Consider the following 115,343-nt stretch of genomic DNA (forward strand, 5'->3'; position numbering starts at 1 on the left):
CCTTGGTATCATCGCCACTGAGCGCGACTGGAACGAGGGCGCGGCGCGGACGCAGTTGTTGAAATTGTTCGAGGTCGTCGGGCTCGAAGACCCGTGGGTGTCTGGACAGCGACGCCGCCTGTCTGCGATCCTGTTCGGATGACCACCGAGTCCGCGCCTCCGCGCGCTACCACGCGACTGTCGATCTTCCCGCTGCCGGGGGCGTTGCTGTTCCCCGGCATGCACTTGCCGCTGCACATGTTCGAGCCGCGCTATCGGGCGATGATCAGCGATGCGATGGCGCGCGACCGGCGGATCGGGATGATCCAGCCGCGGGGCGGACCGCATGACGACGCGGATGCGCTGTACGACATCGGCTGCGTCGGCAAGATCGCCGAGGTCGAGGCGCTCGACGACGGGCGCTACAACGTCGTGCTGGAGGGCATCGCGCTGTTCCGGATCGTCCGCGAGTTGGACGTGACGACCGCATTCCGCCAGGTCGAGGCCGAGTTGCTGCCGTTGATCGAGGACGATGCGTTGTCGCTCGGGCGGCGCTCTTCGCTGGAACTGGAATCGCGTCGGTTCGCCGACATGCAGGGCTATGCGGTCGACTGGGATGCGGTCGGACGGCTCGACGATGAGAGCCTGGTCAACGGCATCGCCCAGATCGCGCCGTTCGATGCGGCGGCGAAGCAGGCGTTGCTGGAGGCGCCGGACATCGAGCAGCGTGCCGAACTGATCATCCAGCTGATGCAGTTCTTCGGCCGCCACGACGGCGACGAATCGGTGACGTTGCAGTGAAGTCGCCCAGCAAGGGTCGCGCGCATGGCGCCGTGATGATGATCGGCATGTTCTTCGCCAACCTGTTCGATCCCAAGAAGATCACCGCGATCGAACACGTCGCGACGCAGCGGCGGATCGGCAGCGAGTCCGGTCGCATTGCCCAGGCCGCCGCGGCGCCGCCTTCCCAGGGCGAAGGATTTTGACGATGAAACCCCTGGATCCCTGGCTGCTCGAACGCCTCGTCTGCCCGATGACGCGCACGCCGCTCCGCTATGACGAGCCTGCGCAGGAACTGATTTCGGACGCGGCCGGCCTTGCTTACCCGATCCGCGATGGCGTGCCGGTGATGCTGGTCGAAGAGGCACGCCGGATCGACGAGACCGCCGGCTGATCGTCTCCCACTAGCGGCCCGTCCGCGTCGCTCCGGCCTCCCGGACGGAAGCGAGCGTCGGGTAGCCGTTCACCGCCATCAGCAGGTCGGCTTCGGCGAGGATGCATTTCAACACATGCGCCGCGCCGTTCGCGCCGTCGAGCGCCAAGCCGTACGTGTAGGGCCGACCGATCCCGACCGCGGTGGCGCCGAGTGCGAGTGCCTTGACCACGTCGCTCCCTGACCGAACGCCGGAGTCGAACAGCACCGGCACGGCCCCGCTCGCCGCGACCACCGCGGGCAGCATGTCGATCGCGGCGATCCCGCCATTCGCCTGACGACCGCCATGGTTCGAGCAGTAGATCGCGTCCGCCCCTAGATCGATCGCGCGCCGCGCGTCGTCGGGATGACAGATCCCCTTCAGGCCGATCGGCAGCGACGTCATCGACCGCAGCCACGGCATGTCGTCCCACGTCAGCACCTTGCCGAACGTCCCGGCCCACTGCCGCACCGCCGCGGGCAAATCCTCGTGCGGTGGCTTGGCGAGCATCGCCCGGAAGACGGGATCGCTGAAGTAATTCTCCAGCACATGGCCGCGCAGTTGCGGAAAGTTCGCGACGTTCAGGTCGCGCGGGCGCCAGCCGGTCACCCAGGTGTCGAGCGTGACGACGATCGCCTTGTATCCCGCCGCCTCGGCACGGTGGACGAGGCTCTCGGCCAGCGGCTTGTCCTTGGGCGTGTAGAGCTGGAAGAAGCCGGGCACGTCGCCCATCGCCGCGGCGACGTCCTCGAGCGGATCGTTCGACAGCGTCGACTGGATCAGCGGAACGCCGGTCAGCGCGGCCGCCCGCGCGGCGGCGAGATCGCCGTGGCCGTCCTGCGTGCACAGCCCGTTGATCCCGACCGGGCTCATGAAGATCGGGCTGGGCAGCGTCATCCCGAACAGGTCGATCGACAGGTCGCGGCGCGTGGCATCGACCATCATCCGGGGCGTCATGCCCCAGTGCCGGAACGCGTCGGCATTCTGTCGCTGCGTGAACTCGTCGCCGCATCCACCCTGCAGGTAGCCGAGCACCGACGGTGGCAAGGCCGCTGCCGCCCGAGCCTCAATCGATGCGAAATCTACCGGGACCTTCGGGACGACACCGGCGAGCCCGGCGAAATAGATCTCGTTCTGGTAATCGCCGTAATGCGGCATGCGTTGCCCTCCGAAGCTGGTCGCGATCAGTCCCGATAGCCCGGATTGACGCGGTCGAGCTTGCGCAGCAGCGCGGGCCAAGCGAGCCCGTCGGCGAGCATGCGCATGCCTGTCGAACCCGATTGGCCCTCGACCTTTTCGGCGACGCCCTGGTTCGGGTTGTTCAGATTCTCGCGACCCGCGCTCAGCATCAGGACCTGTGCCTCGCACGCGCGTTCGAGGAAATACATCCTGAGGAACGCCTGCGGCACCGATTCACCGACCGTCAGCGTGCCATGGTTGCGCAGGATCATCGCGTTCTTCGTGCCGAGATCCTGCACCAGCCGTTCGCGTTCCTCCAGCTCCGTCGCGATGCCCTCGAAGTCGTGATAGGCGACGTCGTGCCCGGCGATCATCGCCGTCTGCGTATGCGGCAGCAGCCCTTCGGCCATCGCCGACACCGCCTGGCCGTGCGGCGTGTGAAGATGCAGCACGGCCACCGCGTCGTGGCGCGCAGCATGGACCGCCGAGTGGATCACGAAGCCCGCGCGGTTGACCGGGGCGGGGGTGTCCATGACCTTGTTGCCGTCGACGTCGATCTTGACCAGCGACGATGCGGTGATCTCCTCGAACATGTGCGTGTACGGGTTGATCAGGAAATGATGCTCGGGGCCGGGGACGCGCGCGGACAGATGCGTGAAGATCAGATCGTCCCAGCCGTACAGCGCGACCAGCCGGTACGCGGCGGCGAGATCGACGCGCAGCGCCCATTCCTCGGCCGATACCTGATCCTTGATCGTCGTTGCCGCTGCCGTCGGTTCCATCGCCTTCAATGCCGTCGCCATCATCCGCCTCCTTATGTTTGACCCCTTGTACGACCGGCCTTCGACAAACTTTGTCTCGATGGTGACAATCTCGAAATTTCGCCTAGCCTTGCGCGATGCATGATCCGGATCACGCGATACTGGCGACCGATAGCTGGTTCGGCGCGATACCGGCGGCCCGTCGCGAGCGCCTGTTGCAGGAGGCGCGAGCCGAGGTGCTGGAAAACGGCGCGCGGATCTACGGCTCGGGCGATCCCCCGAACGGGTTGTGGGCGGTTCTGGACGGGCAGGTCCGGTTGAAGGGCTTGTCCGCCAATGGTGCCGAACTGCTCGCGCTGATCGTGCGGCCGGGGACGTGGTTCGGGGAATTGTCGACGCTGGACGGCCATCCGAGGCCGCACGACGCGACGGCGTTCGGCACGGCGCGACTGCTGCATGTGCCGGTGGCGGCGTTCGCGCGGGCGGCGGCGGCGGACCCGGAGCTTTACCGCGATCTCGGACTGCTCGTTTGCGCGCACCAGCGCACCGCCTTGCGGTTCATCGCGCAGAGCGTCGGGCAGTCGATCCGGGTGCGACTGGCGCAGGCGCTGATGCGCGCGTCGCAGGCGGGGGATGGTCGCATCACGATCCGGCAGGAGGAGCTGGCCGGTGTCGTCGGCATCGCGCGCCAGACGCTCAACCGGCATCTGAAGCGGTTCGAGCGTGATGGCCTGGTCGCGGTCGCCTATGCGCAGGTTCGCATTCTCGACCTGCCGGGGCTGCGCGGCGTCATCACCGAATAGAGCATCGCCAAGCGCTTCTCCCGCGCGCGCTACACTCGCGCCCATGACGATCAGAATCGGTATTGGCGGCTGGACCTACGAGCCGTGGCGCGGGACCTTCTATCCGGAGAAATGGGCGCAGAAGCGCGAGCTCGACTATGCCGCCGAACACGTCACCGCGATCGAGATCAACGGCACCTATTATGGCAGCCAGAAGCCGGCGACGTTCGCATCCTGGGCGAAGGCGGTGCCCGACGGGTTCGTCTTCTCGCTCAAGGCATCGCGCTACTGCACCAACCGAAAGGTGCTGGCCGAGGCGGGGGAGTCGATCGCCAAGTTCACCGGGCAGGGGATCGTCGAGCTCGGCGATCGGCTCGGGCCGATCCTGTGGCAGTTCATGGCGACCAAGAAATTCGACGCCGACGATTTCGCCGCATTCCTCAAGCTGTTGCCCGCCAAGCAGGACGGGCTCGCGCTGCGCCATGCGATACAAGTCCGCCACGAGAGTTTCGCGGTACCGGAGTTCGTCTCGATGTGCCGCGATGCGGGCGTCGCGATCGTCTTCGCCCAGTCGGACGAATATCCCGCGATCGCCGACGTGACTGGCGACTTTGTCTATGCGCGACTGGAGGATGCCGAGGAGCGCTTCGTCGCCGGCTACGCGCCGACCGCGCTGGACGACTGGGCGGACAAGTCGAAGACCTGGGCGACGGGGGGACGACCCGAGGGATTGCCCTATGTCGAGGACGCCGCACCAACGAAAACGCCGCGAGAGACGTTCGTGTTCTTCATCAACGGCGCCAAGGTTCGCGCACCTCAGGCGGCGATGGCGTTGATCGATCGGGTGCGGGGGTAAATACTGCACGGTCATTCGGACGCCGCTTCGTAGTGACCGATCAGCGTGGTTCGACTTCGCTCGCCCAATTACGGACATTCACGCATCGGCTGTATCGCCAACAAACGGACGGACCATTCGCCCCTCTTGTTGTCGGCATCCTTGTTGCCGGGCGGACGATCTTCGTTTTGTTTAGCGGATCAGCTTCGGCGGACAACAAGGGCCTGCTGCGCAAGGAGGAGCCGATGACCTACTGGCTTATCATCGCGATAGGCTTGGTCGGCTCGATCGTTCTGTTCGCGACCGCTTATCACCTGCGGAACGGCAGCTAACCTCTCCCACTCCGGCCATTCCGCTTCCGCCCACGTTCGGACGTTATGGGCCTTCACGGCGCTTGCTCAAGGGCGGACCCTCGTTCAGGTTCCCCGTATGACGGTGAAACCCAACCGGCCAACGACGTTCGGCGCTTTCGCCATCGCGATTACAATGGTCGTGAACGGCTGCACCGCTTCCCGAAGCGCATTCACCCCGTCCGTATTCGAAACGGCTAAATCGGCATGTGACGCAGCAGATGCTTACATTTCAAGATCAAACCCAAAGGCCATTGGGTTTCGAGGGCACGCAGCATACCACGCTGAACAAGCAAAATGTCTTGTAGAGCGTCTGAAAGGGACGGACGCGAGGGTAATCGGCTTTATCAGCGAACCGCCCAGCTAAATAGCCGATGTCGCCCATTGGCGGACATTAGGCTTCCTCACGCTTGGCTAAACCTACCGTTCGCTTTTTTGCTCACGATACGGAGAGTGTCCGTACGGGGCCGTCTCGCTGCCATCCTCTCGACGTTCGAACATAGCGAGTGTCGAACTCACCGCCGCAAAGTCCCGTGCAACGGTAAGCGAAGTGAACGATAGCAGATTGTCGGTCAGCGCTGATTTCCGGAATTTGGATCGTGTAGATGCTAGCCGGACGCGTGTTTGTTCCCACCAAGGGGACATGGACTGCCGCACGCTTTCGCGCATCGCTGTCTGCCAGCAGATAACCCGTAGGCAATATATCCTTTAGCTCAGGGCACATCCCCAACAGATCATGGTGGTTTGTGTCGGGCCCTTCATAGTAGGTGTCGGAACTTCCGCCCAAGTCGGCTGGGGGCAAATCGCGAAGTGCGGCACGCCCAACTTCGCAAATCTGCTGCGTCCTCGCCGCGTTTGGCACCTCCGCTACGATCATAGAAACTACCATCAAGGCCAGCATGGTCACCCTCTAGAATATAGAACCTATGCTCGTTCGGTCACGTTTCTCACGCAAGCTCAAATCGTGCGCAAACGCTATCGCCTAGCTTTCGCGCAACCCTTGACGGCTGCAAACACGCTGGGAACCACCAGTCCGCTAAACTCTCCAATCCAGCCGCTACATCACGCCGCGTTGTCGATTCCGAGTTCGCCGAGCTTGCGGTAGAGCGTCGAGCGGCCGATGCCGAGGCGGCGGGCGACTTCGGTCATGCGACCGCGGTAGTGGCCGATCGCGAGGCGGATGACGTCGGCTTCGATCTCCTCGAGCGCGCGGAGGTTGCCGTCGGGGCGGAACAGCGTGACGCCGCCGCCGCCGACCGCTGCCGGCGCGGATGGACGCTCGCGCGTGCCGAGCGCGGCGATCTCGGGGAAATCCTCTTCGGTCAGCGCGGTGTCCTCGCACAGCACGGCGGCACGGAAGAGCGCGTTCTGCAACTGGCGGACGTTGCCGGGCCAGTCGTACTGTACAAGCAGCGCGAGCGCGGAATCGGTGATGCCGAGCGGTCGCAACCCCGGCTGCTCGGCGATCCGCGCGAGCAGGTGGCGGGCGAGCGCGGGAATGTCGCCGGTGCGTTCGCGCAGCGGCGGGATCGTCACCTGGACGGCGTTGAGACGGTAGTACAGGTCTTCGCGGAAGCGCCCGGCCTCGACCTCGTCCAGCAGTTTGGTATTGGTCGCGGCGATCACGCGGACGTCGACTTCGCGCGGGTGACGGGCGCCGATCGCGAGGACTTCGCCGGTTTGCAGGACGTGCAGGAGCTTCGCCTGCGCCTCGAGCGGCATCTCGCCGACCTCGTCGAGGAACAGCGTGCCGCCGTCGGCGTCGTGGAACCGGCCGATCTTGCGCTCGAACGCGCCGGTGAACGCGCCCTTCTCGTGCCCGAACACTTCCGACTCGATGAGATTGGCGGGGATCGCGCCGCAATTGACGCTGATCATCGGCTTCTTCGCGCGCGGGGAGGCGGCATGGATCGCCTCGGCGATGACGTCCTTGCCGACGCCGATCTCACCTTCGAGCAGGATCGCGACGCGGGCGCGGGCGGCTTTCGCGGCGATCGCGAGGGCAGCGCGGAAATCGGGGGAAGAGCCGACGATCTCGTCGAACGCGAGCAGGGCGGGGATCTTCTCGGTCAGCGGGCGGAGCTCGCCCGACGATTTGCCGACCACTGCCGCGTCCAGCGCGGCGAGCAGGCGATCGGGTGCGAGCGGCTTGACCAGGAAATCGGTGGCGCCGGCGCGCATCGCGCTGACCGCGTGCGCGACCGATCCGTTCGCCGTGATGACCAGGATCGGCAGCGCCGGACGCCGCTCGCGCAGGGTCGCGATCAGGGTGGTCGCATCCTCGTCGGGCGCCCAGTGATCGATCACGATCGCATCGAGCTGCATGCCGTCCTGCGTGCCGAGCGTGGCGATCGCGGTCTCGTCGTCCGCCGCGAAGACCGCGCGCCAGCCGCCCCGCGCGGCGAGTGCAGCCACCAGCCGCCGCTGCGTGGGCTCGTCGTCGATCAGCAATAATAGGCGCTGGCCATTGCGCGTCATGGCGAATCCTGTCCCGTTCCGGCACGTGCAATAGCTAGCGCAAGTAAAGAGCGACTTAAATGTCCTGCTTGGCGATCCTGGATACGCGCGATAAGGTCTCGGCCATAGAGGATGGCACTGACAGGATTGGGGCACGAACCATGGCCGGCAACGGGGACATGAAGGCGCACGTCGCGACCTATTCGAGCGTGACGGGAATGATGAAATGGGGCGCAGTCGGATGTGCGCTGGTCGTCGCGCTCGTGATCTGGCTGATCTCGTAACGCCATGAAGATCGCCGTCCTGAAAGAGCAAGCGGACGGCGAGCGGCGGGTTTCCGCGACGCCGGAAACGGTGAAGAAGTTTGTTGCGCTGGGGGCTACGCTGGCCGTGGAAGCGGGGGCGGGTGAGACCGCCTCGATCGCCGATGCCGCATATTCGGATGCGGGCGCGTCGGTAGGCGACCGTGCGGCGACGCTGGCGGGGGGCGGATATCGTGCTCGGCGTGCAGGGGCCTGATCCTGCTTCGCTGAACGGCGTGACGCCGGGGGCGTGGATCGTCGCCAGCCTCAATCCTTTCGCAGAGCGTGCGCGAGTCGAGGCTTATGCCGCGGCGGGCTACGAAGCGCTGGCGATGGAGTTCATGCCGCGCATCACGCGGGCGCAGTCGATGGACATCCTGTCGTCGCAGTCCAACCTGTCGGGCTACAAGGCGGTGCTCGACGCGGCGGCCGAATATGGCCGCGCGTTTCCGATGATGATGACCGCTGCAGGCACGATCTCGGCGGCCAAGGCATTCGTGATGGGCGTCGGCGTGGCGGGGCTCCAGGCGATCGCGACCGCGCGGCGTCTTGGGGCTCAGGTGTCGGCGACCGACGTGCGCGCGGCGACTCGCGAGCAGATCCAGTCGCTCGGCGCGAAACCGATCTTCGTCGAGAATGTTGCGGGAATCGAAGGCGAGGGGACGGGCGGGTATGCCGGCGAGATGTCGCCCGAATATCAGGCGGCGCAGGCGGAGCTCGTGTCTGGGCATATCGCCAAGCAGGATATCGTCATCACGACGGCGCTGATTCCGGGGCGTGCTGCACCGCGGCTGATCTCGGCGGCGCAGGTTGCGAGCATGAAACCGGGATCGGTGATCGTCGATCTTGCGGTCGAGCAGGGCGGCAACGTCGAGGGCTCGGTCGCGGGCGAGGTGGTCGTGGTGAACGGCGTCAAGATCGTCGGTCACCGCAACGTGCCGTCTCGATTGGCGGCGGACGCGAGCGCGCTGTTCTCGCGCAACCTGTTCAATTTCCTCAACGCCTTCTGGGACGAGGAGGCTGGGCGACCCGTGCTCGACGCGGAGATCGGCGATGCGATCCGGCTGACGCAGGGCGGCAAGATCGTGAACCCAAGGCTGCTGACTTGATAAAGGGAGCGTGACCCGTGGCGATCGGCTTCTTGAATCGATGCGGGCCAACCCGCAGGACTGGCGAATCCAGGATGTCGTCGCCGTATGTGCGGGGGGCGGGGATCGCTTGCAGCCCGCCACGCAACGGCTCACACTTCAAGGTGAAGCATGCAAGCCAGATCGAGATCCTGACGATCCCCGCGCACCGACCGATCAAGCCGGTTTATATTCGCGATCTCGTCAGGTTCATCAATGCGGTGCGGAGAACTGAACGATGAACCCGCTAGATTATGAAGTCGTGATCCGGCCGCTGTCGCCTTCAGATGGTGGGGGATATCTTGCGGTTGTCCCGGCACTCCCTGGCTGCAAATCCGACGGCGACACGCCGCAGGACGCTCTGGCCAATGCCTATGATGCGATCGCCTGCTGGATCGAAGCCGCCGAAGACATGGGACGCGCCATCCCCGCCGCCGCGCGCGCTGCAGCCTGAAAGAAGCGGAGACCGAATAATGGACTTTATCGCGATCCTGTCGATCTTCGTGCTGGCATGTTTCGTCGGGTATTTCGTCGTCTGGGCGGTGACGCCTGCGCTGCACACGCCGTTGATGGCGGTGACCAATGCGATCTCCTCGGTCATCATCGTCGGCGCGCTGATCGCCGCCGCTGCGGCCGGCATCGGCGCCGGATCGGGCGTCGCCAAGGCGCTCGGTCTACTCGCGGTCGTGCTGGCGAGCATCAATATCTTCGGCGGTTTCGCGGTCACCGCGCGGATGCTGGCGATGTACAAGAAAAAGGAACGGCCGGTCGCGCCTGCCACGAGCAGGTGAGCGATACGGACGTGAGGGGAACGCGCGATGCATGAACTGACGGTCAGCCCCTGGGCTTCGCTCGCCTATCTGGTGGCGGGGGGTGTGCTTCATCCTCGCCCTGCGCGGGCTGTCGAGCCCGGCGTCGAGCCAGCGCGGCAATCGCTTTGGCATCATCGGCATGACGATCGCGGTCGTCACCACGCTGGTGACGCATGTTCCTTTCGTCCAGCATGCTCTGGTTGCGGACATCGGACCCACGATAGTCGTGCGCGCTATCGACTGGACCACCGTCGTCGAAATCCTCGCGGCGATCGGTGTCGGCGCCGCGATCGGCCTCGTCACCGCACGACGGATCGCGATGACCGCGATGCCGCAGCTCGTGGCCGCATTCCACTCACTGGTCGGGCTCGCCGCGGTGCTGGTCGGCGTCGCCGCGTATCTTAACCCGCAGGCGTTCGGGATTTCCGACCTCGTCATTCCGCTGATCGGCCAGCCATTCGCGGTCATCCACCCGGTCAGCCGGATCGAACTCGGGCTCGGCGTGGCGATCGGTGCGATCACCTTCTCGGGCTCGGTCATCGCGTTCCTCAAGCTCAACGGCAACATGGGCGGCAAGCCGATCATGCTGCCCGGCCGCCACGTCATCAACCTCGCGCTGCTCGCCGGCATCCTGGGGCTGATCGCGTATTTCGTCACCGACCAGGCCCCGTGGATCTTCTGGACGGTCGTGATCCTGAGCTTCGTCATCGGCTTCCTGCTGATCGTCCCAATCGGCGGCGCGGACATGCCGGTGGTGGTCAGCATGCTCAATTCCTATTCGGGTTGGGCAGCGGCAGCGATGGGCTTCACGCTGCACAACAGCGCGATGATCATCACCGGCGCGCTGGTCGGCAGCTCGGGCGCGATCCTCAGCTACATCATGTGCCGCGCGATGAACCGTAGCTTCATCAGCGTGATCGCGGGCGGCTTTGGCGCGGTCGCGGACACGAGTGGCGGCGCGGTCGCAAGCGATCGACCGTGGAAGCGCGGCTCGGCGGAGGATGCCGCGTTCCTGATGAGCCAGGCCGAACAGGTCATCATCGTCCCCGGCTACGGCATGGCGGTCGCGCAGGCGCAGCACGTGCTGCGCGAGATGGGCGACAAGCTGAAGGCCGAGGGCGTCCGCGTGAAATATGCCATCCACCCCGTCGCGGGGCGCATGCCGGGGCACATGAACGTCCTGCTGGCGGAGGCGAACGTGCCGTATGACGATGTGTTCGAGCTCGAGGACATCAACAGCGAGTTCGCACAGACCGACGTCGCGTTCGTGATCGGCGCGAACGACGTGACCAACCCCGCCGCCAAGACCGACAAGACCTCGCCGATCTATGGCATGCCGGTGCTCGACGTCGAGAAAGCGAAGACCGTGCTGTTCATAAAACGGTCGATGGGCGGCGTCGGCTATGCAGGCGTCGATAACGAACTGTTCTACCGCGACAATACGATGATGCTGCTGGCCGACGCGAAGAAGATGGTCGAGGATATCGTCAAGGCGCTCGACTGAGTTCTTTGCATAGGGTTCCCAACTGCAACGGAACTCGATCCAGTTCGGGTGTAACTGTTCGCCTGACACAGGTTAGTCTCCGTATCATAGCGGAGACCTTGATGACCCTATCTGACGGCCCGCCTGATGCGGCGAATTACGACACGGGGATCGACGCGGTCCTGATCGCCGGGCCCGGCGCACCGGACCGGCTGACCGTTGCCCTCGCCGCGCTGAACGGTCGGATCGTTGGCCAACTCGATTGGCAGGCAGGTTTTGGCGATCATGCGACGCCGCAGGTGATCGTCGTCGAGGCCGGCGGGGTCGATCCCGCGATAATAGCCGAACACCTGCCAGGTATCGTCGATCAGGCCGTCAGAATGCAGGCGGGACTGGTCGTCGCCATGGGCGTCGACGAGATCGACGTCGTCGCCGCGGCGACGCTGGGCGGCAGCACGCGGTTGCTGGTCGATCCCACCGTCGGCGATTGCGTCGCGGCGATCGTGGTCGCGGCGGAGGCGGCGCGTATCCCGGCGGGCGTGTTCGATGTTCACCGCGAGACCGACGGCACGCGGCTCGAGCGACTGAACACGGAGGTCGCGCGGATCGCCGAGGCGCTCGCCCGACTGACGCGAGCCGAGATCGAGGGCGACGCACCTGTCGCGCCGATCGTCGGCGACCGCACCAATCGCTACGGCGCACCGCCCGCCTTGATAGAGCCCAGCGCGGCGGATGTCCGTCGAGCAATCCGCGCGCGCCGATTGCGCGACCAGTTCTTCGGCGCGACATTGTTCGAGGATCCCGGCTGGGACATGCTGCTCGATCTCTATGCGGCCGAACTGGAACGGGGCCGCGTCTCGGTGTCGAGCCTGTGCATCGCCGCCGCGGTCGCGCCGACCACTGCGCTGCGCTGGATCGCGCGGATGACCGACACCGGATTGTTCGAACGCCGTCCCGATCTGCTCGACCGACGCCGCGCGTTCATGGTGCTGTCCGATCGCGCGAGCGAGGCGATGCGCGGGTACATCGTAGCCACCAAGGGCGCCGACCTGCGCATTCCGTGATTTTAGCTTGCCCCGGCCGCCCGGCTTTGGCATCGGACGTCCACCCGAGAGGGGCGATTAGCTCAGTTGGTAGAGCGTCTCGTTTACACCGAGAATGCCGGCGGTTCGAGCCCGTCATCGCCCATCATCATCTATAGCTCGCGGACTAGTCGCACCGCGACCGCAATCCAGTTGGGGTGGGCGATGGACAGCGACTGTGTGCCAGTGTCCGGCGGCAGGATAGTGACGTTGCCGTTGCCGTTGCATTCGGTGAGCCGTCCGAACGCGAGCTGTCCTGCCGGTTGCGGGACGAGGACGTCGCGGTTTAGGGCGGTAGGGAAATCTGCCGCAGTCAGGATCGTACACCAGATCACGTCGCCGGCCCGGTAATCGCCGGTGCCGTTCGCGACGGTTATTGCGATCTGGCCGGGTGCGACCTGGGGCGGTGGTACGGTCATGGTTCGGCGGGGGAGCGTGGGCTCCGCGGCTGTCGAGTATTGCAGCGACTGGCAGGTCCTTACGGTCCGGCAGTGTCACTAGATCGCTTGCCTCTACGCCCAGTGCGGTGGCGATCCGGTTGAGCCAGCCGATCGAGACGGTGCGCGTGCCGGTCTCCAACCGCCCGATCGTCTGCGCGGTGGTTGGTGGATCGCAACGCCTGGCGACGTCCTCCAGTGTCAGTCCCTTGGCACGTCGGACATCGCGAATGGCGGTTATCATCGAACGGCTCCAAACCAGATAGGTTATTCTCCTGTCCTACAACGGTGGAGCTATGGCAACCGCCAAGCGCAACGGGAGATGGCGGATGCGCGAACTGGTAGAGCGGACGATCGATTCGGAGGGTGTTCCACAACCGGCGGCCATGCGTCGTGGTCGTACGGTCACCGTGAACCTCGCCGAGTCGCCGCTCGGGTGGTTGCGGTCGCGCGCGTTGATCGACGTGAGACAGTTCGAGGCGGGGAGCGGCTGCGGGCGGATTACGAACGCGCGTCGATCGCGCCGAGCGTGACGATGCGCTGGGTCGAGCGGGTCGATGGGGGAGGTGGCGACGGGCTCGATCCGACATCGGCGCAGATCGCGGCGAAGCGTCGGTTCGACGTGGCGCTAGCGGCGGCGGGGCCCGGGCTAGCGGATATTCTGTGGCGCGTGGTCTGTGCGGGGGAGGGGGCTGCCGGTCGCGGAGAAGGCGTTGCAATGGCCGGCTCGGGCGGGGCGGGTCGTGCTGACGCTCGCGCTCGATCGGTTGGCCGCGCATTACGGGATCGGTTAGGCGCTCGCATTGGTGCGCAGGCGTGACTAAGTGGCTGGCATGCGCTTCGACCTCATCAAATGCCACGGCTCCGGTAACGACTTTCCGCTGATCGACGCGCGTGCGTCGGTGCTTGGCGATGCGGCTTGGGCGGCCGTTGCGCGGGCGCTGGCGGATCGCGTTGGGCCGGTTGGTGGCGATGGGCTCCTGCTGCTGACCGGCGGCGACGAGACCCATGCGTTCGGGATGCGGATGTTCAATTCGGATGGTAGCGAGTCGGAGACGTGCCTCAACGGCCTGCGTTGCGTCGCGCGCGCCGGGTTCGCGGCTACGGGCTCCGAGTCCGCGTCCGCGCTGCTGAAGACGAGCGACGCGGCCGTCGAGCGCGATGCGGATATTGCCGATGGTGTGTTCACCGTGCGCGAGATTGCTGGCCCCGCATCTTTAGACGTCGAGGCCTGGCCTATGCATGTCGGGACCGATCGCATCGTCGATACGCCGATCGCGCCCTTGCCGACGGACCGCGCCTTTACCGCGGTGGCGATGCCGAACCCCCATCTCGTGACGTTCGTGGATGCTATCGACGAAGCCGAACTCGTCCGCGTCGGCGAGGCTTGCGAGGCGGCACCCGACTGGCTGCCCAATCGCGCGAACGTCAGTTTCGTCGAGGTTCGCGGGCGTGACTTGTTCGTGCGGACATTCGAGCGCGGCGTCGGGCTTACCGACAGTTGCGGCAGTGCGATGGCGGCGTCGACCTATGCCGCGTGCCTGACCGGGCGGATCGCGTACGACGCGCCGACCACCGTCTTCAACAAGGGCGGGCTGGTCCGCGCGGAGGCGAGCGAGGCGGCGATGGTGACGCTGTCGGGGAATGCTACGTTCGAATGGACCGGCTCGGTCGACGTCGATCTCGACACGGCGACCGCGAGCGACCTAGTCGTCACGCGGCGGCATGACGATGAGATCGCGGCCTGGGCGGGGCTTCTCGCGACGATCTGAGCGCCGGCTGCGTCCTTATCCCGGCGCGTCCGTATCTCCCCGCAGTGGCGCCGCACACCGGCTCCGCACGCAGGAGAGAAGCCATGAACCACTTCATTCGTACCGCGATCGTCGCGGCCGCGGTTGCCGTCAGCGGCAGCGCCATCGTCGCAGCGCAGACCAACCCGATGGTTGGCGGCGCCGCTATGTATCCGACCAAGACGATCGTCGAGAACGCCGTCAATTCGAAGGATCACACCACGCTGGTCGCCGCGGTCAAGGCCGCCGGCCTGGTCGAGACGCTGTCGGGCCCGGGTCCATTCACCGTGTTCGCGCCGACCAACGCCGCGTTCAAGAAGCTGCCGGCCGGCACCGTCGACACGCTGCTCAAGCCCGAGAACAAGGCGCAGCTCGCCAGCGTCCTGACCTATCACGTCGTCCCCGGCACGATCACCGCCGCCGACATCGCCGCCAAGGCGAAGGCCAACGGCGGCACCGCAACCTACACGACCGTGCAGGGCGAGCCGCTAATGTTCAAGAAGGTCGGCACCGGCTGGGGCATCATGGACGGCAAGGGCCACAAGGGCAGGATCACGATCGCCAACGTGATGCAGTCGAATGGCGTGATCCACGTCGTCGACACGGTGATGCTGCCGTAATCGGCGGTTCCGCGAGATAGCTGCCTCGCTTTCCCCCGCGAGATAGTTTGCGTCGGGCCCGTTGCCGAAAGGTGGCGGGCCCGATTGCGTTGGCACGGTTATCCTCCCCTGTGAGCGGAGGTGGCTGGCGTAGCCAGACGGAGGGGTAATGCGCTGTCGAGAGGGTTATACCCCTCCGTCAGCCAAGCGGCTGCCACCTCCCCTTGCAGGGGAGGATACTCTGTCAGCCGATCAGCAGGCCCGCGAGCGCGGCCGACATCAGGTTCGCCAGACTCCCTGCCGCCAGCGCGCGGAGGCCGAGCTTGGCGATCATCGGGCGCTGGTTCGGCGCGAGGCTGCCGGTCACCGCCATCTGGATCGCGATCGACGAGAAGTTCGCGAAGCCGCAGAGCGAAAAGGTGATGACCGCGATCGTCCGTGCGCTCAGCCCCTGCTGCGTGCCGAGCGAGATGTAGGCGACGAATTCGTTCAGCACGATCTTCTGGCCGAACAGCCCGCCGGCGATCCCCGCCTCGCTCCACGGCACGTTCAGCAGGAACATGATCGGCGCAAAGACATAGCCGAGCAGCCCCTGGAAGCTGAGGCCGGGTAGCCCGATCATGTTGCCGAGCCCGCCGAGCAAGCCGTTCGCGAGCGCCACGAGCGCGACGAACGCCAGCACCATCGCACCGACGGCGACCGCAAGCCGCACGCCGGTCTGCGCGCCCTGGGCTGCGGCCATGATCAGGTTGGCGGGCTTTTCCTCGTCATGCGTTGCTTGCGGCATCGGTTCGCCCGCCGACGATTCACCCGGCAAATCGCCGAGCGCGAGTTCGCCCTCGAGTGGCATCACGCGGTCGGGCATGATGATCTTCGCCATCAGGATGCCGCCCGGCGCGGCCATGAAGCTTGCAGCGAGGAGGTAATCGATGCGGATGCCCATCGACGCGTATGCCGCGAGGATCGTGCCCGCGACGCCGGCCATGCCGCTGGTCATCACCGTAAACAACTGCGCCGGGGTAAGTCCCGCCAGATACGGCCGGATCACGAGTGGCGATTCGCTCTGGCCGACGAAGATGTTCGCGGCCGCGCACAGCGATTCGACCTTCGAGACGCCGATGACCTTCTCGATCCCGCCGCCGACCCAGCGCACCACGAACTGCATGATGCCGAGATAATAGAGGGATCGAGACGAGGCTCGCGAAGAAGATGATCACTGGCAGCGCGGCGATCGCGAAGCTCTGCCCGCCGATCTCGGGGGTCGCCATCTTGCCGAACAGGAATTCGGTGCCCTTCTGCGAATAGCCGAGCAAATTGGCGACCCCGCCCGACATCTCGCCGAGCACGACCTTGCCGAAACTGGAATAGAGCACGAGCACCGCGATCCCGGCCTGCAACGCGAACGCGGCGCCGACGATACGCAGGCGGATCGCGCGGCGGTCGCTCGACAACAGCACGGCAATGCCCAGGATGACGGCGATGCCCGCCAAACCGATGAAGAGTCTTTCCATGGACGCCCTGCGTTTTCTTGCGATGACACGCGCCGCCCCCCGGCTGCGCAAGCGACCGACATGACACGCGAGCGCCGCGCTCGCCAGTTATTTGAAGCGCGCTAGTCATTTGACGGCGCGCGCGATTTCGCTAGCGTCCCCGGCGATGGATAAGTCTGTTCCCGCGTTCCCGCGTTCGCTCTTCGTTTTCTCAGTCCTGTACGGCGGCATGGTGTGCATCGCCGGCGTGTTGGGGGTGAAGCAGGTCGCGCTCGGCCCGCTCGCGGTCGAGGCGGGAATCTTCGGATTCCTGCTGTTGGTGGTGTTGAGCAGTGCGATCGCCGAACTGCACGGCCAGAAGACCGCGACGTTCCTGGTGCGCCTGGGGTTCATTCCGCTGCTGGTGTCGGCGGCGCTGATCCACCTGGTGCTGGCCTTGCCGCACGACCCGGGGATGTACCCGCCCGCGGTCGACGCGTTCCCGGTCGTGGTCGGCCAGAGCTCGCGGATGATGATTGCCGGGCTGATCTCGTACGGAATCTCGCAGACACTCAACGTGCTGATCTTCTCGAAGCTGTCGGGACAGGTCGGCAGCGGTGAGGGCAAGCTGGTGTGGCTGCGCGGGATGATCGCGAGCATCATCTCGCAGATCATCGATACGATCCTGTTCATCACCATCTCGTTCCTCGGCGAACGGCCGATCGTCGCGTTGATGGAGGGCCAAATGCTCACCAAGGTCATACTGTCGATCGTGCTGGTGCCGTTCATGATCACGTTCTTCGTGAGGCTCGGGCGGCGGCTGGACCGGGCATAATGTTAGATTTTTCCGTTCGTGCCGAGTAGAGACCGAGCCTGTCGAGGGCTCGTATCGAGGTACAGGTCTCTCGATACGCCATCTCGACAAGTGCTCGATGGCTACTCGAGACGAACGGAAGTTTAGTTGACCGATCACACGCCCGATCCCGCCCTGCTCGCCAAGGCGGAAACGCTCACCGAGGCGCTGCCGTATCTTCAGCGTTACGCCGGCAAGACGTTCGTCGTGAAGTACGGCGGCCACGCGATGGGCGACCCCGAACTGCAGCGCGACTTCGCCGAGGACATGGTGCTGCTGAAAGCAGTCGGCATCAACCCGGTCGTCGTCCACGGCGGCGGCCCGCAGATCGGCGCGATGCTCAAGCGTCTCGGCGTCGAATCGCGCTTCGTCGACGGCCTGCGCGTCACCGATGCCGAGACCGCGCAGATCGCCGAAATGGTTCTCGCCGGCTCGATCAACAAGGAAATCGTCGGCTGGATCGGCCAGGCGGGCGGTCGCGCGGTCGGCATCTCGGGCAAGGACGCAGGCCTCGTCCTCGCGCAGAAAGTCGGCCATGGCCGCGAGCCGGACAAGCTGCAGGGCATTGAGCGCCACGTCGATCTCGGCTTCGTCGGCGAGCCGATCGCGGTGGACCGGACGATCCTCGACACGCTGATCGCCGCCGACATCATCCCGGTGATCGCCCCGATCGGCATCGGTGCGGACGGCCACACCTACAACATCAACGCCGATACGATGGCGGGCGCGATCGCCGCCGCGATGGGCGCCGCGCGCTTCTTCCTGCTGACCGATATCGTCGGCGTGCTCGACAAGGAGGGCGAGCTGCTCACCGACCTCGACCCTGCGCGGATCGCCGAACTGCGCGCCGATGGCACGGTGACCGGTGGCATGATCCCGAAGCTCGACACCTGCGTCGCGGCGGTCGAATCGGGCGTCGATGCCGCGGTGATCATCGACGGCCGCGTGCCCCACGCGATGCTGCTGGAGATCTTCACCAAGCAGGGCGCGGGGACGCTGGTCAGCGCCAACGGGCGGTCGCGGTAACACGCCGACCAACCCCACGATCCTCCCCGCAAGGGGGAGGTGGCACCGAAGGTGACGGAGGGGGAGGACACGTCACGATGGTTGCCCTGTCCTCCCCCTCCGTCTGGCAAGCGCCAGCCACCTCCCCCTGGCGGGGGGAGGATCGTGTCAGTGACACCACAGGGCTTCTCGTTCTCCCCCGCCACCTTATATCGGCAACACACCAGCGGAGACCTACGCCTTGATCGCCCTTCTTCAGATCGTCCAGTTGCTGCTCACCGTCATCTGGTGGATCATCGTCGTGCAGGCGATCCTGTCGTGGCTGATCGCGTTCAACGTCATCAATACGCACAGCGATTTCGTCCGCACCGTGTGGACCGCGCTGCAGCGGATGACCGAGCCGATGTATCGTCCGATCCGTCGCGTGCTGCCGGACTTCGGCGCGCTGGACCTGTCGCCGCTGGTCGTGCTGCTGATCCTCTACATTCTCAGCAACATCGTTATTCCGAACATCGCGCAGAATTATCTCGTTGCGACCTATTGAGCGAGAAGGCCGCTTGGCGAGCGCTGGCTGACGGCTTGGCGATCGCCGTTCGGGTAACGCCGCGCGGGGGTCGCGATGCGCTGACCGCCGGGACCGATCAGCATTTCGTCGCGAGGTTGGCGGCGGCGCCGGTGGACGGTGCCGCGAATGCGGGGTTGGTGGCGCTCGTCGCGAAGACCTTCGGCGTATCCAAGCGTGCCGTGACGATCGTCGCCGGCGAAATCGCCCGCTTGAAGCGCCTGCACATCGCCGGCAACGCCACTACGCTGGCGGAAATTGCCGCCGCGCTCTATGGGCCGCGGGCATGAGCGCGACCATCATCGACGGCAAGGCCTTCGCCGCCGGCCTCCGGGCCCGTATCGCAGACGGCGTCACCGCCTTCAGGGCGCAGGCAGGCCGCGCGCCCGGCCTCGCCGTCGTGCTGGTCGGCGAGGATCCCGCCTCCAACGTCTATGTCCGTTCGAAGGGCAAGGCGACGCGCGAAGCCGGGATGGAAAGCATCGAGCACCGCCTCCCCGCCGATGTCCCCGCCGAAGACCTGCTCGCGCTGGTAGCGACGCTCAACGCCGACCCGACGATCGACGGTATCCTCGTCCAGTTGCCCCTGCCGAAGCATATCGACGAGCAGGCGGTCATCTCGGCGATCGACCCGGACAAGGACGTCGATGGGTTCCATCCGATCAACGCGGGGCGGCTCGCAACCGGCCTGCCCGGCTTCGTACCCTGCACGCCGTTCGGCTGCGTCATGCTGTTGAAGAGCGTGCTGCCGACCTTGAGCGGGCTCGAGGCGGTCGTCGTCGGCCGCTCCAACATCGTCGGCAAGCCGATGGCGCAACTGCTGCTCCGCGAAAGCTGCACCGTGACCGTCGTGCATAGCCGCACGAAGGACGTCCCCGCGCACATCCGCCGCGCGGACATCGTTGTTGCTGCGGTCGGTATTCCGCAGATGATTAAGGGCGATTGGCTCAAGCCCGGCGCAACCGTCATCGACGTCGGTATCAACCGGACCGATGCCGGCCTCGTCGGCGACGTCGATTTCGCCAGCGCAGTCGAGGTCGCGGGCGCGATCACACCGGTGCCGGGCGGCGTCGGGCCGATGACCATCGCCTGCCTACTGCGCAACACCTTGGTCTCCGCTGGCCGCCGCGAAGGCGTCGCGATCGAGGAGTCGAGCCTGTGATCGAACTCTATATTTCGTCGCTAATCACGTTCTTCGTCGTCATCGATCCGCCCGGCTGCGCGCCGATCTATGCCGGGCTGTCGGCGAGCGCGTCGTCCCTGCAGAAGCGCGCGATGGCAATCCGTGCGGTCGGCGTATCCGCGCTGATCCTGTTCGTGTTCGCGCTGTTCGGCGAGGCGTTGCTCAAGGGGTTGGGGATCAGCCTCGCCAGCTTTCGCATCGCCGGCGGTATCATGCTGTTCCTGATCGCACTCGAAATGGTGTTCGAAAAGCGCACCGAGCGCCGTGAGGATCGTGCTGCCAAGGTCGCGAGCGATCCCGAGGTCGAGGACGTCTCGATCTTCCCGATGGCGATGCCGATGATCGCGGGCCCCGGCTCGATCGCGTCGGTGATGCTGTTGATGAGCCGCAACAGCGGGATCGAGCGCTCGCTGGTCGTGCTGGGTGCGATGGTGACGATCCTGCTGCTGACGCTGGTCGCGTTGCTCGCGGCGGGGCCGATTATGCGGATCCTCGGCGCGAAGATCGAGGCCGTGATCACGCGACTGCTCGGCGTGCTGCTCGCCGCGCTGGCGGTGCAGTTCGTGCTCGACGGTTTGTCGGTAGTGCTGCACTAATCCGTTCTCCTGCGTTCGCAGGAGAACCGGGGGGTGATGGTCAGTCGACCTTAAACAGCCGCAGCGGCGACTTCGCCGGCAGCGGTAGCGGGGTCAGCCACGCCGGCACCTCGTTCTTCGCCAGCTCGGAATAGAACCCCCTTCGGACTACGCGCCTTGTAGTTGGTTGATTCCGCCGCGTTCGGGCACAGCAGCAGCATCGTCGCGCCGTGCCGTTTGATGATCGCATGCGCCTCGTCCGCAGACCGGCCGAACGCGTGCTGGACGTCGAGGATCGCGTCGCCGTTGCGGTGATACGGGCCCGCGATCGCGTCATGATGCGTGATCGTGATCAGCCGCGGGCCCATGTCGACGAAGGTGAAGATCGTCTGCGCGGGGTATTTGTTCAGCGCGAGCAGCACGGTCGTGCGCAGGCAGTCGCCGGTCGCCATGTTGACGCGTTTCTCATACGGCTTCGGTCGGTCGATCGGCAGGTATTGGAGCACCATCCCGGCGAACATGCCCGAGACGATCAGGAACGCCGCGGCCGTCCCCAGCACGCGCACTGCGATCGATCGGTTGCCGAGCAATCGGGGGATGATCAGCCAGGCTAGCGCGGTCGCTCCCGGGATCGCCAGCATCTGCGCGGCGGGTCCGGCGCGGACCTGCCACAACAGCATTGCGCAGGCGAACGCGGTGAACAGCGCGACCGCCGCCCAACCGACCGCGCTCGGATCGCGACGCGCACGCCAGGCTGCGATCGCCGCCCCGATCAGGCCGATGATCGGCAGCGTCGCCAGCGCGAACCCCACACGGAAACTATGCTTGTAGATCGGCTTGGCCTCGCGGACATTGTCCAGCCAGTTGCGCTGCAGTTCGGGCGAGATCCCCTCGGGCCGCCCGAGGCACTGCGGAAACACCAGCGCGAAACCCGCGACGATCGCCGCCCCGGCCGCAACCGCCAGCGCCAACCGCATCCCGCGCGACGCCGGCCCGAACCGCGCGAGCAGGAACAGCAACATCCCCGCCGCGATCATCACGCTCAGCCACACCGGGGTCAGCGCATCGCAGCGCATAGACTGGTTGGCGTTCGACGCGAACAGCGCGAACCCGAGCGTGCTGCCGCCTCCCAACGTCAGCGCGTAGATCGACAGGCGTTCGGCTTCCGACCGGTCCCACACCCAGCGCAGCGCGATGATCGCGCCCGCCATCGCCGCGTAGGGCAACAGTTCGAGCCCGATCGACAGCGACACCGCGCTCGCGATCCCGACCATCGCGCCGCCACGCCGGCCGTTCGTATCACACAGGCCCGCGACCGTGAGGCTCAGCATGGCAAGCTGCCAGCCGTGATGATCGATCCGCTCGGGCATGAACATCAGCATCGTGGCCGTAGCGCCGACCATGAACACTACTGCCAGCGGCCACGCATAGGGGCTGATCAACCGCCGCACGGTCGCGCCGATGCCCAGCATCGCGATCGACAGCGGCAGCAGCGGCGCGATCCCGCAGGCGAGCCGCTCCGCCCAGCTGTTGCTGGTGAACAGGCGGAAGAACAGGGATCAGCCCGGCGATCGGCAGGTCGACGATGCGGCTCCAGTGGATGTCGAACCCGACCGGCGGGTTCATCCGATAGTTGCGCAGATCGTACCAGCCTTGGCCGTCGAGCAGAGCGCGGACCTGCATAAGGCGCATGTTGTCGTCGGTATCGCCGAGCGACAGCCAGCGGATCTGGCCCCAGCGATCGACCATCGACCACGCCGCCACCGCCACCCAGGCGAGCAACGTCAGCGCGATCCAATGCCGATCGAGTTCGTCCAGCAACGTCCGCCGCTGAAGTGGTGCCTGATCCAAAACGCTTTCCTCCGGCCCGCACGCGCTCTAGATGCGCGGGCTTGTCTTCGCGGCCGCTCTATCGCGGTGCGGGTAAAGAACAAGGCGGGCATGCAGGCGATTTGGCGACAGGTGGAGCAGATGCGGGCGAGCGGCGTGCTCGGCCAGCTCGTGCGCTTCGGGATCGCCGGTGGGATTTCCAGCGTGGTGTACTCGCTCGTCTACTTGCCGCTGACCGCGTATGTGTTCCCGCCCCGCCAGGCGGTAGCCGCTGTGCCGTTCGCATTTGCGGTCGCAGTGGTGGTCGGGTTCTTCCTGCACAGCCGTTGGAGCTTCAAGGGGCACGCGAAGGAACCGGGTGCGGCGCGCCATGTGAAGTTCGTGATCGTCCAGGGTTCGGGGCTCGCGCTCAATGCGGTCATCACCTGGATCGGTACGGCGCTGCTGCACCTGCATCCGTGGATCCCGCTGATTCCCGCCGTCTTTCTTGCGGCGATCGTGACGTTCGTGCTCAACCGTTTCTGGGTTTTCAACTGACATGAATTTCAACCGCAGGGCCGACACTTAATGGACCGCATCGTCTACGACCGGATGGCCGCGCATGACTCCACCCACTGGTGGTACCGCGCCCGCCGCGACATCCTGGCGGATTACCTGACACGCTACGGCGCGTTGCCGAAGGATGCAAAGATCCTCGAGATCGGCTGTGGCACCGGGCATAACCTGCCGATGCTGGCGGAGTTCGGTGAGATCGACGCGATCGAGATCGATCCGGCGGCGCGCGAGATCGCGAGCGAGCGGCTGGGGAAGCCGGTGGGGGCGGCGCCTTTGCCCGAGCTGCCGGGGGTGCCCCGCAAGCATTACGACCTGATCGCGGTCCCAGACGTGGTCGAGCACATCGAGGACGACGTCGCCGCGCTGAAGGCGATGGCCGACTGCCTCGCGCCCGGCGGCAAGATCCTGATCGCGGTGCCGGCGCATGCGTGGCTGTGGAGCGCGCACGACGTGGTGAATCATCACCACCGCCGTTATTCGAAGGCGACGTTGCAGGCGGCGATCGAAACGGCGGGATTGAAGCCGGAGAAGCTGGGGTATTTCAACTCGCTGCTGTTCCCGCTGGCGGCGGCGGCGCGGATCGCCGGTCGGATGACCGGGCGTGACGACAGCGATGATTCACCGCCGCCGAAGCTGGTGAATGCGCTGTTCGAGAAGATCTTCCGCCTGGAACGCCACATGGTCGGTCGCATGCCGATGACGCCGGGGGGTTTCGATCGTGACGCTGGCGGTACCGCGGTAACGATCGAGGAACCGGGCTGTCCCGCTTCCGTTCGTCCCGAGTAGCCGTCGAGTAGTGGCGAAGCCGCGTATCGAGACGGCGTATCGAAGGATAGGTTGGCGCGCGGTACCCATACCTCGATACGAGCCCTCGATACGCTCCTTACGGAGCTACTCGGTCTCTACTCGGCACGAACGGGGTAGGGGGGCACTCTTTGGTATTTTAGTCTCCACGGGCTCCGAACGAAACCCCAAGGTCGCCTTACCCTGGATCGGACCCGCCACGTCCGCGACGATATACAGCGGCCGCCGCTTGGACTCGACGTATAGCCGCCCGAGATACTCGCCGATCATCCCCAGCACGAACATCTGCACCGCGCCCAGGAACACGGTGACCAGCATCGTCGAGGTCCAGCCCTGCACCGCGCTGCCCGAAAGCCAGCCGATCGCGATGTAGACGAACAGGAGCAGCGATACGCCGGTCAGTGCGAGCCCCGCGTGGCTGGCGAAGCGCAACGGCGCGGTCGAGAAGCCGGTGACGGCGTCGAACGCGAGGCGAATCATCTTTGCCAGCGGGTAGTTTGTCTCGCCCGCCAGCCGCTCGGCGCGGTCGTAGGGGAAGGGGACCTGCTTGAAGCCGATCCAGGCGACCATGCCGCGGATGAATCGCGCCTGCTCGGGAAGCGAGAGGAAAGCATCCAGCGCGCGCCGACTCATCAGGCGGAAGTCGCCGGTGTCGAGCGGGATCGGGGTTTCGGTCATCCGGGTCAGCAGGCGATAGAAGGCGGCGGCGGTGGCTTTCTTGAAGACGGTTTCGCCTGCGCGCTGGCGGCGCACCGCGTAGACGACGTCGGCCTGGCTCGCCGCCATCGCCGCGCGCATGTCGGACAGGAGTTCGGGCGGATCCTGGAGATCGGCGTCGATGATCAGGATCTGCTCGCCGGCGCACAGGTCCAGGCCGGCGGTGAGTGCGAGCTGATGGCCGTGGTTGCGCGACAGGTTGATCGCGACCAGCCGCGGATCGGCGGCGGCTAGGCGCTGCATCACCGGCCAACTGTCGTCGCGCGAGCCGTCGTTGATCAGGACGATCTCGTAATCGTCGCCAACCGCGACCTTCGCCGCGCCGGAGATGCGCGCATGCAGGATGTCGAGGCACGCCGCCTCGTTATAGCAGGGGACGACGATCGATAACGCGGGACGGTTCATCCGCGCCGTTTAGCGTCAATGGGAGTTGTAGGCAGCAATAATCATCAAATGCTACACCCGCTCTACGGTGTGCACCGCATCGGCTGCGCGCAGCCCCGCCATCAGCCGCATCAACTGCTGCACGTCGTGCACCTCGACGTCGATCTCGTTGGTGTGGAAGCTCTTGTCGCGCGTATCGAGCCGCAGGTTGATGATGTTCGCCTTGTGGCCGCCGATGATCGACGAGACGATGCCTAGCGAGCCTGGCTCGTTCTTCACCATCACGGATATGCGCGCGACGGCACCCTCGGTCTCGTCCCCCCAGGCGACATCGACCCAGTCGGTCTCGTTCTCCGAGCGTTCGGCGAGTTCGCCCAGCACGCGGCAGTCGATCGCATGGACCTCGATCCCCGCATCCGGCCGGCGCAACCCGACGATCCGGTCGCCCGGCACTGGATGGCAGCATGTCGCGAGATCGTACGCCACGCCCGGGGTCAGCCCCTTGATCGAGATCGCGCTTGATTGCGGCGCCAGCGCATGCGTGACGTCGGCGCCGGCCGAGCCGGGCATCAGCGCCTCCATCACCGCAGCATCAGACAGCGTTCGCCGCGCGATCGCGACCATCAGCGACGAATCGTCGGGGAGCTTCAGCCGCTTCAGCGCGTGGCTCAATGCATCCGTCCCGATCTGTGCAGGTAGCCGGGTGACGATGTCGTCGTACAGCGTGCGGCCCAGTGCAATCTGCTCCACACGTTCCTTCTGGCGGAGGTGGCGGCGGATCGCGGCGAGCGCCTTGCCGGTGGTCGCGACGTTGAGCCATTGCGGTTGTGGGGACTGGCCCTTCGAGCGCAGGATCTGCACCTGGTCGCCATTCTCGATCACCGTCGACAGCGGCACGACGCGGCCGTTGACCTTCGCGCCGACCGCCTGGTCGCCGAGATCAGTGTGCACCGCGTACGCGAAGTCGATCGAGGTCGCGCCCTTGGGCAGCTGGATCAGCTCGCCCTTCGGCGTGAACGCGAAGATGCGATCGGTGTACATCGCCATCCGCGTGTGTTCGAGCAGCTCTTCCGGGCTCTCGGCGGTATCGAGGATCTCGACGAGGTCGCGGATCCAGCTGACTTGGCGGTCGCTGCCGTTGATCTGCTGCTTGTACGCCCAGTGCGCCGCCAGCCCGAACTCGGCCTGCGCGTGCATGTCGGCGGTGCGGATCTGGATCTCGATCCGCGCGCTGTCGGCGTGGATCACCGAGGTGTGCAGCGAGCGATAGCCGTTGCGCTTGGGTGTCGAGATGTAATCCTTGAACCGGCCCGGCACCATCGGCCAGCGCTGGTGGATGATCCCGAGAACCCGGTAGCAATCCTCTTCGGTCGGCACGATCGCGCGGAACGCCATCACGTCGGAAAGCTGCTCGAAGCTGATGTGCCGCTCCGACATTTTCCGGAAGATCGAATAGGGGTGCTTCTCGCGCCCCGATATCTCCGCCTCGACCCCGGCGCGCGACAACACCAGCTTGAGCCCGGACGCGATCTTGGCGATGCGATCGCCATCGCCTTTCTTCAGCTGTTCGAGGCGGCGGTTGATCGATTCGGAGGCTTCGGGCTCGAGCTGTTCGAATGCGAGCGACTGCATCTCGCGCATGAACTCGTACATGCCGATCCGCTCGGCGAGCGGCGCATAGATGTCCATCGTCTCCTTGGCGATGCGACGGCGCTTCTCGGGCTTGGCGATGTGATGCAGCGTGCGCATGTTGTGCAGACGGTCGGCGAGCTTGACCAGCAACACGCGGATGTCGTCGGACATTGCGAGGAGGAATTTGCGCAGGTTCTCCGCGGCGCGTTCGTTCTCGGTCTGCGCTTCGATCTTGCTGAGCTTCGTCACGCCGTCGACCAGACGCGCGACGGAGGCGCCGAACAGCCGCTCGATCTCCTCGGGGGGTGGCGACGGTATCCTCGATCGTGTCGTGGAGAATCGCGGTGGCGATCGTCTCCGCATCGAGGTGGAGGTCGGTGAGAATACCCGCCACCTCGATCGGGTGACTGAAATACGGATCGCCGCTCGCGCGCTTCTGCGACCCGTGCGCCTGCATCGAGAAGACATAGGCGCGGTTCAGCAGCGCCTCGTCGGCGTCGGGATCGTAGTCGAGGACGCGATCGACCAGTTCATATTGGCGCAACACGGCTTATAGATGGGGCCGGGTTGCGATGCATTGCAACAATTTCCTCGTTATTTCGCGTGGTTGTTGCACGCGGCGAGCGCGTCGGCGTCATAGGCCTTGCCCGCGACCGTGAAACTGGCGAGCGGCCCGACGCGCTTGGCGACCGCGGCGCAGAGGATCACGTCGCGCTGCGGTGCCTTGCTGGAGACGAATGCCGCATTCTCCCAGCGCCACGGCGTGCCGTTGGTGATCAGCCGGGTGGAAGTGGGCGCGGCGGTAGGGACGGCTACATAATAATTGATGGGGGTCTGGGCCGATGCCGGTGTCGCGACCAGTGCGGCGAACCCCGTCGTCAGGGCGGGAATGGCGGTCAGAAGGGCGCGGGTGATGACTGACATCGGTAGACTCCTAAAAGGTTTCTAATCGAGACCTATTGCGATTAGTTTCGAGTTGCAACTGAAATCGGAGGAGCATTTCGCTCCGGTCGTTTATGCGGTACCGTTGCTGTCCAATAAGGGAAGACGCCGTGGGAAAATTGCGCGAACCCCCTGCTCGAATGCAGCCTGCCTGCCGCGCTGGAGGCGATGGGCGAACGCTGGTCGTTCCTGATCTTGCGCGCGTCTTTCAATGGTTTGCATCATTTCGAGGAGTTCCAGTCTGAACTGGGGATTGCGCGTAATATCCTGGCGAACCGGCTGGCGCGGCTGGTCGAGCATGGGATCCTGGAGCGGCAGCCTATTCCGGAGGATCGGCGGAAGATCGCCTACGGGCTGACCGACAAGGGGGTTTGCGCTGCTGCCGACGATGATCGCGCTCCGGCAATGGGGCGAGCGGTGGGAGACGTGCGTGCCGGCGTTCCCGATTTTGGTCGACGAACGCGATCGGCGGCCGTTGCAGCCGGTGTCGGTGCGGTCGCACGACGGGCGCGTGCTGGGGGAAGGGGGACCTGATCTGGGCGCTTCCGGGAGAAGTGGCCGGTGACGGGGTGGAGGCTGAGGCGGCGGAGTAGGCCTCCTTCTTCTCCCCTCCCTGGAAGGGAGGGGGCTGGGGGTGGGTCGGCTTGGGGCTGGTGCCGGCGTTCGCCAATAAGCCGACCCACCCCTACCCCCTCCCTTCCAGGGAGGGGGGACCGTCGCGTTAGCGGGTCGGTAGCGCTTCCAGCACCGTGCGGATCGCGTTCGGGAGCGGCACGGGGCGGCCGGTCTCAAGATCGACGTGCACGCTGACCATTGTGATCACCGTGTGCAATTCCCCCGTCTCCGCGTGGGCGAGTTCGAAGCGTTTTGTCAGGCTCGTCGTCCCGAGCTTTTCGATCCGCACGAACGCTTCCACCGTATCCCCCAGGCGGAACGGCTTGAGGTAATCGATTTCCGTTCGGCGGACGTTGAATTCGGTGGTCGGCCAGATCTCCGGCAGTGCTTCGGCAATGCCGGTCCATTCCCAGAACTCGGTCACCGCGACGTCGGCATATTCGAGATAGCGCGAGTTGAAGACGATGCGCTGGCCGTCGATCTCGGCGTAGCGCACGCGGAACCTGGTCGAGAAGGCGAAGCCCGGCCGCACGTCAGAAGATCAGCTTCACGCCGACCAGCGCCAGCACGGTCGCGAGGACGGGAACCAGCACGCGGTCCGAGACGCGCGTCGCGATCAGGCTGCCGACGATGATGCCCGGTATCGACCCGATCAGCAGCGACACGAGCAGGTCGACGTCGACCGACCCGAGGATCCAGTGGCCGATCCCGCCGAGCAAGGTCAGCGGCACCGCGTGGGCGATGTCCGAGCCGACCAGCCGGTTGATCGGCAACGTCGGGTAGAGGATCAACAGTGCGGTCATGCCCAGCGCGCCGGCGCCGACCGAGGTCAGCGAGACGAGCACGCCGAGGACTGCGCCGAGCAGGATGGTCAGCATCGCCTGGCGCTCGCCGCCGACCGTGCCCACGCGAGGCGTCAGCCACGCGACGATCCTGCCGCGGAAGAAGGTCGCGACTGCCGAGAGGATCAGCGTGACGCCGAGCACGGCGGTGATCGCGTGGCCGGTGTCGGACGATTTCTCGCCGAGATGGTTGAGCACGAGCAATGTCGCGATCGCTGCGGGGACGCTGCCGGTGGCGAGGCGGCGGACGACCTGCCAGTCGACTGTGCCGCGCCAGCCATGCACCGTCGTGCCGACCGTCTTGGTCGCCGAGGCGTAGAGCAGGTCGGTGCCGACCGCGGTGGCGGGGTGGAAGCCGAAGACGAGCACCAGCAGCGGCGTCATCAGCGACCCGCCGCCGACACCCGTCAGCCCGACGATGAGGCCGACGAGCACGCCGGCCACCGAATATAACGGATTGATATCCACGCTGGCGGGTTAGCCGGCGCCACGCGCGGGCGTGTTGACGCCCATCGACTGGAGATATTTCTTCACGTTGCGCGCCGCCTGGCGGAGTCGCTGTTCGTTCTCGACCATCGCGATCCTCACATAGCCCTCGCCGTTTTCGCCGTAGCCAACCCCTGGGGCCACCGCGACGTGCGCGTGAGTCAGCAATTGTTTGGTGAACTCAAGGCTACCTAAGTGCGCGAGCGCGGGTGGCAATGGGGCCCAGGCGAACATGCTCGCACGGGGGGCTCGGAATGTCCCAGCCGGCGCGGCCGAAGCTTTCGACGAGCACGTCGCGGCGCTTGTGATAGAGCTGGCGGTTGCGCTCGACGATGTCCTGGGGACCGTTGAGCGCGGCGCAGGCGGCGGCCTGGATCGGCGTGAACGCACCGTAATCGAGGTACGACTTCACGCGCGTCATCGCCGCGATCAGCGTCTTGTTGCCAACCCCGAAGCCCATCCGCCAGCCGGCCATCGAGTATGTCTTGCTGAGCGAGGTGAACTCGATCGCGACGTCCTTCGCGCCCGGCACCTGAAGGATCGAGGGGGTCGGCTTGCCGTCAAAATACAACTCCGAATAGGCGAGGTCGGAGATCACCCACAGCTTGTGCTTCTTCGCGAACGCGACGACGCGCTCGTAAAAGGCGAGATCGACGACTTCGGCGGTCGGGTTCGACGGATAGCCCATCACCAGCACCGACGGCGCGGGGACGGTGAACGCCATCGCGCGCTCGAGGCTCTCGAAATACGCCTCGTCCGGCGTGGTCGGCACCGCACGGATCGTCGCGCCGGCGATGATGAAGCCGAAGGTGTGGATCGGATAGGACGGGTTGGGCGCGAGCACGACGTCGCCGGGCGCGGTGATCGCGGTGGCCAGACTCGCGAGGCCTTCCTTCGAACCCATCGTGACGACGACCTCGGTCTCGGGATCGACGTCGACCCCGAACCGGCGACCGTAATAGTTCGCCTGTGCTTTTCGGAGGCCGGGGATGCCCTTCGACTGCGAATAGCCGTGCGCGCTGGGCTTGCGCGCGACTTCGACGAGCTTCTCGATGACGTGCTCGGGGGGCGGCAGGTCGGGATTGCCCATGCCGAGATCGATGATGTCCTCCCCCGCCCGCGCGCGCCGCCGCCCGCATCGCGTTCACTTCGGCGATGACATAGGGGGGTAAGCGTTTGATGCGGTAGAAGTCTTCGGACATGATCAGCCTCTAGCTGGAGGAGCGGGTGCTGTACCGCAGGTGAGCGGGGGGCGTCACCCCAATCCCCGATTGCCGTCACCCCAGCGAAAGCTGGGGTTTCCCGATTCGTGCCGCCCCCTTCGACAATTGGGATACCCCAGCTTTCGCTGGGGTGACGGAGTTTGTGTACGGTCCGCTACCCACACATCCTCCGTCATCCTGACGAAAGTCAGGACCCAGGGTTACGAGCGGTGGCGTTTGCGGCTCTGGGTCCTGACTTTCGTCAGGATGACGGGTGGGAGTGTTGCGGGCGGCGCGCTTGTATCGACTCGTCCTTCCGCCGAGCCGACGTCTGCGTTAAGCTCCCGAAAAAGCAGAGGGATGCCATGGCCGATACTCCTCCCGACGCCTCCATGCCGACCCTCCCCGATCTCCAGCATTGGACGTGGGTGATGGGGCGTGCGCAGCAGATGATGATGGAGCAGGGGCTCGCGGCGATGCAGGCCAAGCCCGAGGGAATCCCGGCGATCCCCGGCTTCACCGATCCCGCGACACTGGAACGCGCGCGCGATTTCTGGGCCGAGAGCCTGACTTTGTGGCAGCGGTTTCTCGATCCCGCCAAGGCGCCCGAGGCCGCGCCGGTCACCGACAAGCGCTTCAAGGCGCCGCAGTGGCGCGAGCCGGTGTTCGACCTGATCCGGCAGAGCTATCAGTTGATCGGCGACCACATGCTGCGCGGCGTCGAGGCGGTGGACGGGCTCGACCCGAAGCAGAAGGAGCAGTTGCGGTTCGCCACCAAGGGGTTCGTCGATGCGATGAGCCCGACCAATTTCGCGCTGACCAACCCGCAGGTGATCGAGAAGACGATCGAGACGCGCGGCGAGAATCTGATCAAAGGCCTGCAGAACATGATGGCGGATCTTGCCCGCGGGCAGGTGACGCATACGCCCGACGGCGCGTTCGAGCTCGGGCGCAATCTGGCGATGACGCCGGGCAAGGTGGTGAAACGCACGCCGCTCTACGAACTGATCCAGTACAGTCCGACCACCGACAAGGTGCTGGCGACGCCGCTCGTGATTTTCCCGCCGTGGATCAACCGGTTCTACATCCTCGATTTGACGCCGGAGAAGAGCTTCATCCGCTGGGCGGTCGCACAGGGCATCACCGTGTTCATGGTGTCGTGGAAATCCGCCGATTCGAGCATGAAGGACGTGATCTGGGGCGACTATGTCGGCGCGCAGGTCGAGGCGATCGATACGGTTCGCGCCGCGCTCGACGTGCCGGCGGTGCACACGATCGGCTATTGCGTGGCGGGGACGACGCTGGCGGCAACGCTGGCGCTGCTGGCGGCGCGTAACGAGGCGGCGAAAGTGGCTAGCGCGACGTTCTTCACCGCGCAGGTCGATTTCGCGCAGGCTGGCGAACTGCAGCATTTCATCGATGACGAGCAGTTGAAGATGGTCGCGTCGCTGTCGCCCGAGGGGTTCCTCGACGGGCGCTACATGGCGACGACGTTCAACCTGTTGCGCGGGCGCGACCTGATCTGGAACTACGTCACGCAGAATTACCTGCTGGGGCAGGATTACGTGCCGTTCGACCTGCTCCACTGGAACGGCGACACCACCAACCTGCCCGCGAAATGGCATCTGAGCTATCTGACCGACCTGTACCGCGACAATCTGCTGGTGACGGGCACGATGACGGTGGACGGTACGCCGATCGACCTGACCAAGGTCTCCACGCCGAGCTATGTCCAGGCGGGGCGCGAGGATCATATCGCGCCGGCCGAGAGCGTCTGGAAACTCACGCAATTGTTCGCCGGGCCGCTGAAGTTCGTGCTCGCGGGCTCGGGGCATATCGCGGGTGTGGTCAACCCGCCGGCGGCGGGGAAGTATCAATACTGGACCAATCCGGGGGGCGCACACGACGCTCGCCGACTTCGTCGCCGGTGCGACGGAGACGAAGGGCAGCTGGTGGCCGGATTGGGTCGAATGGTTGCGCGCGCTTGGTGCCGAGACGGTGGCGGCGGCCGGTGCGCGGCTGCCGGGCGAGGGGACGCTGCCGGCGCTCGGCGAGGCGCCGGGCGAGTATGTGAAGAGCCGATAGCGCTACCTTACGTTTGCGTCATGGTGCAGTGCACAATTTTATTGTGCGGCGCGAGAATTGGTGTATGACGACCGCGACATAACTCCGAAGAGAGGTGCGTGGATGGTGGATATCGTGAAACGGACGGCCAAGGCCGGTTCGAAGCCTTCCGCCACCGCGAAGGCTCCTCGGACCGTCGCCAAGCCGGCGAAACCGGCATTCGAGCCGATCGCCAAGACGTCGGCACCTCAACCTCTCGCGGCTGCTTTTGTATCGCCGCACACGGACATTCCCGCCCCGTTTCAGGCCGCTGCGCCAACGGGGGATCCCTGCCAGCGAAACAAAGGACGCCATGATGGACACGATCCAGAGCATCACCGAGAAGACCAAGGCCCTCTTCAGCGGCGCGAACACTGCCGAATTCAACGAGCAGGCCAAGGGCGCGATGGAGAAGTCGGCGAAGATGGCGGAAGATTTCGTCGCCTTCGGCAAGGGCAACATCGAGGCGCTCGTCGAGTCGTCGAAGATCGCCGCGAAGAACGTCGAGGCGCTCGGCCAGGAAGCTGCCGACTACGCCAAGACCTCGTTCGAGAGCGCGACCGAAGCCGCCAAGACACTCGCCGCCGCCAAGTCGCCGACCGAGTTCATGAAGCTCCAGGGCGATTATGCGCGCACCGCGTTCGACACGATGATCGCCGAGGGTTCGCGCTCGACCGAGCGTCTGCTCAAGATGTTCGGCGAGTTCGCACAGCCGATCTCGAACCGCGTTGCGGTCGCGACCGACAAGATGAAGATCTCGGCCTAAGTGACAGCGCGCCGCCTTCGGGCAGTGCGTTACGAAAGGGGCGGCCGTCGTGCGACGGTCGCCCCTTTTGCGTTTGCGGTTTTCGCGCGACGGGTGCCAGCGCCCCCCTTGCCCTTGCCCCCGGCATGCCATATTTTGGCAGCATGCTTTTGACCCCTGAAATGACGACTCCCCAGCGGACGGGCGAGCAGATGGCCGAGCGCCGCGACGATAATGGTGAGGACGGCCATGATGGTACCGGGGGGCGGCACCGGCGCCGGTATCGCGACCAAGACGCGCGCGAAGACCAAACAGCCGACGCCGTACCGCGTGCTGATGCTCAACGACGACTATACGCCGATGGAGTTCGTCGTGCTCTGCCTCCAGCGCTTCTTCCGGATGGACATGGAGGCCGCGACTCGCGTGATGCTCCACGTCCATCAGAAGGGCGTCGGCGTGTGTGGCACGTTCAGCTACGAGGTGGCGGAGACCAAGGTGTCGCAGGTGATGGATTTCGCCAAGCAGAACCAGCATCCGCTACAGTGCACGCTGGAGAAGGCTTGAGCCTTACCGTTTGAGGTGATCTGTCTTGGTCCTCCCCCCGCAAGGGGGGAGGTGGCACCGAGGGTGACGGAGGGGGAGGCAAGCGCCAACCCCTGTTCAGTATCCTCCCCCTCCGTCTGGCAAGAGCCAGCCACCTCCCCCTGGCGGGGGAGGATTGAGGGAAGGGGTTACCGCGCTGGCGGCAACCAGCGCAGGTCGAGCCCTTCGAAGCGGTCGATGTAGTTCGCGGCTTGCGCCAACTGCACCTCGTTGAGCAGCGTGACGCGGCCCATTTCGCGGCGGATCAGGCCGTCCTCTTCCAATTGTCGCAACATGCGGTTGACGTGGACTGCCGTGAGGCCGGTGGCGTCGCCGATCTCCTCCTGCGTCAGCCCGAGCGTAAAGCTGTTGCCCATCGCGCGATCACGCATCCGCAGGCGGTTGCGCATCTCCAGCAGCAACGCCGCGATCCGCGCCTTGGCCGAGGTCCGGCCGAGTGCGGCGAGACGGTCGGTCAGCGCGACCTTCTCCATCTGGTTCATCACCATGATGAGCGCCGACAGCCGCGGATGATCGGTGACGAGCCCGGTCATCGCCGAGCGATCGAACGAACACACCGTGCAGTCGGTCAGCGCGACCACCGTCTCGGGCGAATCGCGATAGACCAGCGCCGAGACCGCCAGCATGTCGCCGGCATAGAGGAAGCGGAGGATCTGGCGGCTGCCGTCGTCGAGCAGCACATAGCTCATTGCCATGCCGCGCTGCAGGATGAAGAGTTCGGCCTGCGGATCATTCTCGCGCACGAGGACGGCACCGCGACGCAAGTCTCGCGGGCGCTCCTCCAACCGCGCTAACGCAGCCTTCTCGTTCATCGACAGGTCGATGAGATCGCCGACGCGGTCGGCGAAGCAGCTGTCCGGCACTCTGTAATGGTCCCCAATGTTCGAGAACCACAGAGCAAAGCTAGGATTTCCGCGCATTAAAGTCGATCAAGCGGGGTGTGTTAGCGCTTCGGAAGGCGCGCCCGGTCCCGACGCGGGACTCGACCCCTGGCCAGCATCCGCCTGTCGCCCGATCGATGCGCGGCCCTTGCGCGGATCGCCAGCCGCGATAGACACCCGGGATGGACCGTATTCTCATTCGCGGCGGCAATCGCCTGTCCGGGCGCTTGCCCATCTCCGGCGCGAAGAACGCCGCGCTCACGCTGATGCCGTGCGCGCTGTTGACCGAAGAGCCCCTGACGTTGCGCAACCTGCCGCGGCTGGCGGATGTCGACGGTTTCGGCCACCTGCTCAACCAGCTTGGCGCGTCGACCGCGATTCAGGGCACGCGGCCCGAGGATTTCGGCCGGGTGATGACGATCCGCGCGGGTAACCTCACCTCGACCGAGGCGCCGTACGACATCGTGCGGAAGATGCGCGCGTCGATCCTGGTGCTCGGGCCGTTGCTCGGGCGTGGCGGCGAGGCGACGGTGTCGCTGCCGGGCGGCTGTGCGATCGGCAATCGTCCGATCGATCTGCATCTGCGCGCTCTGGAAGCGATCGGCGCCGAGCTCGAGATGGCGGCGGGCTATGTGAAGGCGATCGCGCCGGGTGGGCGCCTGCCGGGCGGCCGCTTCCGCTTTCCGATCGTGTCGGTCGGTGCGACCGAGAACGTCGTGATGGCGGCGGTACTCGCCAAGGGCACGTCGGTGATCGAGAACGCCGCGCGCGAGCCCGAGATCGTCGACCTGTGCAACTGCCTCGTCGCGATGGGCGCGTCGATCGACGGGATCGGCACCGAGACGCTGACGATCGAAGGCCGCGACCGGCTGCACGGCGCGACCTATGCGGTGATGCCCGACCGGATCGAGGCGGGTAGCTACGCATGTGCTGCGGCGATCACCGGCGGCGACCTGGAACTGGTCGGCGTGGCGATCCCGGACATGGGCGCGACGATCGATGCGTTGGTCGAGGCGGGCGTATCGGTGACGCCGACCAGGGACGGCGTGCGCGTTGCGTCGGACGGTCAGCTAAAGCCGCTGACGCTGTCGACCGCGCCGTACCCCGGGTTCGCGACCGACATGCAGGCGCAGTTCATGGCGATGCTGTGCAAGGCGGATGGCGCGAGCGTCCTGACCGAGACGATCTTCGAGAACCGCTACATGCACGTGCCGGAACTGGCGCGGATGGGGGGCGGATATCCAGGTACGCGGGCGGACCGCGGTTGTGCGCGGGGTGGACAAGTTGGTTGGGGCGCAGGTGATGGCGACCGATCTGCGGGCTTCGATGAGCTTGATCTTGGCGGGGTTGGCCGCGGATGGCGAGACGTCTGTGGGGCGGGTTTACCACCTCGACCGTGGGTATGAGCGGCTTGAGGAGAAGCTGAGCGCGGTTGGTGCGGACATCGAGCGCGCTAGCGATGGGTAATTATGGCGGGTGCGTAGGTTGAACGAGCGTTAGCCCTCTCCCCTCCGGGGAGAGGGTTGGGTGAGGGGCTGGTCCGGGCGGAGCATTGCTGGGTTGCCCCTCACCCCGACCCTCTCCCCGGAGGGGGAGGGAGTAGGTTGCCGGGCGTTTTGTGGTGGCATTCTTATGCGTCGCGGACGCTGTGGGGTTCGGTGTAAGCAGCGCTACCCTTGCTCGTTCCCCCGCGAAGGCGGGGGCCCAGGATCCAGCAAGGCCGTCCTTGGTAACCCGGTAGACATTCATTCAGCGCCGCCGGCAAAGCCGCCGTCGGACGGGTTCGGCCCAGCCGACCCGCCGACCCGCCGGCCGTGCCGGGCGCTGCCCGCTTCGCTTTGCTCGCGGGCAGCGGCGGCGCTTTGCGCTGCCTGCGCCCGTCAGTACATGTGCTGCCCGCCATTGATGCTCAACGTCGACCCGGTGACGAATCCGCCCTCCTCCGAGCAGAGAAACGCTACGCCGCGCGCGATCTCGGTAGCCTGACCCAGCCGCCCAACCGGGATCTTCGCCACGATTTTCTCCAGCACGTCGGCCGGCACCGCCGCCACCATGTCCGTATCGATATACCCCGGCGCGATCGCGTTGACCGTCACGCCCGCGCGCGCGCCTTCCTGGGCCAGGGCCTTCGTGAAGCCGTGGATGCCGGACTTGGCCGCGGCATAGTTCACCTGGCCGTACTGCCCGGCCTGTCCGTTGATCGAGCCGATGTTGACGATCCGCCCCCATTTGCGCGTGCGCATGCCGGGGAACACCGCCTTGGCCATGTTGAAACAGCCGCCGAGATTGGTGTCCATCACCTCTTTCCAATCCTGGTACGTCATCTTCAGGATCGTGCCGTCGCGGGTGATGCCGGCGTTGTTCACGACGATGTCGACGTCGCCCAGATCGGCGGCGACCTGCGCGCAGCCGGCCTGGCACGCATCATAGTCGGCGACGTCCCACTTGTAGGCTGCAATGCCCGTGCGCTCGGTAAACTCCCGCGCACGTTCATCGTTACCTGCATAGGTTGCGGCGACCGTCAGGCCCATGTCCTGTAGCGCGAGACTGATCGCTTCGCCGATACCGCGCGTACCACCGGTTACAATTGCGACGCGTGCCATCAGTCTCTCTCCTCAGTGTTTTGCCGAAGGCTAGCCAGCCCGCACCCATCCTTCAAGCTCGCGCGCCAAAATGCTGCGCAACATTTCCACGCCGACCGGGCTGTCGTTGAGGCATGGCAGATACGCGAAGTGCGTCCCGCCAGCCTCTTCGAAGCTCTCGCGCCCGCGGATCGACAGTTCCTCCAGCGTCTCCAGGCAATCGGCGGAGAAGCCCGGCGCGAAGATCGCCACCTTGGTCTTGCCCGCCTTGGCCAGCGCGACGAGCGTCTCGTCGGTTGCCGGCCCCAGCCACTTCTGTGGCCCGAACCGTGACTGGAACGCGATCGTCAACTCGCGCCCCATCCGCTCGCCGAGCAACCGCGCGGTCTTCTGGCAGTGGCAGTGATACGGATCGCCCTGCTGCAACGTCCGCTTCGGCATGCCGTGGAAGCTGGCGACGATCGCATCGGGGGTGAAGTCGAGCGCCGAAAGCCCCTCTTCGAGCGAGTCCTTCAGCGCGTCGATATAGAGCGCGTCGTCGTAATAAGGCGGCAGCGTACGGATCGCCGGCTGCCAGCGCAGACCGGCGAGATGCTTGAACGCCTTGTCGTTCGCCGTCGCGGTCGTTGCTGCGCAATATTGCGGGTAGAGCGGCGCGAGCAGGATGCGCTCGCAGCCCGCCGCCTTCATCGCTGTCAGCCGGTCCGAGATCGACGGATTGCCGTAGCGCATCGCCCAGTCGACGAGCAGTTCCGGCCCAAACGAATCCTTCAACGCCGCGGCCTGCAACCGCGTAATCGCGGCGAGTGGCGAGCCATCCTCGCGCCAGACCTGTGAATAGGCGTGCGCGGACTTCTTAGGGCGGGTGTTGAGGATGATGCCGCGCAGGATCGGCTGCCACGCGATCTGCGGGATCTCGACGACGCGCGAATCGGACAGGAACTCGCCGAGATAGCGCTTCACCGATTTCGCATCGGGGCCATCGGGGGTGCCGAGGTTCATCAGCAGCACGCCGATCTTGGGTTTCGGAATCGGGGGGTGATCGGGGGGCAGGGTCATGACGCTGGTCTTAAAGGCAAATTGCGGATGCGGAAGCCCGTTGACGCATAGAGCGCGTTGGCGATCGCGGGCGCGACCGCGGGGACGCCGAGTTCGCCGACGCCGCCGGGGGCCTCGTCGCTGCGGATGACCTCGACGGTAATGTCGGGCGTGTCGGCGAGGCGGGGCAGGCCGATCGTGTCGAACCCGCGCGCCTCGGCGAGGCCGCGGGTGAAGCCCGTCGATGCGCCGAGCGCGGCGGCCATGCCGAAGATCAGCCCACCCTCGATCTGTTGGCGAACGATGTCGGGATTGATCTGCGCACCGCAATCGACCGCGGCGACGAGCCGGTCGACCACCGGGCGCTGGTCGGCGCCCATGTGCGCCTCCGCCATGACGGCGATGTAGCTGCCGCGGAAGGCGTGGCACGCGATCCCCTGGCCGCTGCCCGCCACGCCGCCGTCCCAGCCGCCGAGCGCTGCTGCGGTCGAGAGACAGCGCGCGAGTCGCGGTTCGCCGCCGAGCATGGCGATGCGGAACGACATCGGTTCGGACTGGGCGGTGCGCGCGAGTTCGTCGAGAAAGCATTCGGTGAAGAACGCGGTGTAGCCATGCGCGCCGCCGCGGAGGTGGCCGGTGGGTATGCCGATCTCGGCGGGGTGGTGCTCGATCGCATAGGCGGGGATGCGATAGACGGGCGTCGCGCCCGCGACGGCGTAGCGATCGCCTTTGACGCCGATCAGCGCGGCTTCGGTCGCGAGGCCCGGCATCATCCGGCGTGCCATCTCGGCGCCCGTCGAGGGGGGCTGCGATGTTGGCCGACCAGCCCATGATCGCGCCGTTGGGGGCGAGCCGTGAGGCCATCTTTGCGACCGCGGGTGGGCGGTAGTGATCGTGGAGCGAATCCTCGCCGCGCGACCAGACGAGGCTGACCGGGCGGCGGAGTTTGACCGCGAGCACTGCCGCCTGTTCGGCGACATCGTGTTCGAGTGCGGCGCCGAACGACCCGCCGATCAGCATCGGATGGACGACGACGGCATCCTCGCTGAGATTCGCCGCGCGCGCTGCTGCCGATCGTGCGAGCCCGGGCGCCTGCGTCGCGAGCCAGAGTTCGAGGCGGCCGTTGGAGAAGGAGGCGGTTGCGCTGCGGGTTTCGATCGCTGCGTGCAGGCCCAGGCTGGCGCGGTAGGTCGCGGTGACGAGCTTGGCGCCCTGGAAGGTCGTGGCGACCTCGCCTGCGGACGCCATCTGCGTGCCGGGATGGGCTAGCGCGGCGTCGAGTGCTGCGTCGATCGACCTGGTATAGGGGGAGGGGGGGCGTCGTTCTCGAATCGCGGGGCGAGGGCGTCGAGCGCCTTTTGCGCGGCCCACCCTGTCGTAGCGACGGCCGCCACCCAGCGCGGGTTCTCGACCACCGACAGCACGCCGCGGATCCGGTCGGCGGCGGCGCGGTCGACCTTTGCCAGGCGCCCGCCGACCGGGCCCTGGCGGATTGCAGCGTGGACCATGTCGGCGAGGCGGACATCGCCGGCGAAGTTGGCCGAGCCGTCGACTTTCGAGGGGGTGTCGAGGCGGGGGGACGGATTTGCCGACAAGCTTGCCTGCACCCTGGATGCCGAGTGGGAGGGGATCGGGGGAGGGTGAACTTGGCGGCTTCCTCCGCGAGTTCGGCGAAGCGGATGCGCTTGTTTTGGTAGGTGCAGAAGCCCGCGTCGACGTTGACCTGGGTCCAGTCGGCGTCCCAGCGCTTGGCCGCCGCCATGCAGAGCAGCGCGCGGGCGCCTGCGCCGGCCTCGCGACAGGCTTGCTCGAACATCCGGATCGAGCTTGATCCGCCGGTCAGCATCGGTGGTTGCGGGGTGCCTTGCGGGAGGCGATCGAACAGGCCTTCGAACAGGTCGTGCGTGCCGATCGGGTTGGCGTAGAGCGGGTTGAGCGGGGCGGGCTCGACGCCGATCGTGCGCCAGTCCGCGCCGAGCTCGTCCGCGACGATCTGGGGGAGCGTCGTGTAGACGCCCTGGCCGTGCTCGACCTGCGGGACGGCGACGGTGACGTGGCCGTCGGTGCCGATCTTGAGCCATGCGCCGAACGGGGTTTCGCCGGGATTGGCGACGAGGTTGGGGGCGTAGGTTCGTGGCCAGAGACCCCAGGCGACGACGAGCCCGATCCCTGCGCCGCCGCCGACTAAAATCTCACGCCTGCTGATCATGGGGTGGCTCTAATCCTTCTCCCCCACGGGGAGAAGGTGGCGCGAAGCGTCGGATGAGGGGGAGTGGGGTCTCCGGGACTGCGCCGGGAGTCCCACTGCCCCTCTCCCTTCCGTCGCCAAGTGGCTCCTCCCCTCCCTCTCCCCGGAGGGGCGAGGGGATATTAGGCCAGCGCTTTATACTTGGCCTTGAGCGAGACCTTGTCGATCTTCTCCGTCCCCAGTCTTGGCAGCGGCTCTTCCGAAATCCAGATGCGCTGCGGTATCTTGAATGCGGCGATGTGCTGATGGAGGAACGCGGTCAGGTCGTCCGGGGTCAGCGTTTCGCCGTCTTGCGGCACAACCACCGCACCGGGGACCTCGCCGAAGCGCTCGTCCGCCAGTCCGAACACGGCGGCTTCCGCGACCGCTGAGTGTTCGTACAGCGCCGCCTCTACTTCCTGGCATGAGATATTCTCGCCACCGCGGATGATGATGTCCTTCTTGCGGTCGACGATGAACAGATAGCCGTCCTCGTCGAGGTAACCGATGTCGCCGGTGCGGAAATAGCCATCCGCGGTGAACGCAGTGGCGGTCGCATCCGGACGGTTCCAATATTCCTTGAAGTTGCAGATCGAGCGGATGCAGACCTCGCCGCGCTGGCCCTGGTCGACCGTGTGGCCGGAGTCGTCGAGGATGGCCAGATCGACCAACGGCGCGCCTGGGCGGCCGGCGGAATTGGGCTTGGCCAGGTAGTTGCCGCGCCAGTTGCCGGTGCCGACCGCGTTGGTCTCGGTCAGGCCGTAGCCGATCAGCGGTGCGCTGCCGCCCATCTCCTCGTCGATGCGGCGGACATGATCGACCGGGCGCGGCGCGCCGCCGGCGGCGAAATCGGTGACGGTCGAGAGGTCGTACTTCGCGCGATCCGGGTGGTTGAGAATCTCGAAGCTCATCAACGGGACACCAACGAAATAGGTGACGCTCTCCGCCTCGATCAGCCGCATCGCCTCGCCCGCATCCCATTTCGGCATCAGCACGAGCTTGCGCCCCATCGCGAAGCTCTGGAGGAAGACCGGCACTTCCCCGGTGATGTGGAACAGCGGGATCGTCAGCAGCGTGACCGGTTGGCCGACCGGCGGATTGCCTTGCGCGGTGGCGATGCCGACCATCATCATCGCCTGGCCGAGATAATTGAAGATCCCCTGCACGACCGCACGGTGTTCGGAGAGCGCGCCCTTCGACTGGCCGGTCGAGCCGCTCGTGAACAGGATCGTTGCGTGATCCTCGGGTCCGAGCAGCGGCAGGTCGGCGGTGTGATCGTCCTTTGCGAACACGGCTCCGAGCGCGGCGTCGAGCGGTCGCGAATCGTCGATCTCGACCACCGGCGCGCGTAGGCCTGCGATCTGCGCGAGTCGCTTCACGCGGGGCGGATCGGCGAACACGAGTGCGCAATCGACCTCGCCGATCGCTGTTTCCAGTTCCTCCGACTGCCACCAGCCGTTGAGCAGGGTCGCGACGCCGCCGGCCATGATGATACCCATGTAGAGGACGATCCAAGACGGCGAGTTGCGCATCGCGATGCCGACTCGGTCGCCCTTGGCGATGCCGTAGCCGCCGATAAGGGCGCGTGCGGTGCGTTCCGCGGCGGCGTAGACCTCGCCGAACGTCAGCCGTTCGGCGCCGGAGACGAGGAAAACGGCGTCGCGGTGCTCGTTGGCATAGTGTGCGAAATAATAGCTGAGCGCGGGCGGGGCGGCGGCGATCGTCGGTAGCGTGACGCCGAACCGCTCGACCGATCCGAGCGCCAGCATGCCGTCGGGCGCGGTCAGCGCGGCCATCGTCGAATCCATAGCTAGGTCTAGCTCGGTCCGCATATCGCTCTCCTACTTGGTCTTATCGTTATCGGTCTTTATGCAGGGGGCGAACGCGTGGGGAAAAGCCTTTGATCCTGTCGACCATCACCGCCGCTGCGGGTGCCGTAGCGCCTGCCGTCGGCAGTCACATCCGCTTCGAGGATCTGGGGCTGCACCCCGACGTCTTCTCGATCGGCTTCTTCACGCTGCGCTGGTACAGCCTTGCCTATATCGGCGGGATCCTGCTCGGCTGGTGGTACCTGCTGAAGCTGCTCGCCCAGCCCGGCGCACCGATGGCGCGGCGGCATGCTGACGACCTCGTATTCTACGCGACGCTCGGGATCATCCTCGGCGGGCGGCTCGGTTACGTGATCTTCTACGCGCCCGAGATGTTCCTGCATCCGCTGCGTATCTTCCGGCTGTGGGACGGCGGCATGTCGTTCCACGGCGGGGTGATCGGCACGTCGATCGGGCTGATCCTGTTTGCGCGGAAGCACCAGCTCAACTGGTTGCGCGTGCACGATTATATCGCGTGCTGCGTACCGTTCGGGCTGTTCTTCGGACGGCTGGCGAACTTCGTGAATGGCGAGCTGTGGGGCAAGCCGACCGACGTCGCGTGGGGGATCATCTTCGAGCGTACCGTGCCGTTCGGGATGGTCGAGCCGGCGCGCCATCCGAGCCAGCTGTACGAGGCCGGGCTGGAAGGCATCGTCCTGTTCGCGCTGCTCTGGTTCGCGTTCTGGAAGACCAAGGCGCGGTATGATCCAGGCAAGCTCGTCGGGTTGTTCGTGCTGGGGTACGGGATCGCGCGGTTTACCGTCGAGTTCTTCCGCGAGCCGGATTCGCAGCTGCGGGCGTTTGCCGAGCATACCGGGCTGCACATGGGGCAGTGGTTGTGCGTGCCGATGATCGTCGGTGGCGCGTATCTGGTGGCGACATCGGCCAAGCGGCGCGTGCGGGTCGAGCCGATCGCGGGGACGGCGAGCGTCGCTTAGGCAAACCTTTGATTGGAAGCACTACCCCGGCGGAGGCCGGGGCCCAAGTGGAACGTCCATAGTGACGTGCGTTGCGCGCGGTCACACTGACCTTCCCAATTGGGCCCCGGCCTCCGCCGGGGTGGTAGAGAATTTCAGATGACCGATACCGCTTTACCCGAACGCCTTGCCCGCGCGATCGCGCTCGCAGGCCCGATCCCCGTCGCGCAGTATATGGCGGCGGCGAACGCGCACTATTATGCGACGCGCGATCCGCTGGGGGCGGGGGGCGACTTCACCACCGCGCCCGAGATCAGCCAGATGTTCGGCGAGCTTGTCGGGCTTTGGTGTGCCGATCTTTGGGATCGCGCTGGCCGCCTGGATGTGGCGTGGGTCGAGCTCGGGCCGGGTCGCGGGACGCTTGCTGCCGATGCCGCGCGGGCGATGGCGAAGGCCGGGCTTGAGCCGCCGGTACATTTCGTCGAGACCAGCCCGGCGTTGAGAAAAGCTCAAGCCGAGCGTGTGCCCGCTGCGACGTGGCACGACTCGATCGATTCGCTGCCGACCGATCGTCCGCTGATCGTCGTCGCCAATGAGTTCTTCGACGCGCTGCCGATCCGGCAGTTGGTGAAGCGCGAGCAGTGGCACGAACGGCTCGTCGCGGCGCAGGACCTGCTGTTCCTGCCGATCGCCGGGAAGCCGCTCCCGGATGCCGTCATCCCCGAGCCATTCCGCGACGCGCCCGCAGGCTCGATCCTCGAAACCTCGCCTGCTGCCGTGACGATCATTCGCGGTCTCGCCAAGCGGATTGCCGTGCAGGGCGGTGCGCTGATCGCGGTCGACTATGGCTATGAGGGGCCGGCACTCGGCGACACGTTGCAGGCGGTGCGCGGGCATGCGTTCGCCAATCCGTTCGAGGCGCCCGGCGAGCATGACCTGACCGCGCACGTCGACTTCACCACGCTCGCCGCCGCGGCACAGGCCGAGGGCGCGGTGGCGTGGTGGGGCCGGTGACGCAGCGCGACCTGCTCGGTGCGCTCGGCATCGATTCGCGGACGTCGGCACTCGCCAAGGCGTCGCCTGCGCGGGCGGAAGCATTGGCGGCGGATCGGAGGAGGTTGATGGACGATATGGGTACGCTCTTCAAAGCGCTGGCGATCACCGCGCCGTCCTGGCCGACCCCGGCGGCGTTTGCATGATCTCCTATCGCAATGCGGTGCCCGCCGACGGTGCAGAACTCGGTTCGATGGCGAAGCAGTCTTTCACCGATACGTTCGGTACGCTGTACCGGCCTGAAGACCTTGCGGCGTTTCTCGAGCAAGCGTTCGGGGCAAAGGGGTTGCCGGCACAGCTGTCCGACCCTGCCTTCACGGTGCGCGTCGCGGTGGACATGGTCGGCGCGATCGTCGGATTTGCCAAGATCGGCCCTGTTGCCTTTCCTGGCGATTGGCCTGCGTCCGCGATCGAGCTTTATCAGCTATATGTGCGCAGCGACCAGCACGGTGCGGGTGTCGGCCCGGCGTTGATGGACTGGGCGATAGATGCCGCACGCGCCGAGGGGCGGACGGAAATGATCCTGAGCGTGTATGTGGATAATCACCGAGCGCACCGATTCTACCAGCGTTACGGCTTCGTCGAGATCGGGCGGTATGTGTTCATGGTCGGTGAGCAGCCTGATGATGACCGGATCATGCGGCTTGAGCTGTAATGCTTGATGCCTCCAGAGATATCGTAGCGAAAGGCCGCCACCCCGGCGGAGGCCGGGGCCCAGTTGGAAAGGTCTTGGTAACGGCGCGATGCCTGCTGTTAGCAACGTCACCCAACTGGGCCCCGGCCTCCGCCGGGGTGGGGATGTGTTTGATGTTGGGTGACCTAAAATGACCATCGATCCAATCCGCGCGAAGGCGCTTGGCGACATTCCGCATGGCTTTCTCGGACGGCGTGGCGGCGTCTCGACCGGTGCGTATGCGAGCCTCAATGTCGGTATCGGGTCCGACGACGACCCCGCCGCCATCGTTGAGAACCGTCGTCGTGCGAGTGAAGCCGTCCTCCCCGGCGCGAAGCTCGTCGGTCTGTACCAGGTCCATTCCGCCGACGCGGTCACCGTGATCGAGCCGTTCGACGACGCGATCCGTCCGCATGCCGATGCGCTGGTCACCAACCGTCCCGGCCTTGCGCTCGGCATCCTCACCGCCGACTGCGCGCCCGTATTGTTCGCCGACGCGCACGCCGGCGTCGTTGCGGCAGCCCACGCTGGCTGGAAAGGTGCGCTCGGCGGCGTCACCGACTCCACGATCCTCGCGATGGAGGCGATCGGTGCGCACCGCGACCGGATCGTCGCCGCCGTCGGGCCGTGCATCGCGCGCGCCAGCTATGAGGTCGACGACGCCTTCATCCGCCGGTTCTGCGAAGCGGATCCGGAGAACGAGCGCTTCTTCGCGGACGGTCGCGCCATCGAGAACAGGGGCGGTCATTACCAGTTCGACCTGGAGGCCTATGTCGTCAGCCGGCTCGCGGTCGCCGGGATCGGCCGGATCGAGGCGCTCGGGCTCGACACCTACACCGATGACGATCGCTTCTTCAGCTATCGGCGCGCGACCCATCGCGGCGAGCCCTCCTATGGGCGCCAGATCAGCATCATCGGCCTGTAACGGCTCCCAAAGCCCTCGCCGGTCGTTTAGGCTCCGCACATCGGCTCGCATAAGACGGGCCACGCAGGAGCATATTGATGTCCGATACCCCCGAAAACGCCGGCGCAGTCCCCGCCGAAACCGAAGCGGACCTGACCGGCGTAGCCGCGCGCGTCGCGCCGAAGCCCGAGGTCGAGAAGATCGGCGGGCGCAAGCTGAAGCCGTCGACCTTGATGATGGGGCACGGTTACGATCCTGCGCTGTCGGAAGGCTCGCTGAAGCCGCCGATCTTCCTCACCTCGACCTTCGTGTTTCCCAATGCGGCGGCGGGCAAGCGTCACTTCGAGGGCGTCACCGGCAAGCGTCCGGGCGGTGCCGAGGGGCTCGTCTATTCGCGCTTCAACGGGCCAAACCAGGAGATCCTCGAGGATCGTCTCGGCGTCTGGGAAGAGGCGGAGGACGCGCTCGCCTTCTCGTCGGGCATGTCGGCGATCGCCACGCTGTTCCTCGCGATGGTCAAGCCGGGCGACACGATCGTCCATTCGGGGCCGTTGTATGCGGCGACCGAGACGCTGATCGGCCGCGTACTCGGCAAGTTCGGGGTCAAGTGGCTCGACTTCCCGGCGGGTGCGACTCGTGAAGAGATCGACGCGGTGATGACCGAGGCGGCGACCGGCAACGTCGCGCTGATCTACCTCGAAAGCCCGGCGAATCCGACCAATGCGCTGGTCGACGTCGAGGCGGTCGCGGCCAGCCGTGACGCGATCTTCAAGGGTGAGAAGCCACCGATCGCGATCGACAACACCTTCCTCGGGCCGCTGTGGTTCCAGCCGCTCAAGCATGGCGCGGACATCGTCGTGTATTCGCTGACGAAGTATGTCGGCGGGCATTCGGATCTCGTCGCGGGCGGCGTGCTCGGCACGAAGGAGCACATCAACACGATCCGCACGATGCGGAACACGATCGGGACGATCACCGATCCGAATACCGCGTGGATGTTGCTGCGATCGCTGGAGACTCTCGAACTGCGGATGAGCCGTGCGGGCGAGAATGCGGCGAAGGTCTGCGGCTTCCTGCGGCATCATCCAAAAGTAGAGCGAGTCGCGTATCTCGGCTTTCTGGAGGACGAGCCGGGTATGGAGCGGCAGGCGGACATCTATCGTCGCCATTGCACCGGCGGCGGTTCGACCTTCTCGCTGTATCTCAAGGGCGGCGAGCGCGAGAGCTTCGCGTTCCTCGATGCGCTGAAGATCGCCAAGCTGGCGGTGTCGCTGGGGGGGGACCGAGACGCTGGCTAGCCATCCGGCTGGGATGACGCATCTGTCTGTGCCCGATGCGCGCAAGCAGGCGCTGGGGATTACGGACAACCTCGTCCGGATCTCGATCGGGGTGGAGGATCCGGACGATCTGATCGCTGATTTCGAGCAGGCGCTGGATACGATCTAAATCTGAAAAGGCGTCTGCCATCTCTTGTTCTCCCGCGAAGGCGGGAGCCCAGTCTGGGTCCCCGCCTTCGCGGGGAAACAAGAGAGCGATGTGGCGGGTTTTGGGTGAAGTCTTCGCCCTGACCCGCTAGCATCCGATCGATGCCGATCTTTACCCCCATCCCGCAGCACGAGTTCGTCGCTGCGATCCACATCCTCGCAGCCAAACTGGTCGAGGATACCGCGTGGAAACCTGATTACATCATCGGCATCGGCCGTGGCGGGCTCGTACCCGCGGTGTTCCTCAGCCATGCGATCGGGTTGCCGACGCTGTCGGTCGATTATTCGAGCCAGGTGAAGGATTTTGCCGACGAGCCGCTGGTCAAGCTCGCCGCGCGGACGCGGGGGGGGAGCGGCTGCTGTTCGTGGACGACATCAATGATTCGGGGCGGACGATCGCGCATCTGCGTGGTGCGCTGGCGGCGGCGGGTGCGGTCGAGGGATCGGTGCGGTTTGCGATGCTGATAGACAACGTCAGTTCGGCCGAGCGGATCGAGTATTGTGCGCGGACGATCGACCGGGCTGTGACCAAGGACTGGTTCGTGTTTCCTTGGGAGGCGGTGGCGCCCGATGCGGCGATTGCGCAGGATGCTGCCGAGGTCCCGGACCGGATCGCGTAACTTCTTGTTCTCCTGCGGATGCAGGAGCCCAGGGTTGCGGGCGCTGGACGGAGTAACCCTGGCTTCCTGCGTTCGCAGGAAAACAGTGGACGAACAAAGGGCCGGCTCCCGTACGGGAAGCCGGCCCTCGCCCCTCGATACGCTACGCGAGGGAACTGGGAAACTGGTTGGGTGGCTCGAACGGGCGCGACGTCGGCTAAGCCGTCGTCGGTCGGGTCAGGCGATGCCTGCCCGCCGTCCGTGCCGGCGGTTGCTCGCTTTAGCGAGCACCGGCCCGGGCTTTGCCGGGCCTAGCGCCGGCAGTACCCTGGGTTATCCGACTTATCGATCGCGTTGCCGGCCAGGCCGCCACCGGCGGCGCCGAGGACCGCGCCGAGCGTCCGGTCACCACGACCGGCCACGGTGTGACCGAGCAGGCCGCCGGCGAGCGCGCCGATGATCGTGCCGCCGGTGTTGTCGCATCCGCGACGGCTGCGTGCGTTGTAGCGGCGGTCGTTGCCGCGATACTCGCGGTAGTCGCCGCGATAACCACGATCGTAGCCATTGTCGCGATAGCCGCCACCCTGATAGCCGTCGTAGCCACGCTCGTAGCGCGAGCCCCAGCGCTGCGCATCGGCGGCGGCGGGAACGAGAGCGGTCGCACCCAATGCGAGGGCACTGGCGGCGAGAGTAAAAGTCTTGAACATCGTGCGTCTCCCGTTGGGGATTTCGGCGGCGGCGGGGGCCGTGCTTCCATCCTCGATGAGACGCTTATGGGTGATTCGCATTGAGCTAAGCCTGAATGCGTCCGTTATCCGCTGTTCATGCTTCCGCGGATCGCCGGACACCCTATGAGGGACGCGATGCGGCGCCTGATCACTGTCCTGTTCGTCGCCGTGAGCGTCTGTGCGATCGTGCCGACCTGGTCGGGCGAAGCGCGGCTCGACCTGCTCGGCAAGCGGGCGCAGCTGACCGCGACGCGCGTGATGCTCGATCGCACCAACCCGCGGCATGTGCGCGTCGGCGGGCTCACCTATCTGGGTGGGGTGGCACTCGACAGTCGCGATCCCGCGTTCGGGGATTCTCATCGCTCGACGTTGCACCAGCGCCGACCGGCAACCGCTTCACGATGCTGAGCGACGGCGGCAACATCGTCCAGTTCGACATGGGCGCCGACTGGCTCCCGCACCGGGTCGCGTTCGAGAACCTGCCCGCTGGCCCCGGCATCGGCTGGGAGAAACGCGACCGCGACAGCGAATCGATGGCGATCGATCCGGTATCCGGGAAGATCTGGGTCGGCTTCGAGGATGACAATTCGATCTGGCGCTATGCTGGGGGGTTCGCGCGGTACGAGGCGCGGGTGATGCCCGAGGCCATGCGGAAATGGCCATCGAACGGCGGGCCCGAATCGATGGCGCGGCTACCCGATGGGCGATTCGTCGTGATCAGCGAGGAGGCGCATGTGCGTCGGCCGGACTGGTCCGGGTCGGAAGGCGAGCGGCTGCACACGCGGCAGGCGCTGATCTTCGCGGGCGATCCGACCGGGACGGGGGTGCCTGAGCGATTCGCGTATGAACCGTTCGGGCGGTCCGATCCGTCGGACGTCACTGCGCTGCCGAATGGCGACCTACTCGTGCTCGATCGTGGTTTCCGACTGCCGTTCACGTTCTCGGCGCGGATATCACGAGTCGCGGCGCGCGACGTGGCTGCGGGGCGAATCGCACGCGGCCGCCTGATCGCGACGATCGATGCGCCGCTGATCCACGACAATTTCGAGGGGATCGACACGACGGTCGAGAACGGCGCGACGATCGTGTGGATCGTGTCGGACGACAACCAGATGTTTCTCCAGCGCACGCTGCTGCTGAAGTTCAGGCTGGATCGCTAGCCTACAAACGCAGACGGCCCGCCCTGCGAGGTGCAGGGCGGGCCGCGGTGATCGCAGTACGACGTCGCTGTTAAGCGGCGACGGCCGATGCTGCGATCTTCTTGACGACTTCGCGCTTGAGGCGACGAACGCGGAGCGACAGCTTGTCGTCCGAGACCTTCACCAGCCAGTTGTCGAGGCCACCGTTATGCTCGACGGTACGCAGGCCGTGCGTCGAGACGCGCAGCTTGACGCCCTTCTCGAGCGAGATCGGACAGCAGCGTGACGTTCTGCAGGTTCGGCAGGAACGTGCGCTTGGTCTTGTTGTTGGCGTGGGAGACGTTGTTCCCGACCATCCGGCCCTTGCCGGTCAGTTCGCAGATGCGCGACATGTGATTACCTATTCAAGTGTCGGGAGGAACCCCGGAAAGGCGCGCGGATAGCTGGCACGCCGGCTTTCGTCAACCGATTCACGTCAAACGTGCCCGCGGTTGTCCGCAATGGGCATTGTGCAACCCACAGCGATCGACGACGTTGTTACGCTATCGAACTGTTCAATAAAAGGGGATGTCCCATGCGTACGCTCTTGTCTCTCGTCGCGATCGTCGTGCTGGTCGTGGTCGGCCTGATGTATTTCGGGATCATCAACATCGATCAGACCCGCCAGGGCGTCGTTCAGGCGCCGAAGTTCCAGGCGGACGTCGCCAAGGTCACGCTCGGCACGGAGAACAAGACGGTGGCGGTGCCGACGATCAACGTCGAGAAGCCGGGCAACAGCCAGGCACCGAACTGAGCTTTACGCAGGTGTTTACGTGGGGCGGGCGGCGGGGCAGGGCCTGAGGCCATGTTCCCTATCCCCGAACCCATGCGCCGCGCGCTCGACGCGGCGCGCGATGCGGCGCTGGCTGGGGAAGTCCCGGTCGGCGCCGTTGTCGTTAAGGACGGGGTTATTATCGCGACGGGGGCGAATGCGCCGCGGGCGTTGTGCGACCCGACTGCGCATGCCGAGATCCAGGCGATTCGCGCTGCTGCTTTGGTTCTGGGCAGCGACAGGCTCGAGGGGTGCGATCTTTGGGTAACGCTAGAGCCGTGTGCGATGTGCGCCGGGGCGATCGCGCATGCTCGGATCTCGCGGCTCTATTATGGGGCGGCGGATGCGAAGGGCGGGGCGGTGGAGCATGGGCCGCGGTTTTTCGGGCAGCCGACGTGTCATCATCGGCCTGAGATTTATGCGGGGATTGCGGAGACCGAGGCTGCGGGGATTTTGCGCGAGTTCTTTACGAGTCGCCGGTAGGGGCGTTGCGATTCTGCGATCCTCCCCCGCCAGGGGGAGGTGGCACCGAAGGTGACGGAGGGGGAGGACACGGAACGATAGCTCGTCGCTTTTCTCCCCCTCCGTCTGGCAAGCGCCAGACACCTCCCCCTGGCGGGGGAGGATCAGATCGGTTCAGCCTTCCAGGCTCTTGGAAGCCTGCTCGAACACATCCTTCGACAGCCCCGGCGTCCGCACGATCCGCTCCAGTTCCGCGCGCATCAACCCTGCGCGCGCCGCGTCGAACCGGCGCCATCGCCCGAGCGGCGGGAGAAGCTTCGCGGCGGTCTGTGGGTTCAACCGGTCGAGCGCGATCAACTGGTCCGCGAGGAATCGATAGCCACTCCCGTCGGCGTTGTTGAACGCCCGCTGGTTCGCGCCGAACGCACCGATCAGCGATCGGGCGCGGTTGGGGTTGGTCAGCGTGAAATCGGCATGCTCGGCAAGCCCCGCGACGATCGCGCCGGTATCGTCGCGCGACGACTGCGCCTGCGCCTGGAACCACTTGTCGAGCACCAGCGGGTTGTCGCAATATTGGCTGTAGAAGATGTCGAGCGCGGTGGTGCGGATCTCCGACTCGCTGCCGACCAGGGTCGTCAGCGCGCCCATCCGGTCGGTCATGTTGTCCGCCGAATCGAACTGCGCGAACGCGAGGTCCGCCGCATCCGCCGCGCCGCTCGCCGCTATATAGCCGAGCGATACCGTCCGTAGACGACGCAGGCCCTTGCCCTCCGGCGTATAGGCGTAGGGCTGGCCCTCGCCCCGCGCATACGCCTGCCGCCATTGCGCCTCCAGCCGCGTGCCGAGATCGAGGCGCAGCGCCTCGCGGGCACGGAAGATCGCTTCGGGATCGACGACGGCCATCTGGTCGCCGATGAAGCTCTCCGACGGCAGCAACACCGCCTCCGCGACGAACGCGAGATCGAGATCGGCATTGGCGAGCGTGTTCGCGACCGCGGCGATCACGCCCTCGTGATCCGCATGCCCGCCCGCCGACGCGACCAGCGTGTCGAGCATCAACTGCTGCATCGCTTCGTAGCGCGCGAACGGATCGTCGTCGTGCGCGCTGAGGAAGGCGAGATCGGCGGCGGTGCGGTCGCTCTCGACCAGCACCGGCGCGGAGAAACCGCGGTTGATCGACAGCACCGCGCGCTCGGCGAGGCCCTCGAACGTGATCGTGTCGAGCGTGTCGTTGAACATCACGAGACGCTCGTCGATCAGGGGCTGGCCCGTCTCGGCGCCGAACAGCTTCACACGCAACGGCAGGACCATCGGCGACTTCACCGGCTGGCCGGGCGTTGCGGGCACCTGCTGCGCGAGCTGCAACGTCGCGCGATCGCCGTCCTGCGACAGGCTGGCCGAAACCCGCGGCGTGCCCGCCTGCGAATACCAGAGGCGGAACTGGGTGAGGTCGACCTTGCCGCCTTCTTCCATCGAGGTGACGAAATCCTCGCAGGTCGCGGCCGTCCCGTCGTAGCGGTCGAAATACAGGTCGGTGCCCGCGCGGAATCCCTGCGGTCCGAGGATCGCGGCCATCATCCGGATCAGCTCGGCGCCCTTGTTGTAGATCGTCGCTGTGTAGAAGTTCGAGATCTCCTGGTAGGATTCAGGCCGCACGGGGTGCGCGAGCGGGCCCGAATCCTCGGGGAATTGCGACGCACGCAGGCCGCGGACGTCCTCGATCCGCTTGACCGCGCGGGAGCCCTGGTCGGCGGAGAAGCCCTGGTCGCGGTAGACTGTAAAGCCCTCCTTCAACGACAGCTGGAACCAGTCTCGGCAGGTGATCCGGTTGCCCGACCAATTGTGGAAATATTCGTGCGCGACGACCGCGGCGATCGCGTCATAGTCGTAATCGGTCGCGGTATCCGGGTCGGCGAGGATGTAGCGCGAGTTGAAGATATTGAGGCCCTTGTTCTCCATCGCGCCGAAATTGAAATCGTCGACCGCGACGATGTTGAACACGTCCAAGTCATACTCGCGGCCATAGGTCGTCTCGTCCCACGCCATCGCGAGTTCGAGTGCCTTCAACGCGTGCTCGGTCTTGGGGAGGTCGGCCTCACGCACCCAGATGCCGAGCGCCACTTCGCGGCCCGACATGGTCGTGAAGCTGCTGCGGTTCACCGCGAGGTCGCCGGCGACCAGTGCGAACAGGTAGGGAGGGTTTCGGGAAAGGGTCGTGCCAAGTTGCCCAGTGGCGACCGTCTTCGAGAGCGCCCTGCTCGACCGGGTCGCCGTTCGCGAGCAGCACCGGGAAGTGCTTCTTGTCGGCGGTCATCTTGACCGAATAAACGCTGAGCACGTCGGGGCGGTCGGGGAAATAGGTGATGCGGCGGAAGCCTTCGGCCTCGCACTGCGTGCAGAGATTGCCGCCCGAGGCATAGAGCCCCATCAACTGCGTGTTGCGATCGGGGGCGATCTCGACCTGCGTCTCGACGACATGCGCGGCGCCGGTGAGGGGAATGACGAGCTGTTCGCCGTCGATCCGCCAGTCGTTGATCGCGACGCCGTCGACCGTGACCGAGAGCGGCTTCTGGCCCGCGCCGTCGAGCCGCAGCGGTGCGGCGTGATCGCCGTTGCGCGTGACCGACAATGTTGCCGTTACGCGGGTGGTGGAGGGATCGAGGTCGAACTCCAGTTTCGTCTCGGGGACCAGCCACTCGGGCGGGGGTATAGTCCTCGCGGCGAATGACGAGCGGGTGGGCGAGACTGTTCTGGATATCGAGCATATGTTCGCGAATATAGGGCCGTGGCGTCCTACCGCCAGCCAAAGCTTGCGCGGGTGACGGTGGATGCTACGCCGCTGCAACACGTTCCCTTTGCAAGGATTTCCGGATGTATCGTCCTATCGGCGCGCTCGCGGTGCTCGCGCTTTCTACCTCTGCCCTTGCTCAGACTGCGCCCCAAGCTGCCCCCGCGCCGGCTCCGGTGACCGCGCCGAATACGGCCGAGGTGAACGCCAAGCTCGCTGCACCGCTGCCGGCGGATCAGGCGGCGATGAAGGCGCATGTGCTGTTTCTCGCGTCGGATGCGATGAAGGGTCGCGAGGCCGGCAGCCCCGAGTTCGACATCGCCGCGCAATATGTCGCCGCGCAGTTTTATGCGGCAGGCCTTCGTCCCGGTGGCGATCAGGGCGGCTATCTCCAGACCGTGCCGCTCGTGTCGTACAAGGCGGCGAGCAAGGGCGATTTCGTCTGGACAGGGCGCGGGGCCGCGCAGCCGCTCGTGTTCGGTGAGGATTACGTGCCCGCCGCGAACGGCGCGAAGGCGGAGACGAGCGTTTCGGCGCCCGTCGTGTTCGTCGGCTACGGCATCGACGCGCCGCAATATGGTCAGGACGATTACAAGGACGTCGACGTGCGCGGCAAGATCGTCGCCTATTTCGGCGGCTCGCCCGCGCGGTTCGGTGGCGAGGAGCGCGCGTTCTTCGGGTCGGGCGGGACCAAGGCTGCGATCGCGCAGGCCAAGGGCGCAGTCGGCGTGATCACGCTGGAAAGCCCGCGCTCGGCCAAGGTGCGGACGTTCGCCAAGCTGGCGGATTCCTACGCGACGCCGCGGATGACGTGGGCGAACTCCGACGGCACCGGCAAGGTAGATGCGCCTGGCGCGCCGTCGCTCGGCACGGTCAGCATGGCCGGCGCGGCCAAGCTGTTCGCCGGTGCGAAGACGCCGTGGAGCCGGATCGTGAAGCAGGCGGACCGCGACAACGCCAAGTTCAAGGCGGCGCCGCTGGTCGGTACGCTGACCGTCGCGACCAAGACGAGCTTCGTGCCGGCCGCGAGCAGCAATGTCATCGGCGTGATCCCTGGCAGCGATCCGGTGGTCGGTAAGGAGGTCGTCGTGCTCTCCGCCCATCTCGATCACATCGGCATCACCAAGCCCGTGAAGGGCGACGCGCTCAACAACGGTGCGCTCGACAACGCGATCGGCATCGCCAGCCTGATCGAGGAGGCCAAGCGCTTCACGGCCAACGGGCAGGCGCCGAAGCGCACCATCATGTTCCTGGCGGTCACCGGAGAGGAGAAGGGACTGGTCGGCAGTGATTACTTCACCAACCATCCGACGGTGCCGCTGACCTCGATCGTCGCGGACGTGAACCTAGACATGCCGATCCTGACCTACAAGTTCGAGGACATGGTGGTGTTCGGTGCCGAGCGCTCGACGATCGGCCCGATCGTCCAGAAGGCGGTCGCGGCGATCGGCGTCGGCCTGTCGCCCGACCCGATGCCGGAGGAGGGCATCTTCGTCCGCTCGGATCACTTCCGCTTCGTCCAGAAGGGGATTCCGTCGGTGTTCCTGTGGCCGGGTCAGAAGGGGCCGGGCAAGGCGGCGGTCGCGTATTTCATGGCGAACAATTACCACAAGCCCTCGGACGATTTGACGCAGCCGATCCTGTGGGATCAGGGCGTGCGGTTCGTCGATGCGAACTACCGGATCGCGCGCGAGATCGCGGATGGCGCGCAGCGGCCGGTGTGGAATGCGGGCGACTATTTCGGGACGCTCTACAAGGGACCGATGGCCGGCGCGGCGGTGGGCAAATGAGCCGGCTTCTGGTCTTCGGTCTGGGGTACACCGCGTCGCGGCTCGCCGAGCGGCTTGCGGCGGATGGCTGGCATGTCGTCGGCACGACGCGGGATGGGCGGGGTGGTACGCTCCGGTTCGACGATGTGGATGCGGTGACGGCGGAGATCGCGGCGGCGACGCATATCCTGTCGTCGGTGCCGCCCGAGCATGAGGCGGACCCCGTGCTCGGGCGCTACGGTTCGCTGTTGCTGCGGACTCGGGCCTGGATCGGTTATCTGTCGTCGACGGGCGTGTACGGCGATGCGCAGGGTGCGTGGGTGGACGAGACGGCGCCGATCGGTGGCGGTCGTCGGAGCGCGCGGGCAGCGGCGGATGCGGACTGGCTCGCGATCGGTGCGCGGACGTTCCGGTTGCCGGGGATCTATGGCCCCGGTCGCTCGCCGCTCGACAGGGTGCGGCAGGGCAAGGCGCACAGGATCGAGCAACCCGGCCAGGTGTTCAGCCGCGCGCATGTCGACGATATCGTCTCGGGTGTGATCGCCGGGTTCGATGCGCCGGCGGGGGGCGTATAATCTTGCGGACGACGTGCCTGCATCGCAGAACGACGTCGTGGCGTTCGCGGCGATGTTGCTCGGGATGCCCGCGCCGCCGTTCGTGACGCTTGAGGAGCTATCGGCGATGGGGCGCGGATTTTATAACGAGAACCGGCGGGTGGCGAACGGCAAGGCGAAGCGCGTGCTCGGCTGGACGCCCGCCTGGCCCGACTACCGTGCCGGCCTGCGCGCGCTGAGTGCGATGACGAGGCCGATGCCCGACAGGATCGCGCCGGCGACCGCCAAGGTGGACCAGTGATAGCGCTCGAAGATCGTCGATAGCAGCATCGCGATCACCGGCACGATGACGCCCGAATAGGCCGCCTTGGCCGGGCCGATCGCGCGGATGACGTTGAAATACAGTGGGAAGGCGAGCGCGGAGGCGAACACGCCGAGATAGAGGATGCCCGCGACATAGCCGAAGCGGGGCTCGAACACCGGCGGGCCGGTGGTGATCCAGGCGAACGCGGCATCGAGGGTCGCGCCGATCAGCATCGCCATCGCGAGCGTCGGCGCCATCGGGTATCGCTTGGCGAACGCGCTGCCCTGGATGACGTTGGCGACCGACGCGGCCATCACGCCGCACAGCGTCAGGACGATGCCGATCGTCGCCGAGCGCGGCCCGTGCGGATCGACCCGCGCCTCGTTGACGAACAGCAGCGCGACCCCCGCCATCGCGACCGCGCACCCGACCATCAGCTGACGTCCGAGGCGCTGCTTGAGGAAGATGCGGCCGAAGATCGCGTTGGGGACGAGGAGGAGCGCGAACACCACCGCGACCAGTCCGGAGGTGACGTAATGCTCGGCGCGGTAGACGAAGTTGAAGTTGAACGTGAACAGCGCGATGCCGATGACTGCCGCGAACGCGTAGCCGCGCGCGTCGAACTTGAAGCTTTCGCGCTTGATGCCTGCGTAGATCGCCATTGCGATGCCGGCGACGAGGAAGCGGTAGCTGATCGACCAGCTCGGCGGCACCACCGCGATCTGGTCGCGGATGACGAGCCAGGTCGAGCCCCAGATCAGCGTGACGATGCCGAACGGGATCAGTACGGCCGCGCGCGTGGACTGTGGTGGGTCGGTTGGGCCGGGGGTCATAACTCCCGGATCGCATCGGCGAGCAGGCCTACCGAGTCCGCCGGACTGTCCCACGCGGTGACGAGGCGGATCTCGCCGGCTGCCCAGTCGTAGAAGTCGAAGCCCTTCGCGCGGAGGGCTGCGGCTTCTTCCGGCGTGGCGCGGAGGAAGACTTCGTTCGCTTCGACCGGGTGGACGAGGCGGTCACCGGCAGCGGCGGCGAGTCTGGCGGCTGCGTCGTTGGCGGCCTTGGCATTGGCGAGCCAGAGATCGTCGTCGAGCATGGCGAGGATCTGCGCGGCGAGGTAGCGCCCCTTCGACAGAAGCAGGCCGGCGCGTTTGCGGCGGTATTGCGTGACGGCGGCGAGCTCGGGCTTGAAGAAGACCAGCGCCTCTACGCTCATCGCGCCGTTCTTGACGAAGCCGAAGCTCAGCGCGTTGACGCCCGCGCGCCACGTCATGTCGGCGGGCGAGCAGCCGACGCGTGCCATCGCGTTGGCGAAGCGCGCGCCGTCCATGTGGAAGCCTAGCCCGCGCTCCTTTGCCAGCGCGCCGATCGCAGCGACTTCGTGCGGTAGGTAGACGCGGCCATATTCGGTGGCGTTGGTGATGGAGATCGCGTGCGGCTGAACGCGGTGGACGTCGTCTGGGATCGCGTCGAGGACGGTGCGGATCGTGTCGGGGGGTGAGTTTCGCAGCCTCGCCATCGGCGAGGAACAGCTTGGCGCCGTGCGTGTAGAATTCGGGCGCGCCGCCCTCGTCGTTCTGGATGTGCGCGTCGCGGTGGCAGACGATGCCGCCGTGCGGGGGGCAGAGCGCGGCGAGCGCGAGGCAATTGGCGGCGGTACCGGTGGGGACCCACAGCACCGCGACCTCCGTTTCGAACAGCGCGGAGAGGCGGCCATCGAGCTGCTGGCTCCACGCGTCGCCGGCATAGGCGGTGTCGAGCGTGTCGGCGGCGGCGATCGCGGCCATGACCTGAGGGTGGATCCTGGCGGCGTTGTCGGAGAAGAAGCGCATGAGTGAGACATGCTGCGATGCGGTGGTGGCGTCAACGGGAGTGTCGCCGCTCGGACGTTGGCGACCGCTTTCTTGTTCTCCCGCGAAGGCGGGAGCCCAGTCTGGGTCCCCGCCTTCGCGGGGAAACAAGCTGCTCTGCGGCTGGATTCCTATTGCCCCTCGTCGGGCCCTTGTTCTTCCTCCGGCGGCCGGCGGTCGTCTCGGGGGGGGCGGGCCTTCCTGGCGGTCGCGGCGGGAGGGGCCGACTGAGATGGTGCCGTCCTCGCCCATCTTCAGGTTGAAGCCGAGGCCCTCGATCTCGCCGCCGAGTGGCAGCACCGAATTGTCCTGATCGTCCGCCGGCAGTGCGTCAGGATCGACTTCCTCCACCACCGGAGCAGGCGCGGCGATCGGTGCGATACCCAGCGCGCTCTGCATGAAGTCGCGCCAGATCCGCGCGGGGATGCCGCCGCCCGACAGGCCGGGGTTCGACGAATTGTCGTCGTTGCCGACCCACACGCCGACCACCAGATCGCGCGCGAAGCCGACGAACAGCGCGTCCTTGTTGTCCGACGTCGTGCCGGTCTTGCCGAACGCGTCGACCGTCAGGTTCGCGCCGCGGCCGGTACCGGTGCGGATCGAGGCCGCCAACAGGTCGAGCATCTCGTCGTGGATCTTGCTCGGCATCTCGGTCGCGCCGCCGGTCAGCGACTGGTACCAGCCCTTCTCTCGGACGTCGGCTAGCCCGCGCGGCTGGACCGGATATTGCTCGCGCGCGATCGCGGCATAGGCGGCGGTGAGTTCGAGCAGCGACACGGTCGAGGTGCCGAGGCCGATGGTGGCCTCGCTGGGGATCGGCGTCGAGATGCCGAGGTCGCGGGCCGCCTTGATCACCGCCTTGACGCCGACCTGCTGCGTCAGCCGGGCGGCGGCGACGTTGGACGAGCGCGCGAATGCCTGGCGGAGCGTGATCGTCCCCTGATAGCGGCCGTCGCTGTTCTTCGGGGTCCAGTCGCCGATCGTCACCGGGCGGTCCTCGATCGTCAGAATCGGGGGTGAGGCCCTGGCGCATCGCGGCGAGGTAGACGAACAGCTTGAAGGTCGAGCCGGGCTGGCGCCGCGCCTGAGTCGCGCGGTTGAAGGGGCTTTTCGCGTAGTTCTTGCCGCCGATCATCGCGACCACGCGGCCATCGGGACGCATCGCCACCAGCGCGACCTGTGCCTGCCGCAGACCCGCGCGCGCTACGGTGCGTTCTGCCGCGCGTTGTAACCGCGGGTCGAGCGTCGTCTGGACGGTCGCCTCGGTCTTGATCTCGCCCGCCTGGTCGCGCGCTTCGGGCAGGATCCAGTCGGCGAAATAGGTGCCGTTGGGGAGCTGCGACGGGCGGCTGCCAAGTACGCGCTGCGGCTGGACCGCGTCGCCCTCCGCCTTGGTGAGGAAGCCGGCATCGACCATCGCGCCGACGACCACGGCTTCTCGCTTGCGCGCGCCTTCGAGGTTGGAGGTGGGGGCGAGGCGCGACGGGGCCTTGACCAAGCCGGCGAGCATCGCGGCCTGGCCGACGTTGAGCTTGTCCGGCGTGCGGCCGAAATAATGCTTGGCGGCCGCGCTGATTCCGTAGGTGTTGTCGCCGAAATAGACGTTCGAGAGATAGCGTGAGAGGATCTCGTTCTTCGACAGCCATGCCTCGAGCCAGAAGGCGATCATAGCCTCGCGGATTTTCCGCGTCGCGGTGCGGTCCGAATCGAGGAACGCGTTCTTCGCGAGCTGCTGCGTGATCGTCGAGCCGCCCTGGCGGACGCCGCCCGAGCCCATGTTCGCCCAAGCCGCGCGCGCGATCCCGCGCGGATCGACGCCCCAGTGCGAATAGAAGCGCCGGTCCTCGATCGCTAGGAACGCCTGCGTGACGTGCGCCGGAAGCTTCGAGGCATCGACCGACTTGCCGATGATCGCGCCGCGTCGCGCGATTGGCGTGCCGTCGTCCGCGGTCAGCGTGATCGAGGGCGGCGTCGGCGGCTGGAGCGACTTCGACAGCGGCGCGGTGATCGCCAGCCAGATGATCGCGATCACCAGCAGGACGATGCCGATCCCCGCTCCGCGCAGGATCCAGCGACCGATCGGACGCTTGCGTCGCGGCGCGCTGGGGGTGGCGTAGGCCGCGCCGAAGTCCCGATCATAGGGCTCCGGGTCGCTGCCGTCCCGCTCGGCCTCGTATTTCTGGCGCAGGCGTTCGCGCTCGGTGATCAGCCGCTCGCGCTCATAGGCGTAGGGCTCGCGGTCGCCGCTGGAGCTGGAACGGTTGGGGTCGAAGGGATCGGGGCGCATCGGTCGTTCCAGCGGGTCGGCCAAGCGGCGGACGTCAGGTGTATTATCGTTCTATGACAGCTCGGGCAAGTCTGTGCTTACGCCGTCCGTTCCTGCGCATGCTTAACGTGTACAGGGGCTTAGCAACAGCGGCACGACGTTCGCCGGACGAGAACCGACCGAAGCTGTTGTCATCGCGCGACGAAACGGGAAAGAGCATCGCATGACGTTCGAACAGGATAAAACCGTGGCCGCTTCCGACACTCTTCCCGCCGTTCTGCCGCTGGTCGTCGGCATCGGCGGCACGATCGGCGGCGTCTCGTCGACCGAACGCGCGCTGCGGATCGCGCTCGATGCGGTCGAGAAGCAGGGCTATCGCACGCAGATGTTCGGGGGGCGCCGACATGGCGCGGCTGCCGCTCTACGATCCGAAGGCGACGACGCGCACTGCGGACGAGCAGGCGTTCGTCGAGGCCGTACGCGGTGCATCGGCGGTGATCATCGCCAGCCCGGGCTATCACGGGAGCATTTCAGGCGTCGTGAAGAACGCGCTCGACCTGCTGGAGGAAACCGCGCGCGATCCCGAGCGGCCGTATCTGGCGGACATGCCGGTCGGGCTGATCGCGACGGCTTACGGCTGGCAGGCGACGGGGAGCACGATCGCGGCGTTGCGGTCGATCGTCCATGCGTTGCGCGGGTGGCCGACGCCGTTTGCCGCCGCGATCAATACGCAGGTGACGAAGTTCGACGATGAGGGCGGGGCGAGCGATCCTGCGGTGCTGGAGCAGCTGCGGCTGGTCGGGCGGCAGGTTGCGCGGTTCGCGCCGTTGTCGGAGCCGGCGAACTAGCACGCCTTCCGATCCTCCCCCGCGAGGGGGAGGTGTCGCCGCAGGTGACGGAGGGGGAGGGAAGGGGAACCGCTGTTACGTGTCCTCTCCCCTCCGTCTGGCAAGCGCCAGCCACCTCCCCCTGGCGGGGGAGGATTAGTTTACTTCAGGCCACCACCTAACGAGCGGTAGAGTTCGACCGCGTTGCTGTCGCGGACGAGTCGTGTAGCCAGCAGGCTCTGCTGGGCGGTGTAGAGCGCGCGCTGCGAATCGAGCGTGTTGAGGAACGGGTCGATTCCGGCGCGGAAGCGGAGCTGCGACAGGTTATACGCGCCCGCCGCGTTGTCGCGCAGCGACGTCTGCGCCTCGAGCTGGCTGTTGATCGTGCCGCGACGTGCCAGCGCATCGGCGACCTCGCGGAAGCCGGTCTGGATGCTCTTCTCGTACGTGGCGAGCATCGCGTCGCGCGTTGCCTTGGCGTATTGCAGGTTACCCTTGTTGCGACCGAAATCGAAGATCGGCTGCGTGATCGACGGCGCGACCGACCATTGCTGGCTGCCGCCGCCGAACAGGTTGGACAGGCCAAGGCTGAGCGTGCCGAACGCCGCGGTCAGCGAAATGTTCGGGAAGAACGCCGCGCGCGCCGCGCCGATGTTCGCGTTGGCGGCGATCAGGTTATGCTCGGCCGCTGCGACGTCCGGACGGCGCAACAGCACCTCCGACGACAGGTTGGCGGGCAGATTCTCCAGCGTCGGCGTTTTCTCCGGCATCCGTGCAGGCAGCAGGTCCTGCGTCACGGTCGTCCCGGCGAGCAGGTTGAGCGCGTTCTGGTCCTGCGCGATCAGCGTGGTCGCGTTGGCAATGTCCGAGCGCGCCTGATCATAAGTGGTGCGCGCCTGACGCACTTCGAGTTCGGACGCGATGCCGATCCGGAAGCGATCCTGTGTGAGCTTCAGCGTCTGGCCGAACGCGCGCTCGGTATCCTGGGCGATCTTGAGACGGTCCTGGTCCGCGGCCATCGTCAGCCACGCGGTCGCGGTCTCCGAGATGAGCGACACCTGGGCGGCGTTGCGGTTTTCTTCCGCCGCGAAATACGCTTCCTGCTGCGCCTGCGTCAGGTTGCGGATGCGGCCGAAGAGATCGATTTCCCATGCGGAGATGCCGACATTGGCCGAATAGATGTCGGCGCGCCCGCTGCCCGTGACGGCAGTGCCCGCGCCGCCGGTACCACCGCCGGTGCCGCCACCCGTTCCGGTACCGCCACCGACGCCGCCCGTGCCACCACCAGTGCCACCACCAGTGCCGCCGCCCGTGCCGCCGCCGACACCGCCTACGCCGCCACCAACCGCACCGAACGGCGACTTCTGGTAGGTCGCGCTGCCGGTCGCGCCGATCGTCGGGAACAGGTCCGCGCGCTGGACGCGGTATTGCGCGCGCGCCTGTGCCACGTTGGCGACTGCAATGCGGACGTCACGATTGTTGTCGAGTGCGAGGCGAATTACGCCGCGCAGGCGGTCGTCCGTGAAGAACGCCTCCCACGCGGTGTCCGCCGGCACGATCGCGTTCGCGACGTTGCCGGCCGCATAGGCTGGCCCGGTCGGTCCGCTCGGCGCCACGGGAAGCTCCGGACGGACGTATTTGGGGGCGAGGTTGCACCCGGCGAGCGTGAGCCCGGCGGCGAACGTGAGCGCGGTGCGGCTGGAGATCTTGGTCGAGAACATCTGGATCAGGCCTCCTGCGGCCGCTGGTCGTGGGGCGGATGGCCGCCGTCACGGTTGTCGTCACGGTTGCCGTCGTGGTCGGGCACTTGGTCGCGGTCTTGCCCCGAGCCAGCCTTGTCCTGCTTGAAGACGCGCTTCACGAGCAGGAAGAACAGCGGCACGAAGAAGATCGCGAGGACGGTCGCGGACAGCATGCCGCCGACCACCGCCCAGCCAATCGCGTTCTGGCCGCCGGCGCCGGCACCGCTCGACAATGCGAGCGGCAACACGCCGAAGATGAACGCGAACGACGTCATCAGGATCGGGCGAAGGCGAAGCTTGGCCGCGTCGACCGCGGCATCGGCCGCGTTCATCCCGTCGCCCATCTTCTCCTCAGCGAACTCCACGATCAGGATCGCGTTCTTCGCCGCCACACCGATCGTCGTGATCAGCCCGACCTGGAGATAGATGTCGTTGTTCAGCCCGAAGATCATCGCCGCGCCGACCGCGCCGAGGACACCGAGCGGCACCACCAGCAGGACGGCGATCGGGATCGACCAGCTTTCATACAACGCCGCGAGGCAGAGGAACACGATCAGCAGCGACAGCGCATAGACCGTGGTCGACTGGCCGCCCGACAGGTTTTCCTCGTAGCTGAGGCCGGTCCACTCATAGCCGATGCCGGGTGGCAGCTTGGCCGCCATCTCCTCCATCGCCTTGATCGCGGTGCCGCTGCTGACGCCCGGCGCCGGCGAGCCCATGATCTCGAACGAGGCTACGCCGTTGTACCGTTCGAGGCGTGACGGACCGTAGTTCCAGCTCGTCGTCGAGAAGGACGAGAATGGCGCCATCGCGTTGCTGGTCGTGCCGCGGACGTAGAAGTTGCCGAGATCGGCGGGCGTCGTGCGGAACGGTGCGTCGGCCTGCACGAACACCTTCTTCACGCGACCGCGGTCGATGAAGTCGTTGATGTACGCGCCACCGAACGCGGTGCTGACCGTGGTGTTGATGTCCTGCTGGCTGAGGCCGAGCGCCCCCCGCCTGCGCCTGGTCGACGTTCAGTTTCAGCTGAGGCGCATCCTCCAGGCCGTTCGGACGGACCTGCATCAGGCGCTTGTCCTGGCTGGCCATGCCGAGCAGCATGTTGCGCGCCTCGAGCAGTTTCTCGTGACCGACGCCGGCATTGTCCTTCAGCATGAAGTCGAAGCCGTTGGCGTTGCCGAGTTCCTGCACGGCGGGCGGCACGAAGCCGATCACCATGCCGGCCCGGATCCCGGCGAGCGCCTGGTTGGCGCGTGCCGCGACCGCCGCGACGCTGTTTTCCTTGCCGCTACGATCTTCCCAGGGCTTCAGCTGGATGAAGGCGATGCCGACATTCTGGCCCTGGCCGACAAAGCCGAAGCCGCTGATCGTGAAGATGCCCGCGGTGTTGGCCTTCTCGTCGATCATGAAGTGATCGCGGACCTTGTCCATCGTCCGTGCGGTCTCCTCCATCGGCGTGCCCGACGGCATCGAGACCTGCGCGAACATGACGCCCTGATCTTCCTCGGGAAGGAAGCCCGACGGCAGGCGGACGAAGATGAAGGCCATCGCGACGACGATCACGGCATAGACCAGCATCGTGCGGACCCAGCCCTTCTCGACGCGGCGCAGGCCGTTACCATACTTGCCGACGCCCTTGTCGAAGGTGCGGTTGAACCAGCCGAAGAAGCCCTTCTTCTCGCCATGCCCTTCCTTGGCGGGCTTCAGGATCGTCGCGCAGAGCGCGGGCGTTAGGATCAACGCGACCAGTACCGACAGCGCCATCGACGACACGATGGTGATCGAGAACTGGCGGAAGATCACGCCGGTCGAACCGCTGAAGAACGCCATCGGCAGGAACACCGCCGACAGCACCAGGCCGATGCCGACCAGCGCGCCGCTGATCTCGTCCATCGACTTCTTGGCGGCTTCCTTCGGGGAGAGCCCTTCCTCCTGGATGAGGCGCTCGACGTTCTCGACGACGACGATCGCGTCATCGACGAGCAGGCCGATCGCCAGCACCATGCCGAACAGCGTCAGCGTGTTGATCGTGAACCCCGCGACCTGGAGCACGGCGAGCGAGCCGAGCAACACGACCGGGACCGCGATCGTCGGGATCAGCGTGGCGCGGAAATTCTGGAGGAACAGGAACATCACGAGGAAGACGAGGACGATCGCCTCGATCAGCGTGTGGATGACCTGCTCGACCGACAGCCGCACGAACGTCGAGTTGTCGATCGGGAACGCGACCTTGACGTCGGGCGGGAACTGCTTGGCGATCCGGTTGACCTCGGCCTTCACCAGCTTGACGGTATCGAGCGCGTTGGCACCCGGTGCCAGCTTCACGCCGAAGCCTGCCGCCTGCTTGCCGTTATAGCGTGCCTGGAAGCTGTAGTTTTCGGAGCCCATCTCGACGCGCGCGACGTCCGACAGCCGCACGGTCGCGCCGCTGGTTGCCGAGCGGACGATGATCGCGCGGAACTGCTCCGGCGTCTGGAGGCGCGACTGCGCGGTCACGGTCGCGTTGAGCGACTGGCCCTTCACGGCGGGCAGACTGCCGACCTGACCTGCCGAGACCTGTGCGTTCTGCGCAGTCAGTGCGGAGGTGATGTCGGTGACGGTGACGCCCAGGTTCGACATCTTGAAGGGGTCGACCCAGATCCGCATCGAATATTGCGCGCCGAACACCTGCGTGTCGCCGACGCCCTTGATGCGGCTGAGCGGATCCTGGAGCTTCGAGGCGATCATGTCGCCGAGATCGACCTGGTCGTGATCGCCGTTTTCCGAATAGGCGGCGATGATGAGCAGGAAGTTGGCGGTCGCCTTGGTGACGCGGAGACCGGCCTGCTGGACTTCCTGCGGCAGGAGCGGCGTCGCCTGTTGCAGCTTGTTCTGCACCTGAACCTGCGCGATGTCGGGGTCGGTGCCCTGCTCGAAGGTGAGCGTGATCGCGAGGTTGCCCGAACCGTCCGAGGTCGAGGCGAAGTAGCGAAGGTTGTCGATGCCCTTCATCTGCTGCTCGATGATCTGCGTCGTCGTGTTCTCGAGCGTCTGTGCGTCGGCGCCCGGATAGGACGTCGCGACCGTCACCTTGGGGGCGGCGATCTCAGGGAACTGCGCGATCGGCAGCGACCGGATCGCGAGGATACCCGCCAGCATCAGGATGATGGCGATGACCCATGCGAAGATGGGTCGATCGATGAAATAGCGTGACATGGGCGGTTACTTCCCGGCCTGCGCGGAACTGTTGCTGGTCGCACCGGACGCGTCGCCGCCTCCGGGTGCAGCGCCGGGCGCGCCAGCGGGCTTGGCGACCTGCTGCGGGGCGGCAGGCTTGACGGTCGAACCCGGGCGCAGATTGAGCAGACCCTCGACGATCAGCTTGTCGCCGGGCTTCAGGCCGCTGGTGACGATCCACTTGTCGCCGATCACGCGATCGGTGGTGACATTACGCTGCTCCACCTTGTTCTGCGCGTTGACGACCAGAGCGGTCGCACCGCCGCGCGGATCGCGCGTGATGCCCGCGGTCGGCGCCATGATCGCCTGGCGACGCGTTCCCTCGACCAGCTTGGCGCGGACGTACATGCCCGGCAGCAACAGGCCGTTGGGGTTGGGGAAGCTCGCACGCAACGTCACCGCGCCAGTGGTCTGGTCGACCGTGACTTCGGCGAACTGCAGGCGGCCCTCGATCGGATAGGTCGTGCCGTTCGGGAGAATCAGCTGGACGCGCGCGCTGCCGTCGCCGCGGGTCACGCCGCCGCTTGCCATCGCCTGCTTCAGGTCGAGCAGCTGCGCCGCCGACTGGACGACGTCGACATAGACGGTGTTGGTGCGCTGGATCGTCGCGAGCGGATCGGTCTGGCCGGTCTGGACCAGCGCGCCGACGGTCACGAGCGACCGGCCGATGCGGCCCGAGATCGGCGCCTTGATGCGCGTGAAGCCCAGATTGACGCGCGCCGACTGGACCGCCGCCTGCTGCGCTGCAACATTGGCGCGAGCCTGTTGTGCGGATGCGTTTGCGTTGTCTGCTTCCTGCTTGCTGACTGCGTTCAGCTGCACGAGCTGGCCGTAGCGCTGCGCCTGCAGGCGGGTCGCGTTGATCTGCGACTGGGCCGCGCCGAGCTGGCCCTGCGCGCTGGCGAGCGCCGCGCGGTAGGGGGGCGTCCTCGATCGCGTAAAGCACCTGGCCCTTGCTGACCATCGCACCCTCGGTGAACAGGCGATCGCGGACCACGCCGCTGACCTGCGGACGAACTTCCGAGGTCTCTACCGCGGCGATGCGGCCGGGAAGCTCGGAGGTAAGGACGACCGCTTCCTCGCCGACGGTGACGACGCCGACGGTCGGTGTGGGCGGAGGCGGCGGAGCCTGCTCCTTGCCGCAAGCCGACAGCAGGGCGAGCGCGAAGAGCGCCACCGATCCCTTGAGGTTCAATTGCTGCATGTTAAGCATCCCGACGTCCGTGCAGATTAGGTTCACCGGAATGAACGTTCATTCCGCTTGCTTGCCCGCTAGGATTGTGCGAGCGGCCGGTCAACCTAAAAACGCGTCGGGAACATGGTTTTGAGTGCAGTGCAGCATGAAATGGGAAGTCGGGAGCGTATCGTCTCGTCGGCCCGTCATCTGTTTGCGACACAAGGGTTTCATCAAACCCCGATGTCCGAACTGGCCGTGGCGGCGGGTGTGTCCGTCGGCCAGATCTATCGCCTGTTCACCGGCAAGAACGCGGTGATTCAGGCGATCGTGATGGAGGATGCGGCGGCCAAGATGGGCGAGCTGCAGACGATGAACGACTCGGTCAAATCGGAACGATACTCGATCGAGGAAGGATTCGTCGAACTTGCACGGCGTGCCCTGTCGAAGGGTGACGAGGCGCTGTCGTTCGAGATCATGGCGGAGGCGCATCGCAACGCCGACGTCGCCGACACGATCGCCGACCTGTGCCGCGATTTTCGCCGGATGATCCGCGAACTCGCTTGCGTCGCCAATCCGGACTTGCAGGAGAACGAACTGGAGGGCGCGGAGGAGCTGATCCTCGCGTTCATGTTCGGGCTTGGCCACCGTACGCTGTCGCGGCCGCGGTTGTCGGAGGACGAGACGGCGCGGCTGACCGGGCGGATGATCCTGGCCGCGGTGCGCGCGCTCTGAAATAATCCTCCCCCGCCAGGGGGAGGTGGCTGGCACTTGCCAGACGGAGGGGGAGGTAAGGGAAAACCCTTGTTGCGTGTGCCTCCCCCTCCGTCGCCTTCGGCGCCACCTCCCCCTGGCGGGGGGAGGATTGATCCGCTACCGCACCGCCGCGCGGAGGGTGGCGCGGACGCCGGTGTGGGTCGGGTCGTATTCGACGATTGACTGCAGGCTCTGCGCCATCGCGCGGATCAGTTTCGTGCCGAGACCGGTGCCGCGCGGGACGGCGTCCTCGGGGATGCCGCAGCCATCGTCCTCGACCGCGAGCAGGAAGACGTCGTCGTCGATCCGGCGCAGCGCGACGCGGACTTCGCCGCCGCTGTTGGGATAGGCGTATTTGCAGGCGTTGGTGACGAGTTCGGTGACGATCACGCCGAGCGACACCGCGCGGTCGGTGGGTAGGCGGATCGGTTCGGCGGCGAGGCTCAAGGCGCGGGGGAGCGCTTCGGTCGACCACGTCTCGGCGAGTTCGTCGACCAGCGCGCCGAGATATTCCTGCATGTCGACGCTCTCGACGTCGTTGCTGGTGTAAAGCCGGCGGTGGACCTGCGCGATCGCCTGGATGCGGCGCTGCGTATCTTCGAGCGCTTCGCGCGCGGAAGGGTCGGTCAGCGCGGTCGCCTGGAGTCGGACCATTGCGGAGACGAGTTGCAGCGAGTTGGCGACGCGGTGGTTGACCTCGCCGAGCAATGCTTCGAGCCGCGCGTTGCTGGCGCGGAGATCGGCCTCGGCGGACGCCTTCTCCTGTTCGAGCAGGGCGCGCGCGCGCACCTGTTCGAACGAGGCGGCGAGCAGGTCGAAGAAGTCGTCGCCGACCGTCTTCACAACGTAATCGGCCGCCCCCGCCTTCAGCGCGGCGACCGCGATGCGACCCCTCCTCGGAGCCGGTGACGTACACGACGGGCGGCGGCTCGGGCAGGCGGCGGAGCGCTTCGAGGGTTTCGAGGCCGTCCATGCCGGGCATGTAATGGTCGACCGCGATCAGGTCGAAGCGTTCCGCGGCGGCCTTCACGACGCCCTCGGCCCCCCGTCTCGGCAACGGTCATCCGGTAGCCGCGGCGTTCGAGCGCACGCGCTGCCAGCCGCCGGATCCCGGCGTCGTCGTCGATGTAGAGGACGCGCGTTTCGCTCACTCGGCTTCGGGGACCTGGATCACCGACAGGAACAGCCCGAGCTGGCGGATCGCCTGTGCGAAACTCTCATAGTTGACGGGCTTGGTGATGTAGACGTTGCAGCCGAGATCGTAGCAGCGTTCGATCTCGACCTTGTCGTCGGTGGTGGTGAGCACGACGACCGGCGTGCGCTTGAGCGGGCTGCCCTCCGCCTTGATCCGGGCGAGAATGTCGGTGCCGCTCATGTCGGGCAGGTTGAGGTCGAGCAGGATCATCGCCGGGCCGCTCTTGGCGGGGCCATCGGCGGCATTGAACAGGAAGTCGAGTGCGGTGGTGCCGTCGGTGAAGTGGCGGATATCGTTCAGGATTCCGGCGCGGCGGATGTTCTTCTCGATGAGGCGGGCATGGCCCTCGTCATCCTCGATCATCACGATACCGACGGTCTTGTGATCGTTCATGCTGCGTCCTGGATGGTCATGTGGGTCGGCAGGTTGAGCCGGAAGGTCGCGCCGTCGCCGAGCGTCGATTGTACGTCGATCGTGCCGCCCAGACGATAGGCGAGTGCGCGGACATGCGCGAGTCCGATGCCTTCGCCCGGCTGGTCCTGCGCGCCCGAGCGGCGGAACAGGTCGAACACGCGCTGGTGATCACGCGGATCGATGCCGCGGCCATTGTCGACCACCGACAGGATCACGCGCCCGCGTTCGGTATGGCCCTTGACCGTGATCTCGCCGGGGCGGCCGGGCTTCAGATATTTGGTCGCGTTCTCGATCAGGTTCGACAGGATCTGCTCGAGCGCGAGGCGATCGGTGACGATTCCCGGCATCGGCCGCTCGACGCGCACCACGGCACCGCGATCGTCGACGATGTGCTGCATCGCGCCGACGATCGTGTCGACCAGCTGCGCGGGGTCGATATGCTCGGGGGCGATCGTCCGGCGGCCTTCGCGCGCGAGCTTGAGGATGGCGTTGATCAGCCGGTCCATCTTCTGCGTCGAGGTGCGGATGAAACCGATCGCCTCGGGCAAATCCTCGCGCGCCGCCAACCGTGCGTCTTCCGTCAGGATGTGCGGCGCTTCGGCTTCGGCGCGGTCGACCAGCTCGGCGAGCGGCCCGGCGGCGGTCGCGAGTTCGGCGGTGAAGCCCATCACATTGACGAGGGGCGAACGCAGGTCGTGGCTGACGATATAGGCGAACCGCTGGATCTCCTCGTTCGCACGGCTGAGGTCGGCGGTGCGTTCCACGACCTGCTCCTCGAGCGTCTCGTTGAGGGTGCGCAGGCTGTCGCGCGAGGCGGCGAGGTCGGCGGTGTAGCGGCGGATCAGCAGGACCGCGAGGATCGCGACGATCAGCAGCAGCGCCGCGGCGAGCCCGGCAACCGAGAGGAACAGCGCGCTGGTGCGTTCCTGACGCTCGGTCCGGATTCCGAGCAGGCGAACCTCGTCGGCGGCCATCGCCTGGAGGCGGTAGCGGATGCCGCGCATCAACGGCACGCTGGCATCGACCGCGAACCGGCGCTGCGCCTCGGCGATCCGGCCCGCGGCGACCAATGTCATCGACTGCGTCCGGAGCGCGCGCAACTGGATAAAGCGCTGCTCGATCAGCGCGAGGCGTGCGATCTGGTTGGGGTTGTCGCGCGTCAGATGGCGCAGCTTGCGGATCGACGGGACGAGATTACCCGCGGTTCGTGCGTAGGCGGTCGCGAACAGCGGCTTGCCGGCGAGGATGTAGCCGCGCCGCGCGGTCTCGGACTGCTCCATCTGGATCTGGAGCGTGGCGACCGCCTGGCGGACGTCCTGCGTATGGAGGATCTCGGCGGTATAGGTGCGGTTGCGGACGGTGATCCAGCCAATCGCGATCGCGGCGGCGGCCAGCGCGATGAAGCCGAGCGTCATGAACGCGACCAGCCACCGTGCGACTCGCCCTTCCGACGAGGGCAGTTTCAAGCGTACGCGCACCATAGGACGGGCGGTGTAGGCTGGCGGATGTCGTTACGCCAGCGATACTGCCGCGTCCGCCAGCGCAACGATATTGATTTAGAGCAGCAGATCCTGCGCGCTGGCCTTACCGACGCGGCCACCGCCGCTGCGCCGGTCCATTTCGTGGTTGGCGGTGAAGCGGATGTCGGGATCGCGATCGGTCATGAACGCCATCAGCGTCTCGTGATCGAGCTCGGACCATTCCTTGCCGCGATCGGGGCCGTAGCGGACACGGGGGATGAGCCCCGGATCACGCGACCATTCGAGCAGCTGCGCAAGGCTCGCCTCGTTCAGCATGTCGCGGAGGTGGAACGCGGTGACGTAGGCATCGGGGAACGCGCGGTGCGCAGGCAGGCCGCGCTCGTGCTCCATGCCGTGCGGTTTGCGCCAATAGCGCAGCACCTGGTTCGAGAAGCTCGGCGAGTCGGGCCAGAGCCGCAGCGCGCATTTCCACGTGCAGATCCACTCCGCGTCGCGAGTGAGCGCGGGGGTGCAGAACTTCTGCTCAAAATCAGCGCGGTGCGCGGCGAGTGCGAGCCGGCGTGGCCACGGGTCGAGCACCTGGCGGGCGCAGTCATGCCAATACGGCGCGTCGGCGACATGCTCGTCGAGGATATGGTGGATCGCCTGAGTCACGGGCGGGATCAGTCGGCCGGGATTGACGAGCAGGCTGCCGCCTTCGCCGTAGATCTCCCAGCGGCCGTCCTCGCCGAGCGCGACGTCCTGCCAGCCGATCTCGCAGACGCCGTGCGCGGGCGGGGCCGATCCGGTGGTCTCGAGGTCGACGACCCGGATCATCTGGGGTTGCTGCTTGGGCTTGGGATAGGGGGGCGCCATGCCCGCCATGTGGGGACAAAAGCGCGCTTAATCCAGCGCGTATGAGTCTTCCACGTCGAGTTCGCGCACGCCGCGGCGCTGGCGGGCGCGGTCGACCAGTTTCCGGAGACCTTCGCGACGGTCGCGTGCCATCGGGATGTCGCGGAGCGTGAACTCGCCGCCGCTGGTCGTGCGGTCGCTGGAGGTTAGGATGATCGTGCCGATGTCGGTCATCTGGTTGAGCAGCGAATAGCCGAGGCGGACGTCCTTGATCCGGTAAAGCTCGATCTCGTCGATCGTCTTGAACAGGATGCCGCGCTTGATGATCAGGCGCTGGTCGGTGATTTCGTAGGAGGCGCTGCGGTTCTTGAGCCAGCGGACGCCGATCAGGATGAAGCCTACGCCGATCAGGCAGGTGAGAAGGGTGCCCCAACCGGCGAAGCTGCCGAGCAGCCAGCGGCGCGTGCTGGAGCGGAATTCGTCGACTGGGCGCTCCACGTGAGGACTCCTTGGGGTGGTGGTGGGACGGTAGGCTGGGGGGATCGCGTGTCAATCATGTGTGGCTGCGGTCCGTCTACTGCCGCCACTCGCCACGTCGTCGTCATTCCCGCGACGGCGGGGATCCATATCCTCCGGACGGTTGCGATCCATTGGGAGGCCAGCCAGTCTGGGTTCCCGCCTCCGCGGGAATGACGGGGGAGGGGGCGGCACTGCGCTGCTCGCGCGGGGTGCTCGTCTAATTCTGGGAGCGCCTTCTCCACCTGCACCTCCCCGGCGGAGGCCGGGGTCCAGTTGGGGGGCGTTGCTAACGGAGCGGAGCGCTTCGTTATATCCACCTTTCCAACTGGGCCCCGGCCTTCGCCGGGGAGGTGGTCGTGTTACGCTACCGATCTCACAACACCGCTTGCCGCGAGTTGCGCATCTACCTCCGCCAGTAGCGCATCAAGCGCCGCCTGGTCCGTCGCCTCGGCACGTACCGTCAGCATTGCCTGCGTGTTCGAGGCTCGCAGTAGCCACCACCCTCTCGCGGTTGTGACCCGCGCGCCATCGGTGAGGTCCATCTCCGCCCCTTCGGATTTCAACCGCGCGATCACTTCATCGACCACCGCGAATTTTCGCACGTCCTCGACCGGGAAGCGCAGGTCGGGCGTCGCCACCAGCGCCGGCATCGCGTCGCGCAGTTCGGTGAGCGAACGCCCCGACAGATGCACCGCGCGGATCAGCCGCACCGCCGCATAGTGCGCGTCGTCGAACCCGTAATATTCGCCCGCGAAGAACAGGTGCCCGCTCAACTCCCCGCCGATCGGCGCGCCGGTGCGGGTCATCGCGGTCTTCATCAGGCTGTGGCCTGTGGCGGCCATCACCGGCTTGCCGCCCAGTTCGGCGATTCGGTCGAACAACGCCTGCGACGACTTCACGTCGGCGACGATTGGCGCGCCCGGATGCTCGCGCAGCGCAGGTTCGACCAATATGGAGAGAATCTGGTCGCCCCAGATCACGCGTCCCGCCCCATCGATCGCGCCGATCCGGTCGCCATCGCCGTCGAAGGCCAATCCGAAATCGAGGTTCTTCTCCGCGACCAGGCGTTTCAGATCGGCGAGGTTCGCCTCTTCGGTAGGATCGGGATGATGGTTGGGAAAATTGCCGTCGACTTCGGCGAAGATCACATAATGCTCACCCGGCAGCAATTGCACGAGCTTCTCGATCACCGGGCCGGCGGCGCCGTTCCCCGTGTCCCAGCCGATCCGGTACGCGCCGCCCGCATAGCCCGCCATCAGCCGGTCGACATAGGCATCGAGCACGTCGGCTTCCGTCACTTCACCCGCGCCTTCGCTCCACGTGCCCGAGGCGGCGAGCGCCGCCAAGTCCTGGATGTCGTCGCCGAAAAATGGCGCGTGGGCGTGCACCATCTTGAAGCCGTTATACTCGGGGGGATTGTGGCTGCCGGTTACCTGGATGCCGCCGTCCACTTCTAGCGTCGCCTCGGCGTAATACAGCATCGGCGAGGTGCTGAGGCCGATGCGGACAACGTCGACGCCGCCTGCAACTAAGCCGGAGACGAGCGCGGCTTCGAGTTCGGGCGAGGAGTTGCGGCCGTCATAGCCGACCGCGACGCGGGTGCCGCCGGTGGCGCGGATGCGGGTGGCGAAGCCTCGGCCGATCGCCACGGCGTCGGCGGGGCCGAGCGCTTTGCCGACGATCCCGCGGATGTCGTATTCGCGGAGCGAGGTCGGGTCGAACTGGTGGGTCATTTTCTAGATTTCCGTTCGTCCTGAGCTTGCCCTTCGACTTCGCTCAGGACGGTCGGCGGCAAGGGTTATCGCGCGGAGCGCTTCAGCAGCAAGTCGCGGGCTGCGTTTACCCGGCGGGTCAGGTCGGTGGAACCGCCACGGTCAGGGTGAACCGAAGCGATCAGGCGGCGGTGGGCGCTGCGGATCGCGTCGGCGTCGGCGGTGCGATCGATGCCGAGGATCGAGCGCGCTTCCGCTTCATCCGTTACGACACGCTGTTTCGGCTTCGGGCGCAGGTAATGCCACGCCGCCCAGATGAAGAGGGCGGCGACGATCCACTTCACGCGGCGACGCCCGGCGTTTGCTCAGCCACGACGTCAGGCAACTGCAACGCGGCCATCATCTCGCGCAGTTCCTGGCGTGCAGCGACATGCGCGAGGCCCATGCTGCCGAACGCCTTCGCATCGATCATCGTCAGGCCGGCGGGGAACATCTCGCGGTAGATCACGCGCTCGCCGAGTCCCGGAATGATCCGGAAGCCGACGCGCTTGGCGAGTTGCGCGAGCGCGTCCGACACGCGGCGCATGTTGCGCGCCTCGATATGCTGGAGGCGATTGCGGAGCACGACCCAGTCGATCGTCGTGCCATCGGCGCGCGCGCGTTGCTTCCGCGCGTCCCAGATCAGTTCGGAATAGAAGCTCGGGCGCGTCACCTGATACGTCTCGGGATCGACCTGGCCGATCAGGTCGAAGTCGACGAAGCTGTCGTTCATCGGCGTAACCAACGTGTTCGCGAGCGCCGCTGCGGTGCGCGCGAACGGATCGTCGCGGCCTGGCGTGTCGACGACGAGGAAGTCCGACCCCTCGCACAGAGAATGCCACAGGTCCTCGAACTGATCCTCGCTCTGGTCGGACAGCGTCGCGTGGCGCGGCATCGGCAGGACCGAGCCGTTGCGCTTCATCGTCTCGGCGCGGTTGTCGAGATAGCGGCCGACGGTGCGCTGGCGGTGGTCCAGATCGAGACACGCGACGCGCGCACCCTTCGCGGCAAGCGCGATCGCGACATGCACCGCGGTCGTCGACTTGCCGGTGCCGCCCTTCTCGTTGGCGAACACGATTACGTGCGTCGATACCGACGGGGCAACGTGCGTCGAAGCTTGGGGTGTATCCGGGCCCGTGGCCAACGCGCGTTTCCTTATTGATCGTAACAGTCACCCTTCATAGAAGCCGCGACCGCACTTATCGAGTAGGAGTTTCACGTGGACACCGTCCGGGACCTTAATGCGTTGCGCGAAAGCGTCGCCGCCTTTCGTGCGGCGGGGCAGCGCGTCGCGCTCGTCCCGACGATGGGCGCGCTCCACGCCGGTCATGTCGCGCTGATCGAGGCGGCAAAGCGGCCGGGGACCAAGGTCGTCGCGTCGATCTTCGTCAATCCGACACAGTTCGGGCCGAACGAGGATTTGTCGCGCTATCCACGGCGCGAAATGGCCGACATTCGGATGCTGAACGAAGCCGGGTGCGACCTGCTCTGGCTGCCCTCGGTCGAGACGATGTATCCCGACGGTTTCGCGACGACGGTGCGCGTCTCGGGCGTCAGCGACGGCTTCGACGGCGCCGCGCGGCCGGGCCATTTCGACGGCGTAGCGACGGTCGTGTCGAAGCTGTTCAATCAGGTCGGGCCCGATGCGGCGTATTTCGGCGAGAAGGATTACCAGCAGCTGGCGGTCGTCCGGCGGTTCGTCGCCGATCTCGATTTCGCGATCGATATCGTCGGGGTGCCGACGCAGCGTGACGACGACGGCCTGGCGATGTCGTCGCGCAACATCTATCTGGACGATGAGCAGCGCAGGCAGGCGGTCGCCTTGCCGCGGGCCTTGGGCGTCGCCGCGCGGGCGATCGCGAAGGGCGAGGATGTCGAGTCGGTGCTGGACGATGCGCGTACGGCGTTGGTCGGGGCGGGGTTCACGATCGATTACGTCGCGCTGGCCGATGCCGAGACGCTGGCGGAGAACCCGGCGGCGGATCGTCCGTGGCGGCTGCTGGCGGCAGCGCGGATGGGTGCGACGCGGTTGATCGATAACATCGCCATCGATGCGCCAGACGCGTTGTAAAAATGGGCGTTAACCCATTAACCATTTCGTAGCCCGAATCACGGCAGTCTGTCCTCACGAACAATGGGGGCAAGACCATGGGCAGCAGTATCAAGAACGCGAATATCGGAATCGAACGCCGTCTGGCGGATGCCGCACGCGGTGACGACCGGGCGTGCTACGAACTGGGGGGGTGGTGTATTCGACGGGCACGTCGGGCGTCGTGCTCGACCTCATCGAGGCGCATAAGTGGTTCAACCTGGCGGCGGTGTCGGGGAACATCGCGGCGCAGGAATGTCGCGCGGAGATCGCCGAGGACATGACTGCGCGGGAGATCTCGGTGGCGCAGCGCGCGGCGCGGGATTGGATGCAGTTGACGCAACGCCGGGCTGCTTGATTCTAAGGCTCCACTCCCGCTCGCGGGAGGGGTTGGGGGAGGGGATCACCGCGAACGTTGCGTTCGTGGGGTATTTCGGTCCCTCCCCTAGCCCATCCCGCACGCGGGAGGGGAATTAGGCTTCCGCTTTCTTCTTTGGGGCGGCTTTCTTGGCGGGGGCCTTTTTAGCCGCGGCCTTCTTCGCTGGAGCCTTCGCCTCAGCCTCGTCCTTGGCCACTGCCGTCTTGGCAGGCGCCTTTTCGCCGCTGGCTTCTTGGCGGGCGCTTTCTTCTTCTTCGTCGCTGGCGCCGCGGCGGCGCGTGCGTCGATCAGCGACGCCGCTTCCTCGAGCGTCAGCTGGTCCTTCTCGATCGACTTGGGCAGCGTCGCGTTGGTCGTACCGTCGGTGACGTAGGCGCCGTAGCGCCCCCTCCATCAGCTTGATCTCCGCCTCGGTGCGCGGATGGTTGCCGAGCACCTTGAGCGGGGCCTGAGCCCCCCGCGCGGTGCGTCCGCCACCCGCGGCCGCTTCGGCAAGCTTCACCACCGCGGCGTTCATGCCCGTCTCGAACACGTCCGCCGTCGTCGTCAGCCGCGCGTATTTGCCCGCGTGCTTCAGATGGGGCCCGAACTTGCCGATCGTCGAGATGATCGGTTCGCCGGTCTCGGGATGGTTGCCGACCGTCCGCGGGAGCGACAGCAGCTTGACCGCCCACTCCAGATTGAGCTCCCCAATGTCCTTCGGGATCGACGCCATCTTGCGGTCTTCGCCTTCGCCGATCTGCAGATACGGGCCGAAGCGTCCCGACTTGCGCTCGATCGGCTGACCCGTGTCGGGATGCGTGCCGAGCGTCGACGGGCCGGCATCCGCCTCGGCATCGCCACCGGGCTGTGCGAAACGACGCGTATATTTGCACTCGGGATAGTTCGAGCACGCGATGAACGCGCCGAACTTGCCGCCGCGCAGCGCCAGCTGGCCCTCGCCGCAATTCGGACAGAGCCGCGGATCGCCGCCGTCAGCCTTGGCCGGGAACAGGTACGGCGCGAGGAAGGTGTCGAGTTCCGCGGTGATCGCGGACGGCTGCTGCTCCATCACCTCGTTGGTGCGCGGCTTGAAATCGCGCCAGAACGCGTCGAGCACCGACTGCCACTGCGCGCGGCCGCCGGAGACGTCGTCGAGTTCTTCCTCCAGTTCTGCCGTGTAGTCGTAACCGACGTATTTCTCGAAGAAGCGTTCGAGGAACGCCGTCACCAGGCGCCCGCTCTCCTCGGCGAAGAAGCGGTTCTTCTCGATCCGGACATAGGCGCGGTCCTTCAGCGTCTTGATGATCGACGCGTAGGTGGACGGGCGGCCGATGCCGAGTTCCTCCATCCGCTTGACCAGCGAGGCTTCCGAGAAACGCGGCGGCGGCTGGGTGAAGTGCTGCTCGGCGTCGACCTTCTTCTTGGCGGGCGCATCGCCTTCGCGCATCCGCGGCAGGCGGCGGGCGTCCTCGTCGGCCGAGTCATCCGACCCTTCTTCGTACAAGGCGAGGTAGCCGGGGGAAGAGCACGACCTGGCCGGTGGCGCGCAGGATGTTGCGGCCGGTGCCGTCGGCCATCTCGACGGTCGTGCGCTCCATACGGGCGGACGCCATCTGGCTGGCGAGCGCGCGCTTGAAGATCAGGTCGTAGAGGCGCGCATGATCGCCGCCGCCGGCCTTGTCCTTGCCGAAGTCGGTCGGGCGGATCGCCTCGTGCGCTTCCTGCGCGTTCTTCGCCTTCGACTGATATTGACGAGGCTTGTCCGGTACATAGCTCGCGTCGAAGCGGTTCGCGACGGCGAGGCGCGCGGCGCTGATCGCGCTCGAATCCATCTGCACGCCGTCGGTACGCATGTAGGTGATCGTGCCGTCCTCGTAGAGGCCCTGCGCGATCCGCATCGTGTGATCAGCCGAGAAACCGAGTTTCCGCGATGCTTCCTGCTGCAACGTCGACGTCGTGAACGGCGGCGGCGGGTTACGCGTGGCGGGCTTGGTCTCGACCGACTGGACCGAGAAATTGCCGTCGAGCACGGCCTGCTTGGCGCGCAGCGCATCGCCTTCGTTGCCGATCGAGAGGCGGTCGAGCTTGTTGCCCTCGAACTGCGTCAGGCGCGATGTGAACGCGGTGCCGTCATGCTCCATCTCGGCGGTGACCGACCAGTATTCCTGCGGCTTGAAGACATCGATCTCGCGCTCGCGCTGGACGATCAGGCGCAACGACACCGACTGGACGCGGCCGGCGGACTTGGCGCCGGGCAGCTTGCGCCACAGCACCGGCGAGAGCGTGAAGCCGACGAGGTAATCGAGCGCGCGGCGGGCGCGGTAGGCGTCGATCAGATCGTCGTCGAGTTCGCGCGGGTTCTTCATCGCCTCGGTGACGGTGGCCTTGGTGATCGCGTTGAAGGTGACGCGCTCGACCTCCTTGGGGAGCGCCTTCCTTGCCCGCAGCACTTCGCGGACGTGCCACGAGATTGCCTCGCCCTCGCGATCGGGATCGGTCGCGAGGATCAGGCGGTCGGCGACCTTGGCGAGATCGGTGATCGCCTTCAGCTGCTTCGACTTGTCCGCGTAATTCTCCCATGTCATCGCGAAGGCATCGTCGGGATCGACCGAGCCGTCCTTGGGCGGCAGGTCGCGGACATGGCCATAGCTGGCCAGGACGCGGTAATCGCTGCCCAGATACTTCTCGATGGTTTTGGCCTTGGCGGGCGATTCGACGATGACAAGCTGCATGGGGAAACCGGGGTCCTTACGTGTACGCGTACGAGGGTGGGGACGAAGGGGCGGTGCCGTCAACCCGGGGTGGGTCTGAGCGAAGTACGCAGATGAGGACGCAGGCGCTGCTTTTCGAGAGGGGTTTCTGGGGGGGCTTTTCGAGAGGGGTTCCTGGGGGCGGGGTATTTCCCGGATTATGCCGGCGCTGCTGGCACAATATCCGTGTCGGTATGATGACAGTAGACCAATCCCTTTCGTTGCGCCCGACCAGATCAGGCGCAGAGATCGTTACAATTGACGGTCCTCAGTCATCCCTTTCACCGGCCGCTATATCTGGTCGCGCGCACAATTTTCGTCCAGCTTCCTGGCTACCGCAACCAGATACCTCGTTTCGCCAAGGACTTGCAGTTCGACGTAATCATGATGGGTTGCTGCTGGAAGGCGCGAGCCGATGTTCTTCACTGGACCGGGAGGATAGAGCATGACCCGACATGACCTCGCGATAGCGAAATGGAAGTGTTCGTTCCTTGCCAAAAATATCGTCATCCTTCGCCAGTCGGATCCGGAGCCTCATATCCTCAACCTGATCGCCTCGCACCAGCACGAACTGGACCTGCTGCTTGCGGCTATCGCGAAGACGCATGAAGCAAAGGACTGGGCTGCGGCCTGGATGGCGAAATCGCAGACTGAGGGTAGCGTGGGCTTGGCGGCGTCCTGAAAGCAGGACGATCAGCGCAGGCTGGCTCGGCCGCCCGCATGACGTTCCAGATGGCCGCCGAGTTCGAGTTCGAGCAGCACGGTCTGGACGACCGCCGGGCTCAGGTGCGACTGGCGGATGAGTTCGTCGATCGTCACCGGTACGGGGCCGAGCAGGTCGGTGATCCTGCGGCGCTCGGTATCGGTCGCGTCTTCCGGGGGCGAGGCGGCGTAGGCATCGATCGGGGAGCGGACCGAGCGCGGGTCGAACGGGCGGATCTGTTCGAGGATGTCGGCGGCGGATTGGACGAGCGTGGCGCCTTCGCGGATGAGCAGGTTGCAGCCTTGCGCGCGGGGATCGAGCGGGCTGCCGGGGACGGCCATGACTTCGCGGCCGGATTCGTTCGCCAGGCGCGCAGTGATGAGCGAGCCGGACTTGGGGACGGCCTCGACCACCACCGTGCCGATCGCGAGGCCGGCGATGATGCGGTTGCGCGAGGGAAAGTTGCGCGCCTTGGGCTCGGTGCCGGGGGGCTGTTCGGCGAGCAGCAGGCCTTCGGTGGCGATGCGGTCCTGCAAGGCGGTGTTGTCGGGCGGGTAGGCGATGTCGATGCCGCTGGCGATTACGCCGATCGTGGCCCCGCTGGAGCCTCCGCCGAGCGCGCCGGTGTGCGCGGCAGTGTCGATGCCGCGGGCGAGGCCGGAGACGATCGTCGTGCCCTCTTCGGCGAGTTGCAGCGCGAGCTGGCGGGCGAAGCGGCAGGCGGCGGCGGATGCGTTGCGCGCGCCGACCATCGCGATGCAGGGGCGGCTGGCGTGGGCGATGTCGCCGCGGAGGATGAGGGCCGGGGGTGCGGTCTCGATCTCGGCGAGCAGGCGGGGATAGTCCGGGTCGTCGAGGAAGAGGTAGCGGGCGCCGAGCCTGGCGGTGGCGGCCATTTCGCGTTCGGCCATGGCGGCGTCTGCGATTTTCGGCACGCGTCCGCCGCCGCGTTGGGCGAGCATCGGGAGCGCTTCGATCGCGGCGTCGGCGCTGCCGAAGCGGGCGATGAGCTGGCGATAGGTGACCGGTCCGATCCCGGTCGTGCGGATGAGCCGAAGTCTTGAGACTGTTGGGTCAGTCACTCTTTTGCCGGTTGGAGCCGATGCGTGGCTCGGTGCCCGAGCACAGGCGGTCGACGTTCTCGCGGTGCTTCCAGAGGACAATAAGCGCTAGCGCGAGGAGCAGCAGGACGAGGTCGAAGCGACCGAACAGGGCAGCTGCGAACGGCGCGCTGAGGGCTGCGGCCATGCCGGCGACCGAGGAGATGCGCAGGCCTGCGAGAAGTCCCAGCCAGACTACCGCGTAGACCAGCCCGAGCGGCCAGTGGAGCGCGACGACGATGCCCATCAGCGTAGCAACGCCTTTGCCGCCCTTGAACTTTAGCCAGACGGGGTAGCAATGGCCGATGAACGCGCCGGCAGCCGCAAGCAGTGCGTTGCCGGGGAACAGGTGTGCGACCAGCAACACGGCGACCGCACCCTTGGCCATGTCGAGCAGCAGCGTGGCAGCGGCGAGACCCTTCCGGCCGGTGCGCAGGACGTTGGTTGCGCCGATGTTGCCCGAGCCGATCGTCCGCAGATCACCTGCGCCGCCGAGCCTCGTGAGGATGACACCGAAAGGGATCGAGCCGAGCAGATAGCTCAGCACGAGCGATAGCGTGGGCGCGACCCAGAGAATTTCCGTCTGCAACTATGTCCCCCGTTCTGGAGGGGCTTATAAACGACGCGGGGCTGACGGCAAATGGCGTGAATTTCAGCGAGGGACGCCAAGTGGGCCGACGTGCTCCCCTCCCTGGAAGGGAGGGGGCTGGGGGTGGGTAGGTCGGCTCATGTCGCGAGGTTTGCGGATGCGGAAGCCGACCCACCCCTAACCCCTCCCTTCCAGGGAGGGGAATATGTTGCTCTGGTTTACCCCTGTTAATTCATCCTAAGGACCGCGCATGGACACGCGCCCCATCCTGTTTTTCGATTCTGGTGTCGGCGGGCTGTCGATCGTCGGTCCGGCGCGCGCCGCGCTGCCCGATGCGCCGTTCGTCTATGCCGCCGACTCGGCCGGCTTCCCCTACGGGACCAAAAGCGAGGCGGAGATTGCGGCGCGGGTGCCTGTGCTGCTGGGGCGGCTGGCGGAGCGGTATCGGCCGCGGTTGATCGTGATCGCGTGCAACACCGCCTCGACGATCGCGCTGCCGGTGGTGCGCGCGGCGCTCGACCTGCCGGTGGTCGGGACGGTGCCGGCGATCAAGCCCGCCGCGCTGCTTTCCAAGACGCGGACGATCGGCGTGCTGGGGACCGAGGCGACGGTCCGGCAGGCGTATGTCGATGATCTTGCCGCGAAGTTTGCGGGCGATTGTACGGTGCTGCGTTACGGCTCGGCGGCTCTGGTCGAGATGGCCGAGGCGAAATTGCACGGCCGAGTCGTCGCGCCGGAACGTTATGCAGCGGTGCTAGACGGCTTGTTTTCGCAACCCGGCGGCGGCGCGATCGACATGATCGTCAACGCCTGCACGCATTTTCCACTAGTGGAAGCGGAGCTTGCAGCCGCTGCTCCGGGTGTGCGCTTCGTCGATGGCGGACCGGGGATCGCGCGACGGATCGTGCATCTCATGCAGGGCGAATCATGGTCGGGAGCGGGGGAGGCCACTGCCGTCTTCACCCGGTTGGGCGACGAGGAGCGCGCGCTCGGACCCGCCTTGGCCGCGCACGGGTTTGGCGGGATCGAGCAGCTTTAAGCGTTAACCTGGGACAATGTGCCACCTTGCGTCGTAGCCGCATCGTGGCAATGTGCTGCCAGGATGAGGAAAGCGATCACCGTAAGAGCGGTATTGCGCTGGAAACGAGTGAAAGCGAGGCGTAGTGCCCAAGGCCATGATTAGCGACGGCATTCCGGCAACGGATTCGATCAAGGGTCCGCGAGTCGATTATTCGCGCGTTTTCACGCAGGCGATCGACCGGTTGCATGCCGAAGGCCGCTACCGCGTGTTCATCGACATCCTCCGCAACAAGGGTGCCTTTCCGAACGCGCGCTGCTTCGCCGGGCATAACGGGCCGAAGCCGATCACGGTGTGGTGCTCGAACGATTATCTCGCGATGGGCCAGCACCCCAAGGTGATCGCGGCGATGGAAGAGGCGTTGCACGACGTCGGCGCGGGCTCGGGCGGCACGCGCAATATCGGCGGCAACACGCATTATCACGTTGATCTCGAAGGCGAACTTGCCGACCTGCACGGCAAGGAAGCGGCGCTGCTGTTCACCAGCGGGTACGTCTCGAACGAGGCGACGCTGGCGACGCTGGCGAAGGTACTGCCGGGCTGCATCATCTTTTCCGACGAGCTGAACCACGCGTCGATGATCGCGGGCATCCGCAATTCGGGCTGTGAGAAGCGGGTGTTCCGCCACAACGACCTCGCGCATCTCGAAGAGCTGCTCGCCGCGGAAGATCCTGCGGTGCCCAAGCTGATCGCGTTCGAGAGCGTGTATTCGATGGAGGGCGACATCGCGCCGATCTCCGCGGTGTGCGATCTCGCCGACCGGTACAATGCGCTGACCTATTGCGACGAAGTTCACGCGGTCGGGATGTACGGCGCACGCGGCGGCGGTATCTCGGAGCGGGACGAGGTCGCGCACCGGATCACGATCCCAGAGGGGACGCTGGGCAAGGCGTTCGGCGTAATGGGGGGCTATATCGCCGCCGATCGCACGATCGTCGACGTGATCCGCAGCTATGCACCGGGGTTCATTTTCACGACGTCGCTGTCGCCTGTACTCGTCGCGGGCGTGCTCGCGAGCGTGCGGCATCTGAAGGCGTCGAGCGTCGAGCGCGAGGGGCAGCAAGCGTCGGCCGCGATGCTGAAGGCGATGCTGAAGGACGCCGGGTTGCCGGTGATGATCGGCGATACGCATATCGTGCCGCTGATGGTCGGCGATCCGGTCAAGGCGAAGAAGATCAGCGACGTGCTGCTCGCCGAATACGGCGTGTACGTGCAGCCGATCAACTATCCGACCGTACCGCGCGGTACCGAGCGGCTGCGGTTCACGCCTGGGCCGGCGCATACCGAGGCGATGATGCGCGAACTGACGGATGCGCTGGTGGAGATCTGGAGCCGGCTGGACTTGCGCAAGGCGGCCTGAGGCGGGGCGAGCCCCAAAGGAGAACCTGTTTCAGTCGATCGTGATGGTGCCGTCGGTACCGGGTACGTCGAGCGGTTCGCCAAACCCTACCGAATGGAACCGAGTGTAATCGCCCTCCACAGGCTTGGCATAAACGTGCACCACGGACCGAGTGCCATCGACGACCCAGTAATGCGGGATACCACCGCTCGCATAGGCGAAGCGCTTCATCGTGGTGTCGCGCGCTACTGAGGTTTCGGCGACCTCGATGACAAGCAGAAACGCGTCGGCGACTAATAGGTGGTCGCCTTCAACCGGTTCGCGCAACACCGCTACGTCGCAGCCGAGTACGGTGTCGTTGCCGAGATCGACGCCAATTTCGCCCATGATCTGAGACTCGGGCAACAGGCGCGACAGCCGAATAGCGATCTTGGCTTGGCGTGCGGCATGCGCCGTTTGGGGCGGGTTCTTCCGTTCGAGTTCCCCATCAACCAGTTCGACCTTGATGTCGTCGAACGCGCCGGTCTCACCCATGCGCAGAAACTCGGCGGTCGTAAAACGCGCCCTGGTCTGCTGATCGGTGCGGAGAATAACGGCGGATTTATTCATAGCCGAGTCGTACCACGAATCCGAGGTTCCGACGAGTCACCCGGCAAACCGTTAAAGCGCGGCGGCCAGCATCGTCAGGACGCCAAGACCGAGCGACAGGGGGTATGCGTAAGGCCATCCAGCCGGGTGGCGCGATGCCGGCACGGACCAGTGAGCGGTCGACGAGCAATGCGGCGATCAGGCTGATGCCGAGCACGACCAGCGACGGGCCGGGCCAGCGCAGGCCGACCATCCAGGGCCAGGCGGTGACCAGCGCGATCAGCGAGGGGGCGACGCTCGCGAACCACAGCCAGCGCGGCGGCGAGTCGGTGCGCGCGGCGAGGCCCCACCACAGGCCACCAAGGAAGCTCAGGATGATTGCGGCATAGGCGTAGGCAATCGCCAGCGCGGAGAACCGGCTTTGCGGATCGCCGCTCAGCAGCAGCGCGACCGCCGCGAGTTGCGGGGAGGAGGCCGCTCAGCCCGAGCAGGCGCGCGATCGGCGGGATGCCGCCGGTCGCGGTAGGTCGCTCGGGCATCAGACGCGGGCGACCACGCCGGTGGCGACGACCGGGCCGGTCGGCAGGCCGGTCGGCGAGCCGCCGAGCGGTTCGACCGAGATCGCCAGCGTCGCGCCGGGGGCTATGCGACCGCGGTCGACGCCCTTGGGCGCGAGCGAGGTCGGGCGGCTCGAGAGCAGGCCAAGCGAATGCGGCACGCCGTCGCCGCCGATCACCCAGAGCTGCGCGACGCGGGCGTCCGGAACGCCGGGGCCGGCCGCGACGCGGAGCGCACCGTTTGCGGGATCGTACACTGCTGCAACCGGCGACTTCGCATCGCCGAGCATCGCGACGAGTACGCTGGTCGGCCGCGCGACCGGGATCGGCTGCGAGACGGGCACGGTCGGCTCTGGGCGGACCATGACGAACAGCAACAGCGATGCAGCGATCGCGCTGGTGACGGCGGCGAGCGCCGGCCATGCGAAGCGGCTCGTTTGCGCGGGCGCTGGGGTTCCGTCGAGACTGGCTTCGATCCGGGCAGCGAGATGCGGCGGCGCGGCGCGTTCGGGCCAGAGGTCGAACAACGCCGCCAGACGCGACCGCCACCATTCGACCTGCGCGGCGAAACCGGGTTCGGCGAGCACGCGGCGCAACGCTGCCCCACGCTCCTCGCCGTCGAGCAGGCCGAGGGCGAGTTCGGCGGCGGCAACGTCCTCAGGCACGCCGGTGTCGGTGGTCGGATCAACCATCGAGGCAATCCTTCAGGCGGGCGAGGCCGCGGCGGACCCAGCTCTTCATCGTGCCCAGCGGCACGGCGCGCTTGATCGCGAGTTCGGCGTAGGTGATGCCGTCGAAGAACGCGGTGCGGATCGCATCGCGCTGTTGCGGTTCGAGGCCGTTCAGGCACTCCATCAGTTCGCGCGACGATTCGCTCGCCAGCATGCCCGCCTCGGCGCCTTCGCCGGGATCGGCGATGTCGGGTGCGTCGTCGAGCGGGCTCGTGCGGCGGACGCCCTGTGCGCGCTGCCAATCGATGGCGCGGTTGCGCGCGATCGTCGCCAACCAGGTTATCGGGCTCGCGCGACCGGGTTCCCAGGCACCGGCGCGTTTCCAGATCGTGAGATAGACCTCGTGCAGCACATCCTCCGCGGCTTGGGCGTTGCCACAGATACGGTGGGTGATCCCGAAAAGCTTCGCGCTGGTCAGCGTATAGAGCTCGCGAAACGCGTCGCGGTCCTCCTGGCCGGTCCGCAGCAGCACTTCTGAGAGGTGCGCGCGGGCGGCGTCGGCGTTCGCCTGGGCGGCGTTGGCCCGTGCTGGGGGGGCATGTGCGATAGTCACGGTCGGGAACCTAGCGGCTAAGTCCGTCGCGGCAATAGCCTTCGCCGGGCTTCACCGTGAGGCAGTCGGTTTTGCCGAACAGATATTTGAGCCCGGTCGCGTCGCCGTTGGTCGGGCGCAGGGTTTCGCGGATGCCGTTGCGATCGAACGATATCGTGTCGCCGGTCGCGGTGCCGTCGAACTTGCCCTTGTTGTCGAGATCCCATTGCATCGTCAGTGCGTACTGGCCGGGTGTGGCCTTGGGGGGCGATGTCGAGGACCATGCCTTCGACGCCGAGCCAGCGGCCGGCGTAATTCGGCGCCTTGGACTTGGGAGTGGCGGGCTTGGGAGTGGCGACCTTGCGCTCGACCGAGCCGGCGGACGTCATGTTGCCGTCGCTGCTGGTATCGGGGGCTGGGCCGGAACAAGCGGTCAGCGCGGCGGCGGCGAGCAGGGTTAAGGCTTTCATGGCGCTTCTCCTTGGGGGGCAAGGTCGACAGTCAATCATGCGATCCTCCCCCGCAAGGGGGAGGTGGCACCGAAGGTGACGGAGGGGGGAGGATACGTAACAGATGTGGGCTCATTCCTCCTCCTCCGTCTGGCAAGCGCCAGCCAACTCCCCCTGGCGGGGGAGGATCGTTGCGGTTCACCGGCCGCGTTCGCGAACAGGTGTGGCAAATCGGCGCTCGGGAGGGTAGGGGGCTGGGCACCCGATCCCCCGTCACAGGAATACGCCAGGTGCGCATCGCCATCGCGTCCGATCACGCCGCCGTTTCGTTGAAAGCGGTGCTCGCCGCTTGGCTGCGCGAGGCGGGGCACGACGTGCTCGATCTTGGTCCCGAAGGCAATGCCAGCGTCGATTATCCCGACTACGGGTTCAAGCTCGCGTCGGCGATCGCCGATGGTAGCGCGGACCGCGGTATCGCGCTGTGCGGTTCCGGGATCGGTATTTCGATCGCCGCCAACCGCAACCCCGCCTGCCGCTGCGCGCTCGTGTCCGAACCGCTGTCGGCGAGCCTTGCGCGCATCCACAACGACGCCAACGCCATCGCGATGGGCGCGCGCCTGATCGGCGAGGAAATGGCCAAGGCGTGCGTCGAAGCTTTCCTGTCCGCCGATTTCGCCGGCGGCCGTCATCAACTCCGTGTCGACAAACTTTCCACAAAGGTCCCCGCATGAGCACTCAGCCCCGCGAACTCCACGACGTCCAGCCCGACGGCTTTTTCACGCGCGGCCTCGCCGATGCGGACGCTGCCGTATTCGCCGGCGTCGCTGCCGAACTGGAACGCGAGCAGACGCAGATCGAGCTGATCGCGTCGGAGAACATCGTCTCGAAGGCGGTGCTCGAGGCGCAGGGCTCGGTTTTCACGAACAAATACGCCGAGGGCTATCCAGGCAAGCGCTATTACCAGGGCTGCGCGCCATCGGACACGGTCGAGACGCTCGCGATCGAGCGCGCCAAGCAGATCTTCGGCTGCGGGTTCGTCAACGTGCAGCCGCATTCGGGCGCGCAGGCGAACGGCGCGGTGATGCTGGCGCTGGTGAAGCCCGGCGACACGATCCTCGGCATGAGCCTCGATGCGGGCGGTCATCTGACGCATGGCGCGAAGCCGGCGATGTCGGGCAAGTGGTTCAACGCGGTCCAGTACGGCGTCGATGCGACCACGCACCTGATCGACTACGACCAGGTCGAGGCGCTGGCGGTCGAGCATCAGCCGAAACTGATCATCGCGGGTGGTTCGGCCTATCCGCGGACGATCGACTTCGCGCGCTTCCGCGCGATCGCGGACAAGGTCGGCGCGTATTTCATGGTCGACATGGCGCATTTCGCCGGGATCGTCGCAGCCGGCCTGCACCCGACGCCGTTCGGCCACGCGCATGTCGTGACGACCACCACGCACAAGACTCTGCGGGGGGCCGCGCGGTGGCATGATCATGACGAATGACGAGGGCGTAGCGAAGAAGATCAACTCGGCGGTGTTCCCGGGGCTCCAGGGTGGGCCGCTGATGCATGTGATCGCGGCGAAGGCGGTCGCGTTCGGCGAGGCGCTCCAGCCCGACTTCAAGAGCTACATCGCCGCGGTCGTCGAGAACGCCAAGGTGCTGGCGGCGACGCTCAAGGAACGCGGTTCGGACGTCGTCTCGGGCGGCACCGACACGCATCTCGCGCTGATCGACCTCACCCCGCTCGGCATCACCGGGCGCGATGCGGACGAGGCGCTGGAGCGTGCGGGGATCACCTGCAACAAGAACGGCATCCCCAACGATCCTTTGCCGCCAGTGAAGACGAGCGGCATCCGCGTCGGCTCGCCCGCGGGTACGACGCGCGGGTTCGGCCCGGCGGAATTCCGCGAGATCGGCAACATGGTCGCCGACGTGCTGGACGGCCTCGCGAAAAAGGGCGAGCATGGGGACCCGGAAGTCGAGGCGGACGTTCGGACGCGTGTTCGTGCACTGTGCGCGCGCTTCCCGATCTATCAAGGATAAACAGCATGTCGAAGTTCGACGACGTCCAGAACGACATCAAGGCGACCCCCGGCCTCGGCAAGAGCATGGCCAAGTGGAGCGCACTCGGCGCGGTCGTGGCAATCCCGGTGCCGGTGATCGGCCCGATCTTCGGCGCACTCGCGGGCGCGGGCTACGCGTACTACAAGGGCAAGAAGAAGGTCTGAATGCGCTGCCCCTTCTGCGGACATGAAGACAGCCAGGTAAAGGACAGCCGCCCCACCGAAGACGGGGCGGCGATCCGACGCCGGCGCCAGTGCGAAGGGTGTGCCGCGCGTTTCACGACGTTCGAGCGGATCCAGCTGCGTGAGCTGTTCGTGTTGAAGAGCGAGGGCAGGCGCGAGCCGTTCGACCGGGAGAAGCTGCTCAGGTCGTTGTCGATCGCCACGCGGAAGCGGGCGATCGAGGCTGGGCGGATCGAGAAGCTGGTGAGTGGGATCCAGCGTCGACTGGAGACGCTGGGCGAGAACGACGTCACGTCGAAGCGGATCGGCGAGATGGTGATGGATGGGCTCAAGGGGCTCGATTCGGTCGCGTATATTCGGTTTGCTAGCGTTTATCGGGACTTCAGCGAGGCGAAGGACTTCGAGGCTTTTGCCGGGAGTGTCGAGGAGGTCGGGCGGGCTGAGTAATTCGCGCTCCCTTATTTGTCCTTCGATACGCGCTCTCGACTTCGCTCGATCGCTACTCGGGACGAACGGTTTGGGGAGTGGATCAGGGGCGGTGAATTGGGGTGATGCCCCATGCTCATCGGCACATCCGTGCCCCTCACATTCCATTGCAAAATAAGGCCCGCCACCCCCATTCCGTTCGTCCCGAGTAGACGTCGAGCTTGTCGAGACGGCGTATCGAGGGATAAGCCCCACCCATGACATTCTGGGCCTATGTGGTGCGCTGCGCCGACGACAGTTATTACACCGGACATACCGACGATCTTGAGCGGAGGATCGGCCAGCATAACCTTGGCGAGATTGCGGGCTACACGCAGACGCGACGCCCGGTGACGCTGATGTGGAGCCAGGAATTTCCTTCGCGGCAGGAAGCTCTGGCGGCCGAGTTCCAGGTAAAGGACTGGTCGCGGAAGAAGAAGGAAGCGCTGTTCCGCGACGACTGGGCGGCGGTCTCTGCGGCGGCGCGGAAGCCTGAGCATTCCGAACCAGTCCCTCGATACGAGGTTTCGACAAGCTCGACCTCTACTCGGGACGAACGGGATGAGGAGAGCGAGCAGGCTGGTATGGGCGAGGAAGCGACGGTCGGCGCCTCAACCCCACTCCCCGTCATAATCCTCGTCCGCCCCCAACTCGGCGAGAACATAGGCAAGGCCGCGCGGGCCATGCTCAACTTCGGGCTCACCGAAATGCGCCTCGTCTCCCCGAGAGACGGCTGGCCCAACCCCTCCGCCGGCCCCGCCGCCAGCGGCGCCGACATCGTCCTCCAGAACGCGAAGGTCTACGACAGCGTCGCCGCCGCTACCGCCGACTGCGCGCAGGTGTACGCCACCACCGTCCGCAAGCGTGGTGTCACCAAGCCCGTCGTCACCCCCGAACAGGCGTCGACAGAAATCCACGCCGCCCCCGGCCGCTCCGCGATTCTGTTCGGGCCCGAGCGCTCGGGTCTCGAAACCGACGACGTGGCGGTCGCGCGGACGATCATCACTGTGCCGATCAATCCGGAGTTCGGATCGCTCAACCTCGCCCAGGCGGTGATCCTGGTCGCCTATGAATGGTCGAAGGGGCTCACCGCCGAGCGCGAGTTGTCGCAGCCGTCGATCAACCCGATCATGCCGCCCGCACCGCAGGAGGAGCTCGACGGGATGATCGGGCAGCTCGATGCGATGCTGATGGCGGCGGGATTCTTCCATCTGCCCGACAAGATGCAGTCGACGCGGCGGACGCTGCGCACGCTGCTGACCAAGCCGGGGTGGTCGAGCCAGGAAATCCGGACTCTCCGCGGGGTGTTGTCGTCGTTGGGGGGAAGAAGCCGCGGGTTTGAAGCCCGACTGAGCGCCTCCGTTCGCCCCTCTTTCCGTTCGCCCTGAGCGAAGTCGAAGGGTGTGCCCCAAGCGAAGGTGCTTCGACTTCGCTCAGCACGAACGGGGGTGGGGTCGGGACGGGGACAGGGGACTCTTGGTGGGGCTAGCGTTTGTCGAACGCCGCCAGTTCATAGGCGATCGACGCTTCGACCAGCGCTTCCCATAGGTCCGCAACCACCGCGTCCGGCACCCCGAGCCTCACCGCCTCGGCGCGCGCATTCTCGATCACCTGCGTCTTCCGTGCCTCGTCCCGCACATGCCCGCGCTCGGGCTTGATGCGTGCGGCGGCGTCCATGTACGCGAACCGCTTGGCGAGCAACGCGACCAACTCTCGGTCGAGCGCGTCGACGCCCGCGCGGACGTCGGTCATGGTCGTGCAGTCTGGGCCGGATAGTATGGTCATGCGCCGCCTCTTGCCGAGACGCTCGCAGCCTGTCCAGCACGACCGCCGAGCTTGACTCGGACGTCCCTCCCGTCTAGGCGCCCGCCTTCGCAATGGCCCCGCACCCCGGTGAAGCGGTGGCCCTGCCCTGTCTCGTACAGCCAGCAGAGCGATACCGGGACAAATCCTGCCTTCCCCGCAAACGTGGGAACCGGTTTTCGGATCGGGAAGGCAGATCACGTTGTTAGCATTTGCCAAGGACTTACTATGTCGAAGCGTCAAAGCGCGAAGTACAAACTCGATCGCCGTATGGGCGAGAACATCTGGGGTCGCCCCAAGTCGCCCGTCAACAAGCGCGAATACGGCCCGGGCCAGCACGGCCAGCGCCGCAAGGGCAAGGTCAGCGACTTCGGTATCCAGCTGCGCGCCAAGCAGAAGCTCAAGGGCTATTACGGCGACGTGACCGAGAAGCAGTTCCGTGCGTGCTACCACGAGGCTGCGCGTCTGAAGGGCGATACCTCGCAGAACCTGATCGGCCTGCTCGAGCAGCGTCTCGACATGATCGTCTACCGCGCCAAGTTCGCGCCGACGATCTTCGCGGCACGCCAGATCGTTTCGCACGGTCACATCCGCGTCAACGGCGTGAAGTGCAACATCGCCTCGCGTCGCTGCTTCGTCGGCGACGAGATCACGCTGGGCACCAAGGCGCAGGAAATGGCGCTGGTCATGGAAGCACAGAGCCTCGCCGAGCGTGAGATCCCCGACTATGTCGCCACCGACGGCGCGGCCAAGGTCACCTTCACGCGCGTTCCGACGCTCGACGAAGTGCCTTACCCCGTCAAGATGGAGCCAAATCTGGTCGTCGAGTTCTACTCGCGCTGATCTTTCGGTATTATCGATACGAGGAAAAGGGCGGTCCCGCGGGGCCGCCCTTTTTCGTTGCGCTACATGCCGAGTGACGTCCGAAGGAATGCATCCGCTTTCGTCAGCATGGTCGTCCGCGCACTTACGTCGTCGAGCTGGTGATCCAGTCCGGCGAACTCGACCAGCTCGACCTTGCCCCCAACCGATTTCAGCCGGCTCGCCATTAGCCGGGATTCACCGATCCCGACGTTGCGGTCCTTGTCGCCGTGGAACAGCAGGACCGGCACCTTGATCTTGTCGGCATTGCGCGCAGGCGAGCCTTCGCGAATGTGTGGGCCCTGCCCGATAAAGGCGTCGACCATCTTGAAGTTGCTATAGTTCCGCGACTCTTCGCGAAGGCTGTCGAGATCGGTGACCGGCGCGATCGCGACGATCGCCTTGAACAGACCCGGATCCACCACCGACGATTGCAGTGCCGCATAGCCGCCATACGACCAGCCGACGATCGCGAGTTTGTCCGGCGTGGCGATGCCCTGCGATACAAGCCAACGGCCCGCATCGTCGACATCGCCGATCGCGGTGCGCCAGGACTGGAAGCCATTCTTCTTGAACCAAGCCGATCCATAGCCCGTCGATCCGCGGAAGTTTGGTTGCAGCACCGCGAACCCGCGCGCCGCAAAGAATTGCGATAGCCAGTCGAAGCCCCACTCGTCCCGATCACCGGGGCCGCCATGTGGCATAACGATCGCCGGCAATCCTTTCCCCGTGCTGCCGGCGGGTAAGGTCAGGTATCCGGGGATCATCGTCCCATCGGCCGCACGGAAGGTAACCGGCTTGACGCTGGCGAGCGTGGTCTTTGCAAGTTGCGGCCGTGCAGGCAGCACTTCCTCCATCTTTCGCGTCGCCCGATCGAGCAGATAGTAGCGACCCGGATCGACGTCGCTGCCCGCGAACAGCAGCAGCTTGCTTTCGTCGCTGCTCGCGTCGACGAACGTGATCAGAGGCTGGCCCGGCAGTGCCTTTCGCAGAGACGCGGCGAGGGCGCGCAACGCTGGGTCGAAGAACTCCGTCTCGCGGCGATCGGTAGCATAGGACGCGCCGACCACGCGCTTCTGTCGCCCGATCCTGATCAACTGGTCGACGTCGACATCGGCTCGAGCAAGGACGACCTCGCGCTTCAAGCTGCCGTCCAGCGCGATTTTATAGAGTGCGGTCCGGCCGTCCTTATCGTCGAAACCATATGCGACGTTAAGGAGAGAATCGACGGCATAGGGATTGAAGCCCGTATCTCCACCTCCGCCGATCGTCAGGCGGCCGAGTGGTTGCCAACCACGGTCGCCGGGTTTTCGATACGAATAGCTGATAGTGGCGGTATCGTATCCGATACCGGTCTTGGCACGCGTTCCGACGATCCGCACGACACCTTGGCCATCGCTGATATATTCGACCGCACCGCCACGCGGCTGTTCGATCGTTCGACGGGCGAGCGTGACGGTATCGATCCGTTCCACACCCAGGCCGTCGGTCTCGTTCGCCAGATGAGTTCCGGTCGTGACCTCGGGTACGAACTTGCGCGTCATCAGCACCGATCCGGCCGCGCCGTCGGCAGTCCAGTCGATCACGGTGCCGCCGTCCTGCATGACGTCCAGCGCGCGGGCGTTATCGGATGCGGTCAATATCTTCATCTTGCCGCCGTCGCTATCGAGCGCGATCGCGCGGCTGAAACCCAGTATGTTGTAGCCATCGTCGGCTACGGTGACCATCTGACAGACCAGTCGGGTCGTGGTCGACCAATGGCAATCGGCGAGATGATCGGGGTTTCCCGATGCGGTCAGGATCGTCCTCGGATTGCCGCCCGCGACGAGATCGGCAATCTGAAGCGCTTCGCCGCGGCCGTTCGTGGGCACGACCAGCGCGACGTGCGTGCCGTCCGGCGACAGGCTGATCTGTCGGATGGCTTCACGAGCGCCGAAGGCGGCTGCGGTCGGTCCGACGGGGTCGGGGGCTGCCTGCGCTGGCGGCATTCCAAATGCCACGCAGACGGCAGCACTCGCACGAATTGCAAATCGTAACCGCATCGCCGTTTCCCCCAATGTCCCCTTTGGGTATCCTATCGACGCCGGGCAGCACGGCAAGAGCAGCGGCGCTTGCGCGGTATCGGGCGCACTGCCAAAACGCGTATGACTTAACGGGGATATGTAGATGCGCGCTGCCATTTTGCCTTTGCTGCTGCTCGGGACCGCCGCGTCCGCGCAGACCACCCCTGCGATCTCGGTGGAGACGTTGAAGACCGTCACGCAGGTGCTGTCGTCGGACGCGTATGAAGGCCGCGCGCCGACTACGCCTGCGGAGGCGAAGACGGTCGCGTACATCGTCGAGCGGATGAAGGCGGCGGGGCTGAAGCCGGGCAACAAGGGGTCTTGGACGCAGGACGTGCCGATGGTGGAGATCACCGCCGGCAACGTCGCGCCGTTCACCTTCACCGGCGGCAAGGCGCCCGTCAGTCTTGCCTATCGCACCGACATGGTTGCGGGGACGTACCGCGTGGCGCCCAAGTCTGCGGTGGCGAATAGCGACGTGGTGTTCGTCGGCTACGGCATCACCGCGCCCGAGAAGGGCTGGGACGATTATGCCGGCACCGACGTGAAGGGGAAGACCGTGGTCATCCTCATCAACGACGCGGACTGGCAGACGATGTCGCGCGAGGGGCCGTTCGAGGGCCGCGCGATGACGTGGTACGGGCGCTGGCCGTACAAGTTCGAGAATGCGGCGAAGCACGGCGCGGCGGCGGCGATCATCGTCCACGATACCGAGCCGGCGGCGTATCCGTGGGCGGTGGTGCAGTCGTCCTGGACCGGGCCGCAGCTCGAGCTGGACGAGAAGGGCGATCATCTCGACCAGTCGCAGATCGTCGGCTGGATGCAGAAGCCGGCGGCGGAGCGCGTGTTCGCGAGTGCGGGCAAGGATTACGCAACGTTGGCGGCGGCGGCGAAGGTGAAGGGGTTCAAGGCGGTGCCGCTCGGGCTGAAGTTCGGTGGAGGGTTCGACAACACAATCAAACGGCAGGCGTCGAAGAACGTCATCGGCGTGCTGCCGGGGACGGCAGCGCCGAACGATTATGTGATGTATTCGGCGCACTGGGATCATCTCGGGCGCTGCGACGCCGTCGATGGCGATGACATCTGCAACGGCGCCTTGGACAACGCGAGTGGGGTCGCCGGGCTCGTTGCCTTAGCCGAGGCTCAGGTCAAGGCGGGGCCGGCCAAGCGCTCGATCGCGTTCCTGGCGGTGACGGCGGAAGAGTCCGGGCTGCTCGGGTCGCGCTATTATGCCGAGCATCCGATCTATCCGCTCGCGCATACCGTCGGCGGGGTGAACATGGACGTGCTCAACGTCGACGGCCGCTCGAAGGACTTCGTGCTGACCGGCGCGGGGAAATCCGAGATCGAGGATCTGGTGAAGCCGTTCGTTGCTGCGGAGGGCCGCGTGATCGGTGTCGAGGCGAACCCGGAACGCGGCGGCTATTACCGCTCCGACCATTTCAGTTTTGCCAAGCTGGGCGTGCCGATGCTCGATGGCGGCAGCGGCGAGGACCTTGTCGTTGGCGGCACCGCGGCGGGACATGCCGCGCGCGAGGATTATGTCGCGCACCGGTATCACAAGCCCGCGGACGAATATGACGCCAAGTGGGACTGGTCGGGCGCGGTCGAGGACCTGACGATCTATTACGGGCTCGGGCGCAAGCTCGCGGACGATACCAGTCTGTGGCCGAACTGGTATAAGACCGCCGAATTCCGCGGCATTCGTGACCGCGATCGCGCAGGAGCCAAGTAAGTGACCACGACCGTCTCTACCCCCCGCCGAATGGGCGCACCACAAGGCCGTCTGGATCGGCTTTCCGAGCCATGCGGACCTGTGGCTGGAGGATCTGGAGCCCGCGCGGGACGAGGTCGTTGCGTTTGCCAGGGCGGTCCACGCCGAGGGTCGGGGCGAGACGGTGATCCTGGTCGCGGCGGACGTCGGCTCGGCAACCACCGCCAAGCGGCTCGCGCCATTCGCGCAGGTGGTGGTCGAGCCGTTCGGCGATATCTGGCTGCGTGATACCGCCCCGATCATCGTCGGCGATGGCAGCGCGCGGGACTTCCGGTTCAATGGCTGGGGCGGGAAGTACGACTTGCCCGGCGATGATACGATCGGGCAGCGGCTGGCGGAGAGCCGCCACAAGCGGGTCGAGGCGTGCGACTGGGTGCTCGAGGGCGGCGCAATCGATGGCGATGGTACCGGGACAATGGTGACGACGCAGCAGTGCCTGCTCAACCGCAACCGCAATCCGTCGCTGAGCAAGGCGGAGATCGAGGCGCGGCTGGCGTCGGATCTTGGCTACACTCGCGTGGTGTGGCTGGGCGACGGGCTGGTCAACGATCATACCGATGGGCATGTCGACAACCTCGCGCGGTTCGTCGGTGAGGGTCGCGTGGCGATCCCCAAGGCGACCGACAACGATCCGAACTGGCAGGTGTACCAGAACGCCGCGCGCGATGCGGCGGCGGCGGGGCTGGAGGTTGTGAAGATCCCGTCGCCGGGGCGCGTGCTGCGCGACGAGGAGGTCGTGCCGGCGAGCTACATGAACTTCTATATCGGCAACGCCGCGGTGGTGGTGCCGTTGTACGGGGCCGAGAACGACCAGGCGGCGGTGGTGGCGATCCAGGCGCTGTTTCCGGACCGTGATGTTGTAGGACAGCGTGCGGACCATATTTTGACGGGGGGCGGGAGCTTCCACTGCATCTCGCAGCAGATTCCGGGGTAGGTCCCCTGCAGCCGTTGGTCCTGAGTAGCCGTCGAGTAGCTCCGTAAGGAGCGTATCGAGACGGCGTATCGAAGGACAGGTTGTCGCGCGGAACCTGTACCTCGATACGAGCCCTCGATACACCCAAGCGGGGCTACTCGGTCTCTACTCGGCACGAACGGTATGGGGGTGCCGTGTTTGTCCCGTACCCTAAACCAATCACCACCCCGGCGAAGGCCGGGGCCCAATTGGGGGACGTAGCCAACGGAGGACCGTCCTTCGTTACGCCAACCTTTCCAATTGGGCCCCGGCCTTCGCCGGGGTGGTACTATGAGAGCGGGTTCAGCGGCTCCAGCGGGCCCAGATTGCTGTGGGGAGGGTCAGGCCCCGCGCTTCTTCGCGGACGCCGAGTTCGCCGGCTTCGACCTTGCCCGGCAGATCCGCGAACACCTGATTCAGCAACTCCCCGATCGCCAGCGCCGACATCCGCACCGCATAGACCGTCAGGAACAGGAACCGCGAGTTCTCGTCGAGTAGCTTGCGGCAGTCGGCGATGAGTTTGGGAAGGTCCTCTTCGAGCCGCCAGACCTCGCCCTCCGGCCCACGCCCGTATTTCGGCGGATCGAGCAGGATCCCATCATATCGCCGCCCGCGCCGCACCTCGCGCGCGACGAACTTCGCCGCGTCGTCGGTCATCCAGCGGATCGGCGCATCGGCCATGCCCGACAGTTTCGCGTTGGCCTTGGCCGCCTCGACCGACTTCTTCGACGCATCGACGTGCACCATGCGGACGCCCTTGGTCGCCATCGCTAGCGTGCCGACGCCGGTATAGCCGAACAGGTTCATGCATTCGGGCGAATCGAGCCCCGCGACGCGCTCGCGCATCCAGCTCCACACCGGCGCCATGTCGGGGAAGAAGCCGAGGTGGCGGAACGGGGTGGTTTGCGCAGTGTACGACACCTCGTTCCACTTGAGCGTCCAGCCTTCGCGGGGGACGGGTTCGGAGAATTCCCAACGGCCGCCGCCGTCTTCGTCCGAGCCGGGGACGAATTCGCCCTGCGCCTGCCAGTCGGTCGAGGCGGGCGCCCACATCGCCTGCGGCTCGGGACGGATGAAGCGGAAACGGCCATAGCGTTCGAGCTTCTTGCCGTGGCCTGAGTCGATCAGGCCGTAATCCGCCCAGGGTTCGCCGATGAGGGTTTCCAGCTTCATGCCGACGGCTTCGCGCGCTCGGTGATGTAGGCGGTGATCGCCTCGAAGGTCGCAGGCAGCGTGGCGTAGCGCTCCTCGCGGTCGAACAGGTCGCCAACGCGGGTGGGCAGCGAGGGACGGACGCCGGTAGCACGCTCGACCGCGTCGCCGAACTTGGCCGGATGCGCGGTGGCCAAGGTCACGATCGGTACGCCGACGGGGACTTCGGTGCGCAGGGCTGCGGCTAGGCCGATCGCGGTGTGCGGGTCGATCACTTGGCCCGCGTGCTCGTGCGCCCAGCGCATCGCCAGTGTCATGTCGTCTAGGTCGATGCGTTCGCTCTGGAAGAGGGCCGAGGCGCCCTGTGACTGTGCGTTGGTCAGGCGCATGGCCCCGGAGGATTCGAAGCCGGCCATCTGTTCGGCCAGCGCTGCGCCATCGCGGTCGCCGAGGTCGAACAACAGGCGTTCGAAGTTCGAGCTGACCTGGATGTCCATCGACGGGGTCGGGGTCTGCTGCACCCCCCTTCGAATAGTCGCCGGTGCTGAGCGCGCGGTGGAGGATGTCGTTGACGTTGGTCGCGACCACCAGCTTGGCGACGGGAAGCCCCATCTTCGCCGCAACGTAGCCGGCGAAGACATCGCCGAAATTGCCAGTCGGGACCGCGAACGCGACCTCGCGATCGGGCGCGCCGAGGCGGACGGCGGCGTAGAAGAAATACACCACCTGCGCCATCAGCCGGGCCCAGTTGATAGAATTGACCGCGGACAGCGCGAACTTGGTCGAGAAGGCGCGGTCGTTGAACATCGCCTTCACGAGCGCCTGCGCATCGTCGAAGCTGCCCTCGATCGCGATGTTGTAGACGTTGGGGCTCAGCACCGTGGTCATCTGGCGGCGCTGGACGTCGGAGATGCGGCCGACCGGGTGGAGCATGAAGATGTCGATCCCCTCGCGCCCCGCGACCGCGTCGATCGCCGCCGAGCCGGTGTCGCCGCTGGTCGCGCCGACGATCGTCAGGCGCTTGTCGGTGCCGGCGAGGAAGCGTTCGAAGAAGAGGCCAAGCAGCTGGAGCGCGACGTCCTTGAACGCGAGCGTCGGGCCGTGGAAGAGCTCGAGCAGCCACTGGTCGTGGTCGAGCTGCACGAGCGGAACGACTGCGGCGTGCGAGAAGCGACCGTATGCCTGTTCGCAGAGCGCCTTCAGTTCCTCGCGCGTCATCGCGTCGCCGACGAACGGGGCCATCACCGCGACGGCGGTGTCGACGTAGGATAGCCCCGCGAGCGCGGCAATCTCGTCGCGGGTCATCGTCGGCCACGCGTCGGGGAGGTAGAGGCCGCCATCGGAGGCGAGACCGGCGAGCGTTGCCGCTTCGAAATCGAGGATGGGCGCCGAGCCGCGGGTGCTGATGTAACGCATGGCCAAGCGGTTAGCGAATGGGCGGGGAGGCGACAAGCTGCCCGCACCGCTCGTTTTCCTGCGAACGCAGGAATCCAGGGTTACGAAGGAATGCGCGCGGTACCCTGCGCTCCTGCGTTCGCAGGAGAACGGCTAGCGTGGCCGGCGGCGCAGCGCGAGCGTGTAGATGATCGCGGCGATGGCGGCGAAGAAGAACCATTGGCCGGCGTAGGCGAGGTGGTTGTTCGGCACCGACGCGATGTCGGGCCTGCCGTTGGGGTTGAGGCCGGGCCCCGTAATATTAGACGGCGGGGTGTCCGCGACAAGCATCAGGCGCTGCGGGGTGTGATCGAACAGCGATCCGATCAGCGAACGGCCGTCGGGCGCGTGGCTGATGTAGCCGGAGACTTCGCCGCCGGTCCACGCGATCTTGGCCATCGGATCGCGCGTGGTGCCGAGCTGGACGATCATGCCGGGGCCCCTCCGCGCCGGTGCGGCACTCGGCGATTGCGCGGAAGCCGGATTTGCCGGCGCCGGCGAGCTTGATGGCGGTCGGCTGGAGGCAGAGGCCCGAGGCGCGGCGGAAGAGCAGCGTTTCGTCGGGGATGCGCGGGAAAGCCATTGGCGGCTTGGCGGGGTTGGCGGCGAGCTGGGCGAGGAACGCCTCCTTTTTCGGGAGGCGGTCGAGGAGTTGCCACAGGCTGAGGCCGATCATCGCCGCGATCGCGAGCGTGACGAGGATGGTCGGGATCACGGGGATGCGTCGTGCAGGTCGGGTCACTGGTCGATTCGGCCTTCGCGGGCTGCGTTGCGGTATTCGGCGGACATGAGCGCGCCCTTGGCTGCTCGGAGCGATAGGACGACCCCGCCGGCGGTGAAGGGGATCCAGATCAGCATGTGCAGCCAGAGCGGCGGATGGACTTTGAGTTCGAGCGTGATCGCGAGGGCGACTACAAGCGCGCCGAGGATCAGGGTGAGGAACGCGGCGGGGCCGTCGCCGACGTTGAACTTGCTGAAGTCGAGCCCGCAGTTCGGACAGCGATCGGCGAAGTTGGACCATTTGGCGAAGAGCGTGGGCTTGCCGCAACGGGGGGCATAGGCCTTCGAGCGCGACCTGCGCGATCGTGGGGGCGGTGGCGAGGGGGGTATTGGTCTTCGGTCACGCCGTCAGTTCCTCCATACCTTGTATCCCCGCGAAGGCGGGGATCCAGACTGGGCTCCCGCCTTCGCGGGAGAACAAGGTTGGAGTGCGAGCGTCGACTTGCAGCAGTGCCTTACCAGCAAACGCCACCCCGGCGGAGGCCGGGGCCCAGTTGGGGGGACGGTTCTAACCGAGGACAGCGCTTCGTTACTGCGACCTTGCCAACTGGGCCCCGGCCTTCGCCGGGGTGGTGCCTGCCGGGGTGGTGGCTCACCCCAAAACTAGCAAAGCTCAACCGCCGTGGACGGGGGCGCCCCAGCCGCCCCAGACGTAGACGGTGACGAACAGGAACAGCCACACGACGTCGACGAAATGCCAGTACCACGCTGCCGCTTCGAAGCCGAAGTGCTGGCGCGGGGTGAAGTCGCCGCGATAGGCGCGGACCAGACAGACGATCAGGAAGATCGTGCCGATCAGCACGTGGAAGCCGTGGAAGCCCGTCGCCATGAAGAACGACGCGCCGTAGTTGATCCCCTTGAACGGGAATGGTGCGTGGGCATACTCGTACGCCTGGATCGAGCTGAACAGCACGCCGAGGATTACCGTCAGCCACAGGCCCTTGAGCACGCCGTCGCGGTTGCCGACGCCGATCAGGCCCCACAGCCCGGTCTTCTCGCCGCCGCGCTGGTTGTGGATCAAAGCATGATGTGCCCACGTCACGGTGGTGCCCGACGTCAGCAGGATCAGCGTGTTGAGCAGCGGCAGTTCGAACGGGTTGATGACCGTCAGGCCCTTGGGCGGCCACTGCGCGACGATCGCCGCGCCGCCTTCGACCGCCCGCGTGACCGTGCCGTCGGCGAAGGTCATCGCGGTCGGGAACAGCGAGAAGTCGAAGAACGCCCAGAACCAGCCGACGAAGAACATCACTTCGGAGGCGATGAACAGGATCATGCCATAGCGGAAATGGAGCTGGACGACGGGGGTGTGGTCGCCCGCGTGAGCTTCCTTGATGACCTGCGCCCACCAGCTGTAGAAGGTGAAGAGCAGCCCGGTCAGGCCGATGAAGAAGATCCAGCCGCCGCCATTGGGCTTGTCGATATGGCCGCCGTGCATCCACATGATGCCGCCGACCGCCATGATCAGCGCCGAGAACGAGCCGACCAGCGGCCAGATGCTCGGCGGCAGGATGTGGTAATCATGGTTCTTGGCGCCGGCCATCGGTACTCCCCTATTTTCTTTGGCGACGTTCTAGCTGGCTGTTTTCGCAGAATCCACCGGGTAAAACGTATAGCTGAGCGTGATCGTCTGGATATCGGCCGCATCCGGGTCGGTCAGGATCTTCGGATCGACGAAGAAGATCACCGGCATCCGCGCGGTCTCGCCGGGCTTGAGCGTCTGCTGCGTGAAGCAGAAACACTGGATCTTGGTGAAATACTTGCCGGCCTGCGCGGGCTGGACGTTGAACGTCGCGGTGCCGGTGAGCGGCTTGTTCGACGTGTTCGTCGCGGTGAAGAACGCCATGTCGCGCGCGCCGACGTCGATCGTGTCGGAGCGATTCTCGGGCACGAACTTCCACGGGAGTTTCGGGCTGACGTTCGTGTCGAAGTCGACGGTGATCTTGTGGTCGACCGCACCGGGCGCTGCGAGCCCGCGGTTGGTAGTGCCATTGAGCCCGGTGGCCGCGCAGAACAGCCGGTAGAGCGGCACGCTGGCCCAGGCGAGCCCGGTCATGAAGCAGATGAAGAGCACCGCGAGCGCCGCGGTGCGATTGGTACGCGACATGGCCTTCCAGCCGGCCATCAGTGCGGCATCCCCGCGCGGATCTTGGCGATCGAGATCGCGAAGACGAGAATGACGAACGCACCGAGCAGGATGGCCATCACGCGCGCTCGACCGCGCTGGCGGCTGCGGATGAGATCTTCCTCGCGGATGGGATCGGGCAGGCTCATGCGAACCACCGGTCGACGACCAGCGCGCCGAACATCACGAACAGATACAGGATCGAGTATTTGAACAAGGCCTTCTCCGGCTTCATCAGGTCGTCGGCATGCGTGGTGCGCTTCGCAACGCGGACGGAGAGCAGCGCGAACCAGCCGGTGAGCAGGACGGCCGCGATGCCGTAGATCGGCCCGGTCAGCCCGAGTGGCCAGGGCAGGATCGCGACCGCCGCCATCGGGATCGTGTAGAGCCCGATCTGCGTCCGCGTGGTGCGCTCGCCCGACACGACCGGGAGCATCGGCACGCCCGCGGCGGCGTAATCGCTCTTCATGAACAGCGCGAGTGCCCAGAAATGCGGCGGCGTCCAGAGGAACACGAACAGGAACAGCAGGACGGGGAGCAGCGCGATGTCACCGGTCGCGGCGGCCCAACCAATCAGTGGCGGGAACGCGCCCGCTGCCCCACCGATGACGATGTTCTGCGGCGTGCGGCGCTTCAGCCAGACGGTGTAGACGAGGACGTAGAACAGGATCGAGACGGTCAGGATCGCGGCGGCGACGATGTTCACCGCGACGCCCATGAACAGCACCGAGAACGCGCCGAGCCCGACGCCGAAATGGAGTGCCGCCTGACGGTCCATCCGGCCATCGGGCAGTGGGCGCTTCTGGGTGCGACGCATGACCGCGTCGATGTCCGACTCGTACCATTGGTTGAGTGCTCCCGCTGCCCCGGCGCCGAGCGCGATGCAGAGGATCGCGGTGAAGCCGATCACCGGATGCACCGAGGTTGGCGCGGCAAGCATGCCGCATAGCCCGGTGAAGACGACGAGCGTCATCACGCGCGGCTTGGTGAGCGCCAGGAAATCGCGCCAATGCGCCGGTGGCAGAAGGGGGGTGGCGGGAGTCATGGTTCGGGTACGCTATACGCGGTTGAAGGCATTGGGGAAAGCGGTGCGTGACCGCCTGCGGAACGGGATCTTCCGACTTCGGGGTGAGGTGTCAGCAGTCGTCCCTCGCATGACACGAAGTACAACAGGGTTCTCCAAAATTGATCAGTCTCCGGTGTTCCACTATTCGCCATAGTGTTGAAGAACAGCCGAAGTCATGACATCCCTCGAGCGTATTGAGTCTTAGATCGGTACGGCCGGGGGGTGGGGTGATGAAAAGAACAGGAGCGGTAATCGCGGTCAGCTTGGTTTTGGCCGGATGCAGTATCGGGGCAGGACGTTCTTCGCATCTGGTTGAAGCGGTTCCACCGCCTGCACCTCCGTCCCCGCCACCACCGCCCGAGCCGGTCGCGTGGTCGCCGCCGCCGGCACCTGGGCCGCCCGCCTCTGAACCGATACGGACCACGCCGTCGAAATCGGGGCTGGACCCGAAGCCGGTACATACGCCGCTTCGCGCGACAGGTGGATACACCATTGGCGAGGGCCGACAGGGTAGGGTGAAGGGCCGGAACGCATCCTACATGAGTTGGCGTTCGATTGATGTCGACGGTTCGGAATCGATCAATACTCTTACCCCGAAAAGCGAATATTGAGCATTGGCGGGCAGCGTGATGACCATCGAGGCATGCAGGACATATGGGGGATCGGCCCGACTCCGTACCCGGCAAGGGCAGTCTGTCCGCTCCATCGTCCCTGTATCGTGGGCAAGCCGGGACTGTCCGCTTTGCTGTCGTGGCCGATGTCGCTGGAGGGAGTAACGACGCGAGCGTGCTCGTCGAAGCGACTGATGCGAACACCGTGGTCGTCAAGAACGTCAGATTCGGAACGATCATGGAAGCGCAGCTCTATGGGGAGGGATTCAAGATCACGCCAGCCGGCGCTGTGAGGATCGATGCCGAGGAAACCGGAGAAGCCTTGTGGCAGTGGACGATCGTTCCGGTACGCGCGACGCGTCATATACTGCGGATTCAGGGTTGGGTGCTGCGCAAGAATACCGAGGGCAAACTGGTGCGGGCACGGCCCATTCATCACCCGGCCATCGCCGTAGACGTGCCGATACGCTGGTTTCCCGAATGGGTGCACGACCTGATGGACGATTCGCTGATGTGGTTTGCCGATGGGGCGAACTGGCTAAAGGCGTTGAGCGGGCTCGTGGCGGCGCTTGCCGTATTGTGGGCTGCTTTACGCGCGTTTCGCGGGGGTCGGGAAGGGCGTGGTGATTTCAAGCCTGCGGGAAGGTGATCGAACTGACCGGATTCGGAAACAAAACGCCCCGGGTTTCCCCGAGGCGTCTTTCGTTCTTGGCTGGCCCTGAAACGGGAGCAAGTCTCATGTCGTCGGACGCGGCATTGCCGCGCCGGCCTGGCGGGGCCTGAGGGCCCTGATCCGCCTTAATCGATCCGCGGCAACGTCTCGAACTGGTGGTACGGCGGTGGCGAGGAGATCGTCCACTCCAGCGTCGTCGCGCCGTCGCCCCAGGGGTTGTCGCCCGCCGGCTTGCCCGCGAGCAGCGACCAGATCAGGTTGACGAAGAACACCACCATGCCCGCGGCCATGATCATGTAGCCGACCGAGGCGACCGTGTTCCAATGCTCGTACTGCGGCGTGTAGTCCGGGATGCGGCGCGGCATGCCCTGGAGACCCAGGAAATGCATCGGGAAGAACATCACGTTCACGCCGACGAAGAACACCCAGAAGTGCAACTGGCCGAGGAACTCGTTGTACATCTTGCCGGTCATCTTCGGGAACCAGTAGTAGAACCCGGCGAACAGCGAGAAGACCGCACCCAGCGACAGCACGTAGTGGAAATGCGCCACCACGTAGTAGGTGTCCTGCATATAATCGTCGATGCCGCCGTTGGCGAGCACGACGCCCGTCACACCGCCGACAGTGAACATAAAGATGAAGCCGATCGACCACACCATCGGCGTCTTGAAGGTCAGCGAACCACCCCACATCGTCGCGATCCACGAGAAGATCTTGATGCCGGTCGGCACCGCGATGACCATCGTCGCCGCGGTGAAGTACATCTTGGTGTTCACGCTGAGGCCGGTGGTGAACATGTGGTGCGCCCACACGACGAACCCGACCACGCCGATCGCGACCATCGCGTACGCCATGCCGAGGTAACCGAAGACCGGCTTGCGGCTGAACGTCGAGATGATCTGGCTGACGATGCCGAAGCCCGGCAGGATCATGATGTAGACTTCGGGATGGCCGAAGAACCAGAACAGATGCTGGTACAGGACGGGATCGCCGCCGCCGGCCGGATCGAAGAAGGTCGTGCCGAAGTTGCGATCGGTCAGCAGCATCGTGATTGCGGCTGCGAGAACCGGCAACGCCAGCAGCAGCAGGAACGCGGTGACGAGCATCGACCACACGAACAGCGGCATCTTGTGCAGCGTCATGCCCGGCGCACGCATGTTGAAGATCGTCGTGATGAAGTTGATCGCGCCGAGGATCGACGACGCACCGGCCAGATGGAGCGCGAGGATCGCCATGTCGGTCGACGGCCCGGGCTCGCCATAGGTCGAGAGCGGGGCGTAGAGCGTCCAGCCGTTACCCGCGCCACCGAAGAACGGCGACGCCAGCAGCAGCGTGAAGGCGGGGATCAGTAGCCAGAACGACACGTTGTTCATGCGCGGGAACGCCATGTCCGGCGCGCCGATCATGATCGGCACGAACCAGTTGCCGAAGCCACCGACCATCGCCGGCATGACCATGAAGAACACCATGATCAGGCCGTGCGCGGTGATCAGCACGTTCCAGAGATGGAGCGATTCGTCGAGGCTGGCGGGACCGCCGTGGAGCATGCTCGCCCAGCCCTGCAGGTACTGGATCCCGGGATGCGCGAGTTCGGCGCGCATGAGGCCCGAGACCGAGCCGCCGATGATCCCCGCGACGATCGCGAAGATCAGGTACAGCGTGCCGATGTCCTTGTGGTTGGTCGACATGAACCAACGCGCAAAGAAACCCGGCTTGTGATCGGTATCATGATGGTCGTGCGCTTCGTGGGACACGAAGGCCGACGGGGTGAGAGCGGTGTCGGTCATCTTACTGTCCCGCGTTGCCGGCGCCGGCCGGATTTGAGGTCGCGCCCTGCGTCGTCGCGGGGGCTGTAGTTGTCACGTTCTCGACCGGGCCGGTGGCGTTGGCGGTTTCCGCGGCCTCCTCGACCTTCGCCGCGGAGCCATCGGCGCCGGGCTGCGGGATGACCTTGTCGGACGCCTTGCCGGGAGTCGGCATCGTGCCGCCCTTGGCCTTAACCCACGCTGCGTATTCGGCGGGCGGAACCGCCTCGACCGCGATGGGCATATAGCCGTGGCGCGCGCCGCAGAGCTCCGAGCACTGGCCGAAATACAGGCCGGGCTTTTCGATCGTGAAGCTGGTCTCGTTCAGGCGACCTGGGATCGCGTCGAGCTTGATCCAGAACGCTGGGACAGCCCAACTGTGGATCACGTCGTTCGACGTCGTGATCAGGCGGATCGGCACGCCGACCGGGAGGACGATGCGGTTGTCGGTGGCGAGCAGCTTGGGGCCGTCGGCATCGGTGCGCGGACGCTCGCCGGCGGCGACGTCAGCCTTTTCCTTCAGCATGTTGGCGGTGATCTCGAAGCCGCCATTGTCCGGATACTGGTAGGTCCAATACCATTGGTTGCCGATCGCCTTAAGCGTGACGGCGCCCGACGGGGCCGGCTTGAACTGGGCTTGCAGCAGGCCGATCGAGGGGACTGCGATCAGCACGAGGATCACGACCGGTGCTAGCGTCCAGAGGATCTCGATCGCGGTGTTGTGGCTGGTCTTCGACGCGACCGGGTTGCGCGCCTTGCGGTAGCGGAACGACACCCAGAACAGGAGCGCGAGGACGAATAGCGAGATGATCGTGATCGTCGGCACCAGGATCGAATTGTGCATCCAGTGCGCGAACTGGCCGTTCTTGGTCACCTGAGGCTGGAGCCCGAACAGGCCATCCGTGGGCTGGCCGATCATCGGCTTGACCGTCATCGCGGGCGCACCGTCCATCGCGAGCTCGGGGCTGGACGGGTTGGCGGTCGAGGTCGCAGCGGCGGTGGTAGGTGCGGTGTTCGACACGCCTCCCGGTGCCGCGGCAGCCTGCGGTGTGGACGTGGCTGCTGGCGTCGTGCTCGCAGGCTGGGCCGCATGCCCGGCGACTCCACCGAGACTCGCCAGTGCGAGCCCCGCTGCCATCGCAAATCCTCTCATCCCCATCTTGCGCATCGTTATTCTTGACCCCGGTTTATAGCGAACCCGATATCACGGACGCGCGGATGTCTGCTTATGATTTGGGAAGAGCTATACCCAGCGGGGGGCTCGCCTCAAGCCTTGTCTGGCATGAGCCCTTCAGGCGCCCGCACTAACCCCCCGTCATCCTGACGAAAGTCAGGATCCAGGATCACGAACGCCGTCCCCTGCGGTTATGGGTCCTGACTTTCGTCAGGATGACGGTGGGCCGCCGGTTCTCGTTGCACGTGGTTTCGTGCGCTCGTATCAGCGCGGGCAGACCATTTGGAGCGATGACCCGCGATGACCGAAGACGACGTGCTCGCCGAATTCCGCGCTGCCGAAGCGTTGCTCGAAGGGCATTTCATCCTGTCCTCCGGCCTGCGCAGTTCGCGCTACCTGCAATGCGCGCGGGTGTTGATGGACCCCGCGCGCGGCGCTCGGCTGTCGAAAGCGCTCGTCGCGTCGATCCCGTCGGAGTTGCGGGCGCAGATCGATATCGTCGTCTCGCCGGCGATGGGCGGCGTGATCGCGGGTCACGAAATGGGCCGCGCGCTGGGTGTGGAGGCGGTATTCCTCGAACGCCCCGACGGCGTGTTCGAATTGCGCCGCGGGTTCCGGCTCGCACCCGGCCAGCGCGTGCTGATGATGGAGGACGTCGTCACCACCGGGCTGTCGTCGCGCGAGGCGATCGCGGCGATCGGGCGCGCGGGCGGCGTGACCGTGGCGGCGGCGGCCTTTGGTCGATCGCTCGAACGGGACGGCGGACTTGGGCGTGCCGTTCTTCCCGCTGATCCGGCTCGACGTGCCGACCTATCCGGCGGATGCGTTGCCGCGCGAACTGGCGGCGATCCCGGCGATCAAGCCCGGCAGCAGGGCGGCAGCATGAGCCGGGACCTGCGTTTAGGCGTCAACATCGATCACGTCGCGACGGTGCGGAATGCGCGGGGGGCGGGGTATCCCGATCCGGTGCGTGCGGCTCTGGTCGCGGCGGCGGCGGGGGGCGGACGGGATCACCGCGCATCTGCGGGAGGATCGCCGGCACATTACGGATGACGACATCGCGCGTCTGTCGGCCGAACTGACGATCCCGCTCAACCTGGAGATGGCGGCGACCGACGAGATGCTCGGCATCGCGCTGCGTCACAAGCCGCACGCCGCGTGCATCGTGCCGGAAAAGCGCGAGGAACTGACCACCGAGGGTGGGCTCGACGTCGCCGGGCATTACGACCGGATGGCGCGGCTGGTCGACGCACTCGCGGGCGCGGGTATCCGCGTTTCACTGTTCATCGAGCCGGACGCGCGCCAGATCGAGGCGGCGGTGCGGCTCAAGGTTCCGGTGGTCGAGCTGCACACCGGGTTGTACGCGGAACTGTCGGGCGAGGCGCGGACGGTGGAACTGCGGCGGCTGACGGATGCGGCGGCGCTGGCGGCGAAGAACGGCATCGAGGTGCATGCGGGACACGGGCTGACCTACGACAACGTCGCACCGATCGCGGCTATCCGGCAGGTTCGGGAGCTGAACATCGGGCATTTCCTCGTCGGTGAGGCGCTGTTCGTCGGGCTTGGCGAGGCGGTTCGGCTGATGCGTGAGGCTATGGATGCGGCGCGGTAGTAAGGCAGTTCTGTTCGCGCAGAGGCGCAGAGGCGCGGAGCAGAAGAGGGGGCTAGCCCGTGGCTGGATTCTCTCGCTTGCTAACTCGATCTTGCCGCTCTTGTGGCCTTCATACTCTCCGCGACTCTGCGCCTCTGCGCGCAAATCTAATTTTGTCTTCCGACTCCAGGCCGTATCATGATCATCGGGCTCGGGTCCGACCTGTGTAATATCGAGCGGATCGCGGCGTCGGTCGAGCGGTTCGGCGAGCGGTTCGAGCAGCGGGTGTTTACCGATGTCGAGCGGGCGAAAGCGGCGCGGCGGCCGTTTACCAAGGCCGGCACGCTGGCGAAGCGGTTCGCGGCCAAGGAGGCGTTTTCGAAGGCGGTCGGGACCGGGTTTCGGGCAGGCGTGTTCATGCGCGATATCGGCGTGGTCAACGCCCCCAGCGGCGCGCCGACGCTGGCGTTGACCGGGGGCGCCAAAGCGAGGCTTGACGCGTTGACCCCCGAAGGCCACGCCGCGCGCGTGCATTTGACAATGACCGATGATCATCCGTGGGCGCAGGCCTTCGTGATCATCGAAGCCATACCTCTGATATCCCCGGACATGCGCCAGGATACGAACCGATGAAGGACGCGGCGTTGGACGGCAACGAGTTCCCCGAAAAGCCCCTCGCGCAGACCCCCTTGCGCAGACCGGCGCGGCCGATACCGCGCCACTGGCCGGCACCACACCGGAAACGACACGCGGCCGCGGCACCGACTGGTGGGGCGAGGTGAAGGGCATATTCTGGCTGATCCTGGTCGTGCTCGGCTTCCACAGCTTCATCGCCAAGCCCTTCTATATCCCCAGCGAATCGATGCTGCCTGGGCTCCGCATCGGCGATCGGCTGGTGGTGACCAAGTTCGCTTATGGCTGGTCGTTCGTGTCGCCGACGATCCCGAACCCGGTCGCGATCTTCAAGGGCGTGGTGCTGCGCCAGCAGGAGGACAGCTGGAGCGTGTCGCTGCCGTTCATCCACGGCCGCCTGTTCGGCTCGCTGCCGACGCGCGGCGACGTGGTGATCGTGACGCCGCCAGGCACGCACAACGACTATATCAAGCGTGTGATCGGGCTGCCGGGCGATAAGCTCGCCGTGCGCGGCGGGATCGTGTTCCTCAACGGCGTCGCGGTGAAGCGCGGCCCGCTCCACGACACGCTGATCCCGGTCGACACCAACAGCCCGTGCAGCGAGATCGACTATCCCGGCGCGCGCGAGACGCTGCCCGACGGGCGCGCGATGTGCCGCCTGCCGACCTATACCGAGACGCTGCCGAACGGTCGCCGCTACGAGACGATCGATCTGGAATCGGACAGCCAGGGCGATAATTTCTCGGAGATCACGATCCCTGCGAACCACGTCTTCCTGATGGGCGACAACCGCGATCGCTCGGCCGACAGCCGGTTCGCGCTGAGCCAGCTCGGTCTCGGCGGACCGGTGCCGTACGAGAATCTCGGCGGTCGTGCGGAGTTCATCACCTTCAGCCTCGACGGCGATGCGACATTCAACCCGCTGAGCTGGTGGGGTTCGCTGCGCCCGGACCGGGCCGGCACCTCCTTGCATCCCGCGAAGGTCAGCTAAGATGGCCGAGACGAAGACCGTCGACGAACTGAGCCCGGTCGAGATGCGCGATCCGTTCCTGCGCAAGGAACTGAAGCGCGCGGCGATCTGGCTCGGGCTCGCCTGCGTGATCGCGCTGCTGATCGTGCTGGTCCAGCCGTTGCTGATCATCTTTGCCGGCGTCGTGTTCGCGGCACTGCTCGATGGAGGCGTGCGGCTGCTCGGGCGGGTGCTGCCGATCGGGCGTGGGTGGCGGTTGCTGATCGTCGTGCTGCTGACGTTCGCGTTCCTCGTCGGGACGTTCATTCTCACTGGCGTGCAGGTCACCGAACAGGTGACGCAGCTGCGCTCGACGCTGGAATCGCAGGCCAATCGCTTCACGGGCTATCTGACGTCGCAGGGGCTGATGCCGGGTGCGTCGGACGTCAACGGGATCGTCAAGCAGGCGCTCGGCTCGGTCGGGCGCGTGACGTCGTGGGTGGGCAGCGCGATCGGCGCGATCACCAGCATGTTCATGATCCTAATTCTTGGACTGTTCATCGCGATGGACCCGAGCACCTATTCGCGCGGGATGCAGTGGATGGTGCCGAGTGATCTTCGCCCCGAGTTCGCCAGGACTTTGGTCAAGATGGGCGCGACGTTGCGGCGGCTATTGGCCGGGCGCCTGCTTGGGATGGCGGTCGAGGGTGTCGCGAGCGGCATCGCGCTGGCGATCGGCGGCGTGCCGATGGCGATGCTGCTGGGTATCATCGCGGGGATTTTGGCGTTCATTCCGAACGTCGGCGCGATCGTGACGGGCGTGCTGATGGTCGCGGTCGGGTTCAGCGCGGGCGTCGATACGGGGTATTGGGCGATCGGCACGTACCTCGTGGTGCAGACGATCGACGGGTATGTGATCGTGCCGATGGTGGCCAAGCGGACTGTGGATTTGCCGCCGGCGTTGACATTGGGCGCACAGATTTTGGCGAGCGCGCTGTTCGGGATTCTGGGGCTGGCGCTGGCCGATCCGATGACTGCGATGTTGAAGACTGCGCTGGAGCGGCGGTCTGAGCGGGAAGAGGAGAAGGCCGAGGCTGGCGAGGGAGTGGCTGCTACTGCGTGAGGGGTGCCCGTGCGGTCGGCACGCGCAACCGTACCGACCTCCGGTGGATAAGCACTCTCGTTCTACAATGGTGGTGGGATAAAGCTCACTATCCGTCATCCCCGCGGACGCGGGGACCCATATCTTCCGAGGTTTGCCAGTATGGGTCCCCGCGTCCGCGGGGATGACGGGGGTGAGAGCCGGGGACGTCAATGGGGCGGGTAATCGATAGGAAGTTATCGCCTTACCAATCGGTCGAAGAGCGCGAGGTAGCGCTCCGCTGAGTCTGCACCGGGTTGCGGTACTGGTTCGGGTCGCTGCCGAGTTGGCTCTAGCCACGCATCCAGCGCTCCCACCACTGCAGCAGCGTCGTCCCTCGCGATCACTGTCCCAAGCTCCGGCCGATCAATAATCTCCGCCACCGCCGCGCTCGAGTCGGTCGAGATCACTGGCGTCCCAACCGACAGCGCCTCGCGCAACACGCCGGGCACACCTTCATAGTCCGAGGTCAGCACGACCACCGCCGCGCGGGTCATGACCGGCAACGGATCGCTGCTGTGGCCAAGCAGGAAAACGCGCTTCCCCAAGCTGAGCGCGTGGATTTGCGCTTCGATCGCCCCCCGCTCGCTCCCCTCGCCGAGGATGACGAGCGGTATCGTCTGGTCTGCGAGCAGCGGGAGTGCGGCGATCAGGCGGTCCCAGCGCTTCTGCGGTTCGAGCCGGCCGACGCCGAGAATGAAGCGCACCGGGAGATCGGGCAACGTGCCGGTGACGGGCACCGCTGGCGGGTTCGGGATCACGCTCGTTCGCCCGATCATCCGGGTCGCCAACGCCGCCTCGTCCGCGGTCGCCGGGGTCATCGCGACGAGGTGATCGAGGAAGCTGCCGTGCCGCGCGAGCCAGACCTGGTGCGCGGCGTGCATCAGGCGGCCGTGATCGGCGCGCGCAGGGGCGTTGGACATCTTGGCGACGATCGGCGGGCACGTCTTGCCGAGTCGCAGCCGGGTCCATGCCGCGATCCCGGTGTAGAAGTTGCCGGGGCAGAATATGATGTCCGGCGCTAGACGTCGCACGACATTGGGGAGCGCGAGCAACCGCGAGGGCGCGACGACCTCTAGCCCGTCCGGCAGTTCCGCCGCTAGCGGCCCGGCAATATCCTCGATCACCAGCGTCACGCGACGCCCCGCAGCCAGCCAGCCGCGTGCGAGGCGCAGTTGCGCGCGCTCGACCCCGCCGCCGCGCAGATCCTCGGCATAGGTCAGGATGTGCCGGGCGATCGGTGGCTTGCTCACGAGTGACATATGGGGGTCATCATACTGCGCGATGGGTAGAGCGGAGATCGCGACCGAATGAAACCGACTTTGCGTGCATGCACGGCGGCGGGTGGCTATCAGGCCGCGCGACGGAGGCGGGCACCAAGTAGCAGGGAACGGGCGGCGGAACGGCTTGAGGACAATGGTTTGAGGACCGGCGAGTGAATTTCCGTACGAAAACTGCCGATCGCGACGGCTATGCGGACATCGCGCGCGCCGGGCTCGAGCCGCTGAAGGCGCTCGGTAGCCGTTGGCCCGCGATCATTGGTGCGGTGCTGACGCTGGCGATGATCGTCGGCCTCGGGCGCGAACTGCTCGGGCATGGCCTTGCCGGGCTGTCGCGTTCGGTGCCGCAGGACCCGCGTTTCTATCTGTGCTTCGGCCTGCTCTACATGTCGCCGCCGACCGGAGATTACGTCATCTTCCGCCGGCTCTGGGGTATCCCGCTCGGCGGCCTGGTCGCCCTGATCAAGAAGCGGATCGCAAACGAAGTCGTGTTCGGATACTCAGGCGACGCATATTTCTACGCCTGGGCGCGGGCCAAGGCGCGGATGGTGGCGTCGCCGTTCGGTGCGGTGAAGGACGTGTCGATCCTGTCGGCGATCGCGGGCAATGCGGTCACGCTGCTGCTGGTGGCGATCGCGTTGCCGCTCGGCCGGCATCTGCTGACGCACGACCAGTTCCGCACAGTGCTGGCGTCGGCGGGCGTGACGCTGGCAATCTCGCTGCCGTTCCTGATCTTCTCGCGCCGCGTGTTCTCATTGCCGCGTGCGAAACTCTGGTGGGTGTTCGGGATCCACTGCATCCGGTTGCTGTGCGGATCGGTGCTGA

The 115,343-nt window shown here is 66.0% G+C and carries 90 protein-coding genes, 1 tRNA gene and 33 pseudogenes (2 of these 124 running past the window's edge); 64 read left to right on the forward strand and 60 right to left on the reverse strand.

Annotated features, from left to right (window positions below; translation table 11 throughout):
* The 4 genes in view from NHF48_RS14780 to NHF48_RS14795 are tightly spaced (at most 2 nt apart) and all read left to right on the forward strand, a layout consistent with a single transcriptional unit that may run on beyond the window.
* Positions 1–142: the final stretch of a tetratricopeptide repeat protein gene (locus NHF48_RS14780; RefSeq protein WP_253072444.1), read on the forward strand. Its footprint begins 755 nt before the window's first position; 142 of the gene's 897 nt are visible here — the last part of the coding sequence; the start codon falls outside the window, past its left edge; it ends in the stop codon at positions 140–142.
* Positions 139–780 (forward strand): LON peptidase substrate-binding domain-containing protein, encoded by a 642-nt coding sequence (locus NHF48_RS14785; RefSeq protein WP_056064511.1) that lies wholly within the window; start codon positions 139–141, stop codon positions 778–780. The genes NHF48_RS14780 and NHF48_RS14785 overlap by 4 nt, the downstream gene beginning before the upstream one ends.
* Positions 777–965, forward strand: a complete 189-nt coding sequence (locus NHF48_RS14790) for a hypothetical protein (protein ID WP_253071522.1) — start codon at positions 777–779, stop codon at positions 963–965. The genes NHF48_RS14785 and NHF48_RS14790 overlap by 4 nt, the downstream gene beginning before the upstream one ends.
* 2 nt (positions 966–967) lie before the next feature.
* A complete protein-coding gene (locus NHF48_RS14795; RefSeq protein ID WP_253071523.1) occupies positions 968–1,153 on the forward strand; it encodes a Trm112 family protein in 186 nt (61 codons plus the stop codon).
* 10 nt (positions 1,154–1,163) lie between these two features.
* On the opposite strand, the gene NHF48_RS14800 is transcribed toward NHF48_RS14795, so the two are convergent.
* Entirely contained in the window at positions 1,164–2,330 is a 1,167-nt protein-coding gene (locus tag NHF48_RS14800) for an alpha-hydroxy-acid oxidizing protein (protein WP_253071524.1), read from the reverse strand.
* 26 nt (positions 2,331–2,356) lie between these two features.
* On the reverse strand, positions 2,357–3,154 hold the full coding sequence (locus tag NHF48_RS14805) for a class II aldolase/adducin family protein (RefSeq protein WP_253071525.1): 798 nt from the start codon (positions 3,152–3,154) through the stop codon (positions 2,357–2,359).
* A 95-nt stretch (positions 3,155–3,249) separates the two neighbouring features.
* Here NHF48_RS14805 and NHF48_RS14810 point away from each other — a divergent pair, with 95 nt between their 5' ends.
* From NHF48_RS14810 to NHF48_RS14820, 3 genes are read left to right on the forward strand one after another with little or no spacing between them, the layout of a single operon-like run.
* Entirely contained in the window at positions 3,250–3,915 is a 666-nt protein-coding gene (locus NHF48_RS14810) for a Crp/Fnr family transcriptional regulator (protein WP_253071526.1), read from the forward strand.
* A gap of 43 nt (positions 3,916–3,958) precedes the next feature.
* Complete coding sequence (locus tag NHF48_RS14815) at positions 3,959–4,750, forward strand: DUF72 domain-containing protein (protein ID WP_253071527.1); 792 nt, start codon at positions 3,959–3,961, stop codon at positions 4,748–4,750.
* A 32-nt stretch (positions 4,751–4,782) separates the two neighbouring features.
* Positions 4,783–5,061 carry a hypothetical protein gene (locus NHF48_RS14820; RefSeq protein WP_253071528.1) on the forward strand — a complete coding sequence of 93 codons (279 nt, stop codon included), beginning with the start codon at positions 4,783–4,785 and terminating at the stop codon, positions 5,059–5,061.
* A gap of 1,080 nt (positions 5,062–6,141) precedes the next feature.
* Here the strand turns inward: NHF48_RS14820 and NHF48_RS14825 are convergent.
* On the reverse strand, positions 6,142–7,557 hold the full coding sequence (locus NHF48_RS14825; RefSeq protein ID WP_253071529.1) for a sigma-54-dependent transcriptional regulator: 1,416 nt from the start codon (positions 7,555–7,557) through the stop codon (positions 6,142–6,144).
* A gap of 140 nt (positions 7,558–7,697) precedes the next feature.
* Between NHF48_RS14825 and NHF48_RS14830 the strand changes: the two genes are divergently transcribed.
* The 7 genes and pseudogenes from NHF48_RS14830 (at position 7,698) to NHF48_RS14860 (ending at position 12,448) form a co-directional block, all read left to right on the forward strand.
* Positions 7,698–7,820: an aa3-type cytochrome c oxidase subunit IV gene (locus NHF48_RS14830; protein WP_082441508.1), complete on the forward strand. Its 123-nt coding sequence runs from the start codon at positions 7,698–7,700 to the stop codon at positions 7,818–7,820.
* Between the two features lie 4 nt (positions 7,821–7,824).
* Positions 7,825–8,947 (forward strand): annotated as a pseudogene (locus tag NHF48_RS14835) (NAD(P) transhydrogenase subunit alpha).
* Positions 8,948–9,203: 256 nt separating this feature from the next.
* Positions 9,204–9,419 (forward strand): type II toxin-antitoxin system HicB family antitoxin, encoded by a 216-nt coding sequence (locus tag NHF48_RS14840; protein ID WP_253071530.1) that lies wholly within the window; start codon positions 9,204–9,206, stop codon positions 9,417–9,419.
* A gap of 19 nt (positions 9,420–9,438) precedes the next feature.
* On the forward strand, positions 9,439–9,756 hold the full coding sequence (locus tag NHF48_RS14845; protein ID WP_253071531.1) for an NAD(P) transhydrogenase subunit alpha: 318 nt from the start codon (positions 9,439–9,441) through the stop codon (positions 9,754–9,756).
* A gap of 27 nt (positions 9,757–9,783) precedes the next feature.
* A pseudogene (locus NHF48_RS14850) lies at positions 9,784–11,281 on the forward strand (NAD(P)(+) transhydrogenase (Re/Si-specific) subunit beta).
* Between the two features lie 101 nt (positions 11,282–11,382).
* Positions 11,383–12,324, forward strand: coding sequence for a hypothetical protein (locus NHF48_RS14855; protein ID WP_253071532.1), 942 nt, complete (start codon positions 11,383–11,385; stop codon positions 12,322–12,324).
* A 51-nt stretch (positions 12,325–12,375) separates the two neighbouring features.
* Positions 12,376–12,448 (forward strand) — tRNA-Val (locus NHF48_RS14860).
* A 7-nt stretch (positions 12,449–12,455) separates the two neighbouring features.
* On the opposite strand, the pseudogene NHF48_RS14865 reads toward NHF48_RS14860, so the two are convergent.
* A pseudogene (locus NHF48_RS14865) lies at positions 12,456–13,023 on the reverse strand (helix-turn-helix domain-containing protein).
* 85 nt (positions 13,024–13,108) lie between these two features.
* Here NHF48_RS14865 and NHF48_RS14870 point away from each other — a divergent pair.
* From NHF48_RS14870 to NHF48_RS14880, 3 genes and pseudogenes are all read left to right on the forward strand, one after another.
* Positions 13,109–13,573, forward strand: a pseudogene (locus tag NHF48_RS14870) (DUF6456 domain-containing protein).
* Between the two features lie 39 nt (positions 13,574–13,612).
* Complete coding sequence (gene dapF, locus NHF48_RS14875) at positions 13,613–14,551, forward strand: diaminopimelate epimerase (protein WP_253071533.1); 939 nt, start codon at positions 13,613–13,615, stop codon at positions 14,549–14,551.
* An 83-nt stretch (positions 14,552–14,634) separates the two neighbouring features.
* Positions 14,635–15,189: a fasciclin domain-containing protein gene (locus tag NHF48_RS14880; protein ID WP_133029880.1), complete on the forward strand. Its 555-nt coding sequence runs from the start codon at positions 14,635–14,637 to the stop codon at positions 15,187–15,189.
* 223 nt (positions 15,190–15,412) lie between these two features.
* On the opposite strand, the pseudogene NHF48_RS14885 reads toward NHF48_RS14880, so the two are convergent.
* Positions 15,413–16,679 (reverse strand): annotated as a pseudogene (locus NHF48_RS14885) (NupC/NupG family nucleoside CNT transporter).
* Positions 16,680–16,824: 145 nt separating this feature from the next.
* On the opposite strand from NHF48_RS14885, the gene NHF48_RS14890 reads away from it, so the two are divergent.
* The 6 genes from NHF48_RS14890 to NHF48_RS14915 all read left to right on the forward strand — a co-directional run bounded on the left by NHF48_RS14890 (position 16,825) and on the right by NHF48_RS14915 (position 20,836).
* Entirely contained in the window at positions 16,825–17,472 is a 648-nt protein-coding gene (locus tag NHF48_RS14890; RefSeq protein ID WP_253071534.1) for a queuosine precursor transporter, read from the forward strand.
* Positions 17,473–17,598: 126 nt separating this feature from the next.
* The gene (gene argB, locus NHF48_RS14895; RefSeq protein ID WP_056053472.1) at positions 17,599–18,516 is read left to right on the forward strand and encodes an acetylglutamate kinase; all 918 of its coding nucleotides are present in this window, start codon (positions 17,599–17,601) and stop codon (positions 18,514–18,516) included.
* Positions 18,517–18,736: 220 nt separating this feature from the next.
* Positions 18,737–19,039, forward strand: a complete 303-nt coding sequence (locus NHF48_RS14900; protein ID WP_056066456.1) for a YggT family protein — start codon at positions 18,737–18,739, stop codon at positions 19,037–19,039.
* Complete coding sequence (locus tag NHF48_RS14905; protein WP_263816901.1) at positions 19,036–19,347, forward strand: DUF167 domain-containing protein; 312 nt, start codon at positions 19,036–19,038, stop codon at positions 19,345–19,347. Before NHF48_RS14900 ends, NHF48_RS14905 begins: the two co-directional genes overlap by 4 nt.
* On the forward strand, positions 19,344–20,219 hold the full coding sequence (gene folD / locus NHF48_RS14910; protein WP_253071536.1) for a bifunctional methylenetetrahydrofolate dehydrogenase/methenyltetrahydrofolate cyclohydrolase FolD: 876 nt from the start codon (positions 19,344–19,346) through the stop codon (positions 20,217–20,219). The genes NHF48_RS14905 and folD overlap by 4 nt, the downstream gene beginning before the upstream one ends.
* On the forward strand, positions 20,216–20,836 hold the full coding sequence (locus tag NHF48_RS14915; RefSeq protein WP_253071537.1) for a MarC family protein: 621 nt from the start codon (positions 20,216–20,218) through the stop codon (positions 20,834–20,836). The genes folD and NHF48_RS14915 overlap by 4 nt, the downstream gene beginning before the upstream one ends.
* A 50-nt stretch (positions 20,837–20,886) precedes the next feature.
* Here NHF48_RS14915 and NHF48_RS14920 read toward each other — a convergent pair whose 3' ends face one another.
* The gene (locus NHF48_RS14920) at positions 20,887–22,287 is read right to left on the reverse strand and encodes an AcrB/AcrD/AcrF family protein (RefSeq protein ID WP_263816902.1); all 1,401 of its coding nucleotides are present in this window, start codon (positions 22,285–22,287) and stop codon (positions 20,887–20,889) included.
* 445 nt (positions 22,288–22,732) lie between these two features.
* Here NHF48_RS14920 and NHF48_RS14925 point away from each other — a divergent pair, with 445 nt between their 5' ends.
* A complete protein-coding gene (locus NHF48_RS14925) occupies positions 22,733–23,182 on the forward strand; it encodes a GtrA family protein (protein WP_446741163.1) in 450 nt (149 codons plus the stop codon).
* 30 nt (positions 23,183–23,212) lie between these two features.
* A pseudogene (locus tag NHF48_RS14930) lies at positions 23,213–23,942 on the forward strand (class I SAM-dependent methyltransferase).
* Between the two features lie 149 nt (positions 23,943–24,091).
* Here NHF48_RS14930 and NHF48_RS14935 read toward each other — a convergent pair.
* The 3 genes and pseudogenes from NHF48_RS14935 to NHF48_RS14945 all read right to left on the reverse strand — a co-directional run bounded on the left by NHF48_RS14935 (position 24,092) and on the right by NHF48_RS14945 (position 27,661).
* Entirely contained in the window at positions 24,092–25,126 is a 1,035-nt protein-coding gene (locus NHF48_RS14935; RefSeq protein WP_253071540.1) for a glycosyltransferase family 2 protein, read from the reverse strand.
* A 51-nt stretch (positions 25,127–25,177) separates the two neighbouring features.
* Positions 25,178–27,284, reverse strand: a pseudogene (locus NHF48_RS14940) (RelA/SpoT family protein).
* Between the two features lie 47 nt (positions 27,285–27,331).
* On the reverse strand, positions 27,332–27,661 hold the full coding sequence (locus NHF48_RS14945; protein ID WP_253071541.1) for a CC_3452 family protein: 330 nt from the start codon (positions 27,659–27,661) through the stop codon (positions 27,332–27,334).
* A 186-nt stretch (positions 27,662–27,847) separates the two neighbouring features.
* Between NHF48_RS14945 and NHF48_RS14950 the strand changes: the two are divergent.
* A pseudogene (locus NHF48_RS14950) lies at positions 27,848–28,272 on the forward strand (winged helix-turn-helix transcriptional regulator).
* 128 nt (positions 28,273–28,400) lie between these two features.
* Here NHF48_RS14950 and NHF48_RS14955 read toward each other — a convergent pair.
* From NHF48_RS14955 to NHF48_RS14965, 3 genes and pseudogenes are all read right to left on the reverse strand, one after another.
* Entirely contained in the window at positions 28,401–28,826 is a 426-nt protein-coding gene (locus NHF48_RS14955; protein WP_253071542.1) for an acyl-CoA thioesterase, read from the reverse strand.
* A 1-nt stretch (position 28,827) separates the two neighbouring features.
* Positions 28,828–29,604 (reverse strand): sulfite exporter TauE/SafE family protein, encoded by a 777-nt coding sequence (locus NHF48_RS14960; RefSeq protein ID WP_253071543.1) that lies wholly within the window; start codon positions 29,602–29,604, stop codon positions 28,828–28,830.
* 9 nt (positions 29,605–29,613) lie between these two features.
* A pseudogene (locus tag NHF48_RS14965) lies at positions 29,614–30,824 on the reverse strand (LL-diaminopimelate aminotransferase).
* A 365-nt stretch (positions 30,825–31,189) separates the two neighbouring features.
* On the opposite strand from NHF48_RS14965, the pseudogene NHF48_RS14970 reads away from it, so the two are divergent.
* The 3 genes and pseudogenes from NHF48_RS14970 to clpS all read left to right on the forward strand — a co-directional run bounded on the left by NHF48_RS14970 (position 31,190) and on the right by clpS (position 34,236).
* Positions 31,190–32,909 (forward strand): annotated as a pseudogene (locus NHF48_RS14970) (PHA/PHB synthase family protein).
* A gap of 334 nt (positions 32,910–33,243) precedes the next feature.
* Positions 33,244–33,693 (forward strand): phasin family protein, encoded by a 450-nt coding sequence (locus NHF48_RS14975; RefSeq protein ID WP_253071544.1) that lies wholly within the window; start codon positions 33,244–33,246, stop codon positions 33,691–33,693.
* Positions 33,694–33,921: 228 nt separating this feature from the next.
* Positions 33,922–34,236 carry an ATP-dependent Clp protease adapter ClpS gene (gene clpS / locus NHF48_RS14980; RefSeq protein ID WP_446741164.1) on the forward strand — a complete coding sequence of 105 codons (315 nt, stop codon included), beginning with the start codon at positions 33,922–33,924 and terminating at the stop codon, positions 34,234–34,236.
* Positions 34,237–34,403: 167 nt separating this feature from the next.
* On the opposite strand, the gene NHF48_RS14985 is transcribed toward clpS, so the two are convergent.
* Entirely contained in the window at positions 34,404–35,087 is a 684-nt protein-coding gene (locus NHF48_RS14985; protein WP_056488277.1) for a Crp/Fnr family transcriptional regulator, read from the reverse strand.
* Between the two features lie 251 nt (positions 35,088–35,338).
* Between NHF48_RS14985 and murA the strand changes: the two are divergent.
* Positions 35,339–36,623, forward strand: a pseudogene (murA, locus tag NHF48_RS14990) (UDP-N-acetylglucosamine 1-carboxyvinyltransferase).
* Between the two features lie 413 nt (positions 36,624–37,036).
* Here murA and phbB read toward each other — a convergent pair.
* The 7 genes and pseudogenes from phbB to NHF48_RS15025 all read right to left on the reverse strand — a co-directional run bounded on the left by phbB (position 37,037) and on the right by NHF48_RS15025 (position 42,835).
* Entirely contained in the window at positions 37,037–37,759 is a 723-nt protein-coding gene (gene phbB, locus NHF48_RS14995) for an acetoacetyl-CoA reductase (protein WP_253071545.1), read from the reverse strand.
* A 30-nt stretch (positions 37,760–37,789) separates the two neighbouring features.
* On the reverse strand, positions 37,790–38,797 hold the full coding sequence (gene hemH / locus NHF48_RS15000; protein WP_253072446.1) for a ferrochelatase: 1,008 nt from the start codon (positions 38,795–38,797) through the stop codon (positions 37,790–37,792).
* Positions 38,794–39,561 (reverse strand): molybdopterin cofactor-binding domain-containing protein, encoded by a 768-nt coding sequence (locus NHF48_RS15005; protein WP_253072447.1) that lies wholly within the window; start codon positions 39,559–39,561, stop codon positions 38,794–38,796. The genes hemH and NHF48_RS15005 overlap by 4 nt, the downstream gene beginning before the upstream one ends.
* Before the next feature lie 85 nt (positions 39,562–39,646).
* A pseudogene (locus NHF48_RS15010) lies at positions 39,647–40,024 on the reverse strand (molybdopterin cofactor-binding domain-containing protein); the annotation flags it as partial.
* Between the two features lie 17 nt (positions 40,025–40,041).
* On the reverse strand, positions 40,042–40,383 hold the full coding sequence (locus tag NHF48_RS15015; protein ID WP_253072533.1) for a hypothetical protein: 342 nt from the start codon (positions 40,381–40,383) through the stop codon (positions 40,042–40,044).
* Positions 40,384–40,781: 398 nt separating this feature from the next.
* Positions 40,782–40,985 (reverse strand): annotated as a pseudogene (locus NHF48_RS25235) (hypothetical protein); the annotation flags it as partial.
* 161 nt (positions 40,986–41,146) lie between these two features.
* Positions 41,147–42,835, reverse strand: a complete 1,689-nt coding sequence (locus NHF48_RS15025; RefSeq protein ID WP_253071546.1) for a class I adenylate-forming enzyme family protein — start codon at positions 42,833–42,835, stop codon at positions 41,147–41,149.
* A 71-nt stretch (positions 42,836–42,906) separates the two neighbouring features.
* Between NHF48_RS15025 and lgt the strand changes: the two genes are divergently transcribed.
* The 6 genes and pseudogenes from lgt to NHF48_RS15055 all read left to right on the forward strand — a co-directional run bounded on the left by lgt (position 42,907) and on the right by NHF48_RS15055 (position 48,522).
* Positions 42,907–43,809, forward strand: coding sequence for a prolipoprotein diacylglyceryl transferase (lgt, locus tag NHF48_RS15030; RefSeq protein WP_446741215.1), 903 nt, complete (start codon positions 42,907–42,909; stop codon positions 43,807–43,809).
* Positions 43,810–43,947: 138 nt separating this feature from the next.
* A pseudogene (locus tag NHF48_RS15035) lies at positions 43,948–44,987 on the forward strand (class I SAM-dependent methyltransferase).
* Positions 44,984–45,496: a GNAT family N-acetyltransferase gene (locus NHF48_RS15040; RefSeq protein ID WP_253071547.1), complete on the forward strand. Its 513-nt coding sequence runs from the start codon at positions 44,984–44,986 to the stop codon at positions 45,494–45,496. Before NHF48_RS15035 ends, NHF48_RS15040 begins: the two are co-directional and overlap by 4 nt.
* 169 nt (positions 45,497–45,665) lie before the next feature.
* Entirely contained in the window at positions 45,666–46,439 is a 774-nt protein-coding gene (gene pgeF, locus NHF48_RS15045) for a peptidoglycan editing factor PgeF (protein WP_253071548.1), read from the forward strand.
* Between the two features lie 77 nt (positions 46,440–46,516).
* A pseudogene (locus NHF48_RS15050) lies at positions 46,517–47,864 on the forward strand (cystathionine gamma-synthase family protein).
* Positions 47,865–48,004: 140 nt separating this feature from the next.
* Positions 48,005–48,522, forward strand: a pseudogene (locus NHF48_RS15055) (phosphoribosyltransferase).
* A gap of 290 nt (positions 48,523–48,812) precedes the next feature.
* On the opposite strand, the gene NHF48_RS15060 reads toward NHF48_RS15055, so the two are convergent.
* Positions 48,813–49,208, reverse strand: coding sequence for a glycine zipper 2TM domain-containing protein (locus NHF48_RS15060; protein ID WP_253071549.1), 396 nt, complete (start codon positions 49,206–49,208; stop codon positions 48,813–48,815).
* A 156-nt stretch (positions 49,209–49,364) separates the two neighbouring features.
* Here NHF48_RS15060 and NHF48_RS15065 point away from each other — a divergent pair, with 156 nt between their 5' ends.
* A complete protein-coding gene (locus tag NHF48_RS15065) occupies positions 49,365–49,637 on the forward strand; it encodes a hypothetical protein (protein WP_253071550.1) in 273 nt (90 codons plus the stop codon).
* On the forward strand, positions 49,631–50,389 hold the full coding sequence (locus tag NHF48_RS15070; RefSeq protein ID WP_253071551.1) for an esterase-like activity of phytase family protein: 759 nt from the start codon (positions 49,631–49,633) through the stop codon (positions 50,387–50,389). The genes NHF48_RS15065 and NHF48_RS15070 overlap by 7 nt, the downstream gene beginning before the upstream one ends.
* A gap of 70 nt (positions 50,390–50,459) precedes the next feature.
* On the opposite strand, the pseudogene rpmB reads toward NHF48_RS15070, so the two are convergent.
* Positions 50,460–50,760 (reverse strand): annotated as a pseudogene (gene rpmB / locus NHF48_RS15075) (50S ribosomal protein L28).
* Between the two features lie 182 nt (positions 50,761–50,942).
* On the opposite strand from rpmB, the gene NHF48_RS15080 reads away from it, so the two are divergent.
* Both NHF48_RS15080 and NHF48_RS15085 read left to right on the forward strand, forming a co-directional pair.
* On the forward strand, positions 50,943–51,161 hold the full coding sequence (locus NHF48_RS15080) for a hypothetical protein (protein ID WP_056487387.1): 219 nt from the start codon (positions 50,943–50,945) through the stop codon (positions 51,159–51,161).
* A gap of 51 nt (positions 51,162–51,212) precedes the next feature.
* A complete protein-coding gene (locus NHF48_RS15085; protein ID WP_253071552.1) occupies positions 51,213–51,662 on the forward strand; it encodes a nucleoside deaminase in 450 nt (149 codons plus the stop codon).
* Between the two features lie 153 nt (positions 51,663–51,815).
* Here the strand turns inward: NHF48_RS15085 and pepN are convergent.
* Positions 51,816–54,406 (reverse strand): annotated as a pseudogene (gene pepN / locus NHF48_RS15090) (aminopeptidase N).
* Positions 54,407–54,512: 106 nt separating this feature from the next.
* Between pepN and NHF48_RS15095 the strand changes: the two are divergent.
* Together NHF48_RS15095 and NHF48_RS15100 are read left to right on the forward strand one after the other, a co-directional pair.
* A complete protein-coding gene (locus tag NHF48_RS15095; RefSeq protein ID WP_253071553.1) occupies positions 54,513–56,219 on the forward strand; it encodes a M28 family metallopeptidase in 1,707 nt (568 codons plus the stop codon).
* Positions 56,216–57,053, forward strand: a pseudogene (locus tag NHF48_RS15100) (NAD(P)-dependent oxidoreductase). Before NHF48_RS15095 ends, NHF48_RS15100 begins: the two are co-directional and overlap by 4 nt.
* Here the strand turns inward: NHF48_RS15100 and NHF48_RS15105 are convergent.
* The 4 genes and pseudogenes from NHF48_RS15105 to NHF48_RS26055 form a co-directional block, all read right to left on the reverse strand.
* Complete coding sequence (locus NHF48_RS15105; protein ID WP_253071554.1) at positions 56,966–57,889, reverse strand: DMT family transporter; 924 nt, start codon at positions 57,887–57,889, stop codon at positions 56,966–56,968. The pseudogene NHF48_RS15100 and the gene NHF48_RS15105 overlap by 88 nt on opposite strands.
* A pseudogene (locus NHF48_RS15110) lies at positions 57,886–58,888 on the reverse strand (threonine aldolase family protein). The gene NHF48_RS15105 and the pseudogene NHF48_RS15110 overlap by 4 nt, the downstream one beginning before the upstream one ends.
* Before the next feature lie 474 nt (positions 58,889–59,362).
* Positions 59,363–59,893: pseudogene (locus tag NHF48_RS26050) on the reverse strand (penicillin-binding transpeptidase domain-containing protein); the annotation flags it as partial.
* Positions 59,894–59,972: 79 nt separating this feature from the next.
* A pseudogene (locus tag NHF48_RS26055) lies at positions 59,973–61,193 on the reverse strand (transglycosylase domain-containing protein); the annotation flags it as partial.
* 202 nt (positions 61,194–61,395) lie between these two features.
* Between NHF48_RS26055 and NHF48_RS15120 the strand changes: the two are divergent.
* Positions 61,396–62,020, forward strand: a pseudogene (locus NHF48_RS15120) (NADPH-dependent FMN reductase).
* Positions 62,021–62,160: 140 nt separating this feature from the next.
* On the opposite strand, the gene NHF48_RS15125 reads toward NHF48_RS15120, so the two are convergent.
* The 3 genes and pseudogenes from NHF48_RS15125 to NHF48_RS15135 form a co-directional block, all read right to left on the reverse strand.
* A complete protein-coding gene (locus tag NHF48_RS15125; RefSeq protein ID WP_253071555.1) occupies positions 62,161–63,720 on the reverse strand; it encodes an efflux transporter outer membrane subunit in 1,560 nt (519 codons plus the stop codon).
* Positions 63,721–63,725: 5 nt separating this feature from the next.
* Positions 63,726–66,936: pseudogene (locus NHF48_RS15130) on the reverse strand (efflux RND transporter permease subunit).
* Positions 66,937–66,942: 6 nt separating this feature from the next.
* Positions 66,943–68,161, reverse strand: a pseudogene (locus NHF48_RS15135) (efflux RND transporter periplasmic adaptor subunit).
* Positions 68,162–68,374: 213 nt separating this feature from the next.
* Here NHF48_RS15135 and NHF48_RS15140 point away from each other — a divergent pair.
* Complete coding sequence (locus NHF48_RS15140; RefSeq protein WP_253071556.1) at positions 68,375–68,866, forward strand: TetR family transcriptional regulator; 492 nt, start codon at positions 68,375–68,377, stop codon at positions 68,864–68,866.
* A 138-nt stretch (positions 68,867–69,004) separates the two neighbouring features.
* Here NHF48_RS15140 and NHF48_RS15145 read toward each other — a convergent pair whose 3' ends face one another.
* From NHF48_RS15145 to NHF48_RS15185, 9 genes and pseudogenes are all read right to left on the reverse strand, one after another.
* Complete coding sequence (locus tag NHF48_RS15145) at positions 69,005–69,730, reverse strand: sensor histidine kinase (RefSeq protein WP_253071557.1); 726 nt, start codon at positions 69,728–69,730, stop codon at positions 69,005–69,007.
* Between the two features lie 97 nt (positions 69,731–69,827).
* A pseudogene (locus tag NHF48_RS15150) lies at positions 69,828–69,917 on the reverse strand (response regulator); the annotation flags it as partial.
* Positions 69,918–70,034: 117 nt separating this feature from the next.
* Positions 70,035–70,475 carry a response regulator gene (locus tag NHF48_RS15155; protein WP_056053360.1) on the reverse strand — a complete coding sequence of 147 codons (441 nt, stop codon included), beginning with the start codon at positions 70,473–70,475 and terminating at the stop codon, positions 70,035–70,037.
* Entirely contained in the window at positions 70,472–71,977 is a 1,506-nt protein-coding gene (locus NHF48_RS15160; protein ID WP_253071558.1) for a sensor histidine kinase, read from the reverse strand. Before NHF48_RS15160 ends, NHF48_RS15155 begins: the two co-directional genes overlap by 4 nt.
* A gap of 75 nt (positions 71,978–72,052) precedes the next feature.
* On the reverse strand, positions 72,053–72,832 hold the full coding sequence (locus NHF48_RS15165) for an exonuclease domain-containing protein (RefSeq protein ID WP_253071559.1): 780 nt from the start codon (positions 72,830–72,832) through the stop codon (positions 72,053–72,055).
* A gap of 27 nt (positions 72,833–72,859) precedes the next feature.
* Complete coding sequence (locus NHF48_RS15170) at positions 72,860–73,309, reverse strand: PH domain-containing protein (RefSeq protein WP_253071560.1); 450 nt, start codon at positions 73,307–73,309, stop codon at positions 72,860–72,862.
* A 380-nt stretch (positions 73,310–73,689) separates the two neighbouring features.
* On the reverse strand, positions 73,690–75,063 hold the full coding sequence (gene pgmG / locus NHF48_RS15175; protein ID WP_253071561.1) for a phosphoglucomutase/phosphomannomutase PgmG: 1,374 nt from the start codon (positions 75,061–75,063) through the stop codon (positions 73,690–73,692).
* Between the two features lie 65 nt (positions 75,064–75,128).
* A complete protein-coding gene (locus NHF48_RS15180) occupies positions 75,129–75,386 on the reverse strand; it encodes a DnaJ domain-containing protein (RefSeq protein ID WP_253071562.1) in 258 nt (85 codons plus the stop codon).
* Positions 75,383–76,225, reverse strand: coding sequence for a division plane positioning ATPase MipZ (locus NHF48_RS15185; protein ID WP_253071563.1), 843 nt, complete (start codon positions 76,223–76,225; stop codon positions 75,383–75,385). The genes NHF48_RS15180 and NHF48_RS15185 overlap by 4 nt, the downstream gene beginning before the upstream one ends.
* 75 nt (positions 76,226–76,300) lie before the next feature.
* Between NHF48_RS15185 and panC the strand changes: the two genes are divergently transcribed.
* Together panC and NHF48_RS15195 are read left to right on the forward strand one after the other, a co-directional pair.
* Positions 76,301–77,152, forward strand: coding sequence for a pantoate--beta-alanine ligase (panC, locus tag NHF48_RS15190; RefSeq protein WP_253071564.1), 852 nt, complete (start codon positions 76,301–76,303; stop codon positions 77,150–77,152).
* A 175-nt stretch (positions 77,153–77,327) separates the two neighbouring features.
* Entirely contained in the window at positions 77,328–77,528 is a 201-nt protein-coding gene (locus NHF48_RS15195) for a hypothetical protein (RefSeq protein ID WP_342454664.1), read from the forward strand.
* Positions 77,529–77,643: 115 nt separating this feature from the next.
* Here the strand turns inward: NHF48_RS15195 and topA are convergent.
* Positions 77,644–80,263: pseudogene (gene topA / locus NHF48_RS26060) on the reverse strand (type I DNA topoisomerase).
* A gap of 463 nt (positions 80,264–80,726) precedes the next feature.
* Here topA and NHF48_RS15205 point away from each other — a divergent pair.
* Positions 80,727–80,963, forward strand: coding sequence for a hypothetical protein (locus NHF48_RS15205; protein WP_253071565.1), 237 nt, complete (start codon positions 80,727–80,729; stop codon positions 80,961–80,963).
* 11 nt (positions 80,964–80,974) lie between these two features.
* On the opposite strand, the gene dprA is transcribed toward NHF48_RS15205, so the two are convergent.
* Both dprA and plsY read right to left on the reverse strand, forming a co-directional pair.
* Positions 80,975–82,066, reverse strand: a complete 1,092-nt coding sequence (dprA, locus tag NHF48_RS15210) for a DNA-processing protein DprA (RefSeq protein ID WP_253071566.1) — start codon at positions 82,064–82,066, stop codon at positions 80,975–80,977.
* Complete coding sequence (plsY, locus tag NHF48_RS15215) at positions 82,059–82,673, reverse strand: glycerol-3-phosphate 1-O-acyltransferase PlsY (protein ID WP_253071567.1); 615 nt, start codon at positions 82,671–82,673, stop codon at positions 82,059–82,061. Before plsY ends, dprA begins: the two co-directional genes overlap by 8 nt.
* 250 nt (positions 82,674–82,923) lie before the next feature.
* Between plsY and murI the strand changes: the two genes are divergently transcribed.
* Positions 82,924–83,712, forward strand: coding sequence for a glutamate racemase (gene murI, locus NHF48_RS15220; protein WP_253071568.1), 789 nt, complete (start codon positions 82,924–82,926; stop codon positions 83,710–83,712).
* Positions 83,713–83,848: 136 nt separating this feature from the next.
* Positions 83,849–85,111 carry a 5-aminolevulinate synthase gene (gene hemA / locus NHF48_RS15225; RefSeq protein ID WP_253072448.1) on the forward strand — a complete coding sequence of 421 codons (1,263 nt, stop codon included), beginning with the start codon at positions 83,849–83,851 and terminating at the stop codon, positions 85,109–85,111.
* A gap of 30 nt (positions 85,112–85,141) precedes the next feature.
* Here hemA and NHF48_RS15230 read toward each other — a convergent pair whose 3' ends face one another.
* The 5 genes from NHF48_RS15230 to NHF48_RS15250 form a co-directional block, all read right to left on the reverse strand.
* Entirely contained in the window at positions 85,142–85,699 is a 558-nt protein-coding gene (locus NHF48_RS15230; protein ID WP_253071569.1) for a Uma2 family endonuclease, read from the reverse strand.
* The gene (locus NHF48_RS15235) at positions 85,692–86,123 is read right to left on the reverse strand and encodes a DUF3429 domain-containing protein (RefSeq protein ID WP_342454754.1); all 432 of its coding nucleotides are present in this window, start codon (positions 86,121–86,123) and stop codon (positions 85,692–85,694) included. Before NHF48_RS15235 ends, NHF48_RS15230 begins: the two co-directional genes overlap by 8 nt.
* A 93-nt stretch (positions 86,124–86,216) precedes the next feature.
* Positions 86,217–86,927 (reverse strand): anti-sigma factor, encoded by a 711-nt coding sequence (locus NHF48_RS15240; RefSeq protein WP_253071570.1) that lies wholly within the window; start codon positions 86,925–86,927, stop codon positions 86,217–86,219.
* Positions 86,920–87,513, reverse strand: a complete 594-nt coding sequence (locus tag NHF48_RS15245) for a sigma-70 family RNA polymerase sigma factor (protein ID WP_446741216.1) — start codon at positions 87,511–87,513, stop codon at positions 86,920–86,922. The genes NHF48_RS15240 and NHF48_RS15245 overlap by 8 nt, the downstream gene beginning before the upstream one ends.
* Before the next feature lie 16 nt (positions 87,514–87,529).
* A complete protein-coding gene (locus NHF48_RS15250; protein WP_253071572.1) occupies positions 87,530–87,730 on the reverse strand; it encodes a hypothetical protein in 201 nt (66 codons plus the stop codon).
* A 507-nt stretch (positions 87,731–88,237) separates the two neighbouring features.
* Between NHF48_RS15250 and rpiB the strand changes: the two genes are divergently transcribed.
* The 5 genes and pseudogenes from rpiB (at position 88,238) to NHF48_RS15275 (ending at position 92,042) form a co-directional block, all read left to right on the forward strand.
* Positions 88,238–88,678, forward strand: a complete 441-nt coding sequence (rpiB, locus tag NHF48_RS15255; protein ID WP_253071573.1) for a ribose 5-phosphate isomerase B — start codon at positions 88,238–88,240, stop codon at positions 88,676–88,678.
* Positions 88,675–89,986: pseudogene (locus NHF48_RS15260) on the forward strand (serine hydroxymethyltransferase). Before rpiB ends, NHF48_RS15260 begins: the two are co-directional and overlap by 4 nt.
* Positions 89,987–89,991: 5 nt before the next feature.
* On the forward strand, positions 89,992–90,171 hold the full coding sequence (locus NHF48_RS15265) for a hypothetical protein (RefSeq protein ID WP_056053298.1): 180 nt from the start codon (positions 89,992–89,994) through the stop codon (positions 90,169–90,171).
* Positions 90,172–90,636 (forward strand): transcriptional regulator NrdR, encoded by a 465-nt coding sequence (nrdR, locus tag NHF48_RS15270; RefSeq protein WP_056487307.1) that lies wholly within the window; start codon positions 90,172–90,174, stop codon positions 90,634–90,636.
* 236 nt (positions 90,637–90,872) lie between these two features.
* Positions 90,873–92,042 (forward strand): TrmH family RNA methyltransferase, encoded by a 1,170-nt coding sequence (locus NHF48_RS15275; RefSeq protein ID WP_253071574.1) that lies wholly within the window; start codon positions 90,873–90,875, stop codon positions 92,040–92,042.
* Positions 92,043–92,139: 97 nt separating this feature from the next.
* Here NHF48_RS15275 and NHF48_RS15280 read toward each other — a convergent pair whose 3' ends face one another.
* Positions 92,140–92,439: a chorismate mutase gene (locus NHF48_RS15280; RefSeq protein WP_253071575.1), complete on the reverse strand. Its 300-nt coding sequence runs from the start codon at positions 92,437–92,439 to the stop codon at positions 92,140–92,142.
* A 246-nt stretch (positions 92,440–92,685) separates the two neighbouring features.
* Here NHF48_RS15280 and rpsD point away from each other — a divergent pair, with 246 nt between their 5' ends.
* Entirely contained in the window at positions 92,686–93,300 is a 615-nt protein-coding gene (gene rpsD / locus NHF48_RS15285) for a 30S ribosomal protein S4 (RefSeq protein ID WP_056487297.1), read from the forward strand.
* Between the two features lie 62 nt (positions 93,301–93,362).
* Here the strand turns inward: rpsD and NHF48_RS15290 are convergent, their stop codons facing one another.
* Positions 93,363–95,306: an alpha/beta hydrolase family protein gene (locus NHF48_RS15290; protein ID WP_263816903.1), complete on the reverse strand. Its 1,944-nt coding sequence runs from the start codon at positions 95,304–95,306 to the stop codon at positions 93,363–93,365.
* A gap of 178 nt (positions 95,307–95,484) precedes the next feature.
* Here NHF48_RS15290 and NHF48_RS15295 point away from each other — a divergent pair, with 178 nt between their 5' ends.
* The gene (locus tag NHF48_RS15295) at positions 95,485–97,116 is read left to right on the forward strand and encodes a M28 family peptidase (RefSeq protein ID WP_253071577.1); all 1,632 of its coding nucleotides are present in this window, start codon (positions 95,485–95,487) and stop codon (positions 97,114–97,116) included.
* A 19-nt stretch (positions 97,117–97,135) separates the two neighbouring features.
* Positions 97,136–98,089: pseudogene (locus NHF48_RS15300) on the forward strand (agmatine deiminase family protein); the annotation flags it as partial.
* Positions 98,090–98,410: 321 nt separating this feature from the next.
* Here the strand turns inward: NHF48_RS15300 and NHF48_RS15305 are convergent.
* From NHF48_RS15305 to NHF48_RS15340, 8 genes and pseudogenes are all read right to left on the reverse strand, one after another.
* Positions 98,411–99,280, reverse strand: a complete 870-nt coding sequence (locus tag NHF48_RS15305; protein ID WP_253071578.1) for a class I SAM-dependent methyltransferase — start codon at positions 99,278–99,280, stop codon at positions 98,411–98,413.
* Positions 99,277–100,675 (reverse strand): annotated as a pseudogene (thrC, locus tag NHF48_RS15310) (threonine synthase). The gene NHF48_RS15305 and the pseudogene thrC overlap by 4 nt, the downstream one beginning before the upstream one ends.
* 132 nt (positions 100,676–100,807) lie before the next feature.
* Positions 100,808–101,369 (reverse strand): annotated as a pseudogene (locus NHF48_RS15315) (SURF1 family cytochrome oxidase biogenesis protein).
* 62 nt (positions 101,370–101,431) lie between these two features.
* Positions 101,432–101,803 carry a DUF983 domain-containing protein gene (locus NHF48_RS15320; RefSeq protein ID WP_253072451.1) on the reverse strand — a complete coding sequence of 124 codons (372 nt, stop codon included), beginning with the start codon at positions 101,801–101,803 and terminating at the stop codon, positions 101,432–101,434.
* Between the two features lie 283 nt (positions 101,804–102,086).
* Positions 102,087–103,013, reverse strand: a complete 927-nt coding sequence (locus NHF48_RS15325) for a cytochrome c oxidase subunit 3 (protein WP_253071579.1) — start codon at positions 103,011–103,013, stop codon at positions 102,087–102,089.
* 30 nt (positions 103,014–103,043) lie between these two features.
* Positions 103,044–103,595 (reverse strand): cytochrome c oxidase assembly protein, encoded by a 552-nt coding sequence (locus NHF48_RS15330; protein ID WP_192238610.1) that lies wholly within the window; start codon positions 103,593–103,595, stop codon positions 103,044–103,046.
* Positions 103,595–103,744, reverse strand: a complete 150-nt coding sequence (locus tag NHF48_RS15335; RefSeq protein WP_253071580.1) for a hypothetical protein — start codon at positions 103,742–103,744, stop codon at positions 103,595–103,597. Before NHF48_RS15335 ends, NHF48_RS15330 begins: the two co-directional genes overlap by 1 nt.
* Positions 103,741–104,640: a heme o synthase gene (locus NHF48_RS15340; RefSeq protein ID WP_253071581.1), complete on the reverse strand. Its 900-nt coding sequence runs from the start codon at positions 104,638–104,640 to the stop codon at positions 103,741–103,743. Before NHF48_RS15340 ends, NHF48_RS15335 begins: the two co-directional genes overlap by 4 nt.
* A gap of 807 nt (positions 104,641–105,447) precedes the next feature.
* Here NHF48_RS15340 and NHF48_RS15345 point away from each other — a divergent pair.
* Positions 105,448–105,921 (forward strand): hypothetical protein, encoded by a 474-nt coding sequence (locus NHF48_RS15345; RefSeq protein ID WP_253071582.1) that lies wholly within the window; start codon positions 105,448–105,450, stop codon positions 105,919–105,921.
* A gap of 149 nt (positions 105,922–106,070) precedes the next feature.
* Here NHF48_RS15345 and ctaD read toward each other — a convergent pair whose 3' ends face one another.
* Together ctaD and coxB are read right to left on the reverse strand one after the other, a co-directional pair.
* Positions 106,071–107,732: a cytochrome c oxidase subunit I gene (ctaD, locus tag NHF48_RS15350; protein WP_253071583.1), complete on the reverse strand. Its 1,662-nt coding sequence runs from the start codon at positions 107,730–107,732 to the stop codon at positions 106,071–106,073.
* Between the two features lies 1 nt (position 107,733).
* Positions 107,734–108,888, reverse strand: coding sequence for a cytochrome c oxidase subunit II (gene coxB / locus NHF48_RS15355; protein ID WP_253071584.1), 1,155 nt, complete (start codon positions 108,886–108,888; stop codon positions 107,734–107,736).
* 336 nt (positions 108,889–109,224) lie between these two features.
* Between coxB and pyrE the strand changes: the two are divergent.
* The 5 genes and pseudogenes from pyrE (at position 109,225) to NHF48_RS15380 (ending at position 113,220) form a co-directional block, all read left to right on the forward strand.
* A pseudogene (gene pyrE / locus NHF48_RS15360) lies at positions 109,225–109,810 on the forward strand (orotate phosphoribosyltransferase).
* Positions 109,807–110,536, forward strand: a pseudogene (locus tag NHF48_RS15365) (pyridoxine 5'-phosphate synthase). Before pyrE ends, NHF48_RS15365 begins: the two co-directional pseudogenes overlap by 4 nt.
* A 177-nt stretch (positions 110,537–110,713) precedes the next feature.
* On the forward strand, positions 110,714–111,148 hold the full coding sequence (gene acpS / locus NHF48_RS15370) for a holo-ACP synthase (RefSeq protein WP_056066237.1): 435 nt from the start codon (positions 110,714–110,716) through the stop codon (positions 111,146–111,148).
* An 88-nt stretch (positions 111,149–111,236) separates the two neighbouring features.
* Positions 111,237–112,139, forward strand: coding sequence for a signal peptidase I (gene lepB / locus NHF48_RS15375; protein ID WP_253072452.1), 903 nt, complete (start codon positions 111,237–111,239; stop codon positions 112,137–112,139).
* Position 112,140: 1 nt separating this feature from the next.
* On the forward strand, positions 112,141–113,220 hold the full coding sequence (locus tag NHF48_RS15380; protein ID WP_253071585.1) for an AI-2E family transporter: 1,080 nt from the start codon (positions 112,141–112,143) through the stop codon (positions 113,218–113,220).
* A 215-nt stretch (positions 113,221–113,435) separates the two neighbouring features.
* Here NHF48_RS15380 and NHF48_RS15385 read toward each other — a convergent pair whose 3' ends face one another.
* Complete coding sequence (locus tag NHF48_RS15385) at positions 113,436–114,500, reverse strand: glycosyltransferase (protein ID WP_253071586.1); 1,065 nt, start codon at positions 114,498–114,500, stop codon at positions 113,436–113,438.
* A gap of 173 nt (positions 114,501–114,673) precedes the next feature.
* On the opposite strand from NHF48_RS15385, the gene NHF48_RS15390 reads away from it, so the two are divergent.
* Positions 114,674–115,343, forward strand: partial view of a hypothetical protein gene (locus tag NHF48_RS15390; protein WP_253071587.1) — the 5' portion only. The gene runs 263 nt beyond the window's last position; 670 of the gene's 933 nt are visible here — the first part of the coding sequence; its start codon is at positions 114,674–114,676; its stop codon lies off the right edge, out of view.

This window comes from Sphingomonas sp. H160509 (assembly GCF_024124765.2).
Taxonomy (GTDB): Bacteria; Pseudomonadota; Alphaproteobacteria; order Sphingomonadales; family Sphingomonadaceae; genus Sphingomonas.

Bases quoted from the DNA above. Each gene is read 5' to 3' on its own strand.
- NHF48_RS14785 (WP_056064511.1), top strand. From the start codon at position 139: ATGACCACCGAGTCCGCGCCTCCGCGCGCTACCACGCGACTGTCGATC.
- NHF48_RS14795 (WP_253071523.1), top strand. From the start codon at position 968: ATGAAACCCCTGGATCCCTGGCTGCTCGAACGCCTCGTCTGCCCGATG.
- NHF48_RS14800 (WP_253071524.1), bottom strand. From the start codon at position 2,330: ATGCCGCATTACGGCGATTACCAGAACGAGATCTATTTCGCCGGGCTC.
- NHF48_RS14805 (WP_253071525.1), bottom strand. From the start codon at position 3,154: ATGGCGACGGCATTGAAGGCGATGGAACCGACGGCAGCGGCAACGACG.
- NHF48_RS14810 (WP_253071526.1), top strand. From the start codon at position 3,250: ATGCATGATCCGGATCACGCGATACTGGCGACCGATAGCTGGTTCGGC.
- NHF48_RS14815 (WP_253071527.1), top strand. From the start codon at position 3,959: ATGACGATCAGAATCGGTATTGGCGGCTGGACCTACGAGCCGTGGCGC.
- NHF48_RS14825 (WP_253071529.1), bottom strand. From the start codon at position 7,557: ATGACGCGCAATGGCCAGCGCCTATTATTGCTGATCGACGACGAGCCC.
- NHF48_RS14830 (WP_082441508.1), top strand. From the start codon at position 7,698: ATGGCCGGCAACGGGGACATGAAGGCGCACGTCGCGACCTATTCGAGC.
- NHF48_RS14840 (WP_253071530.1), top strand. From the start codon at position 9,204: ATGAACCCGCTAGATTATGAAGTCGTGATCCGGCCGCTGTCGCCTTCA.
- NHF48_RS14845 (WP_253071531.1), top strand. From the start codon at position 9,439: ATGGACTTTATCGCGATCCTGTCGATCTTCGTGCTGGCATGTTTCGTC.
- NHF48_RS14855 (WP_253071532.1), top strand. From the start codon at position 11,383: ATGACCCTATCTGACGGCCCGCCTGATGCGGCGAATTACGACACGGGG.
- dapF (WP_253071533.1), top strand. From the start codon at position 13,613: ATGCGCTTCGACCTCATCAAATGCCACGGCTCCGGTAACGACTTTCCG.
- NHF48_RS14880 (WP_133029880.1), top strand. From the start codon at position 14,635: ATGAACCACTTCATTCGTACCGCGATCGTCGCGGCCGCGGTTGCCGTC.
- NHF48_RS14890 (WP_253071534.1), top strand. From the start codon at position 16,825: ATGGATAAGTCTGTTCCCGCGTTCCCGCGTTCGCTCTTCGTTTTCTCA.
- folD (WP_253071536.1), top strand. From the start codon at position 19,344: ATGAGCGCGACCATCATCGACGGCAAGGCCTTCGCCGCCGGCCTCCGG.
- NHF48_RS14920 (WP_263816902.1), bottom strand. From the start codon at position 22,287: ATGCTGGGCATCGGCGCGACCGTGCGGCGGTTGATCAGCCCCTATGCG.
- NHF48_RS14935 (WP_253071540.1), bottom strand. From the start codon at position 25,126: ATGAACCGTCCCGCGTTATCGATCGTCGTCCCCTGCTATAACGAGGCG.
- NHF48_RS14945 (WP_253071541.1), bottom strand. From the start codon at position 27,661: ATGTCAGTCATCACCCGCGCCCTTCTGACCGCCATTCCCGCCCTGACG.
- NHF48_RS14975 (WP_253071544.1), top strand. From the start codon at position 33,244: ATGGACACGATCCAGAGCATCACCGAGAAGACCAAGGCCCTCTTCAGC.
- clpS (WP_446741164.1), top strand. From the start codon at position 33,922: ATGATGGTACCGGGGGGCGGCACCGGCGCCGGTATCGCGACCAAGACG.
- NHF48_RS14985 (WP_056488277.1), bottom strand. From the start codon at position 35,087: ATGAACGAGAAGGCTGCGTTAGCGCGGTTGGAGGAGCGCCCGCGAGAC.
- phbB (WP_253071545.1), bottom strand. From the start codon at position 37,759: ATGGCACGCGTCGCAATTGTAACCGGTGGTACGCGCGGTATCGGCGAA.
- hemH (WP_253072446.1), bottom strand. From the start codon at position 38,797: ATGACCCTGCCCCCCGATCACCCCCCGATTCCGAAACCCAAGATCGGC.
- NHF48_RS15005 (WP_253072447.1), bottom strand. From the start codon at position 39,561: ATGGCACGCCGGATGATGCCGGGCCTCGCGACCGAAGCCGCGCTGATC.
- NHF48_RS15025 (WP_253071546.1), bottom strand. From the start codon at position 42,835: ATGCGGACCGAGCTAGACCTAGCTATGGATTCGACGATGGCCGCGCTG.
- NHF48_RS15040 (WP_253071547.1), top strand. From the start codon at position 44,984: ATGATCTCCTATCGCAATGCGGTGCCCGCCGACGGTGCAGAACTCGGT.
- pgeF (WP_253071548.1), top strand. From the start codon at position 45,666: ATGACCATCGATCCAATCCGCGCGAAGGCGCTTGGCGACATTCCGCAT.
- NHF48_RS15060 (WP_253071549.1), bottom strand. From the start codon at position 49,208: ATGTTCAAGACTTTTACTCTCGCCGCCAGTGCCCTCGCATTGGGTGCG.
- NHF48_RS15065 (WP_253071550.1), top strand. From the start codon at position 49,365: ATGCGGCGCCTGATCACTGTCCTGTTCGTCGCCGTGAGCGTCTGTGCG.
- NHF48_RS15070 (WP_253071551.1), top strand. From the start codon at position 49,631: ATGCTGAGCGACGGCGGCAACATCGTCCAGTTCGACATGGGCGCCGAC.
- NHF48_RS15080 (WP_056487387.1), top strand. From the start codon at position 50,943: ATGCGTACGCTCTTGTCTCTCGTCGCGATCGTCGTGCTGGTCGTGGTC.
- NHF48_RS15085 (WP_253071552.1), top strand. From the start codon at position 51,213: ATGTTCCCTATCCCCGAACCCATGCGCCGCGCGCTCGACGCGGCGCGC.
- NHF48_RS15095 (WP_253071553.1), top strand. From the start codon at position 54,513: ATGTATCGTCCTATCGGCGCGCTCGCGGTGCTCGCGCTTTCTACCTCT.
- NHF48_RS15105 (WP_253071554.1), bottom strand. From the start codon at position 57,889: ATGACCCCCGGCCCAACCGACCCACCACAGTCCACGCGCGCGGCCGTA.
- NHF48_RS15125 (WP_253071555.1), bottom strand. From the start codon at position 63,720: ATGTTCTCGACCAAGATCTCCAGCCGCACCGCGCTCACGTTCGCCGCC.
- NHF48_RS15140 (WP_253071556.1), top strand. From the start codon at position 68,375: ATGTCCGAACTGGCCGTGGCGGCGGGTGTGTCCGTCGGCCAGATCTAT.
- NHF48_RS15155 (WP_056053360.1), bottom strand. From the start codon at position 70,475: ATGAACGATCACAAGACCGTCGGTATCGTGATGATCGAGGATGACGAG.
- NHF48_RS15160 (WP_253071558.1), bottom strand. From the start codon at position 71,977: ATGGTGCGCGTACGCTTGAAACTGCCCTCGTCGGAAGGGCGAGTCGCA.
- NHF48_RS15165 (WP_253071559.1), bottom strand. From the start codon at position 72,832: ATGGCGCCCCCCTATCCCAAGCCCAAGCAGCAACCCCAGATGATCCGG.
- pgmG (WP_253071561.1), bottom strand. From the start codon at position 75,063: ATGACCCACCAGTTCGACCCGACCTCGCTCCGCGAATACGACATCCGC.
- NHF48_RS15205 (WP_253071565.1), top strand. From the start codon at position 80,727: ATGACCCGACATGACCTCGCGATAGCGAAATGGAAGTGTTCGTTCCTT.
- murI (WP_253071568.1), top strand. From the start codon at position 82,924: ATGGACACGCGCCCCATCCTGTTTTTCGATTCTGGTGTCGGCGGGCTG.
- hemA (WP_253072448.1), top strand. From the start codon at position 83,849: ATGATTAGCGACGGCATTCCGGCAACGGATTCGATCAAGGGTCCGCGA.
- NHF48_RS15230 (WP_253071569.1), bottom strand. From the start codon at position 85,699: ATGAATAAATCCGCCGTTATTCTCCGCACCGATCAGCAGACCAGGGCG.
- NHF48_RS15240 (WP_253071570.1), bottom strand. From the start codon at position 86,927: ATGGTTGATCCGACCACCGACACCGGCGTGCCTGAGGACGTTGCCGCC.
- NHF48_RS15250 (WP_253071572.1), bottom strand. From the start codon at position 87,730: ATGCAATGGGATCTCGACAACAAGGGCAAGTTCGACGGCACCGCGACC.
- NHF48_RS15265 (WP_056053298.1), top strand. From the start codon at position 89,992: ATGTCGAAGTTCGACGACGTCCAGAACGACATCAAGGCGACCCCCGGC.
- nrdR (WP_056487307.1), top strand. From the start codon at position 90,172: ATGCGCTGCCCCTTCTGCGGACATGAAGACAGCCAGGTAAAGGACAGC.
- NHF48_RS15275 (WP_253071574.1), top strand. From the start codon at position 90,873: ATGACATTCTGGGCCTATGTGGTGCGCTGCGCCGACGACAGTTATTAC.
- NHF48_RS15280 (WP_253071575.1), bottom strand. From the start codon at position 92,439: ATGACCATACTATCCGGCCCAGACTGCACGACCATGACCGACGTCCGC.
- rpsD (WP_056487297.1), top strand. From the start codon at position 92,686: ATGTCGAAGCGTCAAAGCGCGAAGTACAAACTCGATCGCCGTATGGGC.
- NHF48_RS15290 (WP_263816903.1), bottom strand. From the start codon at position 95,306: ATGCCGCCAGCGCAGGCAGCCCCCGACCCCGTCGGACCGACCGCAGCC.
- NHF48_RS15295 (WP_253071577.1), top strand. From the start codon at position 95,485: ATGCGCGCTGCCATTTTGCCTTTGCTGCTGCTCGGGACCGCCGCGTCC.
- NHF48_RS15305 (WP_253071578.1), bottom strand. From the start codon at position 99,280: ATGAAGCTGGAAACCCTCATCGGCGAACCCTGGGCGGATTACGGCCTG.
- NHF48_RS15325 (WP_253071579.1), bottom strand. From the start codon at position 103,013: ATGGCCGGCGCCAAGAACCATGATTACCACATCCTGCCGCCGAGCATC.
- NHF48_RS15330 (WP_192238610.1), bottom strand. From the start codon at position 103,595: ATGGCCGGCTGGAAGGCCATGTCGCGTACCAATCGCACCGCGGCGCTC.
- NHF48_RS15335 (WP_253071580.1), bottom strand. From the start codon at position 103,744: ATGAGCCTGCCCGATCCCATCCGCGAGGAAGATCTCATCCGCAGCCGC.
- NHF48_RS15340 (WP_253071581.1), bottom strand. From the start codon at position 104,640: ATGACTCCCGCCACCCCCCTTCTGCCACCGGCGCATTGGCGCGATTTC.
- ctaD (WP_253071583.1), bottom strand. From the start codon at position 107,732: ATGACCGACACCGCTCTCACCCCGTCGGCCTTCGTGTCCCACGAAGCG.
- coxB (WP_253071584.1), bottom strand. From the start codon at position 108,888: ATGGCAGCGGGGCTCGCACTGGCGAGTCTCGGTGGAGTCGCCGGGCAT.
- acpS (WP_056066237.1), top strand. From the start codon at position 110,714: ATGATCATCGGGCTCGGGTCCGACCTGTGTAATATCGAGCGGATCGCG.
- NHF48_RS15380 (WP_253071585.1), top strand. From the start codon at position 112,141: ATGGCCGAGACGAAGACCGTCGACGAACTGAGCCCGGTCGAGATGCGC.
- NHF48_RS15385 (WP_253071586.1), bottom strand. From the start codon at position 114,500: ATGTCACTCGTGAGCAAGCCACCGATCGCCCGGCACATCCTGACCTAT.